103 protein-coding genes and 5 riboswitches (1 of these 108 only partly in view) are annotated in these 112,383 nt (G+C 62.2%); of the genes, 45 read left to right on the top strand and 58 right to left on the bottom strand.

What is annotated here, in order from left to right; all coding sequences use genetic code 11:
• Window positions 1-165 carry the 5' end (the start) of an NAD(+) synthase gene (gene nadE, locus ANI01nite_RS07270; protein WP_141357050.1) on the bottom strand. It extends 660 nt beyond the left edge of the window, so the window shows 165 of its 825 coding nt (coding positions 1-165); its start codon is at window positions 163-165; its stop codon lies beyond the left edge, outside the window.
• A 92-nt stretch (window positions 166-257) separates the two neighbouring features.
• Window positions 258-695 (bottom strand): MarR family winged helix-turn-helix transcriptional regulator, encoded by a 438-nt coding sequence (locus tag ANI01nite_RS07265; RefSeq protein WP_038992004.1) that lies wholly within the window; start codon window positions 693-695, stop codon window positions 258-260.
• A gap of 39 nt (window positions 696-734) precedes the next feature.
• On the opposite strand from ANI01nite_RS07265, the gene pyrE reads away from it, so the two are divergent.
• Complete coding sequence (gene pyrE / locus ANI01nite_RS07260) at window positions 735-1,292, top strand: orotate phosphoribosyltransferase (RefSeq protein ID WP_174787674.1); 558 nt, start codon at window positions 735-737, stop codon at window positions 1,290-1,292.
• Window positions 1,293-1,632: 340 nt separating this feature from the next.
• Here the strand turns inward: pyrE and ANI01nite_RS07255 are convergent, their stop codons facing one another.
• From ANI01nite_RS07255 to ANI01nite_RS07240, 4 genes are all read right to left on the bottom strand, one after another.
• Window positions 1,633-2,358, bottom strand: a complete 726-nt coding sequence (locus tag ANI01nite_RS07255; RefSeq protein ID WP_141357048.1) for an ABC transporter permease — start codon at window positions 2,356-2,358, stop codon at window positions 1,633-1,635.
• The gene (locus ANI01nite_RS07250; RefSeq protein ID WP_052253849.1) at window positions 2,355-3,140 is read right to left on the bottom strand and encodes an ABC transporter ATP-binding protein; all 786 of its coding nucleotides are present in this window, start codon (window positions 3,138-3,140) and stop codon (window positions 2,355-2,357) included. The genes ANI01nite_RS07255 and ANI01nite_RS07250 overlap by 4 nt, the downstream gene beginning before the upstream one ends.
• Before the next feature lie 35 nt (window positions 3,141-3,175).
• Window positions 3,176-3,814: a TetR/AcrR family transcriptional regulator gene (locus ANI01nite_RS07245; RefSeq protein ID WP_038991997.1), complete on the bottom strand. Its 639-nt coding sequence runs from the start codon at window positions 3,812-3,814 to the stop codon at window positions 3,176-3,178.
• An 80-nt stretch (window positions 3,815-3,894) separates the two neighbouring features.
• Window positions 3,895-4,737 carry an HAD-IIA family hydrolase gene (locus tag ANI01nite_RS07240; protein WP_100339296.1) on the bottom strand — a complete coding sequence of 281 codons (843 nt, stop codon included), beginning with the start codon at window positions 4,735-4,737 and terminating at the stop codon, window positions 3,895-3,897.
• A gap of 139 nt (window positions 4,738-4,876) precedes the next feature.
• Here ANI01nite_RS07240 and ANI01nite_RS07235 point away from each other — a divergent pair, with 139 nt between their 5' ends.
• The 6 genes from ANI01nite_RS07235 (at window position 4,877) to ANI01nite_RS07210 (ending at window position 10,404) form a co-directional block, all read left to right on the top strand.
• Window positions 4,877-5,533, top strand: a complete 657-nt coding sequence (locus ANI01nite_RS07235) for a TrmH family RNA methyltransferase (RefSeq protein WP_038991996.1) — start codon at window positions 4,877-4,879, stop codon at window positions 5,531-5,533.
• A gap of 222 nt (window positions 5,534-5,755) precedes the next feature.
• A complete protein-coding gene (locus ANI01nite_RS07230; protein WP_141357047.1) occupies window positions 5,756-7,036 on the top strand; it encodes a M23 family metallopeptidase in 1,281 nt (426 codons plus the stop codon).
• A gap of 196 nt (window positions 7,037-7,232) precedes the next feature.
• Window positions 7,233-8,255 carry a class II fructose-bisphosphate aldolase gene (gene fbaA, locus ANI01nite_RS07225; protein ID WP_073707306.1) on the top strand — a complete coding sequence of 341 codons (1,023 nt, stop codon included), beginning with the start codon at window positions 7,233-7,235 and terminating at the stop codon, window positions 8,253-8,255.
• A gap of 2 nt (window positions 8,256-8,257) precedes the next feature.
• Window positions 8,258-8,674 (top strand): DUF3151 domain-containing protein, encoded by a 417-nt coding sequence (locus ANI01nite_RS07220; protein ID WP_038991994.1) that lies wholly within the window; start codon window positions 8,258-8,260, stop codon window positions 8,672-8,674.
• 243 nt (window positions 8,675-8,917) lie between these two features.
• A complete protein-coding gene (locus ANI01nite_RS07215; RefSeq protein WP_141357045.1) occupies window positions 8,918-9,586 on the top strand; it encodes a DUF4956 domain-containing protein in 669 nt (222 codons plus the stop codon).
• A complete protein-coding gene (locus ANI01nite_RS07210; protein WP_073707309.1) occupies window positions 9,586-10,404 on the top strand; it encodes a polyphosphate polymerase domain-containing protein in 819 nt (272 codons plus the stop codon). Before ANI01nite_RS07215 ends, ANI01nite_RS07210 begins: the two co-directional genes overlap by 1 nt.
• An 18-nt stretch (window positions 10,405-10,422) precedes the next feature.
• On the opposite strand, the gene ANI01nite_RS07205 is transcribed toward ANI01nite_RS07210, so the two are convergent.
• The 4 genes from ANI01nite_RS07205 to ANI01nite_RS07190 form a co-directional block, all read right to left on the bottom strand.
• Window positions 10,423-11,091 carry a response regulator transcription factor gene (locus ANI01nite_RS07205; protein ID WP_038991992.1) on the bottom strand — a complete coding sequence of 223 codons (669 nt, stop codon included), beginning with the start codon at window positions 11,089-11,091 and terminating at the stop codon, window positions 10,423-10,425.
• Window positions 11,088-12,575: a sensor histidine kinase gene (locus ANI01nite_RS07200; RefSeq protein WP_255314450.1), complete on the bottom strand. Its 1,488-nt coding sequence runs from the start codon at window positions 12,573-12,575 to the stop codon at window positions 11,088-11,090. The genes ANI01nite_RS07205 and ANI01nite_RS07200 overlap by 4 nt, the downstream gene beginning before the upstream one ends.
• Window positions 12,529-12,954: a hypothetical protein gene (locus ANI01nite_RS07195; protein ID WP_141357043.1), complete on the bottom strand. Its 426-nt coding sequence runs from the start codon at window positions 12,952-12,954 to the stop codon at window positions 12,529-12,531. The genes ANI01nite_RS07200 and ANI01nite_RS07195 overlap by 47 nt, the downstream gene beginning before the upstream one ends.
• A gap of 71 nt (window positions 12,955-13,025) precedes the next feature.
• On the bottom strand, window positions 13,026-13,511 hold the full coding sequence (locus tag ANI01nite_RS07190; protein ID WP_255314449.1) for an Lrp/AsnC family transcriptional regulator: 486 nt from the start codon (window positions 13,509-13,511) through the stop codon (window positions 13,026-13,028).
• A 128-nt stretch (window positions 13,512-13,639) separates the two neighbouring features.
• Here ANI01nite_RS07190 and kynU point away from each other — a divergent pair, with 128 nt between their 5' ends.
• The 3 genes from kynU (at window position 13,640) to ANI01nite_RS07175 (ending at window position 17,155) form a co-directional block, all read left to right on the top strand.
• Window positions 13,640-14,920 (top strand): kynureninase, encoded by a 1,281-nt coding sequence (kynU, locus tag ANI01nite_RS07185; RefSeq protein WP_141357041.1) that lies wholly within the window; start codon window positions 13,640-13,642, stop codon window positions 14,918-14,920.
• A gap of 123 nt (window positions 14,921-15,043) precedes the next feature.
• Window positions 15,044-16,426 carry an amino acid permease gene (locus tag ANI01nite_RS07180; RefSeq protein WP_141357039.1) on the top strand — a complete coding sequence of 461 codons (1,383 nt, stop codon included), beginning with the start codon at window positions 15,044-15,046 and terminating at the stop codon, window positions 16,424-16,426.
• A 105-nt stretch (window positions 16,427-16,531) separates the two neighbouring features.
• Window positions 16,532-17,155: a thymidine kinase gene (locus tag ANI01nite_RS07175; RefSeq protein WP_141357092.1), complete on the top strand. Its 624-nt coding sequence runs from the start codon at window positions 16,532-16,534 to the stop codon at window positions 17,153-17,155.
• Window positions 17,156-17,164: 9 nt separating this feature from the next.
• Here the strand turns inward: ANI01nite_RS07175 and ANI01nite_RS07170 are convergent, their stop codons facing one another.
• The 3 genes from ANI01nite_RS07170 to xylA are packed head-to-tail and all read right to left on the bottom strand — an operon-like array spanning window position 17,165 to window position 20,415.
• Window positions 17,165-17,698 carry a TetR/AcrR family transcriptional regulator gene (locus ANI01nite_RS07170; protein ID WP_141357037.1) on the bottom strand — a complete coding sequence of 178 codons (534 nt, stop codon included), beginning with the start codon at window positions 17,696-17,698 and terminating at the stop codon, window positions 17,165-17,167.
• Window positions 17,699-17,731: 33 nt separating this feature from the next.
• On the bottom strand, window positions 17,732-19,186 hold the full coding sequence (gene xylB, locus ANI01nite_RS07165; protein WP_141357035.1) for a xylulokinase: 1,455 nt from the start codon (window positions 19,184-19,186) through the stop codon (window positions 17,732-17,734).
• Window positions 19,187-19,227: 41 nt separating this feature from the next.
• Window positions 19,228-20,415 (bottom strand): xylose isomerase, encoded by a 1,188-nt coding sequence (xylA, locus tag ANI01nite_RS07160; RefSeq protein WP_141357033.1) that lies wholly within the window; start codon window positions 20,413-20,415, stop codon window positions 19,228-19,230.
• Between the two features lie 132 nt (window positions 20,416-20,547).
• Here xylA and ANI01nite_RS07155 point away from each other — a divergent pair, with 132 nt between their 5' ends.
• A complete protein-coding gene (locus ANI01nite_RS07155; RefSeq protein ID WP_141357031.1) occupies window positions 20,548-21,783 on the top strand; it encodes an ROK family transcriptional regulator in 1,236 nt (411 codons plus the stop codon).
• 331 nt (window positions 21,784-22,114) lie between these two features.
• Here the strand turns inward: ANI01nite_RS07155 and ANI01nite_RS07150 are convergent, their stop codons facing one another.
• Both ANI01nite_RS07150 and ANI01nite_RS07145 read right to left on the bottom strand, forming a co-directional pair.
• Window positions 22,115-23,398, bottom strand: coding sequence for an Nramp family divalent metal transporter (locus tag ANI01nite_RS07150; protein WP_218024309.1), 1,284 nt, complete (start codon window positions 23,396-23,398; stop codon window positions 22,115-22,117).
• Window positions 23,399-23,538: 140 nt separating this feature from the next.
• Complete coding sequence (locus ANI01nite_RS07145; protein ID WP_141357029.1) at window positions 23,539-24,468, bottom strand: dihydrodipicolinate synthase family protein; 930 nt, start codon at window positions 24,466-24,468, stop codon at window positions 23,539-23,541.
• 141 nt (window positions 24,469-24,609) lie between these two features.
• Here ANI01nite_RS07145 and ANI01nite_RS07140 point away from each other — a divergent pair, with 141 nt between their 5' ends.
• A complete protein-coding gene (locus tag ANI01nite_RS07140; protein ID WP_141357027.1) occupies window positions 24,610-25,611 on the top strand; it encodes a LacI family DNA-binding transcriptional regulator in 1,002 nt (333 codons plus the stop codon).
• Window positions 25,612-25,870: 259 nt separating this feature from the next.
• Here ANI01nite_RS07140 and ANI01nite_RS07135 read toward each other — a convergent pair whose 3' ends face one another.
• The gene (locus tag ANI01nite_RS07135; RefSeq protein ID WP_141357025.1) at window positions 25,871-26,668 is read right to left on the bottom strand and encodes a MerR family transcriptional regulator; all 798 of its coding nucleotides are present in this window, start codon (window positions 26,666-26,668) and stop codon (window positions 25,871-25,873) included.
• Between the two features lie 263 nt (window positions 26,669-26,931).
• Here ANI01nite_RS07135 and ANI01nite_RS07130 point away from each other — a divergent pair, with 263 nt between their 5' ends.
• A complete protein-coding gene (locus tag ANI01nite_RS07130; protein WP_141357023.1) occupies window positions 26,932-28,221 on the top strand; it encodes an adenylosuccinate synthase in 1,290 nt (429 codons plus the stop codon).
• A 112-nt stretch (window positions 28,222-28,333) separates the two neighbouring features.
• Here ANI01nite_RS07130 and ANI01nite_RS07125 read toward each other — a convergent pair whose 3' ends face one another.
• Window positions 28,334-29,848, bottom strand: coding sequence for a sodium:solute symporter family protein (locus ANI01nite_RS07125; protein ID WP_141357021.1), 1,515 nt, complete (start codon window positions 29,846-29,848; stop codon window positions 28,334-28,336).
• A 367-nt stretch (window positions 29,849-30,215) separates the two neighbouring features.
• On the opposite strand from ANI01nite_RS07125, the gene ANI01nite_RS07120 reads away from it, so the two are divergent.
• The 3 genes from ANI01nite_RS07120 to ANI01nite_RS07110 all read left to right on the top strand — a co-directional run bounded on the left by ANI01nite_RS07120 (window position 30,216) and on the right by ANI01nite_RS07110 (window position 33,094).
• The gene (locus ANI01nite_RS07120; protein WP_141357019.1) at window positions 30,216-31,871 is read left to right on the top strand and encodes a thiamine pyrophosphate-dependent enzyme; all 1,656 of its coding nucleotides are present in this window, start codon (window positions 30,216-30,218) and stop codon (window positions 31,869-31,871) included.
• A gap of 274 nt (window positions 31,872-32,145) precedes the next feature.
• On the top strand, window positions 32,146-32,520 hold the full coding sequence (locus tag ANI01nite_RS07115) for a hypothetical protein (protein ID WP_038991978.1): 375 nt from the start codon (window positions 32,146-32,148) through the stop codon (window positions 32,518-32,520).
• A 142-nt stretch (window positions 32,521-32,662) separates the two neighbouring features.
• Entirely contained in the window at window positions 32,663-33,094 is a 432-nt protein-coding gene (locus tag ANI01nite_RS07110) for an SRPBCC family protein (protein ID WP_038991977.1), read from the top strand.
• Window positions 33,095-33,115: 21 nt separating this feature from the next.
• Here ANI01nite_RS07110 and ANI01nite_RS07105 read toward each other — a convergent pair whose 3' ends face one another.
• The 11 genes from ANI01nite_RS07105 to ANI01nite_RS07055 all read right to left on the bottom strand — a co-directional run bounded on the left by ANI01nite_RS07105 (window position 33,116) and on the right by ANI01nite_RS07055 (window position 45,254).
• Entirely contained in the window at window positions 33,116-33,871 is a 756-nt protein-coding gene (locus ANI01nite_RS07105) for a polysaccharide deacetylase family protein (protein WP_141357015.1), read from the bottom strand.
• A gap of 103 nt (window positions 33,872-33,974) precedes the next feature.
• Window positions 33,975-35,279 carry an MFS transporter gene (locus tag ANI01nite_RS07100; RefSeq protein ID WP_141357014.1) on the bottom strand — a complete coding sequence of 435 codons (1,305 nt, stop codon included), beginning with the start codon at window positions 35,277-35,279 and terminating at the stop codon, window positions 33,975-33,977.
• Window positions 35,280-35,491: 212 nt separating this feature from the next.
• Complete coding sequence (locus tag ANI01nite_RS07095) at window positions 35,492-36,238, bottom strand: CPBP family intramembrane glutamic endopeptidase (RefSeq protein ID WP_170214595.1); 747 nt, start codon at window positions 36,236-36,238, stop codon at window positions 35,492-35,494.
• Window positions 36,239-36,504: 266 nt separating this feature from the next.
• The gene (locus ANI01nite_RS07090) at window positions 36,505-37,092 is read right to left on the bottom strand and encodes a DinB family protein (RefSeq protein ID WP_141357010.1); all 588 of its coding nucleotides are present in this window, start codon (window positions 37,090-37,092) and stop codon (window positions 36,505-36,507) included.
• Window positions 37,093-37,297: 205 nt separating this feature from the next.
• Entirely contained in the window at window positions 37,298-37,576 is a 279-nt protein-coding gene (locus ANI01nite_RS07085) for an HPr family phosphocarrier protein (RefSeq protein ID WP_038991974.1), read from the bottom strand.
• Between the two features lie 52 nt (window positions 37,577-37,628).
• Complete coding sequence (gene ptsP, locus ANI01nite_RS07080; RefSeq protein WP_141357008.1) at window positions 37,629-39,311, bottom strand: phosphoenolpyruvate--protein phosphotransferase; 1,683 nt, start codon at window positions 39,309-39,311, stop codon at window positions 37,629-37,631.
• On the bottom strand, window positions 39,308-41,323 hold the full coding sequence (locus ANI01nite_RS07075; protein ID WP_141357006.1) for a PTS fructose transporter subunit IIABC: 2,016 nt from the start codon (window positions 41,321-41,323) through the stop codon (window positions 39,308-39,310). Before ANI01nite_RS07075 ends, ptsP begins: the two co-directional genes overlap by 4 nt.
• Entirely contained in the window at window positions 41,320-42,300 is a 981-nt protein-coding gene (locus ANI01nite_RS07070; RefSeq protein WP_141357004.1) for a 1-phosphofructokinase family hexose kinase, read from the bottom strand. Before ANI01nite_RS07070 ends, ANI01nite_RS07075 begins: the two co-directional genes overlap by 4 nt.
• Window positions 42,297-43,073: a DeoR/GlpR family DNA-binding transcription regulator gene (locus ANI01nite_RS07065; protein ID WP_141357002.1), complete on the bottom strand. Its 777-nt coding sequence runs from the start codon at window positions 43,071-43,073 to the stop codon at window positions 42,297-42,299. Before ANI01nite_RS07065 ends, ANI01nite_RS07070 begins: the two co-directional genes overlap by 4 nt.
• 313 nt (window positions 43,074-43,386) lie before the next feature.
• Entirely contained in the window at window positions 43,387-43,881 is a 495-nt protein-coding gene (locus tag ANI01nite_RS07060) for a CoA-binding protein (RefSeq protein WP_141357000.1), read from the bottom strand.
• The gene (locus ANI01nite_RS07055; protein WP_141356998.1) at window positions 43,881-45,254 is read right to left on the bottom strand and encodes an O-acetylhomoserine aminocarboxypropyltransferase/cysteine synthase family protein; all 1,374 of its coding nucleotides are present in this window, start codon (window positions 45,252-45,254) and stop codon (window positions 43,881-43,883) included. The genes ANI01nite_RS07060 and ANI01nite_RS07055 overlap by 1 nt, the downstream gene beginning before the upstream one ends.
• A gap of 98 nt (window positions 45,255-45,352) precedes the next feature.
• Window positions 45,353-45,464: riboswitch (SAM riboswitch) on the bottom strand.
• A gap of 110 nt (window positions 45,465-45,574) precedes the next feature.
• Between ANI01nite_RS07055 and ANI01nite_RS07050 the strand changes: the two genes are divergently transcribed.
• The 3 genes from ANI01nite_RS07050 to ANI01nite_RS07040 all read left to right on the top strand — a co-directional run bounded on the left by ANI01nite_RS07050 (window position 45,575) and on the right by ANI01nite_RS07040 (window position 47,373).
• Window positions 45,575-46,135, top strand: coding sequence for a histidine phosphatase family protein (locus ANI01nite_RS07050; RefSeq protein ID WP_141356996.1), 561 nt, complete (start codon window positions 45,575-45,577; stop codon window positions 46,133-46,135).
• 114 nt (window positions 46,136-46,249) lie between these two features.
• On the top strand, window positions 46,250-46,747 hold the full coding sequence (locus ANI01nite_RS07045; RefSeq protein ID WP_141356994.1) for an RNA polymerase sigma factor: 498 nt from the start codon (window positions 46,250-46,252) through the stop codon (window positions 46,745-46,747).
• On the top strand, window positions 46,744-47,373 hold the full coding sequence (locus ANI01nite_RS07040; protein WP_141356992.1) for a methylated-DNA--[protein]-cysteine S-methyltransferase: 630 nt from the start codon (window positions 46,744-46,746) through the stop codon (window positions 47,371-47,373). Before ANI01nite_RS07045 ends, ANI01nite_RS07040 begins: the two co-directional genes overlap by 4 nt.
• Window positions 47,374-47,471: 98 nt before the next feature.
• On the opposite strand, the gene katG is transcribed toward ANI01nite_RS07040, so the two are convergent.
• Entirely contained in the window at window positions 47,472-49,652 is a 2,181-nt protein-coding gene (gene katG / locus ANI01nite_RS07035) for a catalase/peroxidase HPI (protein ID WP_141356990.1), read from the bottom strand.
• Window positions 49,653-49,731: 79 nt separating this feature from the next.
• Entirely contained in the window at window positions 49,732-50,184 is a 453-nt protein-coding gene (locus ANI01nite_RS07030) for a Fur family transcriptional regulator (RefSeq protein WP_174520621.1), read from the bottom strand.
• A gap of 662 nt (window positions 50,185-50,846) precedes the next feature.
• On the opposite strand from ANI01nite_RS07030, the gene ANI01nite_RS07025 reads away from it, so the two are divergent.
• On the top strand, window positions 50,847-52,724 hold the full coding sequence (locus tag ANI01nite_RS07025; RefSeq protein WP_236641119.1) for a BCCT family transporter: 1,878 nt from the start codon (window positions 50,847-50,849) through the stop codon (window positions 52,722-52,724).
• 84 nt (window positions 52,725-52,808) lie between these two features.
• On the opposite strand, the gene acs is transcribed toward ANI01nite_RS07025, so the two are convergent.
• From acs to ANI01nite_RS07005, 4 genes are all read right to left on the bottom strand, one after another.
• Complete coding sequence (gene acs, locus ANI01nite_RS07020) at window positions 52,809-54,770, bottom strand: acetate--CoA ligase (RefSeq protein ID WP_121865995.1); 1,962 nt, start codon at window positions 54,768-54,770, stop codon at window positions 52,809-52,811.
• Window positions 54,771-54,831: 61 nt separating this feature from the next.
• A complete protein-coding gene (locus ANI01nite_RS07015; RefSeq protein ID WP_141356988.1) occupies window positions 54,832-55,659 on the bottom strand; it encodes an ABC transporter permease in 828 nt (275 codons plus the stop codon).
• Window positions 55,660-55,665: 6 nt separating this feature from the next.
• Window positions 55,666-56,688: an aliphatic sulfonate ABC transporter substrate-binding protein gene (locus ANI01nite_RS07010; protein ID WP_066143637.1), complete on the bottom strand. Its 1,023-nt coding sequence runs from the start codon at window positions 56,686-56,688 to the stop codon at window positions 55,666-55,668.
• A gap of 84 nt (window positions 56,689-56,772) precedes the next feature.
• Entirely contained in the window at window positions 56,773-57,588 is an 816-nt protein-coding gene (locus ANI01nite_RS07005; protein WP_141356986.1) for an ABC transporter ATP-binding protein, read from the bottom strand.
• A gap of 5 nt (window positions 57,589-57,593) precedes the next feature.
• A riboswitch (SAM riboswitch) is annotated at window positions 57,594-57,696 on the bottom strand.
• Window positions 57,697-57,963: 267 nt separating this feature from the next.
• A riboswitch (SAM riboswitch) is annotated at window positions 57,964-58,055 on the top strand.
• A 15-nt stretch (window positions 58,056-58,070) separates the two neighbouring features.
• Between ANI01nite_RS07005 and ANI01nite_RS07000 the strand changes: the two genes are divergently transcribed.
• The gene (locus ANI01nite_RS07000; RefSeq protein WP_141356984.1) at window positions 58,071-59,402 is read left to right on the top strand and encodes an acyl-CoA dehydrogenase family protein; all 1,332 of its coding nucleotides are present in this window, start codon (window positions 58,071-58,073) and stop codon (window positions 59,400-59,402) included.
• A gap of 58 nt (window positions 59,403-59,460) precedes the next feature.
• A complete protein-coding gene (locus tag ANI01nite_RS06995) occupies window positions 59,461-60,864 on the top strand; it encodes an LLM class flavin-dependent oxidoreductase (protein ID WP_141356982.1) in 1,404 nt (467 codons plus the stop codon).
• Between the two features lie 83 nt (window positions 60,865-60,947).
• Here the strand turns inward: ANI01nite_RS06995 and ggt are convergent, their stop codons facing one another.
• Both ggt and ANI01nite_RS06985 read right to left on the bottom strand, forming a co-directional pair.
• The gene (ggt, locus tag ANI01nite_RS06990; protein ID WP_141356980.1) at window positions 60,948-62,771 is read right to left on the bottom strand and encodes a gamma-glutamyltransferase; all 1,824 of its coding nucleotides are present in this window, start codon (window positions 62,769-62,771) and stop codon (window positions 60,948-60,950) included.
• A gap of 216 nt (window positions 62,772-62,987) precedes the next feature.
• On the bottom strand, window positions 62,988-63,851 hold the full coding sequence (locus tag ANI01nite_RS06985; RefSeq protein WP_141356978.1) for an SDR family oxidoreductase: 864 nt from the start codon (window positions 63,849-63,851) through the stop codon (window positions 62,988-62,990).
• Window positions 63,852-64,134: 283 nt separating this feature from the next.
• Window positions 64,135-64,226, top strand: a riboswitch (SAM riboswitch).
• Between the two features lie 92 nt (window positions 64,227-64,318).
• On the opposite strand from ANI01nite_RS06985, the gene ANI01nite_RS06980 reads away from it, so the two are divergent.
• The 12 genes from ANI01nite_RS06980 to ANI01nite_RS06925 all read left to right on the top strand — a co-directional run bounded on the left by ANI01nite_RS06980 (window position 64,319) and on the right by ANI01nite_RS06925 (window position 76,617).
• Window positions 64,319-65,338, top strand: a complete 1,020-nt coding sequence (locus ANI01nite_RS06980; RefSeq protein ID WP_141356976.1) for a methionine ABC transporter ATP-binding protein — start codon at window positions 64,319-64,321, stop codon at window positions 65,336-65,338.
• Complete coding sequence (locus ANI01nite_RS06975) at window positions 65,335-66,030, top strand: methionine ABC transporter permease (RefSeq protein ID WP_073707336.1); 696 nt, start codon at window positions 65,335-65,337, stop codon at window positions 66,028-66,030. Before ANI01nite_RS06980 ends, ANI01nite_RS06975 begins: the two co-directional genes overlap by 4 nt.
• A 33-nt stretch (window positions 66,031-66,063) precedes the next feature.
• On the top strand, window positions 66,064-66,975 hold the full coding sequence (locus ANI01nite_RS06970; RefSeq protein ID WP_141356974.1) for a MetQ/NlpA family ABC transporter substrate-binding protein: 912 nt from the start codon (window positions 66,064-66,066) through the stop codon (window positions 66,973-66,975).
• Window positions 66,976-67,269: 294 nt separating this feature from the next.
• Window positions 67,270-67,361, top strand: a riboswitch (SAM riboswitch).
• A 124-nt stretch (window positions 67,362-67,485) separates the two neighbouring features.
• Complete coding sequence (locus ANI01nite_RS06965) at window positions 67,486-69,117, top strand: ABC transporter substrate-binding protein (protein ID WP_255314448.1); 1,632 nt, start codon at window positions 67,486-67,488, stop codon at window positions 69,115-69,117.
• 11 nt (window positions 69,118-69,128) lie between these two features.
• Window positions 69,129-70,085 (top strand): ABC transporter permease, encoded by a 957-nt coding sequence (locus ANI01nite_RS06960; RefSeq protein ID WP_013347654.1) that lies wholly within the window; start codon window positions 69,129-69,131, stop codon window positions 70,083-70,085.
• A gap of 14 nt (window positions 70,086-70,099) precedes the next feature.
• On the top strand, window positions 70,100-70,987 hold the full coding sequence (locus ANI01nite_RS06955; protein WP_141356970.1) for an ABC transporter permease: 888 nt from the start codon (window positions 70,100-70,102) through the stop codon (window positions 70,985-70,987).
• Between the two features lie 28 nt (window positions 70,988-71,015).
• Window positions 71,016-72,638, top strand: a complete 1,623-nt coding sequence (locus ANI01nite_RS06950; protein WP_141356968.1) for an ABC transporter ATP-binding protein — start codon at window positions 71,016-71,018, stop codon at window positions 72,636-72,638.
• A 38-nt stretch (window positions 72,639-72,676) separates the two neighbouring features.
• Window positions 72,677-73,918: an acyl-CoA dehydrogenase family protein gene (locus ANI01nite_RS06945; protein WP_141356966.1), complete on the top strand. Its 1,242-nt coding sequence runs from the start codon at window positions 72,677-72,679 to the stop codon at window positions 73,916-73,918.
• Between the two features lie 2 nt (window positions 73,919-73,920).
• Window positions 73,921-75,339 (top strand): NtaA/DmoA family FMN-dependent monooxygenase, encoded by a 1,419-nt coding sequence (locus tag ANI01nite_RS06940; protein WP_141356964.1) that lies wholly within the window; start codon window positions 73,921-73,923, stop codon window positions 75,337-75,339.
• 103 nt (window positions 75,340-75,442) lie between these two features.
• Window positions 75,443-75,859, top strand: coding sequence for a CoA-binding protein (locus tag ANI01nite_RS06935; RefSeq protein WP_141356962.1), 417 nt, complete (start codon window positions 75,443-75,445; stop codon window positions 75,857-75,859).
• On the top strand, window positions 75,840-76,289 hold the full coding sequence (locus tag ANI01nite_RS06930) for an MmcQ/YjbR family DNA-binding protein (RefSeq protein ID WP_255314447.1): 450 nt from the start codon (window positions 75,840-75,842) through the stop codon (window positions 76,287-76,289). Before ANI01nite_RS06935 ends, ANI01nite_RS06930 begins: the two co-directional genes overlap by 20 nt.
• 4 nt (window positions 76,290-76,293) lie before the next feature.
• Window positions 76,294-76,617, top strand: a complete 324-nt coding sequence (locus tag ANI01nite_RS06925; protein ID WP_038991945.1) for a putative quinol monooxygenase — start codon at window positions 76,294-76,296, stop codon at window positions 76,615-76,617.
• Window positions 76,618-76,682: 65 nt separating this feature from the next.
• Here the strand turns inward: ANI01nite_RS06925 and ANI01nite_RS06920 are convergent, their stop codons facing one another.
• The 5 genes from ANI01nite_RS06920 to ANI01nite_RS06900 all read right to left on the bottom strand — a co-directional run bounded on the left by ANI01nite_RS06920 (window position 76,683) and on the right by ANI01nite_RS06900 (window position 82,564).
• Window positions 76,683-78,713, bottom strand: coding sequence for a 5'-nucleotidase C-terminal domain-containing protein (locus tag ANI01nite_RS06920; RefSeq protein WP_141356960.1), 2,031 nt, complete (start codon window positions 78,711-78,713; stop codon window positions 76,683-76,685).
• Window positions 78,714-78,888: 175 nt separating this feature from the next.
• The gene (locus ANI01nite_RS06915; RefSeq protein WP_038991944.1) at window positions 78,889-79,101 is read right to left on the bottom strand and encodes a hypothetical protein; all 213 of its coding nucleotides are present in this window, start codon (window positions 79,099-79,101) and stop codon (window positions 78,889-78,891) included.
• A gap of 170 nt (window positions 79,102-79,271) precedes the next feature.
• Window positions 79,272-79,979 carry an HNH endonuclease family protein gene (locus ANI01nite_RS06910; protein WP_141356958.1) on the bottom strand — a complete coding sequence of 236 codons (708 nt, stop codon included), beginning with the start codon at window positions 79,977-79,979 and terminating at the stop codon, window positions 79,272-79,274.
• A 144-nt stretch (window positions 79,980-80,123) separates the two neighbouring features.
• Window positions 80,124-81,287, bottom strand: coding sequence for a Fe2+-enterobactin ABC transporter substrate-binding protein (gene fepB, locus ANI01nite_RS06905; protein WP_170214594.1), 1,164 nt, complete (start codon window positions 81,285-81,287; stop codon window positions 80,124-80,126).
• 83 nt (window positions 81,288-81,370) lie between these two features.
• Complete coding sequence (locus ANI01nite_RS06900) at window positions 81,371-82,564, bottom strand: siderophore-interacting protein (RefSeq protein WP_141356954.1); 1,194 nt, start codon at window positions 82,562-82,564, stop codon at window positions 81,371-81,373.
• Between the two features lie 207 nt (window positions 82,565-82,771).
• Between ANI01nite_RS06900 and ANI01nite_RS06895 the strand changes: the two genes are divergently transcribed.
• On the top strand, window positions 82,772-83,119 hold the full coding sequence (locus ANI01nite_RS06895; RefSeq protein WP_121866008.1) for a zinc ribbon domain-containing protein YjdM: 348 nt from the start codon (window positions 82,772-82,774) through the stop codon (window positions 83,117-83,119).
• Between the two features lie 200 nt (window positions 83,120-83,319).
• Window positions 83,320-84,702 carry an FAD-dependent oxidoreductase gene (locus tag ANI01nite_RS06890; protein WP_255314446.1) on the top strand — a complete coding sequence of 461 codons (1,383 nt, stop codon included), beginning with the start codon at window positions 83,320-83,322 and terminating at the stop codon, window positions 84,700-84,702.
• On the opposite strand, the gene ANI01nite_RS06885 is transcribed toward ANI01nite_RS06890, so the two are convergent.
• Window positions 84,694-85,365, bottom strand: coding sequence for an NADPH-dependent F420 reductase (locus ANI01nite_RS06885; RefSeq protein ID WP_141356952.1), 672 nt, complete (start codon window positions 85,363-85,365; stop codon window positions 84,694-84,696). The two genes, ANI01nite_RS06890 and ANI01nite_RS06885, sit on opposite strands and share 9 nt — an antisense overlap.
• A gap of 16 nt (window positions 85,366-85,381) precedes the next feature.
• Window positions 85,382-86,425 (bottom strand): LLM class flavin-dependent oxidoreductase, encoded by a 1,044-nt coding sequence (locus tag ANI01nite_RS06880; protein WP_141356950.1) that lies wholly within the window; start codon window positions 86,423-86,425, stop codon window positions 85,382-85,384.
• A 209-nt stretch (window positions 86,426-86,634) separates the two neighbouring features.
• On the opposite strand from ANI01nite_RS06880, the gene ANI01nite_RS06875 reads away from it, so the two are divergent.
• Window positions 86,635-87,255 (top strand): GerMN domain-containing protein, encoded by a 621-nt coding sequence (locus ANI01nite_RS06875; RefSeq protein ID WP_255314445.1) that lies wholly within the window; start codon window positions 86,635-86,637, stop codon window positions 87,253-87,255.
• A gap of 65 nt (window positions 87,256-87,320) precedes the next feature.
• Here the strand turns inward: ANI01nite_RS06875 and purL are convergent, their stop codons facing one another.
• Genes purL through purS form a run of 3 tightly spaced genes read right to left on the bottom strand, consistent with a single transcriptional unit; the run spans window position 87,321 to window position 90,636 of the window.
• A complete protein-coding gene (purL, locus tag ANI01nite_RS06870; RefSeq protein WP_141356948.1) occupies window positions 87,321-89,636 on the bottom strand; it encodes a phosphoribosylformylglycinamidine synthase subunit PurL in 2,316 nt (771 codons plus the stop codon).
• Window positions 89,633-90,385, bottom strand: coding sequence for a phosphoribosylformylglycinamidine synthase subunit PurQ (purQ, locus tag ANI01nite_RS06865; RefSeq protein ID WP_038991934.1), 753 nt, complete (start codon window positions 90,383-90,385; stop codon window positions 89,633-89,635). Before purQ ends, purL begins: the two co-directional genes overlap by 4 nt.
• The gene (gene purS, locus ANI01nite_RS06860; protein WP_038991933.1) at window positions 90,385-90,636 is read right to left on the bottom strand and encodes a phosphoribosylformylglycinamidine synthase subunit PurS; all 252 of its coding nucleotides are present in this window, start codon (window positions 90,634-90,636) and stop codon (window positions 90,385-90,387) included. Before purS ends, purQ begins: the two co-directional genes overlap by 1 nt.
• 220 nt (window positions 90,637-90,856) lie before the next feature.
• On the opposite strand from purS, the gene ANI01nite_RS06855 reads away from it, so the two are divergent.
• Entirely contained in the window at window positions 90,857-91,267 is a 411-nt protein-coding gene (locus ANI01nite_RS06855) for a YchJ family protein (protein ID WP_073707350.1), read from the top strand.
• An 18-nt stretch (window positions 91,268-91,285) separates the two neighbouring features.
• On the opposite strand, the gene ANI01nite_RS06850 is transcribed toward ANI01nite_RS06855, so the two are convergent.
• Window positions 91,286-92,275, bottom strand: coding sequence for an ankyrin repeat domain-containing protein (locus ANI01nite_RS06850; RefSeq protein WP_141356946.1), 990 nt, complete (start codon window positions 92,273-92,275; stop codon window positions 91,286-91,288).
• Window positions 92,276-92,454: 179 nt separating this feature from the next.
• Here ANI01nite_RS06850 and rlmC point away from each other — a divergent pair, with 179 nt between their 5' ends.
• Window positions 92,455-93,585 (top strand): 23S rRNA (uracil(747)-C(5))-methyltransferase RlmC, encoded by a 1,131-nt coding sequence (gene rlmC, locus ANI01nite_RS06845; protein WP_141356944.1) that lies wholly within the window; start codon window positions 92,455-92,457, stop codon window positions 93,583-93,585.
• Here the strand turns inward: rlmC and ANI01nite_RS06840 are convergent.
• The 3 genes from ANI01nite_RS06840 to ANI01nite_RS06830 are packed head-to-tail and all read right to left on the bottom strand — an operon-like array spanning window position 93,582 to window position 96,570.
• Window positions 93,582-95,159, bottom strand: coding sequence for a cation:proton antiporter (locus tag ANI01nite_RS06840; protein ID WP_141356942.1), 1,578 nt, complete (start codon window positions 95,157-95,159; stop codon window positions 93,582-93,584). The two genes, rlmC and ANI01nite_RS06840, sit on opposite strands and share 4 nt — an antisense overlap.
• 47 nt (window positions 95,160-95,206) lie before the next feature.
• The gene (locus ANI01nite_RS06835) at window positions 95,207-95,638 is read right to left on the bottom strand and encodes a hypothetical protein (RefSeq protein ID WP_052253837.1); all 432 of its coding nucleotides are present in this window, start codon (window positions 95,636-95,638) and stop codon (window positions 95,207-95,209) included.
• Window positions 95,639-95,670: 32 nt separating this feature from the next.
• Window positions 95,671-96,570, bottom strand: a complete 900-nt coding sequence (locus ANI01nite_RS06830; protein ID WP_141356940.1) for a 3-methyladenine DNA glycosylase — start codon at window positions 96,568-96,570, stop codon at window positions 95,671-95,673.
• 78 nt (window positions 96,571-96,648) lie between these two features.
• Between ANI01nite_RS06830 and ANI01nite_RS06825 the strand changes: the two genes are divergently transcribed.
• The 3 genes from ANI01nite_RS06825 (at window position 96,649) to ANI01nite_RS06815 (ending at window position 100,061) form a co-directional block, all read left to right on the top strand.
• Window positions 96,649-97,206, top strand: a complete 558-nt coding sequence (locus ANI01nite_RS06825) for a DinB family protein (RefSeq protein WP_141356938.1) — start codon at window positions 96,649-96,651, stop codon at window positions 97,204-97,206.
• Between the two features lie 151 nt (window positions 97,207-97,357).
• Window positions 97,358-98,707, top strand: a complete 1,350-nt coding sequence (locus ANI01nite_RS06820; protein ID WP_141356936.1) for a TIGR01777 family oxidoreductase — start codon at window positions 97,358-97,360, stop codon at window positions 98,705-98,707.
• Window positions 98,708-98,930: 223 nt separating this feature from the next.
• Window positions 98,931-100,061, top strand: a complete 1,131-nt coding sequence (locus ANI01nite_RS06815; RefSeq protein WP_141356934.1) for a ferrochelatase — start codon at window positions 98,931-98,933, stop codon at window positions 100,059-100,061.
• Window positions 100,062-100,289: 228 nt separating this feature from the next.
• Here the strand turns inward: ANI01nite_RS06815 and ANI01nite_RS06810 are convergent, their stop codons facing one another.
• The 4 genes from ANI01nite_RS06810 to ANI01nite_RS06795 all read right to left on the bottom strand — a co-directional run bounded on the left by ANI01nite_RS06810 (window position 100,290) and on the right by ANI01nite_RS06795 (window position 104,872).
• On the bottom strand, window positions 100,290-100,670 hold the full coding sequence (locus ANI01nite_RS06810; RefSeq protein ID WP_141356932.1) for a twin-arginine translocase TatA/TatE family subunit: 381 nt from the start codon (window positions 100,668-100,670) through the stop codon (window positions 100,290-100,292).
• 78 nt (window positions 100,671-100,748) lie between these two features.
• Window positions 100,749-102,131 (bottom strand): LCP family protein, encoded by a 1,383-nt coding sequence (locus tag ANI01nite_RS06805; protein ID WP_170214593.1) that lies wholly within the window; start codon window positions 102,129-102,131, stop codon window positions 100,749-100,751.
• Between the two features lie 167 nt (window positions 102,132-102,298).
• Window positions 102,299-103,192 (bottom strand): LysR family transcriptional regulator, encoded by an 894-nt coding sequence (locus tag ANI01nite_RS06800; protein ID WP_141356930.1) that lies wholly within the window; start codon window positions 103,190-103,192, stop codon window positions 102,299-102,301.
• Between the two features lie 255 nt (window positions 103,193-103,447).
• Window positions 103,448-104,872, bottom strand: a complete 1,425-nt coding sequence (locus tag ANI01nite_RS06795; protein ID WP_038992030.1) for a CitMHS family transporter — start codon at window positions 104,870-104,872, stop codon at window positions 103,448-103,450.
• A 186-nt stretch (window positions 104,873-105,058) separates the two neighbouring features.
• Here ANI01nite_RS06795 and ANI01nite_RS06790 point away from each other — a divergent pair, with 186 nt between their 5' ends.
• Both ANI01nite_RS06790 and ANI01nite_RS06785 read left to right on the top strand, forming a co-directional pair.
• A complete protein-coding gene (locus ANI01nite_RS06790) occupies window positions 105,059-106,753 on the top strand; it encodes a sensor histidine kinase (protein WP_141356928.1) in 1,695 nt (564 codons plus the stop codon).
• Entirely contained in the window at window positions 106,750-107,421 is a 672-nt protein-coding gene (locus ANI01nite_RS06785; RefSeq protein WP_038991925.1) for a response regulator, read from the top strand. The genes ANI01nite_RS06790 and ANI01nite_RS06785 overlap by 4 nt, the downstream gene beginning before the upstream one ends.
• Window positions 107,422-107,431: 10 nt before the next feature.
• Here the strand turns inward: ANI01nite_RS06785 and ANI01nite_RS06780 are convergent, their stop codons facing one another.
• On the bottom strand, window positions 107,432-108,187 hold the full coding sequence (locus tag ANI01nite_RS06780; protein ID WP_141356926.1) for an aminoglycoside 3'-phosphotransferase: 756 nt from the start codon (window positions 108,185-108,187) through the stop codon (window positions 107,432-107,434).
• A gap of 178 nt (window positions 108,188-108,365) precedes the next feature.
• On the opposite strand from ANI01nite_RS06780, the gene ANI01nite_RS06775 reads away from it, so the two are divergent.
• Entirely contained in the window at window positions 108,366-109,973 is a 1,608-nt protein-coding gene (locus tag ANI01nite_RS06775; protein ID WP_141356924.1) for an alkaline phosphatase D family protein, read from the top strand.
• A 70-nt stretch (window positions 109,974-110,043) separates the two neighbouring features.
• Here the strand turns inward: ANI01nite_RS06775 and ANI01nite_RS06770 are convergent, their stop codons facing one another.
• The 3 genes from ANI01nite_RS06770 to ANI01nite_RS06760 form a co-directional block, all read right to left on the bottom strand.
• On the bottom strand, window positions 110,044-111,330 hold the full coding sequence (locus ANI01nite_RS06770; RefSeq protein WP_038991922.1) for an aspartate kinase: 1,287 nt from the start codon (window positions 111,328-111,330) through the stop codon (window positions 110,044-110,046).
• A 181-nt stretch (window positions 111,331-111,511) separates the two neighbouring features.
• Window positions 111,512-112,063 carry a hypothetical protein gene (locus tag ANI01nite_RS06765; protein ID WP_141356915.1) on the bottom strand — a complete coding sequence of 184 codons (552 nt, stop codon included), beginning with the start codon at window positions 112,061-112,063 and terminating at the stop codon, window positions 111,512-111,514.
• Between the two features lie 20 nt (window positions 112,064-112,083).
• Window positions 112,084-112,293 (bottom strand): hypothetical protein, encoded by a 210-nt coding sequence (locus ANI01nite_RS06760; protein WP_066143739.1) that lies wholly within the window; start codon window positions 112,291-112,293, stop codon window positions 112,084-112,086.
• Window positions 112,294-112,383 lie beyond the last annotated feature (90 nt).

The following is a 112,383-nucleotide window of genomic DNA, read 5'->3' as shown; positions in this document are numbered from 1 at the left end:
CAGAGTCGAATCGATGCCGCCGGAAATACCCAGCACGAATCCCTTCGCACCGGTGGCGGACAGATAGTCCTTGAGGAAGTCGATGCGCCGGCGGATCTCGCCGGCCGGGTCGATTTCCGGGCGCACGCCCAGCTCTTCAATGATCTTTGCTTGCAGTTCACGCATGCTTCTAATCCTAGGCATGAGCCATCGCCGTGCGGTACCGCTGCACCGGCTGGGAACGAAAGTTAATCTGTTCTCAACAAATCCCGGCGGGGCTATGCTGATTCCCGGTCGGGATCCCAGCCTAGGTTCCGGGCGATCTTCTCCAGGGTTTCAACCACAGCGTCATATTCGGAACCATCCAGGTCCTGGCCGAACTGGGTGCGGATCTTCTCCACCAGCTCGCTGAGCTTGAGCAGCGAAGTGTGCCCACGCTCGGTGATGGAATATTCGCCGTTCACTGCCGTAACCCAACCTGATTCGATCAGCTCGGCAAGGTGTTCCCGCAATGATTGCGGTTCATCCGGGGAAGCGAAGAATGGGGAAAGCCCGGCGTCCAGCTGCGCCTCGGTGGCAGGCTGCTGCTCCAGCAGGTTGAGCACCTGCCATTGCCTGCGCGTCACACCGTGTTCTTCCAGAGTCGCTGCAAACTGCTCGTCAATCAGCGAATCCACCAATTTCAACCAGTAACCCAAGGGGCGTTTTGCGTTCATGAAATCAGCCTAGCCATGATGCCGACTAGAATCGAGGGTATGAGCGAAACCAGCGCGCGTGAGCGACTAAAAGAACTGATCCAAGAACTAGCCATTGTGCGCGGCAAGGTCACCTTGTCCTCGGGCAAGGAAGCCGATTACTACATCGATCTGCGCCGTGTCACCCTGCATCAGGAAGCATCCGGACTCGTTGGCGAAGTCATGCTTGACCTGCTGGACGAGGCCAAGCTGGAATTCACCAATGTCGGCGGCCTGACCATGGGCGCTGACCCGGTAGGCACCGCCATCATGCACACCGCACGTGCCAAGCAGCGCGCCATCGATGCATTCGTGGTCCGCAAGGCGCAGAAGTCCTACGGCATGGGCCGCCAGGTTGAGGGGCCAAGCGTTGAAGGCCGCGATGTCATCGTGCTTGAAGATACTTCCACCACTGGCGGCTCCGCGCTGACCGCTGTAGAAGGTGTGCGCAAGGCAGGCGGCAACGTCATTGCCGTGGCGGTGATCGTTGACCGCGACACCGGAGCCAAGGAACGCATCGAAGAAGAAGCCGGCGTCCCCTACCTGTTCGCCTACGGCAAGGACGAGCTGGGCCTGTAGCCAGCGAGTTTCCCCTGATTTCCGGCGGCGGGCCGGGCTTGCCCCAACAATGGCAGCCCGGCCCGTGGTGATTTAACACCCTTAGTGTTTGGCCAGCTATGGTCTTCGCCTGGAACATCGCGCGAAATCCGCCATGAATCCCCATATCCACGACGGGCTCTTGGCCCTGTTGCGACGACTGAGCGCCGGACAATGCGAAGTTGTCGTGAGCTGGCGAATTCACGTGGCAGGCGATCGCCTCGGCACTGGAAAACTCAAAATAGGCAGCTCATCAGAGATGCGGTCGGAACTAGTGGGACTCTATTGCGCTCGGATTTGCGCTCGCCGGTGCCAATAAGTCCTATGCGGTCCTGCGGCGCAGTGTCAGCGAGCCGACCAGCAGCGCTGCGGTGATCCAGGAGGCGATGACCAGCATGCTGCCTGCCGTCGCGGAATCCACTGTTCCCGCCGCGACATCTGAGAGGGCGTCGATGGCGTGGGACAGTGGAAGCCAGTCTCCAATGGCTTCCAGCACTCCGGGCAGCTGCTCGCGGGGCAGGATGATGCCGGCCAGCAGGAACTGCGGGATGACCAGTGCAGGCATGAACTGGACTACTTGGAATTCGGTGCGCGCGAAGGCGCTGGCCATCAACCCGAGACTGATTCCCAGCAGCGCGTCGAGGGCTGCCACGGCAAACAGCAGCCAGAAGCTGCCCTCGATTTCCAGGCCGCAAACCCAGATGGCGAAGTTGACAGCGATCATGGTTTGGAAAATCGCGACCAGGGTAAAGGCCAGCGCATAGCCGAAGATGAACTCGCCCTTGGCCAGCGGCATGCTCAGCAGGCGCTCGAGGGTGCCGCTGCGCCGCTCGCGCAGGGTGGCGATGCTGGTGACCAGGAACATCACCACGAAGGGGAACAACGCGATCATGGCCGGACCGATGCGGCTGAAGGCCGGGGTGTCGGTGAAGATCCAGGCGATCAGGCCGATCAGCAGGCTGGGCACGATGAGCATCAACGCGATGGTCCGCGGGTCGTGGCGCATCTGGGCCAAGACCCGCCCGGTGGTGGCGAGTGTGCGTTTCATGGCTGCTTCCCTTCCGCCGCGGCCCGATGCTTCGGAACAGATGCCTTGCGGCTTGGCGGCTGCGCGGTGCCGCCTGCCGCGATCAGCGCAACGAAAGCATCTTCGGGATTCTGCGCACCGGTTGATTCCATCAACGCTTCCGGGGTCATCTGGCCGAGCAGTTTCCCCTCGCGCAGCAGCAGTACTTCATCGCACCGCATGGCTTCGTCCATGACATGGCTGGAGACGACAAGGCAAAGGCCGGTGGCCGCCAGTCGCGAGAACATCGCCCACAAATCCGCCCGCAGGACAGGGTCCAAGCCCACCGTGGGTTCATCCAGGATGACAATGTCCGGCGAGCCGAGCAATGCGATGGCCAAGGACACGCGATTGCGCTGCCCGCCGGATAGATCCATGGCCAGCCGGTCGGACTGATCCGTGAGGTCCGTGGTTTCCATGACCCGCTCCACTTCGGCTGCCCGCTGCCCGAGGATCTTGGCGAAATAGGCGATGTTCTGCTTGACGCTCAAATCGTCATAGACGCTGGCGGCCTGGGTCATGTAGCCGACCCGATGGCGCAGGGATTTGTGCCCGGCGGGCTGTCCGAGAACGGTCACAGTTCCGCCGCTGATGATCTGGTTGCCCACGATGCTGCGCAGCAGGGTGCTCTTGCCGCTGCCGCTGGGTCCGAGCAAGCCGATGATCCGTCCCGGCGCTAGTTGGAAGCCCACCTGGTCCAGGACCAGGGACCTTCCGCGTCTGACCACGAGGCGCTGCACATCGACACAAGCCTTTTTATTCATCACATAATGAATTAGAGACCCCCGCCAGCGGTATGTCAATGGTCCAGCGCAGGCAATTCACCGGTGAGGTAGCGCTGGATAGTGGGAGCTACCAGCTCGATCACCTGCTCGTCATCCATGGAGGCCAAAGGCTCCAAGTCAATGATGTAGCGCGCGACAATGAGCCCGATAATCTGGCTGGCCACCAGGGCCACCCGGGGTTCGGCGCTATCTTCGGGTAAACGCGAACCCAAGCGCGAGAAGATCTCCTTCTGCAGGAAGGGGCGGAGGATCTTCGTCGCGCTGCTGCTGGAAATTAGTCCCCGGATCATGGCCGTTGCCGCCGTGCGGAAGGCGGGCTTGCGCCAGGTGGTGAGCAACGCGCGAACCAGCGCCTCGCCCATCTGCTCCAACGGCGCCGTGGCGGCCTGGGCAATGATTTCCCCTGGATTGACGGGGATGTGCATGGTCTGGACGAACAGGTCGTCCTTGTCCTTGAAGTAGTGGTGCACCAGCGCAGGATCCACCCCGGCTCGGCGCGCTACCGAACGGAGGCTGGCTGCCTCGTATCCGGCATGGGAAAATTCCTTGGAGGCGGCCCTGAGGATGGCCGCCTTGGTTGTCCCGGTGGTGCTGCCCTTGGGGCGCCCGCGCTTCCGCGCACCCGGAACCTCGTTCGGTACTTGCTCGCTCACGGTCTCAGCATACGTCCGGAACCGTGCGCCAACGCAGTAAGGCCGGGCAAAAGCCCGGCCTTACATGGGTCAGCTGAAGGCTACTTCTTGGCGGCTGGCGTTTCCGCTGCCGCGGCGCCCTTGGCGAGTTCCGCATGCAGGTTAGCCACGGAAGGGAACTGAAGGTCCGGGCGGAACGGGAAGGTATCCATGTCTTCCCGGGCGGTGATGCCGGTGTACACCAATGCCGTCAGGAGTCCGGCTTCCATGCCCGCAACGATATCGGTGTCCATGCGGTCGCCGATCATCGCGGTGGTTTCCGAGTGCGCATCGATCCGGTTCAAGGCGGAGCGGAACATCATCGGGTTCGGCTTGCCCACCACGTATGGGTCGCGGTTGGTTGCGCGCGAGATCAGGGCCGCGATGGCGCCGGTGGCCGGCATGATGCCCTCGGTGGAGGGGCCGGTGGCGTCCGGATTCGTGGCGATGAACTTCGCCCCGCCTTCGATCAGCCGGATGGCCTTGGTGATGGCTTCAAAAGAGTAGGTGCGGGTCTCGCCCAGAACCACGTAGTCAGGATTCTGATCGGTCATGATGAAACCTGCATCGTGCAGTGCGGTGGTCAGGCCGGCTTCGCCGATGACGAAGGTGCGGCCACCTGGACGCTGGCGAGCCAGGAACTCGGCGGTGGCCATCGCGGAGGTCCAGATGTTCTCCTCCGGGACGTCCAGGCCCGAGGCCAGCAAGCGGGCGCGCAAATCGCGCGGGGTGAAGATGGAGTTGTTGGTCAGCACCAGGAAGCGCAGGTTGTTCTCGCGCCAATAGCCCAAAAGCTCGGCGGCGCCCTTGATGGCCTGGTTCTCGTGCACCAATACGCCGTCCATGTCGGTGAGCCAGCATTTGATGTCGTGGACAGTTCGGGTACCGCGGATTGAAGTAGTCACGAGGCGTGGATCCTCCCTGGGAAAGTATGTGGTGGGAGCTATCGGCACTGAAAGTATCCCCTTCTATTAAGAGATTACACAGGCTCGAGCAAATGCACCGTGAACAAGGGCACGAACATAACGAACTAGGCTTAATGCTGTGAACGAAGAAACGCATGAACCAGTGAATGATCCCGGTGCGCAGCATGTCATCGGTGTGGGCCCCTGGGAAGGGGAGCTGCCTACCGACGGAAGATACGATCCGCAGCTGCTTGCCGAGGGCGACCGGCGCAACGTCGCGGACAAATACCGCTACTGGACGATGGACGCCATCATTGCTGATCTTGACGAACGCCGCCACGATTTCCATATCGCGATTGAAAACTGGCAGCACGATATGAACATCGGCACTGTGGTGCGCAGCGCCAATGCCTTCTTGGCCAAGGAAGTACATATCATCGGCCGCCGCCGCTGGAATCGGCGAGGCGCCATGGTCACGGATCGTTACCAGCATGTACGCCACCATGCAACGGTGGAGGAGTTCGTTGCCTGGGCCGAAGGCGAAGGGCTGACCATTCTGGGCATCGATATCTTCCCGGATTCCGTTCCATTGGAAACCTACGATCTTCCGAAGAACTGCGTGCTGGTCTTCGGGCAAGAAGGTCCCGGACTCAGCCCGGAAGTCCATGCCGCGGCCAAGGACACCTTGTCCATCGAGCAGTTCGGGTCGACTCGTTCAATCAATGCGGCTTCCGCCGCCGGGATTGCCATGCACGCATGGGTGCGCAGGCACGTGTTTGGGCAAAAAGTAGGTTAACTGGAAATTTAATACTGGCGAGTTTAGTCGAGCATCTGGATTAGTTACCATTTTCGGCCTACGCTGGATTTTGGTTATGAAAATGTGATCTGGGAGAGGGCGGTCGTGAAACGACGTCATCAAGTGAACCACGACTTGTTGTTGCCGGGTTTGCCGCGACGCAGGAAACCATTGGTTATATGGTCGACTTCTATCGTCGCTGCGCTCGGGCTGACAGGAGCCTTGGCGATCCCAATCATGGCGCAGGTCGGAGATACCAGGCAGGGAAATATCCCCGTAGGCATCGACGCTGTCGCTGATCCGTCGATGTTCAACGGGCCTGTCTATGTCAGCGCCGACGCTCCACTGAATGCCTTCGGCGGTTCCGGCAAGGAACTGGCAATTGACGGACGTCCAGTGGGCATGATCGATGGCGCTGATGCTGAATCCGAAGCATCCGGCGATGACAACGAATCCTCCGCATTGCTCGCCGGCATGGTAGGTGAACTGGGCAAGCTGCCTGGCGACCTGCAGCTGATGCACCCGGTCAAGACGCGCAAGATTTCCAGCCCCTACGGCTGGCGTGCCAACCCAACCGGTCCGGGCAACCAGATCCACATCGGCCAGGACTACCCGATTGCCTGCGGCTCGCCCGTTTACGCTTCCGAGGCTGGAACGGTCACCGTATCCTCATGGGCAGGCCACTCAGGCATGCGTGTGACTATTGATCACGGCAGCAATGTCCAGACTGGCTACAGCCACAATTCAAAGTTGATTGCCAAGGTGGGGCAGCGGGTCGAACAGGGCGAGCTGATTGCCTTGGCCGGCACTACCGGCAACTCGACCGGTTGCCATGTGCACTTCGAGGTCATCATCGATGGCCGTTGGCACGATCCGCGCAACTACCTGCCAACCATTCCTGGACAGCGTCAGGCAATGATTAATTCGCAGCGCCTGACGGTCAACGCCGGCACCGCTCCGAAGGGCAACGGCTCCCAGACGCCAGATCGCGCTCCAAGCGGCCCGGATCCAGATGTGATCGTTCCCGAGGACGATACTCCAGTCATTCCTCGGCCGAAACCGACCCCATCGGAAACGAAGCGCCCGTCGCCAAGCGAGAGCGAATCCCCAAGCGGTTCCCAGTCGCCCGATGGCTCGCAGAGCCCTGACGGCTCGAAAAGCCCGGATAGCTCCAAGAGTCCGGACGCGTCGACGAGCCCAAGCGAGTCGCAGAGCCCAGAGAGTTCGACGAGCCCTGACGAGAGCTCGCCTACGGAGCCTGAAACGACTGCTCCTGAGACAACAGCCCCCGCGCCCACTGAGGGACCCAAGGAAGAAAAAGGTTCGGTCGAGAAGTCTCCAACGACGCCAGCTCCTGAGGCTGAAACGGATTCCTCGAAGCCGACGTCAACCGGAAGCGAAACTCCGAATGCGTCCACGAGCTCGGCGCCAGCTCCAAGCACAACGGGCACCACGCAGGTGGCTCCATCGGGAAGCAGTTCCCAGAGCGCAACAAACGAATAAAGAACGCAATAAGCCAACGGCCAACTGTCATGAGACTAGTTCTCGTCTGGGTTGGCCGTTCGCTTTGCCGTAAACCTCGGAAATCCCCGTGTCACGATCTGAGATTTAGGACTCAGACAGTGCCATAGCCGATAGGATGGATGGCGAACCGCCGTCAATGGAGACGCGTAACCTCGCTAATCACCAGGAGTGAAGCATGCCTATCGCAACCCCCGATAAGTACAATGCAATGATCGATGCTGCCAAGGCAGGCGGCTACGCCTTCCCAGCAGTGAACGTGACCAGCTCGCAGACTTTGAACGCCGCAATCCGCGGTTTCGCAGAGGCTGAATCCGACGGCATCATCCAGGTCTCCACCGGCGGCGCCGCATACTGGTCGGGTGCGTCCATCAAGGACATGGTTGCCGGCTCGCTGGGCTTCGCGGCCTTCGCCCGCCAGGTTGCCAAGAACTACGGCGTGAACATCGCGCTGCACACCGACCACTGCCCAGCCGACAAGCTGGACGGTTTCGTGCTGCCGCTGCTGGCCGCTTCGGAAGCCGAAGTTGCCGCAGGCCGCGATCCATTCTTCAACTCCCACATGTGGGACGGTTCGGCTGAAACCCTCGAAGAGAACCTGCGCATTGCCGCCGAACTGCTGCCGCGCACCCATGCCGCCAAGCAGATCCTCGAGGTCGAGATCGGCACCGTGGGCGGCGAGGAAGACGGCGTGGAGAACGCCATTAATGACAAGCTCTACACCACCGTCGAAGACGCTCTGGCCACCATTGAGGCCCTGGGCTCCGGCGAGAAGGGCCGCTACATCACCGCGCTGACCTTCGGCAACGTCCACGGCGTGTACAAGCCAGGCAACGTAAAGCTGCGCCCAGAGATCCTGAAGGACATCCAGGCGCAAGTCGGCGCCAAGATCGGCAAGGACAACCCATTCGACCTGGTGTTCCACGGCGGCTCGGGCTCCTCGGAACAGGAAATCGCCGATGCGGTCTCCTACGGCGTAATCAAGATGAACATCGACACCGACACCCAGTACGCCTTCACCCGCCCGGTAGCTGGCCACATGCTTGCCAACTATGACGGTGTGCTGAAGGTTGACGGCGAAGTTGGCAACAAGAAGACCTACGACCCACGCGTGTGGGGCGCCAAGGCCGAAGAGTCCATGGCTGCCCGCATCGTTGAAGCTGCCCAGCAGCTCGGCTCGGCCGGAAAGTCGCTGAAGTAACCATGGTCGGCGAAAACCTGCTGGGCATCCCGGAAACCCTGCTTCCGGAAGAAACCGAAGTGCTGGCACGCCACGAAGCCGGGGACGAAGCCGCGGACTTGGCGGCAAAATTCCCTGCCTCGTCACTGGCTTGGGCACTGCTTGCCAACGAAGCGCATAACGAAGGCCGCATCGTGGAGTCCTATGCGTTCGCACGCGTGGGCTACCACCGCGGCCTGGACTCGCTGCGCAAGGCCGGCTGGCGCGGACAGGGCCCGGTGCCTTGGCGCCACGAGCCGAACCGCGGCTTCCTGCGCTCGCTGTATGCGCTGGGCCGGGCGGCTGCTGCCATCGGGGAGACCGAGGAAGTCGAGCGCATCGGCAAGTTCCTGAACGACTCGGATGCTACCGCCAAGGCTGAAATCGAAGCCGGCAAGTAGCCAATTTCGCAACACCGCTCGGCGGCTCTTCTCGCAAGGAGAAGAGCCGCCGAGCGGTATTTAACGCACGCTTCCAACCCTGCGAAGGTCTCGTCGTCACCTTCAACAAACAGCAAATCGGCAGGTCATGACTCATTAAGAAACATGAGGGCGTTCTCATGTTGTTCTACTTCCGGACTCATCTAGTTCACCTAAAGTTCATTTCGAAGAGATCATCACCTCACGTCTTCGAAAGGGAGAGCAATGTTGTCATTCTGGATGGGACTGGGCTCCAACATCATCGGCATTACGGTTCTCGTGTACTTCGTATACTTCCGCCGCCACTTCCGCCGCGACCTCGTGCTGGCCTACATCGCCTTGAGCATGGGCATCTTCGCCGTCACCTTGCTGCTCTCGGGCAGCGGTGCGGGCATGGGGCTGGGTCTCGGCCTCTTCGGCATCCTCTCGATCATCCGCCTTCGGTCCGACACCTTGACCCAGGAAGAAGTGGCCTACTACTTCATCTCGCTGGCCATCGGCTTGGTCAACGGCCTGCACCCGGAACCTGCATGGCTGGCTCCGGCAGCGACCGCGGCCCTGGTTCTGGTGATGTTCCTTGCCGACCACCCGAGCTTCGCCCCGCGCACCGAACGCCAGACCGTGACCCTGGAACGCGCCTACCCGAAGAAGGTCGACCTGCAGGCCGCGCTTGAAGAACTGCTGGATGCCAAGGTGCTGCGAACCGTGGTTGTCGAGCTGGACATGGTGCGCGACCTGACCATCGTCGATGTCCGCTTCCGCACCAACGCCGCCGGCAGCAAGCCTGCGTCCAAGGCCAGCGCCTCCGAGAGCTTCTCCGGCACCTATGAACTGGCCAACAGCCAGTCCGCCCCGGCCACGCAGAACGGAGCGAAGCAGGGGTCGTGGTCTTGATGACTGCCCTTGCCGACAAGCGTATGGACCTCGCCTCCTCCCAAGCCAGGGCGGCTCTGGAGGCAGCCGTCATCGGCCGGGAGCCAATCAGCCTCGAAGATGTGATCTCCGAAGCCGCGCTGCAGACCCGCGTCGACAAGAAGTTCCTGCTGACCCCGGAGGAATTCACCGCGCTATCCGAGCGCTTGGGCGACCAGTTCAAGATCATGCAGATCGACGGCCGGCGCACCTTCCGCTACGAATCGGTGTATTTCGACACCGAGGACTACGACCAGTACCGCGCCCACCGCCAGGGCCGGCGCCGGCGCTACAAGGTGCGCTCGCGCACCTATGCGGACACCGGGCTGTCGATGTTCGAGATCAAGACCAAGGGGCTGCGTGGCGCCACGGTGAAGCACCGTGTAGAGCAGGACCTGGACACTGCTGGCGAACTGACCAAGGAAAACCGGGAATTCCTCGAATCGGTGCTGCGCAGCGAGTACGGGCAGGAGGCACCCCAATTGCAGCCGGTCCTGGACAGCGCCTACCGCCGCGCGACGTTCGTGAACCCGATCGATGGTGAACGGCTGACCTGCGATGTCGAGCTGGAATACGCCCATGGCGAGGCGAAAGTCGACGGGCCGGACCTGATTGTCGTGGAGACCAAGTCAGCCGACGGCCGCGGCGTTTCGGACCAGGCCCTGGCAGAGCTGGGCATCCGCGAGGTGTCGATGTCCAAGTACTGCATCGGCATTGCGCTGCTGAACCCGCAGCTGCCGGCCAACCGCTGGAGCCGGCTGCTGCAGCAGAGCTTCGTCCCGGACCCGGCGCTGCGCTAGCACCGGCAGCGGATTCGGCTACCGCTCCGAGGCGAGACGGTAGCCGAATCCGCGAACCGTCTCAAAGCGTTCAGTGCCGAGCTTGTTGCGCAGGTAGCGGACATACACGTCCACCACGTTGGATCCGGGATCGAAGTCGTACCCCCAGACCCGGGACAGCAGCTGCTCCCGGCTGAGCACCTGTCCGGGGTTGCGCAAGAACGCTTCGGCCAGCGCGAACTCGCGTGCCGACAGGTCGACCTCGCGTTCATCGACCGTCACGCGGCGGCGCAGCAAATCCATATGCAGGTTCTCGTGGGTCAGCGAAGACACCTCGGGGGCATTGTCCTCCGAGCGAAGGCGCAGGCGTACGCGGGCCAGCAGCTCGTCGAAGTGGAACGGCTTGGCCATGTAGTCATCGGCGCCGTTCTGCAGGCCGGCGACCGTGTCTTCCACGCTGCCGCGCGCGGTCAGGATGATTACCGGCGTATCGATCTGCGCGGCGCGCAGGCGGCGCAGCACCGAGAATCCGTCCTCATCGGGCAGGCCTAGATCGAGGATGATCAGCTCATGGTCGCCTTCAATGGCCTGGCTGAAACCGTCATGCCCGGTTTCCGCGATGGATGAGGTCAGTCCCGCGGCACGCAGCCCCTTGGCAACGAACGAACTGATGCGCGGCTCATCTTCAATAATCAGTATCTGGCTCATGCTTCCTTGCTTCCAGTCGACAACGGCATGTCAATGTAGAACGTGGATCCCTTGCCATGCTCCGAATTCACCCACACTCGCCCGCCGTGGGTTTCAGCGATGGCCTGCACGATGTTCAGCCCCAGGCCGGAACCGGAGGAACGCACAGAGTTCTGGCCACGTCCAAAGCGCTCGAAAATGCGTTCAAGATCTTCGGCCTGGATGCCCACGCCCGCATCGGAAACCCACCAGCGCAAGGTGGTGTTGCCCTGGCCATCGCGGACAATCTCGTTGCCCAAGCCGATGCGGCTGCCCTCGGCCGAGAACTTCACCGCATTGGCGCACAGCTGCAGCATGGCCTGGGTGGTCCGGACCGGGTCGAGCGACACGGTGGCTTCGGTGCGGTAGTCGACGCGCCACTGGCGCGGTCCCAGGCCACGAGCCTTGTCGAGGATGTCGTCCAGCAGCTTGCCGACTTCCGTCGGCTCAACCTGGAGGAAGTCCATGCGGTTGGATTTCGCCAGGGTCACCAGGTCGTTGATCAGCAAGGACATGCGCCCGAGCTCGTCCATGGCGATATCGCGGCTCTGCCCGACATCTTCTGGATCGCTGGGGTCCATCAGTTCCAGATGCCCGTTGATGATCGTCACCGGCGTGCGCAATTCGTGCCCGACATCATCGAGCAGCTGACGCTGCGAGCTCAGCGCGCCTTCCAAGCGGTCCAGCATCTCGTTGACAGTGACGGTCAATTCGGCGAACTCGTCATTTCCGGAAACCTCGATGCGCTGGGAGACATCGGTCTCGGAAATCTGCTGTGCGGTGGTTTGCAGGCGGCGAATCGGGTCGAGCATCCGTCCCACCACCAGCCAGGCGGCCAGCGCGGCGACGAGCATGACCGAGCCGCCGACGGCGGCGTAGATCATGAAGTTGCGGTCGTTGGCGATGGCCTCGGCCGAGTAGTCGTAGGCCAGCACGAAGGCGCCGTGCTCATGGTCGGCAGGAAGGCTGACCGGAACGACCACTGCGCGATAGGTAGTGATGTCCGTGTCTACAGTTCCCAGGCGGATATGGTTGGCATCCTGGACGGTTCTGGCCCATTCGAGGAACTCCGGATCATCTTCCAGCCGGGTATTGACGATATCCGGTGCGGTCCAGCGCACCTTGTTGCCAACCAGTGCGAGCATGCCCTGCTTCGGCGACGGCAGGGTGCGCTGCATGGCGATGTACAGCAGGTCCTCAGCGTGCTTGAAGCGCTCCATGGTCCGCGGGTCGACACCGGTTTCGGTGAGGACTTTGAATTCCTTGACGGTGCGGGTCAATGACTCGTCGAGGCGTTCGTTCAGTTCGTGGCGCTGCACGGCAAAGCTTGCGGTGCCCGCCACCAGCAGGGCCAGGCCCACGAGCAGCATCATGCCGGTCAGCACCCGGGCCCGGATGGACCACCGGCGTTCGGGTGAGCTAGTCATCGTCACCGTCGTCGTCGGCTTCTTCGTAGTCGTCGTCATCGTCGTCATCATCGTCGTACTGGTTGCCGGATGGAGGCAATGGGACGACGGTCTTCTTCGGCGGGGGTGGCGGAGCAGGTTTCGGTTTCGGCTTGGGAGTAGCGCTCGGCTTGGGTTTCTCCGAAGGCTCCGGCTTTTTCGAGCTGCTCGGGCTGGACGACGGCTTCGGGGATTCGGTCGCCGAGGCGGAAGGCGAGGAGGATGGGCCGTTGGGGGTGCTGCTGGTCGGAGCAGGGGTGGCTTCTTCGAAGATGAACCCTTCACCGAGGTCTTGGTCCGCCGGGCCTTCCAAGGCTTGGCTGATTCCGAACGCGCCCAGGCATACGACTGTCACGACAGCGATCGTCGCAAAGACACGGCGCAAAGCTTCCTTTCCCATGTTTTTCATTGTGGCTGAAATAAATGAGATCCAGATGAGAGATGCCGTTAGATGACAAAAGCCTCCCGGCGCTAGGCCAAATGCTCGAAGATGATGACCGTCTGGGTGGAGGCGAACGCACGGTTGGACCCCAAGTGCGTGGCCACGAATGCCCGCAGGTCTTCGATGCTCCGGGTCGCCACGCGCACCAGCAAATCCGGCGAGCCGCCGAGAACGAAGACTTCCTTGACCTCGGCGAGCTCCTTGAGCTGATGCGCCGAGGACAGCAGGCGGTCCCGGGCAGCGGAGGAGACCACAACGGAAATCATGGCGTTGACGGCAACGCCAAGCAGCCGCTCATTGATCGCTGCATGGTAGCCGGTGATCACCCCCGCCTTGGAGAGGGCCTTGACCCGACCCAAGCAGGTGGAGGGAGCCAGGCCGACCTTTGCTGCCAGGAGGTTGTTGGCGATCCGCGCGTCCTTGCTCAGCTCGGCAAGGATGGACAAATCCGTTTCGTCGACACGAACAGGATTCGGCAGGGCGTCGCCTTGAACCTTCCATAATGAATCCCGCACGATTGATCAACTCAATTCTTTTGAAAAGTTCAGTTCTTGTCGTCTAGTTTCGAACTCTATTCTACGATGAAAGCATCATGGAGAACCGAAAGTTTTCCATCCTTGATTGTGGCTGAACAGGAGATCCAATGACCCCGGAACTGACCCGGCAGTCCCTTGCCCAGTTGGACGCGGCAGACCCGCTGGTGGCCTTCGCCGAGCGCTTCAACCTCCCGGAAGGTGTCATCTACCTGGATGGCAACTCCCTGGGGGCGCTGCCCAAGGGCGCGGCCGAACGTGCTGCCCAGGTAGTCACCGAAGAATGGGGCCAGGGCCTGATCCGGTCCTGGAACACCGCCGGCTGGTTCGAGATGCCGCTGAAGCTCGGCGACAAGCTGGGGCGCCTGCTGGGCGCGAACCCCGGCGAAACCGCGATCACCGACACCACCACGCTGAACCTGTTCAAGGCCCTGGCCTCTGCATTGCGCACGCAGAAGGCCGATGCCCCGCAGCGCCGGGTGATTCTCACCGAACGCGATAACTTCCCAACCGACATCTATATCGCGCAGGGTCTGGCCGATCTGGTCAACTCGCTCTCGCAGGAAACCGGCGTCGCCTATGAAGTGAAGCTCATTGACTCCGAGGCGCAGCTGCGTGCCGCACTGGACGAAACCGTGGCTGTGGTGGCCCTGTCGCACGTGAACTACCGCACCGGATCCATGTGGGACATGGACCAAGTCACCGCGGCCATCCACGCCTCGGGTGCACTGGTGGTCTGGGACCTGGCCCATGCCGCGGGGGCAGTGCCGATTGACTTGAACTCCGCGGATGCCGACTACGCCGTGGGCTGCACCTACAAGTACCTCAACGGCGGCCCGGGTTCCCCGGCGTTCATCTGGGTCAATGCCCGCCACCACGAACGCTTCTGGCAGCCGCTGTCCGGCTGGTGGTCGCACAAGTCGCCCTTCGAGATGGCCGACAGCTACACCCCGGCCAACGACATCCGCCGCTTCATGTGCGGCACCCAGCCGGTCACCTCGCTGGCAATGATCGAAGCCGGCCTGGATATCGCGCTGGAAGCTGACATGGGCAAGGTGCGCGCGAACTCGCTGGAGCTGGTGGATCTGTTCATCGAGCTGGTGGAAACCCGTTGCGCCGGTTACGGTTTGGAACTGGTGACTCCGCGCGAGCATGCAGCCCGCGGCAGCCATGTCAGCTTCCGCCATGAGCATGGATATGAAATCATCGCCGCACTCATCGACCAGAGCGTCATCGGAGACTACCGCGAGCCGGAAGTCCTGCGCTTCGGCATCACCCCGCTGTACCTGGCGCGCACCGATATCTGGGATGCCGTGGAGAAACTGCGTGAAATTCTGCACACCAATGCGTGGCAGCGCGAAGAGTACGCGGTGCGTAATGCCGTGACATGACGCAAATTCCGCCGGTTTCGGGCCATCCCGGGGCCGAAGCCGGCGAATCAGCGCGGGAGTAACCTTGAGAGCAGCACGGCATTTTCGATGCCGTGCTGTTCGCATAGGTCTAAGGGAGCATTGTTGGGCAAGCAGCCGGTACGCGCCACTGAAGTCGGTTCGGGGTTGAAGAAGTCGCTGACTCCTGGGCAGATGTCCATGATCGCGCTGGGCAGCGCCATCGGTACCGGCCTTTTTGCCGGCAGCAAGCTCGCCATCGCCATGGCCGGCCCTTCGGTGATCATCAGCTACCTCATTGGCGGCGTCGTCGCCCTGCTGGTCATGGGCGCCTTGGCGGAAATGACTGTCAAGCAGCCGGTGGCCGGTTCCTTCGGCGTCTATGCCGAACGCTACCTGGGACGGTTCGCCGGATACCTGACCAAGTACCTGTACTGGTCGGCGCTGATCTTCGCGGTGGGCACCGAAGTCAGCGCCGTGGGCGAGTACATGCAGTACTGGTTCCCCGCAATCCCCGGGCTGGTTTGGGTCCTGGTCTTCTCGGCCGCGCTTTTGGGAGTGAACTTCTCCAGCGTGAAGATCTTCGGAACCACCGAATACTGGTTCTCCGCGATCAAGGTCTTCGCGGTGATCGCGTTCATCATCATCGCCCTCTGGCTGGTCTTCCACGACCCCAGCGACCAGTTCGGGTTCCACAACTATTCGGCCGAGGGCGGCTTCTTCGCCAACGGCCTGTTCGGCATGTGGAGCGCTGTCATCGTAGCGATCTTCTCGTACATGGGCGTCGAGGCGATCTCCATTGCCGCCGCCGAGGCGAAGAACCCGAAGCTCGCGGTGCGCAAGGCCTTCAAGGTCTCCTTCCTGCGATTGCTGCTCTTCTACGTGTTCACCATGTCCCTGATCCTCGCCGTGGCCCCAACCAGCGAATTGCTGGCCGGCGGTTCGCCATTTGTCACCGTGATGTCGCAGATTGGCATCCCGTTCGCCGACTCGGTGCTGAACATCGTGCTCATCATCGCCGCGCTCTCGGCGATGAACGCCCAGCTCTACGCGGCCACCCGGATGCTGCATTCGCTGGCTGATTCCGGCCACGCGCCACGCCTGGCGCACCGGACCAGCCGCGCGGGCGCACCGGTGCACGCGGTGTGGATGTCAGCCGGCGGCATCGCTGTGGCGGCAGGGGTGTATGCGATGGTCCCGGAGGGAGGCTTCGGCATCATGATGTCGCTGGCCACCTTCGGCGCATTGGCCACCTGGTTCATGATCCTGCTGACCCATGTGTCCTTCCGCCGCCAGGTGCGCCTGGAGAAGGCAGCACTTGAATTCAAGCTGCCGGGCTACCCGGCCGCCTCGATGCTCGGCGCAGTGCTGCTCGGCGGCCTGCTGGTAACTTCGTTCTTCGTGCCGGAATTCAAGTACACGCTGATCTTCGGTGTGCCTTTCGTGATCGTGATGTCGATGCTCTACAAGCTGGTCTTCGCCGGGAAGAAGCAGCCGGCGGCGAAGTAGCGGAGCTGGCCGCCGCGTGCTGTTCCACTGGAGAACGGCGGCACGGGCACTAAGATCTTAAAGGGCGTGCCAGTTGGCAGGTGCCGCAACTATCGAGGAGCAATGGTGGCCAAGCTGTATTTCCGCTACGGAGCGATGAACTCGGGCAAATCCACGAGTTTGCTGCAGGCTGCCTTCAACTACGAGGAACGCGGCCAGCGCATCCTGCTGGCCAAGCCCGGGATCGACACCAAGGGCGAGAGCTCCATCGTTTCCCGGCTCGGAATCGAACGCGAGGTCGACTTCAGCGTGGGCCCGGAGGAAAACCTCCGCCAGAAGTTCGCGGCCCACTGCCTGGGTGATGACCCTGATGCCTTGCTGCCGCATGTGGATGCGCCGCCGGTGGCCTGCCTGCTGGTGGATGAAGCGCAGTTCCTCTCCCGCGCCCAGGTCGATGACCTGCTGCGCATTGCCGTGCTCGATGATGTCCCGGTGCTTGCCTACGGCATCCGCACTGATTTCCGTACCCGTGCCTTCCCTGGCTCGGCGCGCTTGATGGAACTGGCGCACTCCCTTGAAGAGCTGAAGACCATTTGCCGTTGCGGGCGCAAGGCCATGTTCAATACCCGCCGCTCGGGCGAGACGATTGTCTTCGACGGGGACCAGGTGGCTATCGACGGCGAAGAGGTCTGGTACGAATCGCTATGCGCCGCCTGCTATCTGGAAGCGTCTGGCGGCAAGCTGGGCTAGTTCGGCGAGCTAGCCGATGAGGCCGGCTACTGCCCGCTGCAGGCCCCAGTCAAAGCCATCAGCCAGCGGTGCGTCGACATCGAGCTGGACGAGGTTCTGGCGGTAGGCCACCGAGCCGAGCACGTGGTTCAGCAGCAGTTGCTGCCCATGGCGGGCGTTGTCGGCAGCCAGCCCTGCCGCTTCCAGCAGGGCGCGAAGCTGCAGCACCGGCTGGAGTTCGGTGGCCTGCATTGCGGTGGCGACTTCAATGACCTCGGGGCTGTCCTGGATCGGCAGCAACGCGAGGTAGAGCTGGCGCGCCAGTTGGAGGATCGCCTCGGATGGGGAATTGTAGTCCTCGGCATCCACCGACAGCGCAGGGGTGTTCAGCAGCTGGGCGGCAACCTGGGCCAGCAGCTCCTGCTTGTTCTTCACATGCCAGTACAGGGCGCCGACCTGGACATCGAGTTCCTTGGCCAATCGGCGCATGGACAAGTCAGCCAGCCCGAACTGCTGCAGGATGCCGACCGCGGTGTCCACGACCGTTAACTGAGTCAATGCCATGAGACCAAGTCTAGTCGCACCGCCGGTGCGCGCTCAGGCGCCAAGCTCCGTGCGGGCAAGGAAATCGTTGCGGAACTGGCTGGAAGCCAGTGCGCGGTAGCGTTCGAGAATTTGCGGGGCAGGTTCCATCGCCGGGAGCTCGGCAGTGCCCTGGGCCCAATTGGGGAATTCCCCGGCCAGTACGCCGGCCGCCTGGCGGGCCGCCCCATCGGCGACGTATTCGCCCGGCGCCGGGAGCAGGATCGGCAAGCCGAGGATCTCGGCGGCGATTTGCTGGACCGCGCGGGACTGCGCACCACCCCCGACAAGGATGATGCGCTGCGCTTCAACCCCTTGGGCTTCCAGTGCGCGCAGGCCGTCGGCTAGCGAGCAAACCACCGCTTCCACGGCGCTGCGGGCCAGATTCGCGGCGGTGTAGTTGGCTCGGGTGATGCCATGCAGCGAGCCGGTGGCCTCTGGCAGGTTCGGGGTGCGCTCGCCGTCGAAGTAGGGCAGCAGCACCAGGCCGTCGCAGCCCGGGGCGGCGGACAGTGCCAGGTCGTTGAATTCCTCGAGGCTGACCTGCAGCAGGTTGGCGGTGGCGTCGAAGATGCGGGTGGCATTCAGGGTGCATACCAATGGCAGGTAGTTGCCGGTGGCGTCGGCGAAGCCTGCCACCAGGCCGGAGGCATCTGCCGAGGGGGAACCGGCAACCGCGAAGACGGTGCCGGAGGTGCCCAGGGACATGACGACGTCGCCCACCTGCGCGCCTACGCCCAAGCCGGCCGCGGCGTTATCGCCGGCACCGGGGCCGATGAGTGCCCCGGAAGCGGTGCGGCCGATGGATTCCAGTGGTCCTGCAACCTGCGGCAGCAGCGGGACATGGCCAAGGTGCTGCGCGAGCGCTTCGTGGTCATAGGCGTTTTCGGCGGCACGGTAGTAGCCGGTGCCCGAAGCATCCGAGCGGTCGGTGCGCAGGGCCGCCAGTCCGGTGGCCCCGGAGCCGGGGCCGTAGCCGGCCAGCCGCCAGGACAGCCAATCGTGCGGCAGGCAGACGGCCGCGACCTTGGCCGCGTTCTGCGGCTCATGATCCTTCAGCCAGCGCAGCTTGGCCAGCGTGATCGACGAGACCGGGACGGTGCCGGTGCGCTGCGCCCAGTACCTGGCGCCCACCGCGGCATCGCCCTGGCCTGCCTCGGCGATGATCTGGCTGGCCGCCTGCGCGCTGCGCGTGTCGTTCCACAGCAGTGCCGGGCGGATCACCGCCCCGCTGGCGTCGAGAACCACCATGCCATGCTGCTGCCCGCCCACCGAGATGGCATCCACGTCATCCAGGCCCCCGGCCTGGGCGATCGCTTCCTGCAATGCGCTGTACCAGGCTTCGGGGTCCACTTCGCTGCCCTCGGGGTGCGCGGCACGGCCGGAGCGGACCAGGGCGCCAGTTGCGGCGTCGCGGATGAGGACCTTGCATGACTGGGTGGAGGAGTCTATGCCGGCAACGAGCGTCATTGTTCTTAGGCTGCTTTCTGCGGTGGGCGGGTGCTGTAGGTTCAGCGGGCGCCCAGCAGGTGCTCGATGGCCAGCTGGTTCAGGCGGATGAATGCGAAGTTGCGCTGCGCTGCGGCGTTGGCGTCGAAGCCGGCGAAGCTAGCCGCATCGTCCATCAGTTGCTGCGCACTCTCGCCGGCATCCAGGGTGCTCTCGCCCAGCTCGAACACGCCCGAGAGCTTCATTGCCTCCTGTACCTCGGGGTCGGCGCGGAATGCCTGTGCGCGTTCCTTGAGCATCAGGTACATGGACATGTTGGCCTTGGCCGAGTCCCAGACCCCGTCGTAGCCGTCGGTGCGTGATGGCTTGTAGTCGAAGTGGCGCGGGCCGTCGTACTTCGGTCCGCCGTTCGGGAAGCCGTTTTCCAGCAGGTCCACGGTGAAGAAGGCGCTGGCCAGGTCGCCGTGGCCGAAGACCAGGTCCTGGTCGTACTTGATGCCCCGCTGGCCGTTGAGGTCGATATGGAACAGCTTGCCTGCCCACAGCGCCTGGGCGATGCCGTGGGTGAAGTTCAGGCCGGCCATCTGCTCGTGGCCGGTTTCCGGGTTCAGGCCGACGATGTCGCCGTGCTCCAGCTGCTCGATGAAGGCCAGTCCGTGGCCCACGGTGGGCAGGAAAATGTCGCCGCGCGGCTCATTCGGCTTTGGCTCCAGCGCGATGCGCAGGTTGTAGCCTTTTTCCTTGATGTAGCCGGCAGCGGTGTCCACGCCTTCGCGCATGCGGTCCAGCGCCGCGGCCAGATCCTTGGAGCCGTCGTACTCGGAGCCTTCGCGGCCGCCCCACATGACGAAGGTCTCGGCGCCCATCTCGGCAGCCAGATCGATGTTGTGCAGCACCTTGGCCAGCGCGAAGCGGCGGATCGAGCGGTCGTTGGAGGTGAAGCCGCCGTCCTTGAACACCGGGTGGCTGAACAGGTTGGTGGTCACCATCGGGACCTTCAACCCGGTTTCCTCCAGCGCCGTGCGGAAGCCTGCAAGGACCTGTTCACGTTCCGCCTCGGTGGCGTCGAAGGGAACCAGGTCGTTGTCGTGGAAGGTGATGCCGTAGGCGCCGAGCTCGGCCAGCTTGTGCACAGCTTCCACCGGATCCAGGTTCTCGCGGGTGGCGACGCCGAACGGATCGGCGCCGGTCCATCCCACGGTCCACAATCCAAAAGTGAAGCGGTCGGCGGGGGTTGGCTGAAGAGTCATGGGATGCATCCTTGGATCGGGGTGTATGGCTTCCACCATTTAGTTTATGCCCTGAACTATATGGGTGGGAATACGCTAGAGTCAATAGCGAGCAGTGAACGATTCGTCCCCAAGAATTCCCAAGGAGAAGGCATGCGCCAACCAGCGTCTAGCGCCCGTGCCGCAAGCTCTTCGGCCCCGGGCAACGTCGGCGACGTGCGCAAAGCCAACCTGGCCAGGGTCCTGTCGGTGATCGCAGCCGCAGGGGAAGACCAGCGGTTCTCACGCGCCGATATCGCCCAACTCAGCCAGCTCACCAAGGCTTCGGTCTCCAGCCTGGTCGCCGACCTTCTGGCGGCCGGCCTGGTTATTGAAATTGGCGTGCACCGTGACGGGGAACGCGGGCGGCCCTCGGTGGGGCTCATCCTGAACCCTGCACGCTGCGTCATAGGCATGGAAATCAACGTTGACTACATAGCCGCCGGACTGGTTGATCTCAGCGGCAAGCTGCTGGCACACGAAATCCTGCCCCGTGCCAACCACAGCGCAACAGCCAGCGAAGTGCTCGCCGCCCTGGGGGAGCTGAGCCAAAGGCTCCAAGCTGCAGCGCTGGCCCAAGGGCTGATGATTCTCGGCGGCGCGTTGGCTGTTCCTGGTTTGGTCGACGAGGAGCGGTACACCGTCCTCCAGGCCCCTAACCTCGGCTGGGAGCGGCAAGACCTGGATGTCGCAGCTTTGCTGCCCGGAGGCAGAACCCGCTTCAGGCTCTTTAACGAAGCTAACGCCTCAGCGCTGGCCCAGCAGCAACTGATGGACGTCCAAGAACGCGACTTCCTGTTTGTCTCCGGGGAAGTGGGCATCGGTGGCGGATTGATAATCGACGCTGAACTTTTTGCCGGTCCCCGGGGGCATGCCGGTGAACTCGGACATGTGGTGATCGCCCCCGAAGGCAGGGCCTGCAGCTGCGGTGGTCGTGGATGCCTGGAAACCATCGCCGGGCAGGAAGCGATCCTGGCTGCCGCTGGTCTAGGGGCGGTGGTTGACAGCGCCTCGCGCCAACAGCGGATCCAGCAGCTATTCCAAGCGCTGGAAATCGGAACCGAGCCCGCTGTAAGCGCAGTGGCCGAAGCCGGAAAATCCTTGGGCATTGCGGTGGCCTCGGCCATGCGCCTGTATGACGTTTCCACGGTAGTCTTTGGCGGGCACTTTGCAGCCTTGGAACTGTGGCTGCGTCCTGCCCTGGAAGCCAGCCTCCGGGTGCACGCGCCGAGTATCGCCGGCCAGGCCCGGTTGCTGTGCTCGCCGCTGGGCCAAACAGGTGCGCTGGTCGGTGCCGCGCGCAGCGTGGTCGGGGACCTGCTGGAGGCACCGCACCTGCTGGTGGAATGAGCCTTGAACGGCTCGCTGGGTCTGAATTCTCTGGTCCAAGCAGCTGCCGAAGGCAGTAGCATGCGAGGGAAAATGACCTCGTCCAGTGGCGGCCATCCTGAATTCGGGGGCACCACGAGGATGCATATTGGAAGCAACTAGGCCAAGAAATTCCGTTTCTTTCGACCTTGCGGGCGAAGGGATTACGGCAGAAACGAACAAGTGCACACGGTGCGGGCCTTCCTCGCCGCAGCGCTCGGCAACAAAAGCGAAGCAGAGCAAAACTGGGGCTTCCACGCGTGCATGCGTGGAAGCCCCAGTTTCTTCTGCGGAATTGTCGTTGCGCAAAAACCTAGGTAGCAAAGTTGATGATGAGCCGGATCGATAGTGCTAATACGCTGATGAAGCCGATTAGGGCAATGGAGTTTTGCCACCATTTCGTAGCCAAGGATCCCATGAGCTGCTTCTTGTTGGACATGATGATGATCAAGATGCAAAGCAGAGGTGCGATGAAAACGGTCAAAGCCTGGGCCAACACAATCAATTGGACTGGGCTAGAAGTGAAGACCAGGGAAACCACAAGCCCGACGGAGAGAATTGCAGTACTGCCAATGCGACCGACAACGGTGCTTGGGTGCGGGCCACGTCCGAACGCATCGGAAAGCGCGGTGCCACCTGCAATGGCGTTGGGGATCATTGAAGAGAAGGCCGAGGCCGCGAAGCCCAGTGAGAAGATATAGCTGCCTACTGGACCTGCCAACGGTTCGAAAATCGTAGCCAAGCTCTGGATCGATGTGGCGGCCTCACCGGTATGGCCCAGAACGGCTGCCGCCACGATGATCACCAGACAGGTCATGACTCCGGGTGCAACAATGCCGGGCACGGTGTCGGCAATGGTGATTTCGCGGTACTGGTCTTCTCGCCGATTGCGTTCCTTGGTCGCATAGGACGCGTAGAACGCCGCATTCATTGAGAAGTTCGTGCCAACCAGGGCGATGACCAGCATCCATCCGCCTTCGGGAATCGTGGGGATGACCCCGGAGGCAGCTACGGCCCAGTCGGCCTTGGAGATAAAAGCGCTGACAATAAAGCTGACCGACATCAGCGCGATGGCAATGATCAGCGCTTTCTCAACAATGTTGTACACGCCCTTGAGGAACAGGATCGCGAAAACCGCAATGGAGCAGATGATGGTCCACATCATCGGGGATGTATGGGGGACCACGAGGGATAACCCCAAGCCTGTGCCGATGGCGTTGCCAACGGAGAAGCAAAGCGTAATCAGGAAAACGCCAATTCCCGAGAGCACTCCCCAAAAGGTCCCCAAATGGTCTTTGATGGTCGTCACGAGCGAGACCGGGGATTTGATGCCCAGTCTTACGCTCATATCGGTAATGAAAATCATCAGGATCGTCGAGACGATAATGACCCAGATCAGCGTGTACTGGTATTTGCTGCCAGCCTGTACCGCGCTGGTCAGGTTGCCGGGGCCAAACTGCCAGGCACCCGCGACGAAGGCCGGTCCCATCAGGGCCAGGTGGCGCATGATTCCACTGCGCGGCTTTGGCGACTTGGGCGGCGTGCTTTCGGCTCGCCCATCCAGCTCTTGCGGCATGTTCAAAGTCTCCTTGCTCATGTATTCTCCCCCTTTTCTTGCTGGGCTGCTTTGCAGCCGCTGAGTCGTCGTTGACTTTCGGAGTTGCCCGTTTGAGTAGCCAGATGGGCAAGAGCAGGGCGGCCTGATATTTGCAGACCGCCCGACACGACAGGGCCAGGCTAGGCCGAGACTCGGCTCAGGCCTGCCGCGGCGAAGGCATCAGCAATTTCCTTGTCAGCACCTTCTGCCAGCGGTAGCAACGGGGTGCGGACTGTGGCATGGTCCAGGATTCCCCGATTCACCAGCCCCCATTTCAGGGCGACGGTTCCTTCCATGTGGGATCCCCGGTGGTAGACATTCTTGGTTACCGGGAGCAGCTGTTCGTGGATCTGGTGGGCGCGTTCGTAGTCGCGGGCCTTGCCAGCTTCGATGAGCTGGATCAGCAACTCTGGCGCGATATTGCCGTAACCGACCAGCAGGCCGTCAACATCGAACATGGTGGGCAGCAGGTACTCGTCATGGCAGGAGAGGATCTGCAGCTCCGGGTAGGCTTCGCGCAGTGCGGGAATCTCGGTGTACCAGCGGCGCATGTTGCGCACGCCGTTCTTGGTCGCGAAGACGCCTTCCTGTCCAGCAATCTCCAATTGCGTGTCCAGATCGTAGGTGGCCTTGGTGTTGTCCGGGTACTGGAACAAGATCGAGGGCAGCCCGCTTTCCTCGTAGATGGCGCGGTAGCGAGTCTGCGGTGCCCCCTGTTGGTAGCCAAAGCGCAGCCAGCCGTGCGACGGGTAAACCAGTCCGGCGCTGGCGCCAGCCTCGACTGCACGCTTTGCCTCTTCGGCGGCGACTGCATTGCCTTCTTGGGTAATGCCGGCGATGATCGGGATTTCGCCGTTGACGCTGTCACGGAAGGCCTTGATGACGTCTGCCTGTTCTGCCTGGGTCAGGAACGTTCCTTCGCCCGCATGTCCGAGAACAACAAGCGATTTCACGCCATCGATCGAACCGAGCCACGATCCTAGGCGCTGGATGGCTTCGAAGTCGATGGCGCCGGATTCGGTGAATGGGGTAACTGGTGCAGGGCTGAGTCCACGCAGGTCAATAGTCATTTCAATGTCTCCTAACTTGGATTTTGCAATCGTTCACGGGAACGTTTGCAGGAACGATTTCAAGTATGAATGTATGATCTGAATCATGTCAAGGGGTAACTCGCGTCACTGATAAAATTCTTTGGGTAGGGAGGTTTCGCAATGCATGAAATGATTCATCGACCAGTCACTTTGCGTGATGTCGCGGTGAAGGCTGGTGTTAGCACTTCGACGGTCAGCCGTGTCCTCGACGATCGCATCCAGTCAAAATCCGAAACCGCCAAGCGCGTCAGGGAAATTGCCGAAGAACTGGGCTACCGTCGCAATACCTATGCCTCCAGCCTGCGCCGTGGAGAGACCACTCTGATTGGAGTGGTTGTTCCCCGATTGACTGACGCGGTCATGGCACTCATGTTCGAAGCCATTGAGCGCGCGGCGCGCAAGCGCGGACATGTCGCTGTGGTGACAACAAGCGGTGATGACCCTGACGACGAGATCCAAGCAGTGGAACGACTGCTGGACCGCAATGTGGACAGTGTCATTCTGGCAACAGCGCGCATGGATGACACGCTGCCGGCCTCGCTGCGGCAAAAAAGCCTGCGCCACGCACTGGTACTTCGAACCGACGGCACCAGCCCCTCTTCGCTTGGCGACGATTTCCAGGGTGGCTACTTTGCCGTGCGCCATCTGGTAGATCTCGGGCATAAGAACATTGCAATAATTACCGGTCCGGAATTCACTTCCAGCGCCCACGATCGAGTAGCCGGCGCTAAGCAGGCGCTGGAGGAGGGTGGAATCAGCATTGATGCATCCAGGATCATCTTTGCCAGTTACGGTATCGAGGCAGGCATAGCGTTTGGCAAAGAGCTACTGGCTCAAGATCCGCCAACGGCGATCTTTGCCGCCAACGATAACATCGCCATAGGAATCATGACCGCTGCTGAACAGGCGGGATTGAAAATTGGGCGTGACCTTTCAATCGTCGGCTACAACGACATACCTTTGGCGGAGCGGCTTCCGGTGTCCCTCACATCGGTTCGTGTGCCCTTCGACAATATTGCAGAAACGGCTCTCGACCTGCTGGCAAATCCGGACCCAAACCCCATTAGGCGAGCCATGCCGGTGCTTATGCCGCGCCGCTCTACTTCCCATCCGGCAGGGTAAGCATCACAGCGCCACAGCGTTTATCGGAGACCCTGTAGTCAGAACACTCATGGAATTCCGGTGGAGGAAGATGAACGTCCACCGGTGGCGGCATACATGGGGCAAGACGACCCGACCTGTCCGTACCTCACCTTGTAGCGTCGTGGGCAATCTTGCGTCTATCCGTTGAATTGCATTCACTTGCGTGCCGTACCTGATAGTGGCCGCTGCCTTCATTGGCAACGGCCAGGGCCAGCCGAGGCAGTTCGGAGGATGTGGGTTAAGGGGTGCCGACCGGCTGCTGAAGTTCGGTCACCCAATCCGCTTGGTCTTCTGATACGGCACGCACGTAGACTTCGCGGCATGGACCGGTCGGAACCAAGCCGCGGGCCAGGACTTCTTCGTGCACGGCCTGCCAGCTTTCATGGATGGTGTCCATGGAGCCAAGGTGCACTCCGCAGATGGCTTCGGGCACCGCGGGGAGCTCGATGATTTCGACATCGGCAAGGTCGGGAGCGCTAGTGGCGTATCCGGCGATGACCTCTACTCCATCTTCGGTTCCGTTGTATTGCGCAATGGGCGTGGCAAGGCTTTGGCCCTGAATGGACTGCGCGATGCTGTCGAAGAGCGGGCCGATGCGACCAGCGATTTCAGCTTGCTCGGCCACCGTTAAGCGGCCTGCGGCCAAGCGCACTGCGGGCAGTGGCTTATGGATGATTTCAATGCGTGACATGAGATTCTCCTTCGAGATCAAGCGCAGGCGCCGTTGCACATCGGCCAGCCGCTGCGTGGCGAGCCGATGTTCGGCCTCGACCTGCGCGGCACGGTGCTGCAAGTGCTCAGCAATCTTTTCCGTGGTGGTTCCCTGATCCAGGACCAAGGAAACCTCTTCCAAGCCGAAACCCAGCTCGCGCAAGGCCACTATCTGATGCAAGCGCTGAAGCTGGGAAGGGTCGTAGGAACGGTAGCCGCTGAACGGGTCTACGTGGGCGGGCTTGAGCACCCCGGCGGCATCCCAGTGCCGCAGCATGCGGTGGGTCACCTGGCCGATCTGCGCAAACGCCCCGATGGATAACATGCTTCAGTTCTCCGCCCTCACACTGTATCAGGGTCAAGTTTGCTTGAAAATGCCGCGGATATCCACGAATAACCTTGGCTCCGTGACCTACAGCTCGAGATTCGCTAATCGTTTCGGTAAACTTTGGTCGTAAGAGCCCCTAACTCTTGCAACGGACCTCCGGGTTTCAGTGAGCAGGACAGGGGTATATTTTTTGCCCGGCACCGTGCCGGGACGGCGCTAAGCACGCCGCAACCGCTGCTTAAAGCAAGGGGGAGGATCCCATGCCAGCAATCGTGATCGTCGGAGCCCAATGGGGCGATGAAGGCAAAGGAAAGGCTACCGACCTGCTCGGTGGCAAGGTCGACTACGTAGTGAAGCCAAACGGCGGCAACAACGCCGGGCACACAGTGGTCGTAGGCGGCGAGAAGTACGAGCTCAAGCTCCTTCCAGCCGGCATCCTTTCCCCGAATGCCACTCCGATTATCGGAAATGGCTGCGTGGTGAACCTTGAGGCCCTCTTCGAAGAGATCGATGGCCTGGAGTCCCGCGGTGCCGATACCTCCAAGCTGCGCGTTTCGGCCAACGCCCACCTGGTGGCCCCGTACCACCAGACCATGGACAAGGTCACCGAACGCTTCCTGGGCAAGCGGGCCATCGGCACCACCGGCCGCGGCATCGGCCCGGCCTACATGGACAAGGTCGGACGCCTGGGCGTCCGCGTGCAGGACGTCTTCGACGAATCGATCCTGCGCCAGAAGGTCGAAGGCGCGCTGCGCCAGAAGAACGAGCTGCTGGTCAAGATCTACAACCGCCGCAGCGTTGAGGTCGAGGAAATCGTCGAGTACTTCCTGTCCTACGCCGAGCGCCTGCGCCCGCTGGTGATCGACTCCACCTACGAGCTGAACAAGGCGCTGGACGAGGACAAGGTCGTGCTGATGGAAGGCGGCCAGGCCACCTTCCTGGACGTGGACCACGGCACCTACCCGTTCGTGACCTCTTCCAACCCGACCGCCGGCGGCGCTTCGGTGGGCTCGGGCATCGGCCCGACCCGCATCACCCGTTCGATCGGCATCATCAAGGCCTACACCACCCGCGTGGGTGCCGGCCCGTTCCCCACCGAACTGTTCGACGACATGGGCATCTACCTGCAGAAGACCGGCGGCGAGTACGGCGTGAACACCGGGCGCCCACGTCGTTGCGGCTGGTACGACGCGGTGCTGGCCCGCCACGCTTCGCGCGTGAACGGCTTCACCGACTACTTCGTGACCAAGCTGGATGTGCTCACCAACATCGAGCAGATCCCGGTCTGCGTTGCCTACGACGTGGATGGCGTGCGCCATGACGAGATGCCGATGACGCAGACCGAGTTCCACCACGCGAAGCCGATCTTCGAGTACTTCCCGGGCTGGACCGAGGACATCTCCGGGGCCAAGACCCTGGAAGACCTGCCGGAGAACGCCCGCAACTACATCCTGGCCCTCGAGAAGATCAGCGGCACCCGGATCTCCGCCATTGGCGTGGGTCCTGACCGCGACCAGACCATCGTGCGCCACGATCTGATCAACGACTAGTTCCGACAGTTACGAGGAAACCCCCAGTAGGAGCATCCTGCTGGGGGTTTCCTCATACCTGTCATAAGCGGAGTACCGGTGCCCAGAGGAGAACCTTCCGCCAGCGGAGCGGCTACGGTTCGACGCTGACGCCTTCTTCCTTGGATTTGCCCGAGACCCGCAAGTTCCACTGGGTGAGCACCTTGGAATCGGTGGCCTTGGTGACAGCGGAGACCACGGCAAAGGTCGCCGCGGACGCGATCAGGCCATAGTAGATCGGTTCGTTGGCGTAGACGCCATCGAACTTGTTCTCAGCTTGGATCTCCAAGATGATCATGGTGCCCAGCGTGACCACGGTGCCCACGGCCATGGACGCAGTTGCGCCCGCGCCGTTGCCGCGCTTCCACAGCAGGCCGCCGATGATGGCCACCAGCAGGCCGCCGACCAGGATGTCGTAGGCGATGGTCAGCGCGGCGACCACGTCGTCGACGAGGATCGCCAGGGTCACGGTGACGATGCCGAGGACCAGCACCCAAATGCGGTTCGCCCGTACGTCGTGCTCCGGGTTGACATCGGTGTTCACCTGGATATCCTCGCCGAACCAGCTGGCCACGAATGGGGTCACGTCGGTACGGGCCACGGTAGCCGCTGCAATCAGCGCGCCCGACGCGGTGGACATCATCGCGGCCACGGCGGCGGCCATGACCAATCCGCCCACGGCTACCGGCAGCAGCTGGGTGGCGACCTCGGCGTAGACCACGTCCTTGTTGTCTGCCGCCCCGGCGATATCCGGCAGGGCGACCTTGGCCGCCATGCCGATGAGCGCGCCGGCGATGCCGTAGATGATGCAGTAGATCCCGGCGGTGGTGCCGCCCCAGCGGGCAACCTTCGGGGTCTTCGCGGTGAACACGCGCTGCCAGATGTCCTGACCGATCAGCAGGCCCAGGGTGTAGACCACGAAGTAGGTGATGATGGACTGCACGCCGATGCCGGTGATGTCGAAGAATTCTGCACCGATGCGTTCGCGGATGCCGTCCAGGCCGCCGGCGGCATGCATGGAGAACGGCAGCATCAGGGCGAAGATGCCGATGGTCTTGATGATGAACTGCACCTGATCGGCCAGGGTAATGGACCACATGCCGCCGATGGTCGAATAGACGACCACGATGGCGCCGCCGATGGCGATGGCCAGCCATTTCTCCCAGCCGAAGAGCACCACGAAGATGGTGGCGTAGGCGCTGGTGGAGGTGGCGCAGAGCATCAGCGTATAGGCCAGCATGACGATGCCGGAGGTGTTTGTAGCTGTCTGGCTTCCATAGCGCAGGGAGAGCATTTGCGAAACGGTGAAGACCTTGAGCTTCTGCAGCGTCGGGGCGAACGCCAGCGACAGCAGGATCACGCCGGCGCCGATGGCGACCACGAGCCACATGCCGGAAATGCCCCACTTGTAGCCCAGGCCCACGCCGCCCACGGTGGAGGCGCCGCCAAGCACCACTGCGGCCATGGTTCCGGTATAGAGGAACGGGCCGAGGCGGCGGCCGGCCACCAGGTAGTCGCTGCTGTTCTTGGTGCGGGACTTGCCCCACCAGCCAAAGGCCAGCATTGCGGCCAGATAGGCGGCGACAATCGCGCCGTTGATGAATTCCATGGAGAACCTCGATGTCCGGGCGCATGCAGCGCTTACCGTAAGTAAACTTTTGTTGCACCATAGGCTACTCGCGCTTAAGTCGCCGATCAATGAAATTGGCAATTATTGCCTGCCACCCGGCTCGCGCCAGCCGTAATGTGATGAATCAAACTGTTCCATCCAGTGAAACTTTCTAGACATTTTGCGTCGAAATATGCTTCACGTACGGCATCGTGTCACATATGCGTAGCATTCGATCGGCAATGTGTGCAGTCGCAGCTTGTTTAGTACTGTTTCAGGTTGACGCAGCGTTGCATCGTTGGCCAGCAGGGCCGTTTCCCCGCCGTTGCGTCAGATGATTTCCCGAAACCAGAAAGACGCCTAGAAGATGAGTGAAAAAGGTCAGGGCCTGACGAAGAAGTCGGCCGGACACGTCATTGTCGACACGCTTGCCGCGCACGGCGTGGAACGAGCCTACGTAGTACCGGGTGAAAGCTACCTGGATGTCCTGGACGGGCTGCATAACTCGCCAATCGAAACCGTGGTCTGCCGCCACGAAGGCGGAGCCACCTACATGGCCGAAGCCGAAGGCAAGATGCACCAGCGTCCCGGCGTTGCCATGGTGACCCGCGGACCTGGAGCCGCCAATGCCCACGTCGGCCTGCATACCGCATGGCAGGACTCGACCCCGCTGGTGCTGTTCGTGGGATTGATCCCGTTCGAGCACCGTGAAAAGGAAGCCTTTCAGGAATTCGATCCGAAGGCATGGTTCGGCACCGGCGCCAAGCGCGTCATGATTCTGGACCACGCCGATCGCGCCAGCGAAGTCGTCGCCGAGGCAATGTTCGCCGCGATGTCCGGACGCCCGGGCCCGGTGGTTGTCGGCCTGCCGGAAGACATCATCCGCAACGAAATTTCTGCCGAAATCCACCCGGAAATCCCGGTGGCCACCGGCGGCATGACCGTAACCGACTGGAAGGCGCTGAACTCCGCCCTGCAGGAAGCAGACAAGCCGCTGTTCATCTTCGGTGGCAACGACTGGTCCCACGAGGGTGCCGCGGACTTCACCCGCTGGCTCGAGGAGCACGACCTGCCGGCCGCTGCCGAATGGCGTTGCGAGGGCACCGTGCCTTTCAACTCGCCATCCTATGTCGGACCGATCGGCTACGGCCGCCCCAAGCCGACCTATGATCTGCTCGAGGAAACTGACCTGCTGATCTTCGTCGGCACGGTTCCAGGCGATGTCATCACCGACGGCTTCAACGTCCGCCAGAACTGGGACAAGAAGAACTTCCTCGTCACCATCGACCCGTCGCTGCGCGGGCGTTCCGGCCCGGTATCGCACCAGATTGTCGCCAAGCCGGATGTCTTCGTCCGCGACCTGCTGCTGATGGATCTGCCGGTCAAGGAATCCTGGAAGGAATGGACCTCGCGGATGCGTGGCGAGCAGGAGAAGTTCGCCGAGCTTCCACCGGCACAGCCATCCGAAGGCCAGGCAAAGATGGCCACCATGATGGCCAATCTGGTCGAATCCCTTCCGGAAGATGCCATGGTGACCTTCGGCGCCGGCGAGCACACCAACTGGGCCCACCGCTACTTCCCGACCAACGGCTACGCTTCCATGCTCTCGGCACGCAACGGTTCCATGGGCTACTCGATCCCTTCGGCGGTCGCCGCATCGCTGAATTACCCGGGCCGCCGCGTGGTGAGCATCGCCGGTGACGGCGAGTTCTTGATGAACGGCCAGGAGCTGGCAACTGCCGCCCAGTACGGCGCCACCCCGCTGGTGATCATCATGGACAACCAACAGTACGGAACCATCCGCACCCACCAGGAACGCCAGTACCCGGAACGTGTCTCCGGAACCCAGCTGCTGAATCCCGACTTCGCGTTGATGGCGCAGTCCTTCGGCGGCTTCGGCGTCCGCGTCGAGGATGATGCAGATGTTCCGGCGGCACTGGCAAGTGCGCTGCGGGCTATCGACGAGAATAAGCAGTTCGCGTTGATCCACTTGGTGGTGGAGCAGGGCGTCAAGGCCTACTAGGCGCTTGCTCTCTTCAGCAAACCGTCTGGTCTGCGATGCGCAATTCCAGCGGGTATCGTTGTGGACGATGCCCGCTGGACGCTTTTAACCAGGAAGCCGAGGCAGGCCCGAACCTGGTACTGTCCAGCGGCCAGCTTCGGGCCACCGCCGTAGCGCGTAGAAGATCACAACCGCGCGGGCCGTTCTGTCTTGGCACGCGCCCGCTGAGGAAATAAGATGAATTGCTACCGAATCCCGTGAGCACTAGAACCCCGACCACGAGGTGGATAATCTGATGGCACAGATGAGCGAAGAGCTCATTGAGCAGTGGGCCGACGCGACTGCTGAAATCTACAATGAGTCCCTGACTGGCATTAACCTGACCCGTCTGCCTGAGGCAGTGGCTCAGTACGTCGAACTCTTCGCGCAGAGCGAGAACCTGACGTTCAACGGGGATGCCACCCCCACCGATTACTTCGACAATCACCCGTTCCTCGCAGTGACCGCAGTGCTCAACAGCCCTGAGGCGATGGAGGTGCTGGATTCCGACGCGCAGGACGCATTGGACGCTATGGCCGACTTCACCGAGGCCTGGTACAACTTCGACCTCGAGAACGAGCCCGAACTGGGCATCTCCGAGGCAGATGACGACGGCGACGAAGACTGGTAAGTCTTCCCCCGGCTTAGGCCGGCACCCAGCAGCACCATGCTCGCTGGGTGCCGGCCTTTGCCGTTGGATAGCGGGAAATGGATCGCATGGCAACAGCCGTGGAACTATTCCATTTGGCCGCCGAGGGTGGCACTATTCGCATATGAGCCAGTTCAGCGTCTTCGAGAGCACCGTGGTCATCCACTTGCCGGTGCACCGTGTCTGGGAGCTGCTTACCGATTGGGCAGCAACACCCTTGTGGATCCATGGCATCGGTTCCATGCATTCGGACGACCCGGAACTCAAGGTCGGCACCAACCTCGTGTACCGCGTGGCCGGGCATGAACGCGTGTATCGCGTCCATGACCTTATCGAGAACCGCCTGCTGATCCTGCATACCTCGGAAAATCCCGATGGGCTCTCCTACCGCTACGACCTGAAGGATGACGCGGGGCACACCGAGGTAGTGCTGCAGGTGGCGATCATCAATCCGGACCTGACAGTGGAGCAGTGCGAGGAGCTGGCGGCGAATATCCGTGAAAGCGAAGGCGACAAGCTGGACCAGCTGCGGCTCTACGCAGAGCAGGCTCCCTGAGCGGCAGCCGTTGGCGGGCAGCTATTTGGCAGAGCCGGGAGCCGGCGCCGAGGCGTAGGCCTTCGAGTTCTCCAGCTGGCCATTGAAGAGCTGGTCCACGGTGACCGGGGTGTAGCCAGCGGCCTTCAATTTCTTCGCCAGATCCGGCACGGCCTTGACTGAGCTCTCATGGATGTCATGCATCAGGATGATCGATCCCGGCTGGGCTTCGTCCATGGCGATGCGCACGGTCTTCTTCGGATCATGGTGCTTCCAATCCAGGGTGTCCACATCCCATAGCACCAACGGGTAGGGGACCAGTCGATCATAAACGGCGCCGTGGCTCCCATAGGGGGGCCGGAAGACGGTCGGTTTCTTCCCGGCAGCCTTTTCCACCGCATCGCTGGTCCACCCCAGCTCATGCTCTATCTGCTCCCGGGTCAGCGACGTGAGATCCGCATGGTCCCAGGTGTGGCTGCCCAGCTGGTGGCCTTCGGCAGCCATGCGCTTGACCGTCTCGGGGTACTTGGCGATGTTCTTCCCGACGAGGAAGAAGGTCGCTGGCGCATCCGCCGCCTCCAGTTCGTCGAGCAGCCGTCCGGTGTATTGGCCGGGACCGTCATCGAAGGTCAGAGCAACGCAGCGGGCCACGGTGCAGTCCACCTGCTCGCTGGTGGCAGAGGCGGTCGGTTGCGCATCGGGCGCAGGTGCAGATACCGGGGAACATGAAACCAGGCAGGCCAGTGACAGCGGCAGCAGCAGGGACCGGCGCGCCACGCCGGGCAAACGGGAAATCATCCTTCCACCATCTCGCCATCCCGCAGCGACGCCCGGGACCTACACGCCCAAAGCCGCTGGGAATTTGATCCGTGCTCGCCTAACGCCAGCTGGCCGGAGCCTCTCAGCCGCGCTCGCCGTCCAGCGCGGCCGGGACTGGGTCCGAGAGCGGATGCGCGATCTCGTCGTGGGCAAATTTCCCTGCCCACCAGGCGATGATTCCGAACAATGGCGAGGCGAGGCCGGCGATGATGAAAATCGCCTGCAGGCTGAGCACCTGGGTCAAGGGCCCGGCGGCCGCCATGGACAGCGGCATCAGCGCCAGCGAGACGAAGAAATCCAGGCTGGAGATCCGTCCGAGCAGATGGCCCGGCACCCGGCGCTGGAGCAGGGTGCCCCAGATGACCATGCCCACGGCGTCGGTGATGCCGAAGGCCAGCAGGATCGCGAACAGCATCCAGGCTTCATCGACATAGCCCACCAAAGCCAGGGGCAGGGTGCCCAGGCACCAGCAAGCGGTCATCAGGCTCAGGTAGCGCCGCGGAAATTTCGCGGAGGCAACCAGCAGCGAGCCGATTGCCGAACCGAGGCCGAAGAAGGCCAGGGCGAAGCTGAACAGCTGGGCATCCCCGTGCAGGTTGCCGCTGACGATGAACGGGAGCAGCACCTCGAAGGGGCCGATGAAGGTGAACACGGAAATGACCGAGAACAGCAGCGTCCACAGCAGCCAGCGGGTGCGCACCGTGTAGCCGATGCCCTCGCGCAGCTGGCGCAGCATCCCGGGCTGCCCCTGGCCGTCAACTGGCCCCGGCGCGTTGTATGCCTGGCGGTTGGGGATCCTGCGCAGCATCAGCAGCGCCGCCAAGTGGATCACCGAGATGCCGATGATGGCATGCGCCGGCGACAGTGCGGCCACCACGAAGCCGGCGGCCATCGGGCCCAGGGCGGTGTGCACCACCGGACGGGCGGTTCCCTCCAGCCCATTAGCCGCCAGCAGCTGCTCGGCGGGGAGCATCTTGGGCAGCAGTGCGGAGTAGGCCGGGAAGAAGAAGGCCGAGCCGGCCCCGGTGCAGAAGCCGGCAAGCATCAGGTGCCACAGCTGCAGGACCTCGGTCATGGCCAGCACCGCGGTGACGCCCATGACCGCCAGCGACAGCGCCTCGACCAGCATCACGATCCGCCGGCAGGAATGGCGGTCCGCCATGATCCCGCCGAGTAGCACGAAGCACAGCAGCCCTGCGGCATTCGCGGTGGCAACCGCAGACAGCTCCACCGGTCCACCGCCCAGGCGGCGCACCTGGTAGACCATTGCCACGGCCCACATGCCGGCGGCAAAGGTGGAGAAGACGAGTGCGCTGGCCAGCAGGGCGTAGTCGCGATAGGCGAACGGCTTGATGAGGCGCAACGCAGAGGTTTTGAGCGCGCTCATGAAAGCTCCTGCGGTAGTGCGTAGGAACTATCATCCATCCAGTGATTGAGTTCTGTCAATCAGTGGGTGGGATTAAAAGATTTCTGGGAGCTACTCGGCGTCATGATCAGTTTTCAGGATGGCGGCCAGCTGCACCAGGGTAGCTTCGGCTCCTTCGCCATCGGCCCCGGCCTCGTCCGTGATTGAGGCGGAATCGTACTATCAACAGTTCCTTACTCGCGGGTTCTCCCGATACCAGGAACCGAGGCCAGGATAGCGAGCCCCGTGAACGGCACCGCGCCGAGCGCGATCATCGCGAGTTCCGGTGAACCGTCGAACTTGATGATGCTATGGGTGAAGACGAGTTGGGATGCGGTTTGGAAAGCGACGTGGATACCGACGGCAGTCCACACGCTGCCAGTGACGAGTCGAGCATAGCCCAGCACAAATCCCATGGCAGCGAACAATGACACGTCGAGCGGGTTGGCTCCGCCGCGGAGCAGGACCGCAGTAGCAACGAAGAGCGCAGTCTGCACTCCGATGACCCACCACGAGGACAACCGCTCAGCAAGAACCGCGGACACGTACCCGCGAAACACAAGTTCCTCGGGGATCGCCTCAGATAAGAGCACCGCGAAGAAGAGCAGGAGAAGCACAAGCCAGAATTCGGCGGAGGGCGCTGCGACCTGCAATGGGCTGCCGAGTAGCGCGAGAACAAAGAATGTCGCGGCCGCGGGCACAGACCACGCAATGAAGCCCAGGCAGAACGCTCGCAAGTCCCTGACGGCTGTCGTGAAACCGGCAACGTCGAGTCCGCGGTGCCCTGAACAACGAATGAGGGCCAGGAGCATAGCGATAATGAGGCCAGAAATGACAAGTCCACTGAGGATACGGGTCCGCAGGCTCCCATATGAGGTCGGGTCGGATGAGTTGGCCAGGGCCACCGCGAGCAGCAACGCAGCTACCAGGACTCCGATCATGGAGGCAATGCGAATCAGAACCGTCCAAAGGGGTAATGGTATCCGAAGCTCTTGTGCAGTAACCGGTTCAGAATCTGTCATCGTTGAGCGTTGCTTCCGTTAGCAGAACATGGCAATCGAGAGTTGCTACGTCGTCATGGCCAGCGATGGGTCGCGGCCTTCACCCGTGGTGGTCAGTATGGGATTTGCCAGCGGTCTCATCTGAAAACCATCAGCTGCCGGCTGGGTATTCCTGCTCTAGGCAAGACCAGCCGGTTGTTGACGAGTTATGCGTTGTCGGCAATTCCGCGCAGCCGCAAGCGTTCTTCGTCCCACTGTGCGGGCGTCAGATCTGGGATGTTGGGAGCTGCGGGGCGCAACCCGACGAACCCGTCCAATTGCTCGCGCACGATGTCCATGTGACCTGCATGGCGATGGGACTCGGCGATCATATGGATCAAGAGACGCTCTACAGTCGTGTGCCGATGCGTTCCCCACCATGGAACAACGGCAGGGGAATTCAGTTCAGAATGATCCAGAACCTCATCGGCTGCGCTGGTTGCCTCACGGTACAGATTCATGGCATCAGTCAAGGTCATATTCGACGGCGGACGGAAATCGGCCTGGGCGTCATCGTCTGCCATGATGTCTCGGATCAGGGGATTCTCAATCTTCTGCCCAAGGCATTCGATGAAGTACCCGGCTTCGGTGACGGCCAGATGAAGCAGCAACCCCATGACGTGGGTGCCTGTTGCTGTCAGCGGCGTCCGTGCTTGGGCATCGCTCAATCCTTCGCATTTCCACAAGATTGCTTCGCGGGCATCGTTCAGATACTCGCGTAATTGGGCCCCTTGGCCACTTTTGTCAATTGCCATGTGCTGAGTCTAGTGCCACGCAGATTCAATGTCCCGAAGGATGCTTGCCCTTGAACATATGGCGGCGGAACCGCCAGCTCCCGCGCCGAGCCCCTCCTTCTAATTAGGGGCATATCCAGTGATTGAGTTCAAATCACCAATGAGCGGGATTCAAAGAAACCGGGGACCATGCGATGGCGCATGATCCCCGGGAAACCGCTGGAAACTACTCGGCGTCGTGGTCGGTTTCCAGGATGGCGGCCAGCTGCTCCAGGACGGCCTCGGCCCCTTCTCCCTCGGCCCGCAGCACGACGGTGGAACCGTATTCCGCGCCCAGGCCCATCAGCGAGAGGATGCTGGACGCGTCCAGCGCCTCGTCGGCGGGTTCGCCCTCGTGGGCGATGGTGACCTCAACGGGCGCTTCGGCCGCGGCCTCGGCGAAGATGGCTGCCGGGCGGGCATGCAGTCCGACGCGGCTTCCGATGATTGCTGTACGTTCTGCCATGATGGCTCCTTCAGGTTCTCGTAAATGGTTGATTGCGGTAAATTCCGGGGGCCTAGAGGCCAAAGCGGTCCAGCTCGCCCAATTGCGCGCGCACGGCACTGCGTGCCGCCTCGGCGGACTCGGCGTCCAGGGCCAGCTGGGCCAGGCGCTGTGCGGTGGCCAAATCCACGGTGCGCAGCACCGCGGCGACCGGTGCCAAGGCACGCTTGTTCATGGACAGGGTGCTCACGCCCAGCCCCACCAGCACCACTGCCAGGGCCGGGTCGGCGGCGGCCTCGCCGCACACGCCAACCGGCTTGCCACCAGCTGCCTTGGCACCGGCGGCGGTGGCGGCCACCATGTGCAGCACTGCCGGCTGCCAGGGATCGTTGAGCTCGGCCAGGGCACCGAGCTGGCGGTCCGCCGCCATGGTGTACTGGGTCAGGTCATTGGTGCCGATGGAGACGAAATCGCAGCGCTGCAGGATCTGGCCTGACAGCATGGCCGCCGAAGGGACCTCGATCATCGTCCCGGCGGTGGCCAGCCCGGCTGCCTTGGCAAGCTGCGCGAACTGCTGCGCTTCGGATGGAATGGAAATCATCGGCGCCATCACCCAGACCTCGGCCTGGTGCTCGCTGGCGGCTTGCGCGATGGCTTCGAGCTGGCGTTCGAGCACACCGGGGCTGGCAAGGGTCGTGCGGTAGCCGCGCACGCCCAGGGCGGGGTTCGGCTCGCTGGCATCGGTCAGGAACGGCAGCGGCTTGTCGGCCCCGGCATCCAGTGTGCGCACCACGACCTTCCGGCCGCCGAAGGCGGCGAACACCGCACCGTAGGCTTCGACCTGCTCTTCGCGGGTCGGTTCCTTGTCCTTGCCCAAGAAGCAGAATTCGGTGCGCAGCAGGCCCACGCCCTCGGCTCCCGCCGCGGCTGCCAGCTGCGCGTCGACGCCGCTGCCCACATTGGCCAGCAGCGGGACATGGTGCCCGTCAGAAAGCTGGCCGTTGCCGGAAAACTCCGGCAGCTCCTCGCGGTTGGCGTAGGTGGCGGCCAGGTGCTCTTCGGCTGCTCCGGGATCGGCGATGACCAGCCCGTCGATGCCGTCGACGAAGACCTGGTCCCCATCGGCCAGCGCGGTGGTGCCGGGCGCCGCCACGACGGCCGGAAGGCCCAGCGAGCGGGCGATGATGGCGGTATGCGATTGCGGCCCGCCATCGGAGGTGACCAGCGCCAGCACCTTCGCCGGATCCAATGTCGCGGTATCGGCCGGAGCCAGGTCCACCGCGGCCAGGATGAACGGCTCATCCGAGTCGGGGATGCCCGGTGCGGGCACGCCGCGCAGCTGCGCGACGATGCGGGCGCGCACGTCGAGCACGTCCCCGGCGCGTTCGGCCATGTAGCCGCCGAGGGCCGACAGCTGCGTGGCCACCGCATCGGCGGCCTCCCAGATGGCCGATTCGGCGCAGGTGCCGGAGGCGACCAGCTTGGTGGCGGACTTGAGCAGGGTGCGGTCGCTGGCCATCAGCGCGGTGGCCTTGAGCACCGCTTGGGCATCGCCCGTGGCCTGCGCCGCGCGCTCCTTGAGCTGCGCGGCAACCGCTTGCGCGGCCGCGGCCAGGCGCTCGGCCTCGGCTTCCGGGCTGGAGCCTGCCGGCAAAGGGGCGCCGTCTGCGGGCGGGAGGATCGGTTCGGGCATGCGGCGCACGGATCCGATGACCCGTCCGGCGCTGACGCCTACTCCGGTGAATGCCTGGCTCATGCTGCGGCCTTTGCCTCTTCAACGGCTCCCGCGGGGGCCTTGCGGACATATTTCTTCAGGACGATCACCAGCGCCGCGGAAACCAGAGTACCGATGACGGTGGCCAGCAGGAACATCGGCCAGGTGTTATCCATGGCGAAGAAGACGAAGATGCCGCCGTGCGGTGCCTGGGAGAGCACATCGAAGCTCATGATCAGCGAGCCGGTGACCCCGGCGCCCACCATGGAAGCCGGGATGACGCGCAGCGGGTCGGCCGCGGCGAAGGGGATAGCGCCTTCGGAAATGAAGGCGGCGCCCAGCAGCCAGGCCGCCTTGCCGTTTTCGCGTTCCGCCCCGGTGAACAGCTTCGGGGAGACGGCGGTGGCCAGGGCCATCGCCAGCGGCGGAACCATGCCGGCGGCCATCACGGCGGCCATGATCATCAGCGGGGCCGGGTTCTCGGCCACCGAGCCGGCACCCAAGCCGGCTACCGCGAAGGAGTAAGCGACCTTGTTGACCGGTCCGCCCAAATCGATGGCCATCATCAGGCCCAGGATCAGGCCGAGGATAGCTGCCGCGGTGCCGGACATGCCCGAGAGCCAGCCATTGAGGGCTTCGGTGAGCTGGGCGATCGGACCGCCGAGGAACAGGAACATCAAGCCCGAAGCGATAATGGAACCAAGCAACGGCACGATGACCACTGGCATCAGCCCGCGCAGCCAGCGCGGCACGGTCCAGGAATTGATCCAGCGGCAGGCCAGGCCGGCGATGATACCGCCGACGATGCCGCCAATGAATCCGGCTCCCATGAAGCCGGCCACGGCACCCGCGGTGAAGCCCGGGGCGATGCCCGGACGGTCGGCGTAGGCGTAGGCGATGTAACCGGCCAGCGCTGGGACCAGGAAGCCCATGGACAGTCCGCCGATCTTGAACGCCACCGCACCGAGGTAGGCAAGCAAGCCGGCTTCCGGCAAGTTGAACAGCGTATTCTCGGTCAAGTATTGGTCTGCTACATCGGTGATGGCGTATCCGCCGAGCAGGAAGCCCAGCGCGATGAGCAGACCGCCGCCGGCGACGAACGGGATCATGTAGGAGACGCCGGTGAGCAGCGCGCGCTTCAGGCCTGCGCCGAAGGATTCGCTGCCCGCTGATTCCTCGCTGGACGCGGCGGCACCAGCCGGAACCCGGGCCGCCTTGGGGTCTTCGGAGGCGGCGATGGCGTCATTGATGAGCTTCGCCGGTTCGTCGATGCCGCGCTTGACCGGAACCTGGATCACCGGCTTGCCCGCAAAGCGGCCGCGGTCGCGCACATCCACGTCCACCGCGAAAATCACTGCGTCGGCGGCTTCGATGACCGCCGGATCCAGCGGGGTGGAACCCGAGGAGCCCTGGGTTTCCACCGCGAAGTCGACACCCATTTCGCCGGCGGCCTGGGCCAGCGAATCGGCGGCCATGTAGGTGTGGGCAATGCCGGTAGGGCAGGCGGTGACCGCAATGATCTTCTTCTTGGCAACGGCCGCAGCGGCCGGTGCGGCGGCAGGGCTGGAAGCCGGGGAAGCGGAGGGGACGGAGACCGCAGGAGCGTCGGAGACCACGGCGCGGATCAGCTCGACGATCTCCGCTTCGCTGCCTGCTTCGCGCAGCGAAGCGGTGAACGGCTTCTTCACCAGCGCGCGGGCCAGCTTGGAGAGCAGCTTGAGGTGGGCCTGGTCGGCGCCGTCCGGGGCGGCAATGAAGAACACCAGGTCGGCTTCGCCGTCCTTCGCGCCGAAGTCCACCGGCGGGGCCAGCCGGACCATGGCCAGGGTCGGTTCGGTGACCGCTGCCGAACGGCAGTGCGGGATGGCGATGCCGCCGGGCACCCCGGTCGCGGTCTTGGCTTCGCGGGCCTTGGCATCGGCGGCCAGTGCGGCGGCATCGGTGGCGCGCCCCTGGTTGGCCACCAGCAGGGCCAGCTGCTCGATGACCTCGCTCGTGCTGTTGCCCAGGTCGGCGTCGAGCAGCACGAGCTCTGCGGTGATTAGTTCACTCATGACTCGGTTCCTTGCGTTGAGGTAAGTTCGCTGACGGTTACGGCGCCAGCGGTGAGATCGGATTCTGTCGGGATGGTGGAGCCAGGCAGCTGCGTTGCCGCAGCTCCGTAGGCGACGGCGTTTCTCAGCCGTTCAGGGGCGCTGGCCCCAGCGGCATCGGCCAGCAGGTAGCCGGCCAGCGAGGAATCGCCAGCCCCCACGGTGCTGCGCGGGATGATCGGGGTGTGCGAACCATGCCAGGCGCCCTGCTTGGTGACCAGCAGCGCGCCCTGTGCCCCGAGCGTGGCCAGCACCGCGCCGGCGCCCCGGTCCAGCAGCTGCTGCGCGCAGCTGGCGGCCAGCTCGATGGAGCCTTCCAGTGCCGCTTCGCTGTGGCCGCCAGCCAGCTGCGCCAGTTCCTCGGCGTTGGGCTTGACCAGGTCTGGGATGTGCTGCTGGCCGTGGGCAAAGAGCTCGAGCAGCGGTGCGCCGGAAGTGTCCACGGCGATCTTCGGGCACTTTGCGCCCAAGGCCGCGCGCAATTTTGAGGTCAGCTGCGCATAGAAGCCGGCGGGAACTCCCGGCGGCAGCGAGCCGGCCATCACCAGCCAGCTGGCGCCGGCGGCCGCTTCGGCGACCAGCTCGCCGAGCTCGGCCAGCTGCTGCGCATCAAGGGCGGGACCTGGCTCATTGATCTTGGTGGTGGTGCCATCGGGATCGGTCAGGGTGGTGTTGGTGCGCAGCGCTTCGGCGATCGGCAGGTTCCGGTGAGCCAGCTGGTCGTGGGCCAGCGCGGTGACCAGCGGGTCGGTGCTGGCTCCGGGCAGCACGGCCAAGGTGGCGCCACCCGCCGCGGCGATGGCGCGCGAGACGTTCACTCCCTTGCCTGCCGCCTGGACATGGCTGGCCACAGCGCGCTGCACGGCACCGGGAGCCAGCGGCTCGCCCAGCTCGATGGTTTTGTCCAGTGCCGGATTGGCGGTCAGCGTGATGATCATGCGATCACCACCTCGACATCCGCGGCTTCCAGCGCGGCAGCGAGCTCCTCGCCGGGCTGCTGGTCGGTGACCAGTGTGTCGATGTCTTCAAACCGGGCAAAGCAGACCAGGGTTTCCTGGTCGAATTTGGATCCGTCGGCCAGCAGCACCACGCGGCGGGCGCTGGCGACCAGGGCGCGCTTGACGGCGGCTTCCAGCGGGTCCGGGGTGCTCAGGCCGAATCCTGCATGCAGCCCGTTGGTGCCGATGAAGGCTATGTCCGCCCGGTACTGGGAGTATTCCTGCACGGTGCGGGCTCCGCTGGAGGCGCCGGTGATGCCGCGGACCCGCCCGCCGATCAGCTCCAAGGCGATATCCGGGCTGTGGACCAGGGCAGCGGCGATGGGCAGGGCGTGCGTGATGACCACCAGTCCGGTGCCCGCGGTGCTCTTGAGCATGCGTTCGGCCAGGATTTCCGTGGTGGTTCCCGCGTCGATGATGACTGAGGCGTCGGAGACCGGCAGCAGGCTCAGCGCGCGCTGGGCGATGCGGGCCTTGGACTCTGAATGGATGGCGGTGCGCACCACGTAGCTTTCCTCGCGGGTGCTGGCCTCGGTGATGGTGACCGCTCCGCCGTGGACGCGGCGCAGGTAGTTCTCGGATTCCATCAGGGCCAGATCCCGCCGCACGGTTTCCCGGGTGATGTCGAAGCGCTGCGCGAGCTGGGCGACGGTTACTTTCCCGTCAGCTTCCAGCTGCTCAACGATCAGCCGGTGTCGTTCTTCGGCGAACATTCATGCCTCCGCAATTCCTCATGACGTGCAACACATTGATCTGTGTTTCCATGACTTTATGCCCGATTGTGTGGCATCGTCAAGTGAAAATGTGGAGAATTTTTGGCTTTATTTGGTTTTGAGTGGGTTTTGGGGGAATTGAGGAAATTGCATCGCGCATGATTGCTCCGGTGAACTGTACGTTCCTGCCGAATGCGCAGCGGGAAAAGCCCAGTCCCGTTGGCCTTCACGGAAACTATGGAGCTGTTCCGAACAAAAATGAGTGCATGCAACGGGATGTTGCATGCACCCATTAGTTGGAGTTCAGGATTTCCTAGGCGAGGACCTGGCGCTTGGAGGAAATCACGCCGGTGTTGAATCCGGCCAGGCGCAAACCGCCGTGGAAGCGGGCGTGCTCGATCTTCACGCAGCGGTCCATGACCACGTTCATGCCTGCGGCCTCGGCATGATGTGCCACTTCCTCGTGCCAGGAACCCAGCTGCAGCCACAGGGTCTTCGCGCCCACGGCCAGGGCCTCGTCCAGGACACCGGGCAGATCATCATGCTTGCGGAAGACCTCCACCAGATCCGGGGTTTCCGGAAGATCAGCCAGCGACTTGTATACCGGCTGGCCCAGGATCTCATCGAGTACAGGATTGATGAAGTACACCTTGTACTTGGAGGAGGAGAGCAGATAGGTAGCCACAAAATAGCTGGCGCGCGATGGCTTGTTCGAGGCGCCGACAATGGCGATGGTCTTGGTGCCGCGCAGGATCTCCAGGCGCTGCGCGGCTCCCGGGCCTTCCCAAGTGGTTTCAACGGCAGTCATTAGTTTGCTCCCTTCGAAGCGGTTGGCAAGGCACAGGCGGAACCGTCATAGGTCGGTGCTTCGAACTCGGCGGAGGAACCGGCGATAGCTTCCTGCGAAGCAGTTAATGCCTGGTCCAGATCCCAAAGGATGTCCTCGACGTCTTCCAGGCCTACCGACAAGCGGATCAAGTCTTCTGGCACGCCGGCGGAGACCAGCTGCTCGGCGCTCAGCTGCTGGTGCGTGGTGGAGGCCGGGTGCAGCACCAAGGTGCGGGCATCGCCGATGTTGGCCAGGTGGCTGGCCAGCTGCAGGGCCTCGATGAACTTCGCACCGGCTTCGCGTCCGCCCTTCACGCCGAAGCTGAAGACCGAGCCGACGCCCAAGGGCAGCAGCTCCTTGGCCTGCTCGTGCTGCGGGTGGGAATCCAGCCCCGCGTAGTTCACGTAGGTCACGCGCTCATCGGATTCCAGCCAGGCAGCGACCTGCTTGGCGTTGGACAGGTGGTTGTCCATGCGCTGCGGCAGCGTCTCCAGGCCCTGCAGCAGCTGGAACGCCGACTGGGCCGGAAGGGACGGACCGAAGTCGCGCAGCTGCTCGCTGCGCAGCTTGGTCAAGAAGCCGTACTCTCCGAAGTTGTCCCACCAGGAGACATTGCCGTAGCTGGCTACCGGTTCGGTCATGGTGGGGAACTTGCCGTTGCCCCAGTTGAACTTGCCTGACTCGATGACCACGCCGCCCAGGGTGGTGCCGTGCCCGCCGATGAACTTGGTGGCCGAGTGGATCACGATATCCGCGCCGTGCTCGATCGGGCGCAGGATGTATGGGGGAGTGAGCGTCGAATCCACGACCAGCGGGATGTTGTGGCGGTGAGCCACCTCGGCCAGGCCTTTCAGGTCAGCGATGTCGCCGGATGGGTTGGCCACCACCTCGGTGTAGACAGCCTTGGTGTTCTCCTGGATCGCGGCTTCGAAGTCTGCTGGATCGTTGGAATCGATGAAGGTGGTGTTGACGCCGAAACGGCGCAGCGAGACATCCAGCTGGGTGATGGTGCCGCCGTAGAGCTTCGAGGAAGCCACAATGTGGTCGCCGGCCTGGGCCAGCGCCGCGAAGGTGACGAATTCCGCGGCCATGCCCGAACCGGTGGCTACCGCGCCGATGCCGCCTTCCAGCGAAGCCATGCGCTCTTCGAAGGCCGCCACGGTCGGGTTGCCGATGCGCGAGTAGATGTTGCCGTACTTCTGCAGGGCAAAGAGGTTGGCCGCATCGTCAGCGTCCTTGAACACGAACGACGTGGTCTGGTAGATGGGCACTGCGCGTGAGCCATGCTCGGCATCGGGAGTGCCTCCGGCATGCAGGGCGCGGGTGCGGAATCCAAACTTGTGATCTGCCATGGTGGCTTACGACTCCTTGTCGACGGGGGTTTCACGTGCACCGCAGGGCGGGCCGCGATCGAGGCAGGAATCCCGGAATCAATGTCGCTTCCTGCCGTTCTCCAACGGGTAAGCGGCTGCATCGTTTCTGGCGGTAGCACCGTAACCACCGGATGTGGCAGGTTGCTGCGGCGTCATCGAACCAGATCTCTCAGCCGCTCGGGATGGTGTAATAATCTTCGCAACATGACCGTTCGTGACCCAACTATGAGTCGTAACGTTGCGTATCGGGCCTGATATCGGAGATTCTTCGACATCTGCTGCACCGGTAGGCTGGAGTCATGGATACTTCGTTCGCACTGGTACGGCATGGGCAGACCGATTGGAACCTTGCAGGCCGCCTGCAGGGGCGTACCGACATTCCGTTGAACGAGACCGGTCGCGAACAAGCGCGCGAGGTCGGGCGCAAGCTCATCGGCGAAGGCTTCTCGCTGGTTCTGGCTTCCCCCTTGGAACGCGCCCAGGAAACTGCCGTGCTGATTGCCCAGCAGATCGGAGCAGCGACGGGCAACGCCGTTCCGGAACTCATTGAACGCGGTTTCGGCCCGTTGGAAGGCCGGATCATGGCGGAGGTCAGTGACGAGGAATCGGCTGCTGCCGCAGAGCAGATTGAGCCGCGTGCGCACATCTTGAGCCGCGCGGTCCCGGCGCTGCTGGACATCGCCAGCAGGCATGCCGGGCGCAAAATCATGATTGTCAGCCATGGGGCCACCATGCGCACCATTCGCGACGCGCTATCCGGTACCAAGGAACCCCAAGGCGTGGAGAACGGTGAAATCATCGACGTGGACCTGGCCCGGCTCGAACAGCTCGCCGGCGAATTGGACTTGGTGGCCTTCTAGAAATCCATGCTGTCGCGGCATGAACGAAATTTTTTTCATTCACACCTCACAGGATCGGTTGCCGCTGCGTTTACATGGTGAGAGGCCACGAGGTCGCGAAATCCCAGGAGAGCCATGCAAGCACCATTCGAGCGGATAGTCCAAGATTATGGACTGAACGTCCTGCGTGTCTGCCGCGCCCTGCTGGATGAGCACCGCGCGCAAGACGCATGGTCAGAAACCTTCCTCGCCGCACTCAAGGCCTACCCGCAGCTTCCCGAGGAGGCCAATGTCCTGGCATGGCTGGTACGCATTGCCCGGAACAAGGCCATTGACGAGTTGCGCAAGCATAAGCCGGAGATCCTCATCGACCAGGACATGGACGGTCCCGGCTCCGGGATGAACCGGCCGGATCTGCAGCTGGAAAATCTGCAGCTGTGGCACGAGGTGAATCAGCTCCCCGGCAAGCAAAGGCAGGTGGTGGCCTATCGGTACCTCGGCGGGATGAGCTATGCGCAAATTGCCGAAATCCTTTCCGGCAGCGAAGCCGCTGCCCGCAGGGCTGGAGCGGACGGGATCAAGAACCTGCGTGCCCGGCTAGCAGACCAAGAACTATGGCGGGAGCAGCCATGAACGAAAAAAATTATCGGCCGCAGGCGACGGCCGCTGAAATGCAAGCCCTCGACGCGCTGCATGGCCAGCTCGTTGAGCGAGCCCGGGCATTTGAACTTGTCGATGTCGCCTATCGGGTGGTCGACAGCCCAGTGGGTTCATTGCTGCTGGCAAGCACCGATGCCGGGCTGGTGCGGGTGGCATTCGAATCCGAGGGCCATGACCGGATACTTGAGCTGCTTTCGGAAAAGCTCAGCCCACGCATCCTGCGCGACAAGACGAGCCTGGATGGGACCGCCCGGCAACTGGATGAGTACTTCGCGGGAACACGGCACAGTTTCGAGCTCCCGGTGGATCTGCAGCTCTCCACCGAGTTCCGCCGCCAGGTGCAGCTGGAACTGGGGCACATCGAGTACGGGCAGACCCGCAGCTACGCCCAGCTGGCGCAGCAGATCGGCAAGCCGAAGGCGGTGCGCGCCGTCGGCTCAGCGTGCGCCACCAACCCGATTCCCATCGTGCTGCCCTGCCACCGCGTGCTGCGCACCGATGGTTCGCTGGGCGGCTATCTGGGAGGGCTGCAAGCCAAGACGGAGCTGCTGAAACTGGAGAATCCGGACTTCGCCGGCAGCGCGGCGACGCTTTTCTAACTGCCCATAGCCGGATTAAACAAATGCTGGGCTGTTGCTTCCCATCGGGGGAGCAACAGCCCAGCACTATCTGCCTGAAGCTAGCGGCCGGTTAGCGGCTACTTGGCCAGCAGTTCGAAGCGATCCGCGTCCATGAGCTTGGCCCATGCAGCGGCGAAGTCCTTGACGAACTTCTCCTTGGCGTCGTCCGAGGCATAAACCTCGGCGAGAGCACGCAGTTCCGAGTTGGAGCCGAAGACCAGGTCCACGCGGCTGCCGGTCCAGCGGCCGTCGGTGGTGGTGTAGCTCTGCTCGTCTGCCGACGGGGTCCACTCCAGGCCGAGTTCCAGCAGGTTCGCGAAGAAGTCGTTGGTCAGAGCGCCCGGGGTGTCGGTGAAGACGCCCTTGTTCGAGCCGTCCCAGTTGTTGCCGATGACACGCAGGCCGCCGAGCAGCACGGTCATCTCCGGAGCCGACAGGCCCAGCAGGTTCGCGCGGTCGATCAGCAGGTACTCGCTAGGCAAGTTCAGGAAACCGGAGTCGTAGTTGCGGAAGCCGTCAGCGACTGGCTCCAGCCAGGCGAACTGCTCTACGTCGGTCTGCTCCTGGGTTGCGTCAACGCGACCCGGGGTGAATGGAACCTCGACCTGCTGGCCGGCTGCCAGGGCAGCCTGCTCAACACCGACGTTGCCGGCCAAGACCACAACATCGGCGAAGGATGCCTTGATCTCGGAAGTGGCGTTGAACTGGTCAACGATTTCCTCGATCTTGGCGATCACTGGCTTCAGCTGCTCCGGCTGGTTCACCGACCAGGAAACCTGCGGCTCCAGGCGGATGCGGCCGCCGTTGGCGCCGCCGCGCTTATCCGAGGAACGGAAGGTCGCTGCGGCCTTCCATGCGGTGGAGACCAGCTGCTGCACCGAAAGGCCAGCACCGTTGATCAGGGACTTCAGCTCGGCGATTTCCTTGGCACCCAGGGTGGCTTCAGGAGCAGCCGGCAGCGGATCCTGCCAGAGCAGGTCCTCGGCTGGAACCTCTGGACCGAAGTAGCGGGACTTCGGGCCCATGTCGCGGTGGGTCAGCTTGAACCAGGCGCGGGCGAAGGCGTCGGCGAACTTGTCCGGGTTCTCCTTGAAGTTCTTGGAGATCGGACCATAAATCGGATCGAAGCGCAGTGCCAGGTCGCTGGTCAGCATGCGCGGTTCGCGCTTCTCCAAGGTATCGAACGCAGGCTGAACCAGGCCGGCTCCGCCGCCGTTGACGGGGCGCCACTGCTTAGCACCTGCTGGCGACTCGAACAGTTCCCACTCGTAAGCGAACAGGATGTGGAAGAACTCGTTGTCCCAACGGGTTGGGTGGTAGGTCCAGGTCACTTCCAGACCGGAGGACACGGTGTCTGCACCCTTGCCGGTGCCGTGGCCGTTCTTCCAACCCAGGCCCTGCATTTCCAGCGGAGCTGCTTCTGGATCCGGACCGATCTTGTCATCGGCGTGGGCGCCGTGGGTCTTGCCGAAGGTGTGGCCGCCAGCGATCAGCGCTACGGTCTCTTCGTCATTCATACCCATGCGGCGGAAGGTTTCACGGATGTCGATGGCCGAAGCCAGCGGATCCGGGTTGCCATCTGGACCCTCGGGGTTGACGTAGATCAGGCCCATCTGGACTGCAGCCAGAGGGGCTTCCAGGTCGCGCTTGCCGGTGTAGCGCTCGTTGTCCAGCCACACCTTTTCCGGGCCCCAGTAAACGTCGTCGTCAGCTTCCCAGACGTCCTTGCGGCCGCCGGCGAAGCCGAAGGTCTCGAAGCCCATGTCCTCCAGAGCCACGTTGCCAGCCAGCAGGATCAGGTCGGCCCAGGAGATGGCCTGGCCATACTTCTTCTTTACCGGCCACAGCAGGCGGCGAGCCTTATCCAGCGATACGTTGTCTGGCCACGAGTTCAATGGGGCGAAACGCTGCTGGCCTGCGCCGCCGCCACCACGCCCATCGTGGGAGCGGTAGGTGCCGGCGGAGTGCCACGCCATGCGGATGAAGAACGGACCATAATGTCCGAAGTCTGCTGGCCACCAGTCGTGGGACTGGGTCATGATCTCGGCCAAGTCGGCCTTCAGGGCCTCCATGTCCAGTGCGTTGAACGCCTCGATGTAATCGAAGTCCTCATCCAACGGGTTCGATACCTGCTGGTTCTTAGCAAGGATCTTCAGGTTCAGCTTGTTCGGCCACCATTCGGTATTGGCGTTGCCCTGGGTTGGGTGAACTCGACCCGCGCCAACTACTGGGCACTGACCTGCGGTCGTCTCAGACATGTGCTCTTCCTTCCGGATTTTTAGGGGATTGTGCGGTTCATGTCCGCCACGCGGGAACGAGTCCTGCGTGATGGCAAATCTAGGGGTTTACTACGACATCTTTCTGCGCATTCGCGGCCTGGCAATCAGGGCATGTGCCCCAGTAGATCACTTCGGCCTCGTCGATGCTGAAGCCGTGATCGTTGGACGCATGCAGGCACGGGGCGCCGCCGACAGCGCAGTCGACGTCCGCCAGCTTGCCGCACTGGCGGCACACCACATGGTGGTGATTGTCGCCAACGCGGGCTTCGTAGCGGGCGGTATGGCCCTGCGGCTGTATCTGCCGGATGACTCCCAGCTTCGTGAAAAGCTTCAGCGAATCGTAGACAGCTTGGTGCGACACATTGGGGTGCCCTTCGCGAACGGCCGAAATGATGGTTTCGGTATCCGCGTGCGGGTGCGCAGCGACAGCGGACAGCACCGCAACGCGGGGTTGCGTAACCCGCATCGATGCCGCCTTCAGCACCTGCTCGATCCCTGCCTTTGATGTCATGTAACCAGCATGCCTGCTTATTTTGAACGAGTCAAGATAAGTTCGAATGTATTTCAGGTTACAAGTTGGTGAGTGGCAACAATGGGTCGAAAAGGTTTCTGTGCAGGAAGTATGCCTTATGAGGAATGCCTTGGTGGGAGGGGATCGAAGCTGAGGCGATTGTTGAATCCTGGATATTTCAGACGAATAAACAAAGTGGAGAATAGGTCATTCCGACTTCGGAAGTAATTCGGGGCGGGTAAGGATTTCGTGGAAGCGGAAACCGGAAATCCGAGCGAGGCGAGGAAGCTCACACGGATGGCGGTGCCAGCGAAAACATCGTGATCCAGAGCGTATCCAGCGTTGGAAATGGCGTGAAATCAAGGATCTGATTTGACCCTCGGTGAGATGTCGACAATGCTGGAAAAGGCCCATTTTGGATTTATCGTGTCAATTCCGTGCTAAATCGGGTCACTTCGCAGGAACATTTCGCGGGATATTTGCGCAGAATAGCTGTTTCTTTCAGGCAGTTCTGACGCGAGATTTAGAGACAACGGACGGACACCCGAAAAGCAATTCGCAATCAATCACACTGCATGGCGATCGTTGACTCTAGAAACGATGGCTGGGCAGATTCCGTCTGGAACTTCTCCACGGGATCTCACCAGTGAAGGAAGAACGCAATGAAGCAGACGGATCAATCAATCGTAGACCTCGTCGAGGAACTGCATTCAGTTCGCCACAGGCGACCTAAGAAGTACTCCCTTTCCGGTACGGATTATTGGGTATTCGGAATCGCCGGCGTTATCGCGCTGGCATTCATCATTTGGGGTTTCTCCACCCCGTCGGGGCTGGGCAAGGCCTCCAGCGCAGCCTTGGACTGGGTTATCACCAACACTGGTTGGCTTTTTGTCATCGCCGCCGCATTATTCGCGGTCTTCGCTATTGTCGTAGCAGCGAAGAATTTCGGGCGCATCCCGCTGGGCAAGGACGGTGAATCGCCACAGTTCTCCACGGTTTCGTGGATCTCGATGATGTTTGCCACCGGCATGGGCATCGGACTGGTCTTCTACGGGGTCGGCGAACCGCTGTACTTCTACATGTCGCCTCCTCCGGGAACCGTGGAAGGCTCCACCAGCGAGGCACTGAGTACCGCTATGGGCACCACGCTCTTCCACTGGACGCTGTTCCCATGGGCCATGTACGCGATTGTCGGCTTGGGCATGGCCTACGGCAGCTTCCGGCTGGGACGCCCGCAGCTGTTCTCCGCCATGTTCAGCTCGCTCTTCGGCGACCGCGCCATCCACGGCTGGGGCGGCCGCACGATTAACATCCTGGCTATCATCGCCACGCTCTTCGGCTCGGCCTGTTCGCTGGGCCTTGGCGCATTGCAGATTGGCGGCGGCATCCAGGCCACCGGGATGATGGAGAAAGTCGGTTCCGGCGTTCTGGTGGTCATCATCGCGATTTTGACTGCCTTGTTCGTTGCTTCCGCTGTTTCCGGCATTGAGCGCGGCATCCAGTGGCTGTCCAACACCAACATGGTGCTGGCAGTGATCATCGCGTTGATCGTATTCATTGGCGGTCCAACGCTGTTCATCCTTAATGTCATCCCCAACGCCATTGGCTCCTTCATTGGCGACTTGCCGGAGATGGCTTCGCGCACGGCGGCTGGCGATGTTGCAATGTCTGATTGGCTGTCCTCGTGGACCGTCTTCTACTGGGCCTGGTGGATCTCCTGGAGCCCATTCGTCGGCCTGTTCATCGCCCGCATCTCCCGCGGCCGCACGATTCGCCAGTTCGTTACCGGCGTGCTGCTGGTGCCATCGACTGTCACCTTGATCTGGTTCTCGATCTTCGGTGGCGGCGCAATCGGCATTCAGGAACGTGCCGAACGCGCCGGGGAAACCGGGGAAAAGCTGGCCAATATCGTCGATGGCGCCCCAGACATCAACTTCGATCTGATCCTCTTCGACATGCTCGGCCGCCTGCCGCTGGCAGGCTGGGTGGCTACCGTGCTGATGGTCGTCACCGTGCTGCTGATTGCGATCTTCTTCGTGACCGGCGCAGACTCGGCCTCGATCGTGATGGGTGCGCTCAGCGAACGCGGCGCCGAAGAGCCAACCAAGAAGGCGGTGATCTTCTGGGGCGTGGCCACCGGTGCTGTTGCCGCGGTGATGCTGCTGGCTGGCGGTGATCATCCGGCGGAGGCATTGAACGGCCTGAAGAACATCACCATTGTTTCGGCGCTGCCGTTCGTCATCGTGATGCTGCTGCTCTGCGTGGCGTTGTGGAAGGACTTGAGCAACGATCCGCTGGTGCTGGGCGACAAGGTGGCCCGCAAGGTGCTTGAGCATTCCGTGGGCCAGGCGATTGACCGCCATGAGGGCAGCCAGTTCAGCTTGATGACCACCGAAATTCCTTTGGTCAGTGCCGATGGCAAGGAGGCTGAAGTGAAGATCTTCGCCACCGAAGCCACCGAGGCCACCATTGACCCGGTGGAGGACGGCAAGAAAACTGAGGGCGACGGCGAGAGCCCGAAGCCAACTGCCGGGGAGTAATTACCGGCAAAGCAAGTGAAGCTTCTTCCCGATTCCGGGAAGAAGCTTCACTTTATTTAACCTCTGGAGGCTTGGCCTGGCTGATTAGCCGCGAGCGCGGCAGATCGCGTTGATCTCCGGGATGCACGGCTCATTCTGCAGACTTGTCGTATCGCCGAGCGTGGTGCCCTCGAACAACTGGGTGAGCAGGCGGCGCATGATCTTGCCAGAACGCGTCTTGGGCACATCTGGAACCAGGACGATTTCACGCGGCTTGGCAATCGGGCCGATCTGGACCGCGACGGTCTCGCGAAGCTCGGCGATGAATTCGGCCTGCCGGGCAGCGAGATCCGCATCAGGCGACTCGGCGATCAGGGTCTTGTCCAGCGGCACAACGAAGGCGGTAGCAGCGTGTCCGGTCTTGGGATCCGGGGTGGGGCAGACGCCGGCTTCCACCACACCGGGGTTGGTGACCAGCGCCGACTCGATCTCGATGGTGGACAGCCGATGGCCGGAAATGTTGATCACGTCATCGGTGCGGCCCAGGATGTAGATGTCGCCGTCCTCATCGAAGCGGGCACCGTCACCGGCCAGGAACCAGCCTTGCTCGACGTATTGTTCCCAGTAGCTGGTGTAGTAGCGTGCCGGATTGCCCCAAACGGTACGGGCCATTGACGGGCCGGTGCGGGTAATGACAATATTTCCCTGCTCGTTGGCCGGCATGCTGCGGCCATTGGCGTCAACGATGTCCACCGAAATGCCCGGCAGCGGACGTGCGGCGCAACCCGGCTTGAAGTGCTCATCCGTAGGCAATGGGGAAAGCACTGTCGCGCCGGACTCCGACTGCCACCAGGTATCGACCATGGGCAGGCCCGCCGCGGTGTCGCGGCCAATCTGCTGGCGGAACCATTTCCACGCCTCGGGGTTGACCGCTTCGCCCACGGTGCCGCCGATCTTCACCGACGACAGGTCGTATTCTGCCGGGATGCCGTCGGGGAACCAGCCCATCAGCGAGCGGACCAAGGTGGGAGCGGTGTAGTAGCTGGTGACCTTGTAGCGTTCGATGACCTCGAAGTGCCGGCCCGGATGCGGGGCGTTGGGCACGCCCTCGTAGATGACCTGGGTGACGCCGTTAGCCAGTGGACCGTAGATCTCGTAGGTGTGGGCGGTGACCCAGGCCAGGTCAGCGGTGCACCAGTGCACATCGTGCTCGCGCTGGGACTCGTCTGGATTGGCGAACAGCATGTTGTAGCTGGTGGCCGCCTGCGTCAGGTAGCCGCCGGTGGTGTGCACCAGGCCCTTGGGCTGGCCGGTGGTCCCCGAGGTGTACATGATGAACAGCGGCGTCTCGGAGTCGAAGAACTCCGGGGTGTGCTCGGTGGACTGGGTATCAACCACCTCATGCCACCAGACGTCGCGGCCCTCGGTCCACGGGATCTCATCTCCGGTTCGGCGGATCACCAGCACCTTTTCGATTTCGTTCTCGCCGGCAACTGCCGCATCGGCGTTGTCCTTGACCGGGACCGAGGTGCCGCGGCGGAACTGGCCGTCGGTGGTGACCAGCACCTTCGCCTTGGTGTCTTCCACGCGGAACTTCAGTGCTTCGGCAGAGAACCCGCCGAAGACCAGCGAGTGGATGGCGCCGATGCGGGCGCATGCCAAGGTGATGACGATGGTTTCAATGAGCACCGGCAGGTAGATGACCACGCGGTCGCCCTTCACCACGCCCAGGGATTCCAAGGCATTGGCAGCTTGGGAAACCCGCTCCTGCAGATTCTTGTAGGTGACTGCAACGCGGTCGCCGGGTTCGCCTTCGAAGTACAGCGCAACCTTCTCGCCGCGTCCTGCGGCGACGTGGCGGTCGGCGCAGTTCACTGCCGCGTTCAGCTTGCCGCCGAGATACCAGGAAATTTCCGGGCCGCGTTGCGCCTGGGGGTCAGCCGGAATGATGCGGCTGGTGGTGTGCCACGGGGTGTCCCAATCCAAAAGGTGCGCCGCTTCGTCCCAGAATTCCTGGCGTGCCGCCTCTGATTCAGGTGCTGAGGTTGTTGCCAATTCGGTGGTCATTGCAAACTTTCTTTGGTGGGGGAAGGGATAGCGTTGCCAGCCGGTGCTAGCTAGTCCGGGGCTAGGTCCAGCGTTTGATCGCCCAGCGTTCGGCTATCGATAGCAGGGCATCGGTGATTTTTCCGAAGACGGCCAGCAGCACGATGGTCATGATCAGGCGGTCCAGGCGGCCATTGTTCTGCGAATCGGTGAGCAGGAAGCCCAAGCCCATCGATGCTCCGAGCAGTTCAGCCGCGACCAGGAAGAGCCACGCTTGGGCCAGTGCCAAGCGCAGTCCGGAGAAGATGGAAGGGACTACCGCGGGCAGCTGGACTGTGCGCAGCAGCTTCAGTCCCTTCAAGCCGAAGGAGCGAGCGGCCTCGATCAGGTGGGCATCGACATGGCGCAATGCCAAGGCGACGGTGGTGAAGACCGGGAAGAACGCGCCGATGATCACGAGCGTGACCTTGGAATCTTCGCCCATTTTCATCCAGAGCACCAGCAACGGAACCCAAGCCAGCGAAGGGACGGCGCGCAGGGCGCTGATGCTCAGGCCCAGAAACGCATCTGCCAATTTGGACAGGCCGACGAGGGCGCCCAGCGCCAGGCCGAGCAGGGAACCAAAGGCGAAGCCGAGCAGAACACGCTGGGTGGAAATGCCGATGTGCTTGCCAAGATCGCCATCTTCGAGGAGCTCAAAGGCGGCGGCAACGACCGAGCCTGGAGTCGGCAGCGTCCACGGGGCAACGGTGCCGCTCACCGTGACGAATTGCCAGACAGCCAGGGTGGCCAGCGGCAGGATCAGCGCAAGCAGCCATTTGGGTGCTCGCAGGATCGTTGCGGCGATGCCTGCCTTGTGCTTGGCAGGTGTCGGATTTTCCCGGGTATCAGCTACGTTTGCGGTGCTCATCGCTGTTTACTCTCCGGAGATCTTCGTAGCATCTGCCTTGAGGGCGAACTGGTCGTCAACGAGGGTTGCCAGTGCTTCATCTACGGATTCCTGCTTGGAAACATCGCCGCTGGCCACCAGGGTGGGGCCAATGTTGCTCAGCACTCCGGTGAATTTGGCGTCGGGAACCGCCGGAACGTCCAGATTGGAGCGTTCCTCGATCACGGTCTTGGCAACTTCTGGTTCGAGCCCTGCAACGTCGGCCAGGATCTCAGCGGTTTCCCCAGGGTTCTCGGCGGCCCAGCCGCGAGCCTTCTCATAGGCGTCGACCACGAGCTGGGCCAGTTCGGGGCTCTGCTCGATGAAATCTTCGCGGGCGTTCAGCGCACCGTAGGTGTTGAAGTCCAGGTTCCGGTAAACCAGCTGCGCGCCGTCTTCTTCGGCGGCGGCCATGATTGGATCCAGGCCGCTCCAGGCATCGACCGAACCGTTGACCAGCGCGGTGCGGCCATCGGCATGCTGCAGGTTCTGCAGCTTGATGTCATCTTCGCTCAGTCCCGCGGTGTCCAGAGCCTGGAGCAGGAAGAAGTAGGGGTCGGTGCCCTTGGTGGCGGCCACGGTCTTGCCTGCCAGGTCTTCAACGGACTCGATCTTTGAATCCTTGTCCACTACCAGGGCTGCCCATTCCGGCTGGGAGTACAGGGCGACGGTCTTGATTGGTGCACCGTTGGAACGGTTCAGCAGCGCTGCGGAACCGGCGGTGGAACCGACATCAATAGCACCGGCGCGAAGCGCCTCATTGGCCTTGTTGGAACCTGCGGACTGGATCCACTCGACGTCAACGCCCTGTTCCTTGGCGGCCGCATCCAGCCATCCCTTTTCCTTGAGCACCAGGCTCAGCGGGTTGTACGTGGCAAAGTCGATGGACAAGGTCTGATCACCGGAGTCGGCCGTAGCGTTTTCGCCAGCGCAGCCGGTCAGGGCAACTGCGCCCATGAGCAAAGCGGCGGCGGACAGTGCGGTGCGGCGGGAGAAGCGGTTCAAGAGCATGGAGAATCCTAGAATTATGCGTGCAAGCGGATGGACGATAGGGCAAAGAGCAAGGATCGCCGAGGATCCAATGCGTTCCCTGGATTAATGGTTGGTTGGGTCGACGCCGAGCAGGCGCAGCAGGTGCAGGCGATCGGCAACGAACTTCTCGTCCGTGTGCCGGCGCGGTTGCCCGGCGGAGATCGCTAGGTCTTCGATGACACCAGCCGCGCCGTTCCCGGTGCTGCGTCCCAAGACGATAACGCGGTCAGCCAAGGTCAAAGCCTCGTCCACGTCATGGGTCACCATGAGTACCGTGGTGGGGAATGATGCGTGAATTGAGAGCAGCAAATCCTGCATCTTCAGGCGGGTCAGGGCATCGAGTGCGCCGAAGGGCTCATCGAGAAGCAATACGCCCGGGCGGCGGGCCAGCGCGCGAGCCAGCGAAACACGCTGGGCCATGCCGCCGGAAATCTCCCGCGGGCGCAGGCTGGCTGCATGGCTCAGCCCGGTCAGCTCGATCAGCTCATCAATCAGCGCGTCGCCAGAGGCCTTCTCGGTTCCTGGGGCTAGACCCAGCGCAATGTTTTCGCGCACCGATCGCCACGGCAGCAGCCGTGGTTCCTGGAAAGAAACGGCGCATAGCTCGTTGATGCCGTTGACCTCGTGGGTGCCTGTGCGGATGTCACCGGTGGAGGGGTGGTCCAACCCGGAGACCGAGCGCAGCAGCGTGGATTTTCCGCAGCCGCTGGCGCCCAGGATCGCGAGGACTTGGCCGGCTGGTATGTGCAAGTTGATGTCGGCCAGCACGGTGCGGCTTTCCTTCTTTGTGGTGAAGGTCCGCGACACGTTGCTGAATTGGACGTACAGTGCGGTTGAGGTGGTTGAAGTTGCCTCGGGCGCTGCAATGGTAAGAGCCATATCAATCTCCATCGGTCCTGGCGGTAGCACCGGCCTGCGGAGGTGGAGCTCCGAAGGTGGTTGCTGCGGCGTCAAAGAGCCAGATCTCTCGGCCGCTCGGGATGGTTACCCTTCTATTACAGCGAGTCGAACGATTTGGACGCAAATCTTGCGTAACATGAAAAAATCTTCGACAACTGCGTCACATTGCCCAGAAATTTCGTTATTTATTTCACCTAGGTCCGGTTTGATCGACTGCAAGCCAATCCGTGCAACTCATCTTCGATGGGACGGCGATTAGGCTGTGGGAATTGAGCCTAGGGCCTCCCCGCTCCGAGGCGAAATATGACTTCGCGGCTTGGAAGGGCCGGATTATTACCGTTACAAATGAATGACGACCCATCCAGAGCGGCTGAGAGATCTGGCTCCATGACGCCGCAGCAACCACCCGAAGAGCGGGACGGTGCTACCGCCAGGACCGATGGAAAGAATTGAGAACCCTGATGCCTATTGGCGAATCACCGAATGCCCCAGGGCTGGACTTCAACCAGCTCAGCGATCCTTCGCAGGCCACCGCGCTGGAACTGGACAAGTTCGAGGAGCAGCTGCCCACCCGGCAGCTGCTCAAGATCACCCCTGGCCCCGGCGCGGATGAGCAGTACGACCGGCTGGCCGAAATCTTCCGCCCGGTCTTCGCTCAGATCGCCGCGACCGCCAAGGACCGCGACCTGAACCGCGTGCTTCCCTTCGAGCAGGTAGGCCTGCTGAACCGCGAGCGCTTCGGCGCGCTGCGCCTTCCCGTGGCCGACGGCGGCTACGGTGCGCGGCTGGTGGATGTCTTCCGCCTGCTCATCGAGCTCTCCGAGGCCGACTCCCATGTAGGCCAGCTGTGGCGCGCGCATATCGCTTTTGTCGAGAATGTGCTGGCACTGGAAGACGAGGCGCTGCGCAAGAAGTGGGTGGCCCGCATCGCCGCCGGGCAGATTGTCGGCAACGCCTACACCGAGCGCGGCGGCAACGCCCTGGGCACCTTGAATACGAAGGCCAGCTTCGTGGACGGGCGCTGGGTAGTCGACGGCGAGAAGTACTACTGCACCGGCACCATCTTTGCCGACTGGACCACTGTTGCGGTGGCACACCCTGAGCTTGCCGGACGCCAGATCGCGGTGGTGTCCACCCAGCGCAGCGGCGTCAAGATCCTCGATGACTGGGACGGATTCGGCCAGGGCCTGACCGGAACCGGCACCACCGAATTCCATCAGGTCCCGGTGGACTGCTTCATGCCGCAGCAGCGCAATGACTCCGAAGCGGCGATCTTCCAGCTGGTGCTCATGTCCGTGCAGGCAGGCATCGCCCGCGCCGCGCTGAACGACCTGCGCAGCGCGGTGCAGGCACGCACCCGCATCTTCACCACCGGAACAGGGGTGCCGGTATACCAGGAACCCCAGGTCCTGCAACTGGTGGGGGAGGTGTCCGCGGAATCCTCCGCTGCCGACTCGGTGGTGATCGGCGCGGTGCTCGAAGTCGAGGCGGCCCTGGGCGATCCGGGGCTGAACGACGAGGAACGCTATGCGGTCTGCGAGCTGGCAGCCAACCGTGCGCAAACCGTGGTGCAGCCGCTGGCCATCGGGGTGACGAGCAAGCTCTTCGACGGGCTGGGGGCCTCGTCCACCAGAAGCGGCTGCAACCTTGACCGGCACTGGCGCAATGCGCGCACCATCGCCACGCACAACCCGGCGATCTACAAGGCGCGCATCGTCGGGGACTACGAGATCAACGGAGTCCAGCCGCAGCGGCTGTCCGTCACCGGCGAAGATTCGGCCCAGCGGGCCTGAGCGCCCGCGACGCAAACCAGATACTTTCCATGAACATCGACCTAATGGGGGCAAAGACATGAGCGAGAACAAGCGCGAGATCCTATTCAACGCATTCGACATGAACTGCGTGGTGCACCAGTCGCCGGGCCTGTGGCGCCACCCGCAGGACAAGGCCGCCGACTACAAGACCCTGGGCTACTGGACCCACCTGGCCAAGGTGCTGGAAGAGGGCAAGTTCGATGGGTTGTTCCTGGCCGATGTGCTGGGCACCTACGACGTGTTCAACGGCAGCAACGAGTCCCCGCTGCGCACCGGCGCCCAGGCCCCGGTGAACGACCCGTTCCTGCTGGTCTCCGCGATGGCGGCGGTCACCGAGAACCTCGGCTTCGGCGTCACCGCCGGCACCGCCTACGAGCACCCGTACCCGTTCGCCCGCCGCCTGGCCACCCTGGACCACCTGACCAACGGCCGCGTCGGCTGGAACGTGGTCACCGGCTACCTGCCCTCGGCCGCGCGCAACATGGGCCAGGAAGACCAGATGGAGCACGACGAGCGCTACAACCACGCCGACGAGTACCTCGAGGTGGTCTACAAGCTGCTCGAGGGCTCCTGGGAAGACGACGCCGTGCAGGCCGACAAGGCCACCGGCATCTACACCGACCCGGCCAAGGTGCACCCGATCGAGCACGAGGGCAAGTACTTCAAGGTGCCGGGCATCGCCATCACCGAGCCGAGCACCCAGCGCACCCCGGTGATCTACCAGGCCGGCGCTTCCAGCCGCGGCATCAAGTTCGCCTCCGAGAATGCCGAGGCCGTGTTCGTCACCAGCCCGACCCGCGAGATGCTCAAGGCCACCGTCACCAAGATCCGCGATGCCGTCGAAGCCGCCGGGCGCGACCGCCACGACGTGAAGATCTTCGCCATGCAGACCATCATCACCGGCGAGGACTCGGCCGCGGCCCAGGCGAAGTTCGAGGACTACAAGTCCTACGCCGACATCGAGGGCGCCCAGGTGCTGATCTCCGGATGGATGGGCGTTGACCTGTCCGAGTACGGCCCGGACGACGTCATCGGAGCCAACGTGAAGTCCAACGCCATCCAGTCCACGGTCGAAACCTTCCAGAAGGCCAGCGGCGACGAGGGCAACCCGTGGACCATCCGCCAGCTGGCCGAGTGGGTCGGCGTGGGCGGCTTCGGCCCGATTACCGTCGGATCCGGCGCCGAGGTCGCCGAGAAGCTCATCGACTGGGTGGACTACACCGACGTGGATGGCTTCAACCTGGCCTACGCAATCACCCCGGGAACCTTCGAGGACGTCGTGAAGTACGTGGTCCCCGAGCTGCAAGCGCGCGGCGCATACAAGACCGAGTACGCCAAGGGCTCGCTGCGCAACAAGCTCTTCGGCGCCGGCGACCGCGTGAAGGGCACCCACCGCGCAGCCCAGTACAAGGTCGCCAACCGGCTGGCCACCCAGGCCTGAGCAGTTGGCCAGCTAGCGCAATAGGCGGCGGCCTGCGGCAACTTCGCAAGAATGTTGCCGCAGGCCGCCGCTTTTCTGCACGCCTACTCGGTTGGCTCCAGCACCATGGCCGAGCCGCCGCCGCGCCTGGTGGGCTCGGCCGCCGCGGTGAGCGTGCCATCGGCTGCGATTTCCACCGCTTCAACGGCACCGATTTCAGTCTGCGGGGTGAAGGAATCGCCAGCAGGCGTGAGCTTGTGGCCAAAGGCCTCAAGTGCAGGGCCATAGGCTTCGATGAACTCGGGTTCCGCGGTGATAGCGGACGTATTGCGCTGAGATGCCCGCGGCGCGGCGATGGCCTCGCTGATGCTCATGCCCAAATCGATGCGGTTCACCAGGGTCTGCAGCACCGTGGTGATGATGGTTGAACCGCCTGGGGAACCGATGGCCAGCACCGGTTCGCCCTCCTGCAGGACAATGGTTGGCGCCATCGAGGAGCGCGGGCGCTTGCCGGGTTCAATGCGGTTCGGATCCTGCGGATCATACACGGTGGAGAAATCGGTCAGTTCGTTGTTCAGCAGGAAACCCCGGCCCGGAACCACCATGCCCGAACCGCCGGTCTGCTCGATGGTCAACGTGTAGGACACGACGTTGCCCCAGCGATCCACCACCGACAGGTGGGTGGTGGAGATGTTTTCCGTATCCTGCTCTTCAACCGGCTCGCTGGTGGTGGCAGGGCATTGGCCATCATAGTTCTCGATATCGCCCGGAGCGACCGGCTTGGCCGCGGCCTGGTCCGGATCGATGGCACATGCACGCTCCGCACCGAACAGCTTGCCGGTCAGGGTCTGGGTCGGAACATTGGCGAAAGCCGGGTCGCCGACGAACTTGCCGCGATCAGCGTAGGCAAGAGCAGTTGCCTCGAAATAATGGTGCAACGCATCGGCTTCGTCCATGGCCGCCACGTCGAACTGGCCCAGGATGTTCAGCGATTCGCCGATGGTGGTTCCTCCGCTGGAAGATGGAGCCATGCCGAAGACATCGTAGCCCCGGTAATCCACTTGCGTGGGTTCCTGCTCAACCACTTCGTAGCCGGCCAGATCGGTGGTGGACAACTGCCCCGCGGGAACCGGGAGGCCGGTATCTGCGCTCTTTGGCGGTGCCTGCACCGTGTGGGCGATCTCGGCAGCCAAGTCTCCCGCATAGAACCCGTCGAGGCCTTGCTTGGCCAGCATCCGGTAGGTGTCGGCAAGATCCGGATTCTTGAAGATGGTCCCGACCTGGGGAGCATCCCCGCCGGGCAAGAACAATTCGCTCGTGGCAGGGAACGCGGCGAACCGTTCCTTGTTGTCCAAGGTCTGCTCGCGGAACGTCTCATCAATGGCAAAGCCGCGGGAAGCGATTTTGGTTGCCGGCCGCAGGACCTGCTTCAGGTTCTGCGAACCCCAATTGTCCAGGGCGCGTTGCCATGTGGCCAAGGTTCCGGGCACGCCGACTGCCACGCCGCTGGTAACCAGTTCCGGGGTGAAGTTGTACGGCTCGCCGGTTTCAGGATCGATGAATGCATCTTTGGCAATGCCTGCCGGGGCGGTTTCGCGACCATCGATCGTGCTGACCTTTCCCGACTGCGCATCGTAGTAGAGGAAGTATCCGCCACCGCCAATGCCGGCGCTGTAGGGTTCGGTGACGCCCAGTGCCGCCGCGGTGGCCACAGCCGCATCCACGGCGTTGCCTCCCTTGCGCAGGACTTCGATGCCGGCGGCGGTGGCCTCCGGGTCCACCGAAGACACCGCGCCTCCGGTTCCAATGGCCGTCGGGACTTTTTCGGTGTGGCGTGGATCCGCGCTCGCCGGCACAGCCGAGAAAGCTCCCAGGCCCAAGGCGATGGCTGCAGCGCAGGCAACTGGCCTCAAACGTGCTCGTGGCATACTTTGATCTCCTCTTCAGGTGGGGATGAAGTATGCGCAAATTTACGGGAGCGGAACCTCCCAGCGAGCTTGTGACACGCGGCACAATCTTTTTGGGTGTTAAATTTCCCCTTGTCGAGCGAATATTCGCGGTTATGACGCTCAGAAGCTGAAGGGCAGGCACCACGGCAACGACTGCCGCGAGCGCCTGCCCGTTGGACCCTTGATGAGAGGGTGCTACTTGTCCAGGTTGTCCTTGATGACCTTCCCCAGGGACGTTGGGGCACGGCCGATTAGTGCAGCCAGATCACCGGTGCTGACCTCCAGTGCTCCTTCGCGAATGCGCACGTCGGTATCGACGAGGATATGCGCGAAGGGCCCGGGGACTCCGGCGTCAGCGTAGATCTTTTCCAGCTGTTCGGGATCCATTTCCTGGTAGGCGACGTCCTGGCCAGCGGCGGCGCCGACAGCGCCAGCAAGCTGGGCGAGGGTGAATGGCTTGTCGCTGCCCAACTCGTAGATCTTGCCGTTCTGATCTTCATCGGACAGCAGCACCGCCGCGGCTGCCTCCGCGAAATCGGCACGGGTCGCAGCGCTGATCTTGCCCTCGCCCGCGGCACCGAGGATCATGCCGCTATTGAGGTAGCCCATGAGCTGGTCGGTGTAGTTCTCGATGTACCAGCCGTTGCGCAGCAGCACGTAGCCGATGCCGGATCCAGCCAGCAACCGCTCGGTGGCGATGTGCTCCTCGGCGAGCTCCATGCCGCCGGTCATCGCGTTGGCAATTGACGTGTAGGCGATCAGCGAGACGTCCACCTGCTTGGCGGCGTTGATGATGTTCTCATGCTGGGCGACGCGCTGGCCCACCTCGCTGGAGGAGATCAGCAGCAGCTTGTCGACTCCTTCAAGCGCGGAAACCAGATCTGACTGGACGTTGTAATCGGCAACGCGGGTTTCCAAGCCCTTGCCTGCCAGCGTGGCCAGTTTTTCTTCCGAACGGCCGATGGCAATCAGCTGCGCGGGATCGGCCCCGCGCTCCAGCAGTGCATCGATGACGAGTCCTCCGAGTTGTCCGGTGGCTCCGGTAATTGCGATCTTCATGGCATTCCTTTCCAAGGCATTCGGTGATTCCAACCGTAGGCCAGCTGCGCGTATTCCCGATGCCCAGCCGGGGACAGGACCCAAGGCCGAGGTCAAATCCGCGAGGGCACCTGCGTCCCGGAAGGTCACACGCGGGGCAATGCGGCGAATCATGACGCCGAAGATGACGCCGACGGCCCGCATCCTTGCACCGGGGATGACGTGATGTCGCAGTGTTGCGCAACTCTTGGCTCGGTCCGGGCATGGAACGCAGACTGGGAACACCTGGCCGCCAAGGCCGGGCAACCCATCCAGAGCGACCGAGAGACCTGGCTCGTTGACGTCGCAGCAACCACCCGAACCGCGGGACGGTGCTACCGCCAGGACCGATGGAGCAGTGGCTGCCACCGGGCCACGCCTGGCTACGAGCCGGCACAGCCTCGGCCCTGGGCAGTCCTTCCCGGTGCAACATCCAAGGAGCACGCAGCATGATCGAGATCAAGGATCTGCACAAGCACTATGACACCGCGCAGGGGCGCATCGAGGTGCTCAAGGGGATCGACCTGTCGGTGCCGGAAGGCTCGATCACCGCAGTGGTCGGCCCTTCCGGGGCAGGCAAATCGACCCTGTCCCATTGCATCTCGCTGCTGGAGAAGCCCAGCAGCGGACAGATCCTCGTCGACGGCAAGGATCTCGGCGCGCTCTCTGGCAGGGCCTTGCGCGCTGAACGCCGCGCCATCGGCACGATCTTCCAGAACTCGGCCCTGCTGAGCCGGCTGAGCGTCGCCGAGAACGTGGCCCTTCCGCTGCGGAACCTCGGGGTGGTCCACCACGAAATGCAGCAGCGGGTGGCCCAGCTGCTGGACCGGGTCGGGCTGCTGGAGAAGGCGAACGCCTATCCCGGGCAGCTCTCCGGCGGCCAGCGGCAGCGCGTCGGCATCGCCCGGGCCCTGGCCCTGCGGCCACGGCTGCTGCTCTCCGACGAAGCCACCTCGGGCCTGGATCCCGAATCCACGCACCAGGTGCTGGGGCTGCTGGATTCGCTGCGCAGCGACCTGGGCCTGTCCATCATCCTGATCACCCATGAGATGGATGTGGTGCGGCATGTGGCCGACGAGGTCGCCCAGCTGGCCGGCGGGCGCATTGCCGAGCACGGAGCCCTGCATGAGCTGGTGGCCTCCCCAGGCTCGGCGACCGGGGAGAAGCTGCTGCCGCTGCGGGCCGAGGACCTGCCGGCAGGCTTCGACTATGCCGTGACGGTGGCCTACCGCAAAGACCGGGTCGATCCCGGCTGGATCTCCCGGCTGGGCATCGAGCACGGGATCGCGGTGGCCCTGCTTGGCGGGGCCGTCGAGGCGCACCACGAGGGGACCTTGGGCCGCGTGCGCTTGGGCGTTCGGGGCACGAGCCCTCAGGACCTGGTCCGGTTGCTGGACGGGTGGGGCCTGCACGCCGACCCGGGCAGCCTGGCCCGCAACAATCGCGAACTGGTGGAGGCCAACGCATGAGAATCCCCTTTGAAAGCGCAGCGGTGGGCACCGACACTCCGTGGCAGCAATTGCCCGAGTTGATGCTGCCGGCCTACGGCCAGACCTGGGCCATGGTCGGAATCGTCATGGCCCTGGTCATCAGCCTCGGAGGACTGATGGGCATCGCGCTGTACAACACCGATCGGCAGGGGCTCTTCCCGCGGGCGCGCCTGCATGCGGTGCTCAGCTGGATCGCCAACATGGGACGCTCCCTGCCGTTCCTGGTGCTGATGGCAGCGATCATCCCCTTCACCAAATGGGTCACCGGCACCACCATCGGCATTGCCGCGGCCGCCGTGCCCATGACCATTGCCGGCATCCCGTTCTTCGCCCGGCTGGTGCAGAACGCGCTGAACGACCTGCCGAGGCACAACCTGGCCGTAGGGCTGGTGACCGGCGGTTCGGCCGCGCAGATCATCGGCACCACCCAGATCCGCGAGGCGCTGCCGGCCCTGGCCTCGGCCATCACGCTGAACACCATCTCGATGATCGAGTACTCGGCCATCGCCGGGACCATCGGGGCCGGGGGCATCGGCTATCTCGCCGTGACCTACGGCTACCAGCGCTTCGACATGAATGTCATGCTGGCGACCATCGTGGTGCTGATCCTGACCGTGCAAATTGTCCAATTCCTCGGCGACCGCATCGCCCGCGCCCTGGCGCGTCCCTGAACACCATCGACGAACGAACGAACGAGCGAGACCATGACTACACCGCACACCGGGCACGACCACGGCTTCACGCTGCGCAAGAACCGCAATGCCCTTCCCTGGACCATCGCCTCCCTCGCGGCCGTGGCCGCCCTCATCCTCGGCGTGCTGCTGGGCCAGCAGCGCTCCGCCCCTGCCGCCGCCTCGGCCGCCGGAAGCCAGACGAAGTTCACGGTCCACTTCGAACCGGCCATGGCCGGGGAGGAGAAGATCCTGGATTTCGTGGCGCGCCAGATCGCACCGGACTACGGCATCGAAATCGAGAAGGCCGGGCTGCAGGATCCGATCCAGGCCAACCAGGCGGTGGCCAGCGGCCAATTCGATGCCACCATTTTCGAGCACCAGTGGTACATGGAGCAGTCCGCCGAGGCTGCCGGAGTCGAGCTGGAACCCACGGTGGAGCTCTTCCAGTGGGGTTTCGGGCTCTACTCGAACCATTACGACTCGGTCGAGGACATCCCGCGCGGCGCCTCGCTGCTGCTGCCCAACGACGTGGCCAACCAGGGCCAGGCGCTGTGGCTGCTGCAACGCGAGGGCCTGCTCGGCCTGGACCCGGACATCGAACCGCGCACCGCGAAGATCTCCGATGTCATCGATAACCCCCGGGGCTTCGAGCTGAAGGAAGCCGACCTGCTGGCGATGCCGCGCATGCTCGACGACGTCGGCGTGGCGATCGGCTACGTCTCCCAGTTCGATGCGGGCAAGGTCGACCGCGACCAGGGGATCTTGTTCCCCGAGCCGCCCAAGACCTTTGCCTCCCGCCTGATCATGGGCGCGGAGTATGCCAAGAGCGCCGATGAGCAGAAGCTGGTGGAAGCATTTTCCGATCCGCGGCTGCAGGAGTACCTGGCCACGACCGAGGATCCGCTGGTCCAGGGAGTGCTCACCCCGGTCTCCGGTTCCTGACGGCAACCCCCATTGCGCCGCACGTTTCGGCGTGCGCGAAGCGGCCCGGCACCGACAGGAGCCGGGCCGCTTCGCGCTCCTGATGACGCATTGTCTCCGCCTAGGCCAGCAGCGTCAAGGATTTCCTGTCAAGGTGCTTAATCCTTGGACTTGTGACAGAGTATTACGCCCAATATGACGAACATCGGGCATTTCAGAATGCGTTGTGTGACTTCATGACCCCTGTCTTACGTAACGCTTGTCTGCTGAATTCACGGGTTGCAGACTTGAATTGTTCGGCCGGTACAGCCGCACACCCCATCCAGAGCGACCGAGAGACCTGGCTCGTTGAAGTCGCAGCAACCACCCGTAAACGGGAGCGGTGCTAAGGCCGGGACCGATGGAGATTGCTAATTTTCACGACAGTCTGCCGGGAGAAACTCGCCAAGAGTAGTCCCACGAATCATGGCAGAACGTACAGGGAATCTAGGCGTAATCCTCGGGTCACCAACCGAGAGGACATTTGAAATCATGCGTACAGCACATTTTGGACTGAAGACCACTGCGATTCTTGCCGTTCTGGGCTTATCGCTCACCGCGTGCGGCGGCAACGCCAATAAGACGGGCGCAGCGCAGGCGGTAGCCGATCCAGGGACGCCGGTTGAAGGAGGCACCTTCACCTTCGCTGAAGTCACCCCTATCAACAATTGGCAGACTCAGGCAGCACGCTTCTATGAGAAGGCGAATGTTCTGAACTCAGTGCTTGATCGCCTGACCTACTATGACGTGGAAGCCGGCAAACTGGTTGGCTGGATCGCCAGCGAGTTCGAAGCCAATGAGGACCAGACGGAGTTCACTTTCACCATTCGCGACGGTGTCACTTTCTCAGACGGCTCCAAGCTGGATGCTGAGGCTGTGAAGCTGAACCTGGACGCCCTTGGAAAGGGAATCAAGTCTGCCCAGATTGCGCCAAACGTTGATTTTGCCGCCTATAAGTCGGCAGAAGTCGTAGGGGGCAACAAGGTCAAGGTAACGCTCAAGCGACCAGATGCCAATTTCCTCAGGTCGACTTCCTCCGTAACTGCTGGTTTGGTGTCCCCGAAGACCCTTGAACTGGACAATGCCGCGCAGTCTTCGATCTCCAAGATAGTTGGTTCCGGCCCATTCGTCTTCGAATCGGAAAAGCCTGATGAAGAAGTCGTTTTCAGCAGCCGGGATGACTACGCCTGGGCGCCAGAAACTGCCCCGAACCAGGGCGATGCCTACCTGGATACCCTGGTTATCAAGTACCTTCCAGAGGTCGCTAGCCGTGCCGGCGCCGCCCAGTCCGGGCAGGTGGATCTCGTCCGAGGATTGCAGCCGGTAGACGAACAGGTGCTGGCCTCCAGCGGCGGCAAGGTTTATGCCGCCGAAGGGGTGGACCTGACCACCAACCACGCGGCCGTGCGCATTGGCTCGGGAAAGCTGGAAGACGTCAAAGTCCGCCAGGCACTGCAGGTTGCAATCGACCGCCAGGCCATCAAAGACACCGTTCTCTCGGATAGCTATGTCATTTCGGGATCGATCCTCAACCACAAGGCACCAGGGTTTGTAGACCTGTCAGCAGAATTGGCTTATAACCCGGAAAAGGCCAAGCAGTTATTGGACGAGGCCGGATGGAAGCCGGGCGCAGATGGCATTCGGGAGAAGGACGGGAAAAAGTTGGAAGTCACGGTTTCCACCTCCAATAACTCCGTAGTCATCAAGCCAGCGTTCGAACTGATTGAGCAGCAATGGCGCGAGATCGGCGTCCAGCTGATCAACCGCGCGGCGGACAATACTTTCCTGACCAACGCACTTGTCGACGACAAGGTGGAGTTCTTCGGAACTCGCCAGTTTGCGTACGGCGGACTGGGCCCGGTCTATGCACCTGCGAACAACAGCCAGACCCTTCGCGCTGATCCTGAACTGAACAAGCTTTTCACCAAAGAGCAGTCGGCGACCACCGATGAGGAACACCTGAAGCTGGTCGAAGAAGAACAGCGTGCCCTGGTGCTGGATAAGGCCCTGACGCTGGTTCTTTGGGACGAAGTCCAGGTCTATGGCGCCAATAGCTCGGCGAACGTCGAGTTCACTTCCGGTACCGCGCCCATCTTCCAAGGTGCTTGGAAGAGCGAAGGCTAGGAACCAAATCCATGGGCACTTACATCGTAAAACGACTGGGACAGGCGCTTCTGGTCATCTGGCTTGCCTACACAGCGGTTTTCATTGCCGTGCAATCCTTGCCGAATGACCCGGTCACGATCTTCCTGAGCACTGACTCGGCGGCGGATCCGGCCACCATTGCCCAGATGAAGGCATACTACGGATACGACCAGCCGCTCTTCGTGCAGTACTTCTCGCAGTTGCTCGGGCTGCTTCGCGGGGATCTTGGATATTCGTTATCCAATGGTTCGGAAGTGGCAACGCGCATCGGGGAAGTCGCTGGATCAACCTTGATTCTGGCTGGCAGTGCATTCGTTCTTTCAGTGGTATTCGCCCTGATTATCGCGTCGGCTGCGAGCCTGGCCAGAGGCGGCAAGTTGCGCAAGGCGCTGCTGAACCTGCCACCTTTGATGGTTTCGATACCTGTTTTCTGGTTGGGTCTGCTGCTCTTGCAGCTGTTGGCCGTGCAGCTCGGCGTGATGTCGCTGTTCCCGGATGGATCGTTCATGTCGTTGGCGGTGCCAATCTTCGTGCTGGCCGTGCACCTGAGCGCTCCGATTGCCCAGGTCCTGATCAAGAGCGTGCAGGAAGTGAATAGGCAACCGTTTATTGAAGTTTTGCGCGCCAAAGGCGCAAGCGAAGCATGGATCTTCTACCGGCACACCTTGAAGAACGCGGCCCCGGCCGCGCTATCCATTGCCGGTATCACCATTGGTGCCTTGCTCGCTGGTTCCGTCATCACCGAGACCGTGTTTTCCCGCGCGGGATTAGGCCAGCTGATCTTGCAGTCAGTGACGGCGCAGGACATTCCACTGGTCCAGGGATTGGTGCTGCTGACCGCAGTCGTTTTCACCGCAGTCAACTTGCTCGTTGATCTCATCCACCCGCAGCTCGATCCACGCATCGTCACGTCAACAAGCGGCGCAACCCGCTCGCTTGTTGCGTAAGGAAAGTAGGACTAATGAGTCTCATAACCGAACACGTTGGATCGGTGGACACTGCTGACCAGCCGCTAGCTTCAACCAAGACTGCAACCAAAATAGGAAATCCAGCAGCACGCTGGTTTGCCGCTTGGTGGGTTCTCATTCCGCTGGCCGTATTTGTGGCGTGGGCTTTTCTTCCATCGCTCTTTACGGGCCACGACCCGATTACTGGTGTGCCGGCTGACAAGCTGCTAGCGCCATCCGCGGAACACCTGTTCGGAACCGACCATCTGGGGCGTGACATCTACAGCCGAGTTGTCTACGGAACGCGCCAGACCCTGCTGACCGCGGGCCTGGCGTGCTTGGTTGGAAGCGTTGTCGGCTCGATCCTCGGTCTGCTGGCGGGCACTGCTGGACGTTTCGCAGATACCGTGGCAATGCGATTTGTCGATATTGTCCTGGCAGTTCCGGCCTTCCTCATTGCGCTGATTCTGGTCACCGCGACTGAACCTGGACCGCTGTCCTTGGGCCTGGGTGTAGGCATCGCCTCGATCGCGGTATTCGCACGCCTCGTGCGCACAGAGGTGCTGAGGGTCCGCTCTCGAGATTTCGTGCAGGCAGCGTTAATGAGTGGCGGGAAGTACTTCACGGTGCTGCGTCGGCACATCATCCCGCATATCGTCGGTCCGGTGCTGTCCTTGCTAGCTGTGGATCTGGGTGCTGCAATTCTTGCGATCTCCGGTTTAGGGTTCCTCGGCTTCGGGTCGCCACCGCCAACCCCTGAATGGGGACTGCTGATTTCCGAAGGCCGCCAGTACCTTTCGGTGGCTTGGTGGCTGACGACATTGCCGGGATTGGTCATCGTGTCGGCGGTCATGCTGACAGCCGTACTGGGACGTGCCATCAACAAGGCATTCCGCTTCTAGCTCTACACTTCGATGAACGGACAAGACCATGAACGCAACCAGCAACGCTTCTTCTGCGGTGATCCGCATAGAGGACTTAACAGTCCAGTATGCCCAAGGCACCGTAGCTGCTGACAGCATCAACTTGGAAATTCCAGCGGGACAAATCGTTGCCATTGTCGGTGAATCCGGCTCGGGCAAATCAACGCTGACCAAGACCCTGATTGGCCTATTGCCACAGGGGACGGAGGTCCAGGGAAGCGTGCGTTTCGGCGGTACTGAAGTCACCAATCTTTCTTTGTCCGACTGGCGTGCCATTCGTGGTGCCGGAATCGGCTTAGTCCCGCAGGATCCGGGCGCCTCGCTGGATCCCGTGAAGACCATTGGCTCCCAGATCATCGAAGTATTCCGTTTGCATCCGTCACGCTCAGTTCCAAAGGCCCAGTGGCGCTCTAAGGCAATCGAACTGATGCAGAGCGTTGGCATCGACCGGGCGGAAAGCCGGCTGGATCAATTTCCGCACGAGCTTTCTGGCGGGCTGAAGCAACGTGTATTGATTGCCATCGCCTTCGCGTTGAATCCTCAACTGCTCATTGCGGATGAACCCACCAGCGCCTTGGACGTCACCGTCCAGCGCACAGTTTTGGAAGTTTTCGTTTCGCTGGCTCGGAAGAAGGGAACCACTGTACTCTTCGTAACCCATGATCTGGCTGTTGCGACTGACATCGCAGACCGGGTACTGGTCATGAATTCGGGGAGGCTCCTCGAAGATCGCAGCGTTCCGGCGCTGGTTGCACAGAGCACTGAACCGTACACCAAGGCACTGCTCGACCAGGCCTATGCGCATCAGGACCGGCAGCAACCTTCAACCTCAGACGACATCGCGATCACAGTGGAGGGACTCGGCAAGGTCTTCGGCAAAGGCCGCAACGAGCACCAGGTTCTTTCCGACGTCAGTTTCGAAGTGCAGCGAGGCACCACGTTCTCGCTGGTAGGCGAATCCGGTTCCGGAAAATCCACAACAGCAAAAATCATCATGGGAATGCATCCAGCCACCGAAGGATCGGTGCTGGTCAACGGCAGAGAAGTTGCCAACATCAGCGGCAAGCAGCGCTATGACCTGTGGAGGGACGCGCAACTGGTCTATCAGAACCCCGACTCTGCCCTGGACCCGCGACAGTCGATCGGCTCGATCATCGCTGAACCAATGGTCAACTACCGTCTGGGTGATTCCGCTAGGCGTGCCCAGCGAGTCGCGCAGTTGATGGATCAGGTGAATCTGCCAGAACAGCTGGTCGGAAGACGCCCAGGAGAGCTTTCCGGGGGACAACGCCAACGCGTCGCCATTGCCCGGGCTCTGGCAAGCGGTGCCAAAATTCTCGTCCTCGATGAAGCATTGAGCGCACTTGATGTACTCACCCAGGAACAAATACTTGAGTTGCTCGACCAGTTGCAGCGCGAAGAACAACTGACCTACCTGTTCATTTCCCATGATCTGCATGTGGTGGAACGGATCAGCCACCGCGTTGGCGTGATGTGCCGTGGGCAAATTGTCGAGTCGGGAACCGTCGATGAAATCTATTCCAATCCCCAGCATGAGTACACCAGGACCCTGCTTGCGGCGAATCCCGGCAAGGTACTTCGCGAATTGGCCGATTCGCGTACCGCCTAGCCATTTCACACCAATTCCAAAATCTACTAGGAGCATCCATGAGCACTGAAGCCTTGGCAACATTCCGTCCTTCCGCCCAGCAGCACACCGAAGCCGCTTACCAAGAACTTTTGGCACACTTCAGCCAGGTATTTGCCCGTATCGCGCAGGGCGCCACCGAACGCGAACAGCAGCGCATCCTGCCTTTCGAACAGGTGCAGTGGCTCAAGGACGCAGGATTCACCACCTTGCGCGTGCCAGCCAGCCACGGTGGCTCGCCGATTAGCCATGAGCACCTGTTCCGCCTGCTTATCGAGCTGGCGGCAGCCGACTCCAACGTAGCCCACTTGCTGCGCAGCCACTTCTCGTTCGTGGAAACCATTGGCCTGCAGCCTCAGGAGTTCCAGGACCGCTGGTTCCCGCGGGTGCTTGCGGGGGAAATCTTCGGTAATGCCGCCACCGAGCGCGGCGGCAACGCCCTGGGCAGCACCAACACCAAACTCGTCAAGACGGACGCCGGGTGGGTGCTGCGCGGCGAGAAGTACTACACCACCGGATCGATCTTCGCGGACTGGGTTGTCGTCATGGCCACCACCGAAGGCGTTGAGGGGCGGCAGTACGCGGTAGTCGAACGCCACGCCAAAGGCGTCGAAATCCTGGACGACTGGGACGGATTCGGCCAGCCGCTGACCGGCACCGGCACCGCGATCTTCACCGACGTCGCGGTGGACGAGCAGAACATCATCCAGCGCAAGGTGGCTTCCACCCTGGAGCCGGCGTTCTTCCAGCTCTGCCTGCTCTCGGTACTGGTTGGCATCGGCAAAGCAGCCCGGAACGAAGCCGCCCGAATCGTGGCGACCCGCACCCGTACCTTCAACACCGGCTCCGGCGCGTTGTTCAAGGACGACCCGCAGATCCAAGAGCTCGTAGGACGCCTTGCCTCGAACGTATTCGCCGCAGAATCAATTGTGGTGTCGGCGGCCCGCGACCTGGACGCAGCACTGGACCCGAGCCTCGGCTTGAACGCGGAGGAAGCCTTCCTGCGCGCCGAGCTTGCCGTGCAACAGGCGCACGTGGCCGCACCGAAGCTGGTCTTGGATGCCACCAGCGAACTCTTCGACGTCACCGGCGCCTCAGCGGTATCCACCTCGAAGTCGCTGGACCGTTTCTGGCGCAACGCGCGCACCGTCGCCACCCACAATCCAGTGGCCTTCAAGGCGCGTTCGGTGGGCGATTACTTCATCAACGGAACCATCCCGACGGGTTTGCACTCGATCGGCGAAGCCAAGGGAGCCAAGTAGCCATGGGAACCTTCGAATCCCGGCCGCGCTTCCTGCTGTCGGCCTTCCTCATGAACACCTCAAGCCACATCCTCGGCGGCATGTGGCGCCACCCTGAGGCGCAGCAGCACAAGTTCAACGAGCTGGATCTGTGGGTGGACCTGGCGAAGAAGCTGGAAGACGCCAAGTTCGACAACTTGTTCTTCGCCGACGTGGTGGGCCTCTACGGCGACCACGAAGGCGGCTGGGCCTCCCACGTGCGCAAGGGCATGCAGGTGCCCAGCCACGACCCGATGGTGCTGCTCTCCGCGCTGGCCGCTACCACCAAGGATATTGGCCTGGCGATGACCAGCTCGGTCATCCAATCCCACCCATTCCAGTTTGCGCGGCAGATCTCCACCTTGGATCACCTGTCGCAGGGCCGCGTGGCGTGGAACATCGTCACCAGCGTGCTGGAGAACTCGCACCGCAATTTCGGCGGTGCGAGCCTGGTCGCGCACGATGACCGCTACGCCTGGGCCGAGGAATATGTGGAAGCGGCCTACAAGCTGTGGGAAGGGTCCTGGGAGGACGACGCGCTGCTGGCCGACAAGGAGTCGGGCATCTACGCCGACCCTGCACGGGTCAACAAGATCAACCATCGTGGCGAGCTGTACTCCATCGATGGTCCGCATCTGGCTCTGCCCAGCGCACAGCGCACCCCGTTCCTATTCCAGGCAGGCTCCTCGCCACGCGGTTCCCAATTCGCCGCGACGCATGCGGAGGCGACGTTCCTGTTCGCCCCGCACCCGCAGTATGTGGCGAAGAAGAATGCGCAGTTGACCAGCAACCTGCAGGCCGCTGGCCGCACCCGCGAAGACATTAAGGTCTTCGCCGGACTGTCCTTCGTGGTCGGTTCCACGGAAGCTGAAGCCAAGGCCCTTGAAGCTGAGTACGACCAGTACCTGGATCCGCACGCCATCATCGCCCACATCGGCGGAGGCATCGGAGTGGATCTGGGTGGACTGGATCTGGATACCCCGCTGGGGGATGTGAAGACCGAAGGCGCCCAAGGCGTGCTGGAAGCGGCGCTTGCCTCGACCCCGGGACGCAACCCAACCCTTCGCGACCTGGCGCACTACCGCGCCAAGGCGCAGCAGATCGTCGGCACTCCGGAACAGATCGTTGATGAGCTGGAACAATGGCAGGACGCAGGGATTGATGGGTTGAACATCATGAACCACGTACTGCCCGGATCCTATGACAACTTCATCGAAGGCGTCCTTCCGGAGCTGCGTCGCCGCGGCCTGGCGCAAACCGGGTACACGCCGGGGAGCCTGCGGCAGAAGGTGTTCGGCCGCGGAGACAAGCTTCCGGAAAATCATCCGGCGGCCCAATACCGCGGAGCGTTCACGCAGAACAGCGCAGCATCCACCCAGAAAGCAGCGCAGCTGCAGCACTGAATTCCGCAAGCTTGAAAGGCCAGTGGCATGGATGGGTCCGGGCCACTGGTCTTTCTTTGATGCCCGGAAGCTGAATCGCCGGCAACGCGGTATGGTGACGTGCATGGACACCCATCACGTAAATGATCCAGAGACGATCCGCAGGCTGTTGAGCACACCGGGACGCTGGGCCGTTGTCGGCCTGACCAATAATCCCGTTCGCGTGGCTCCTTCCATCGCACGGTTCCTGCGCGACGAGCTGTCGATGAAGATTTTTCCTGTGTCATTGAGCGGGGAAACCGTGATGGGCGAACCGGGGTTCGCAAAGCTTGCTGATATCCCGGAACCCATCGATGTGGTGGATTGCTTCGTGAACTCCTCCAAGGCGGGGGACATCGTTGACCAGGCGATCGCCGTGGGCGCCAAAGCGGTGTGGCTGCAGCTCGACGTGATCGACGAAGCCGCTGCCCAGCGGGCCAAGGACGCGGGATTGGACGTGGTGATGGATACCTGCCCTAAGATTGAGTACCCATTCCGATAGCGAGGAATTGATGGCAATATCAGCTGCTCAAGATGAACTGGAAAATGCGTGGGTGCAGCTGTGCCTGAGCATGCCGTGCGCTTATGCCGATTATCCTTTTGGCCCTGAGAGCACCGTATTCAAGGTGGCGGGCAGGGATCCTGGCAAAGGCAAGATGTTCGGGCTGATCATGCACCTGAATGGTGAATTGGTGCTGAACCTGAAATGCGAGCCTGCCCTTGCTGACCAGCAACGCAGCGAGCATCCGCAGATCACCCCGGGCTATCACATGAACAAGAAGCACTGGAATTCCGTGCGTGCTGGACTCGACCCGAACCTGATGCGTGAACTCATCGAGGATTCCTATGATCTGGTGGTCGACGGCATGCCCCGGAGGGACAAAGAATACATCCGCCTGCAAGGCACAATTAACAAGGGGAGCATAGAATAGAGGCATGTACTTCATCGTTGTTAAATACCAGGTAAAGCCAGAATCAACCCCGACCTTCATGGATCAGGTCGCTGAATTCACCGCGGCTACCCGCGCCGAGGAAGGCAACATCTTCTTCGACTGGTCCGTGAGTGTCGAAGACCCCAACGAATTCGTGCTGGTCGAGGCCTTCCGTGATGACGAGGCCGCTGCGGCACATGTGAACTCGGCGCACTTCGCTGCCGGTCTTGAATCCATGCGGCCACACTTGGTCTCCACCCCGAAGATCGTCTCCCGCAAGGTGGATGGCGAGGGCTGGGATTCCATGGGCGAATTGGTCATCGATTAATTTACCGGGATAAAGGCAAAGGGAAGAACCTCAGCGGTTCTTCCCTTTGCCTTTGCCTGTGGACCTTAGCGGCCGGCCTTGTTGCCGAAGCGGCGTACCAGAATCAAGGCGATTCCGGCCAGGACAACTACACCGGCGATGATGCCGATCCAGCTGGCGTTGAAGCCGGTGTCGGCCAGATCATCGGTGTTTTGATCCGGGGAGTCCTTCTTTGGCTCGTCAGAAGCATCTGGGGATTCACTTGCATCCCCAGTTGGCTCTGGCGAACTGGTTGGCTCTCCGGTGGGCTCGTCGGTCGCATCTTCAGATGGTTCCGGCGAAGCGGTTGGCTCGGTTGGATCCTCGGTCGGGTCATCCGAAGGAACCGGCGACTGTGTTGGCTCTTCCTCTTCGAGCAGGACCGCGCGGCCCAGGGGAGCCGGCTCGACGACGTCGTGCGCCTTGAAGTAGTTCACGGTGGCGTCCAAATCGATCTGGCCGGAGTCGGCGTGATCGGTGCCGTCTGCGAAGGCGATGAAGTTATCGCCACCGGTCGCCAGGAAGGCGTTGGCCGCGACCCGGAAGGTTGCTTCCTCGTCCAGCGGCTCGCCGTTGAAGGTGATGTCCTTGATGTGCTCGCCCTGGGCGGCTTCCTCAACGTAGGTGTAGGACAGTCCCTCGGAAATGCCCAGATGCAGCTTGGAGCGCTCCGAGCCAGCCGGCTGCCACTGCTGCTCCAGCGCCTCGCGGATCTGCGCTCCGGTGAGGTTGAAGGTGATCAGGGTGTTGGCGAATGGCTGGACTTCGGCCGCGTCCTTGTAGGACACGGTGCCGTCTTCACCGTAGAGCAGGTCGGCACGCAGGCCGCCCGGGTTCATGAACGCGATCTCGGCTGGTTCGCCGGCAAAGTCGTCGTTCGAGGTGGCCCACAGGTGGATGTCCGCTACGGTGTTGCCCAGAGTGGATTCAACTCCACGGTCTGAGCCTGGTTCTTCGCCGCCGCGCAGGATGTCTTCGGAAATAGCGCCGATCTTCACGCTGCCGACCACTTCGGCTTCGGCTTCAGCGTTGCTGACGATCTCTGCAACCTGGGCGTTGGCCTCGAAGTTGCCCGCCCATTCGCCGTCGGCGCCCTCAGCGGCCAAGGCGATTCGTTCGGTGCCGGCTTCGGTGACTTCGCCGGTTTCGGGATCCACCTGCAGGGAAACCTTGCCCAAGGTGGTGCCGTACTGGTGGGACTGGATCACTGGGCGGTCCGCGATGTCGCAATCGTAGGACTGGTGGGTGTGGCCCGAGAAGATCGCGTCAATCTCATCGCTGGCTTCGCGGATGAGCTTGCCATAGGTGCTGTCTTCGGCAGCAATATCAGCGCACTGGTCGCCAGCGGAACCATTATGGGTCAGCAGCACCACCACATCGGCCTCGCCATTCGCTTCATCGCCGTCGGAGAGCTGGGCTGCTACCCGGTTCGCTGCTTCCAGTTCGCTGCCGAAATCCAGATCGGCAATGCCGGCTGGGGAAACCAGCGAGGGCATGTCCTCGGTAACGGTGCCGATGAAGCCCACGGAAACGCCGGAGACTTCACGGATCGCATATTCCTGCAGGGCAGGAGTCTTGGTGCCCTTTTCATAGACATTGGCGCCCAATGCGAAGTCTGCACCGTTTTCACCGGTGGAATCAGCGTAGCTGTCGATGACGCGTCCAGCCAGATCAGCAAAGCCCTTGTCGAACTCGTGGTTGCCTACTGCCGAGACATCCAGGCCGCCGGCTCCGAGCGCCGCGATGGTTGGTTCATCATCCTGGGACGCGGAAGCGAAGGTCGAAGCGCCAATGTTGTCCCCAGCAGAGACGAACAGGGTGTTCTCGTTTTCTGCGCGCAGTTCGTCAACGGCGCCGGCGAGCACCGCAGCACCTGCGGAGCTCCTGTCTGCGGAAATGCGCCCGTGGAAGTCGTTGATGCCGACTAAGTCCACGGTGACTGCTGCGGCATTCGCGGCTGCGGAAGAAGATGGGCTCTGCGTGGACGTAGCCTGGGCTGCTGCGGCACCGCCGGCCGCCAGCGAAATCGTCGCCAGCGAGGCGAGACCGAGTTTACTTATCTGCCTGAATGCAGACATGGGTACTCCTAAATGTGACGAGTGTGACAAGGTATATGTCTATCGCATCTGAATGAACATGTCGATGCTTTAGCGTTAAATTTAGGTGCAGAAGTACAAGTTCTGGCGGTTATTCAACAGAAGCAACCTCCCAGCCATAGGCCGAGAGGTTGCTTCTGGAAATGGAAGTTTGCAGCTATTGCCGACGCTTTCGCGGGGGGTCTCCCGCGGTAACGGTGGAGGAGCCGACAATCGCTTTCAGCAGCAGCATCGCTGCTCCAATGAACATGAGGGTGGAGACGACCCAGCAGGCAGTGGCCGTATCGCGCTGCGCGGTGTTCAGGGCAAAAGAGAAGATGAATCCGCTGGAAACCAGCAGGAGGACTCCGGGAATTCGTGTCTTCATCATGCGCCTTTGCAGTGGAGGATTAGGCCAAGCGATCGCAGAACATAATCGCTATCGTGTTGAATAACATCCATCTTGCCACAAATCCATCGACTTTACGATAGGCCTTAAGGTGGATATTACCTTGGGATATCCTGTGTCCGGCTATTGATGCAGGCAAAGCTGCTTGGCTGCTAGATGCAGGAATTCAGCAGTTTCCCGATCGCGGCGTGCTCTGCCTTGGTCATCCAAACTCCGTATTTGGCTTTTACCTGGGTCTGCCGCGAGACATAGTCGCAGCGGAAATTCTTGTTCGGCGGCAGCCACGATGCGGCGTCCTTGTCGCCCTTAGCGGCATTAGTCGGCCCATCGGAAGCCAGCAGGTTCAACGGGTCGTTGGCAAATTCCAGTCGGGTGTCGGCATCCCAGCCCTGCGCTCCCTTTTGCCAGGAATCGGACAACGCGACAACATGGTCGATCTGCACCGCGGTGCTGGTGTCTTGGCCACGCTTGAATTCAATGGTCTTGCCCGTATAGGGATCATCGAACCGCCCCCTCAGGACAACGCAGGGTCGAGCGGCCGACTTATAGGTCACGTCCACCAAATCTCGCGACAGGATGTCGTTGCGCGCGTCGCATCCATTGCGGTCCGGATCTTTCCACCCCTTGCCGAACTTTGCTCTGTCGTAGCCGGTTTTCGGCGCGCGGCCCTTCACAGCAATTTCGTCGAGCAGTTCGAGGGATTCCGCATAGATCTCACGTTGCACTGCGGTGCTTGGGGCAGGTGCGCCTTGCGCATCAGGCAGGGGAGGGAACTCTGCGCTATCCAGTGAAGAGCACGAACTGAGTACAAGAGTGGATACGAGGGTGAAAAACGCTAAGGTGCGACGCAGCAAACGCATGCGGTGGTACTACTCCTAAAAGTGGCCGGTGCTTGAGCATGAAAATGCCTCTGACTTGAACTATAGGCAGTGGGGCTGACGATTTAGCCGTGCCTGCTTCGTGTGGTGGCGTGACTTTGAATGCACAGGCATAAGAGACTGCTGCTATTCAAGCTCGGAAGAACTCAGCCCTGGGAAATCGTGCTCGAAATAGTCCAGGATCTCCTGGGCTGCGTAGTAATCCAGCAGGTGCGGGGCGCTGAGCGGGAAGACGGAGCCGCTTTGCACCGAAGGCAGCTGGGCTAATGATTCATCCGCGGTAAACTCCATGGCGGTTTTCTTGTTCGCCGCCAGCAGGAAGGTGGCATCGCCAGTGAGCGCCGCTGGCAGGTCTTGGTAGCTGACGAAACTGAAATCCTCCCTTGGCTGCGTGGACGTGTCGAACTGCTTTGGCGTTGAAACCATCGTGAAGCCGAGTCCGCTCAGCAGCTGCGCGTACGGCCCGGCGGCCTTGGCGATCGGAGAGGTGCCACGGGCAGCATAGGAAATGAGCGAGGCGGTAGTTCCGGAAGGGATTGACAGCTTCGCTCTCAGTGTTGAGATCCGTTCGGCAACGGCTGCGGTGTTCTGCTGTGCCTTGTCTTCGGTGCCGGTGGCTTCCCCCAGCAGTTTTGAAAGTTCGTTCCAATCCTTATCCGCATAGTCCAAGACAATGGTTGGTGCAATCTTTCGCAGCGCACCAATCTTGCCTAATTCGGAGTCTGCGCCTGTCGCCGCCACAATGATGAGGTCAGGCTTCTGCTCAGTGATTTCTTCCAGATCGAACTTTCCAACTTCATAGAGCGAATCGACTTTGCGAGCCGAGGCAACATCAGCCCAGTGCTTGAAGAAGCCGTCGCGATCAGCGTCTGGTCCTTCCGGTGCCGTCGCGCTGGCAATGACCGGCGCGTCCAGGGCCAGCAGAGAGCCCGTAAGCCCTACCGAGGTCGAGACTATGCGTTCAGGTTTTGCCGGAATCCTTACGGTGTTCTGCATTGAATCCGTGAACGTGCGAGGCCAGTGCCCGACGTCAAATGCCGCTGTGCCCGTATCCCGCGCTGGCTCGGCAGGTGTCGTCGCGCACGAGCCAAGGGAGAAGGCTAATGCGCTGATGAACAAGGCAACTGCGATTCGTGACAAGCTGGGGCGCACTAAAGTTCTCCTGGGCCGATGGCCAAAAACTGGCCAGGCGGCATATGACGGCAATGTATTACTCGAAATCTCTTTCCGAACCCATTTTATGTTCCCCAGCCGCAGGCACGCCCCTTGGCGCAAGAACAAGCGGATCACGTTGACTGCGTAAACCGCTGCTTCTTGCGCAGGGGAGCCGCGGAAGAGCCATTGCCGATGCCGGCGCGCATGCAGCCTGGTCTTTAGCGGCGCAACCTCTCTTCACGGAGGGTCCAATATGAGGAGATATGGGTGGAACGCTTGTCGAGGTGCCAGTGCCGGGCAACGTGGCTGATCTCCTTGACCGCGGAACGCTCTGCATGAGCGATTAACCCAATCCGAAGATGAGGCAGCGGCAGGGAACGGAGCTCATCGGCCAGCAATGTGCTGCGTCCCGCCGAAATGCCATCGCGCGGCAACCAGCGTAAATCAACTCCAGGAGGATGTTTCACGTCAAACATTGCGTTCTGATCCGCAACCTCGAGCAGCGCTATGCCGTGCGCATCGGCGGGCAATGCTTCCAGAGCCTTGCAGATCGCCGGGATGCCGGCTTCATCCGCTGCCAGCAAATAACAGTCGGCGTTCAGCGACAGCGACGACTTGCTGCGCGATGGCGAAATGACCAGCGGAGCCCCGGGCTGCACCGTTCCAGCCCAATGGCCAACGGTGCCCGGCTCGCCATGAACAACGAAGTCGATAGCGATTTCCGGGACCAGCGCGTCGATCCATCGGATCGTGTACGACTTGGAACGTGGGACATGTTCGCGGGGCAGGCGTTGTCGCAAGGCCCGCAAATCATAGGGAGGCTCGAGTCCAAGGGTAGGATCAGCGACAAAGACTTTTACATATTCGTCGATTGCTCCATTGGAACGGTAGCCATCCAGATCTGGGGCACCGGCGATGATGCGCACCATCTGGTCATTCAGCCGCTCTACCCGGGTGATCGTCAGAACGTGCTGATCAACCTTTTTCCTTGGCGGTTCTTGATATCCCAGGGCAGGGGTGTGCCTGGCGAGGGGCTCCTCATAGGCTTCTGCGTAGCTGCGCGTTTCCGAAGGGACTGCGGGTGGCGGAGCAAGAGGGGCGGGCGAGGCCTGCGCCGGCGGGTGGTGGTAGTGCTTGAAAGAGGTGCGCAGCGTCTTATCCAGGACTTTGCGTGCAGCGGCGAGCGCTGCGGCGGCACCGGCACGTTCGGCAGCTGCCAGCAGTTCGTCGGTATGCTGCTCGTTGAGCACCGAGTTGTCGCCAATATTCCGGTATAACTGCTCCTTGGCCACCGCGTATCCGGCCTTCGCTCCAGCCTCTTCTGCCTGGGCCAGGACTTCCAGGGTGAACCCTTCCCTAGGTGTCACCGTGTATTGCGGACCGTAGCTCTTGTACTTGTGATGCTTAGACATGGTGTGCCCCTAACCCGGCCGGTGTGAACACCCGCCTGTATGCCTGAGTATGGGGGATATCGGGCATGGAAAACAAGTCATTTTAATCTGCAGAACGCCAAGCTCTATGCGCCTGGCGCCTTGGCCATTTCTACCGCGGATTTCCGCGGATTATTCGATATTCGATTCATTCGACAATGAGCAGATCCGGTCACTAAAATTAGCCCCATGTCTGATACCTTGCCACCGTGCCCTGAATGCTCCAGCGAATACACCTACGCAATGGATGCCCTGCTGGTCTGCCCAGAGTGCGCGCATGAATGGAATGCCGAGGCCGAACACACCGAAACCGCCGAAGCGGTGATCAAGGATGCTGTCGGCAATGTGCTGCAGGACGGCGATACCGTCAGCATCACCAAGACCATGAAGGTCAAGGGTGCGCAAAGCGCGTTGAAAGCCGGAACCAAGGTCCGCGGCATCCGATTGGTCCAGGGTTCAGGCGACCATGACATCGCCGCCAAGGTCGATGGCTTTGGGCAGATGGAATTGAAGTCTTCCATCGTCAAGAAGATCTAGTTTTCCAATCCGGAGTCCCATAAGGTCCCCGAATCCTCCGATGGAAAGCATCCCGAACTCAGACGCTCATGGCAGTTCCCACAAGTGGCATGCCCAGCGCTTCTGTCTGCCGCTGGGAAGATCCGTGAAGTGTTGACGGAAGCGGCCCGCGGGAACAAGACTCGTGGTGGAAAGAAGGTTTCAGCAGCGAGGGGTTTGCCGTGGATTCAGCAAGCGTGGACGAAAAGCTCGACGCGATAATCATCGGGTGGGGCAAGGGCGGCAAGACCTTGGCAGGTACCCTGGCCCGGGCAGGACAGCGGGTGGCAATCATCGAGCAGTCATCCCAGATGTATGGCGGCACCTGCATCAATATTGGTTGCGTACCGACCAAGGCCCTGATCCACGATGCCGAATCCCGGGATGGTGCCGGCTACGACCCGCAGATTTTCCACGCGGCAGTCGATCGCCGGGATAAGCTCACCGCAATGATGCGCGCCAAGAACTTCTCCATGCTTGACGAGCTGGACTCGGTGCTGGTGGTCAACGGCACGGCTGCATTCACCGGGCCGAAGAGCATCAAGGTCAATGCCGGTTCAGAAGAGCAGGAACTGAGCGCAGAAACGATCATCATCAACACCGGCGCCCTCCCTGCAGTCCCGGAAATCGACGGCGCGCAGATCGGCGGGCGGGTGCATGACTCCACCACCATCCAGCACGCCCCGTTGCCCAAGACCCTGGCCGTGGTGGGCGGCGGATATGTCGGCATCGAGTTCGCGTCGATGTTCGCCCAGTTCGGATCAAAGGTCACGGTGCTGGATCGCGGAAGCCGTGCACTGTCCAAGGAAGATGCGGATGTGGCTGCCGAGGTCCAGGGGTGCTTGGAAGATGCGGGAGCCGAGATCATCAGCTCGGCCTCGGTGCGCTCAATCAGCCAGGACGAGCACGGTGCTACCGTCAGCTATGAACGCGAGGGCGAGGTGCATCGGTTGCAGTCCGATGCGGTGCTGATCGCGCTGGGGCGCGTGCCGAATACTGCCGGCCTGGGCTTGGAAGCCGCCGGGGTTCGCACGGGTTCCCGCGGGGAAATCGTGGTGGACGAGTTCCTGGCCACCAGCGCTCCGGGCATCTACGCCGTGGGTGATGCCAATGGCGGTCCGCAGTTCACCTATATCTCGCTTGATGACCATCGGGTGCTGGCCAACCGGCTGCTGGGCGACGGATCGCGCAGCACCAAGGACCGGGTGGCCGTTCCGTACACCATCTTCACCACCCCGCCACTGGCACGCGTCGGCTTGAGCGAAAAGCAGGCGGCGAAGCAAGGGCTGGACACCAGGATCGCAGTGAAGAAGGTTGCGGAGATTGCGGCAATGCCGCGCCCCAAGATCGTGGGTGATCCGCGGGGAATCATCAAGTTCGTCGTCGATGCGCGCAGCGATGGGATCCTCGGCGCGGCGCTGATGCACGTGGACTCCCAGGAGGTCATCAACTTGGTGGCACTGGCCATGCGGCAGCGCATAGGAGCTGCCGAACTGCGCGACCAGATCTTCACCCACCCCTCGTCCACCGAGGCGCTGAACGAGGTGCTCGGGCAGCTAGGCTGAGGCCTGGATTTGTGCGGAACTGATCAGCTCGGCGAGCTCCGCCAGCGGCTTGTTCGCACCGAAGGCAGGCTGGCCAGGCTGCAGGCGCAAGCCTTCGTCCAGGGAACCGATGGGCAGCGGGTCGAAGCCGAACTCGTCAACAATCCGTGCCACCTGCTCAGCGTCTTCGGGCAGATCCCCAGCCACCGCGATGGCCTTGCGGCGCTCGGCGCCGGACGGACGGGCCTCGTCCTCCAGATCGTGGTAGCCCATGTGGTTGAAGGCCTTGACGATTCGCGAGGCTGGCAGGAAGTCCTGGACCAAGGTGCTGGTGGACACCGCAGGATCGTTCAGATCCTCGCGGATGCCGTCGGTTTCCCACCAGTAGTTCATCGCATCGATCACCAGCTTGCCCTCGAGTGCGGCCGCCGGAATGTTCCGGTACTTGCCCAGCGGCAGCGCCAAGATGGCGATATCGGCATCCCGTGCGGCAGTTTCCGGATCCACGGCCACCGCTCCGGGAGTGAGGATCTCGATGGTCAGGGCAATGGGGCCGGGGTCGCCGGAGCCGGCGATGAGCACCTTGTAGCCGGCTTGCACCGCGCGGCGGGCAAGGACCGTGCCGATCTTCCCGGCACCGAGGATGCCGATGGTCTGCTGAGCCATTTTCTCTCCTTCAGGCATGTTCGCGAATCCATTCCTAGCTCTGGGCGAGCATGTCGCGCACCAGCGGGATGACCTTCTCGCCGTAGAGCTCCACGGCACGCAGGCGGGCGTCGGCTTCCACCGCGCCGCCGGAGTAGATCAAATCGAAACGGCCGATATCCAGGGACTTGATGGTCTTGGCGATCTTGCGCGCCACGGTTTCCGGCGAGCCGACATACAGCGAGCCTTCGCTGATCTCATGCTCGAATTCTCCGCGGCTCATCGGGCTCCAGCCGCGGCTGGAACCGATGCGGTCGCGCTGCTCCTTGTAGGCATCGAACATGTGCTCGCGGGCCAGCTCGTCGGTTTCTGCCACGAAGCCGGGGGAGTGCAGGCCCACGGGCAGGGTTGCGTGGCCGAACTGGTCGTTGGCCCGGCGGTACAGATCGATGTAGGGTGCGAAGCGCTCGGGCGAGCCGCCGATGACCGCGAGCATCATGCGGAATCCGTAGTGCGCGGTGCGGATGACCGACTGCGGGGAGCCGCCCACGCCCACCCAGGTGTTCAGGCGGCCGGACTCGGTCTTCGGGAAGACATCCATGTCCACCAGCGCCGCACGCTTGGTGCCCTGCCAGGTGACCGGCTTCTCGTCGAGCAGCTTGTGGAACAGGTCGATCTTCTCGTCGAAGAGCAGTTCGTAGTCGGCCATGTCGTAGCCGAACAGCGGGAAGGATTCGGTGAACGAGCCGCGGCCCAGCATGACCTCGGCGCGGCCGTTGGACAGCGCATCCACGGTAGCGAAGCGCTGGAAGACGCGGACCGGATCATCTGAGGACAGCACGGTCACGCCGGATCCGAGGCGGATCCGCTCGGTCGCCGTGGCAATGCCGGCCAGTACCGTTTCGGGGCTGGAGATGGCGTATTCCGGGCGGTGGTGCTCGCCTACGGCGATCACGTCCACGCCTGCCTGGTCAGCAACGATGGCCTCCTGGACGGTGGCGCGGATACCCTGCGCGTGGGTTGCCAGCTTGCCCGTTTTGTCGCTGGGCACGTCGCCGAAGGTGTCAAGGCCGAATTCGATAGTCTCGCTGGCGGTCATTGCGTGTTCCCCGTTTCAAATACTTGGTTGATGCATCAATTATCACTCGATGTCATTGACGTGTCAATCACTTTAATTCGGCCTTCTTGAGCTGATTCATTGGGGGCTGCAAAGGAGCCAAACTGCAATGGATTCGTGCTGGATTGGGTTCACCGCGCATGGCTACGGTAGAAAAACCATTCGTTCGAGTCTGGCGAGGAGGAATCATCATGCGAACTCAACGAACCTCCCCAGCACCACTGGCGCTCGTTCTTGCGGTGCTCATGCTCGCTGCCGGCTGCAGCCAAGGCCCCGGTGGCGAGACGGCCGAAAGCCCTGCACCGCCAACCAGCGCGAGTACGGAAACATCGGCATCGCCAACTAGCCCTGCCGCATCGACACCGGCGCAGAGCACGGAGCCGGCGGCAAGCGTCGCGGAGCCAACCACCGCTGCCCTGACGCTGTTCTATGTTGCCGTGGGCGATGAAGGGAAAGCAGGGCCGGAGATCGGCTGCGGCGACTCGCTGGTCGCGACCGAAACGGGGCCAGAGGAATTCACCAACCAAATTGAGGCCTCGATTGACGCGCTGCTCGATGATGAGGAGGAAATGCTCGGAGAATCCGGGCTGCGCAACGCCTTGGCCGGTTCTGATCTCGACTACGTTTCATCGGCAGTGGATGGCGATGTGGTGACCGTCGAATTGAGCGGAACCGTGAGCTCCGGCGGCACTTGCGATGATCCGCGCATTATCGGACAGCTCCAGTACACCGCGATGACCGCGGCCGGTACCGGCGAGGCCCAGATCCTTGTTGACGGAAAAAAGCTCGAAGAAGCGCTCAGCGCCAAATAGCCAGCCTAGGCAAAACGGCGGCCCTCCTCAATGAGGAGAGCCGCCGTTGACAGGTTGGCTGGAGCCTAGCCGAAGTACTTCTTCATGGTGCCTTCGGATGCTTCGCGCAGCTCGTCCACCGATACGGTGAACTCGCCCTGGATTTCCAGGGCGCCGGACTGCGCATCGACAATGCCCAGGCGGGCCACGGTGACGCCGCGGGCGCTGGTCATGTCGTTGAAGCGGACCTCTTCGCTGCGTGGAACCGCAACCAGGGCGCGGGCCTGGGACTCGGAGAACAGGGCGGTGAAGGAATCAAGTCCGTCACGCTGCTTGATCTCGTCCAGGGCCACGCGGGCGCCAACGCCGTAGCGCAGGACCATCTCGGACAGGGCCGCAACCAGACCGCCCTCGGACAGGTCGTGCGCCGCGTCGATCATGCCGTCGCGGCTGGCATTGATCAGGATCTCGCCCAGTTCCTTCTCGGCTGCCAGATCGACCTTCGGCGGCAGGCCGCCGAGGTGGCCGCGCAGGTTCGCGAACTCCGAGCCGTCCAGCTCATCGGCGGTGGTGCCGATCAGGTAGATGGCCTGGCCGTCGGCCTCTTCTCGCCAGCCCGATGGGGTGCGGCGGGCGACGTCATCCAGCTTGCCCAGGGTCGCAACCACCGGGGTCGGGTGGATGGCCTTGTCGCCGGTCTGGTTGTACAGCGAGACGTTGCCGCCGGTGACCGGGACGCCCAGTTCCATGCAGGCGTCCGACAGGCCGCGGATGCCCTCGGCCAGCTGCCACATGACATCCGGGTCCTCGGGGGAGCCGTAGTTCAGGCAGTCGGAGACGGCAGCAGGAACGGCGCCGGAAGTGGCGACGTTGCGGTAGGACTCGGCCAGAGCCAGTTGCGCGCCGGCGTACGGATCCAGGTAGGTGTAGCGGCCGTTGGCATCGGTGGCGATGGCCACGCCGAGTCCGGTGGACTCGTCGATGCGGACCACTCCGGCATCATCCGGGGCGGCCAGCGCGGTGTTGCCGCCGACGTAGCGGTCGTACTGGCTGGTGATCCAGGACTTGTCGCACAGGTTCGGGCTGGCGATCAGCTCCAGGGTGGCGGCCTTCAGCTCCTCGCCGGTGGCCGGCAGGTTGGCGCCCGCTGCCGAGGACTTGAAGGTGTCGGCCTGCAGCGCGTCCTGCCACTGGGGGCGGGCGTACGGGCGGTCGTAGACCGGTCCGTCGTGGGCGACGGTCTTCGGATCCACGTCGACGATGACTTCGCCGTCCCAGGTGATGATCAGCCGGTCGGTGTCGGTGACCTCGCCCAGCCAGGAGTACTCCACGTTCCACTTGGCCATGACCGCCTCGAATGCCTCGACGTTCTCGGGGGTCACCACGGCCATCATGCGTTCCTGGGACTCCGACATCAGGATTTCGCCCGGGGTCAGGGTCGAGTCGCGCAGCAGCACGTTGGTCAGCTCGACCTGCATGCCGCCCTCGCCGTTGGAGGCAAGCTCGCTGGTGGCGCAGGAGATGCCCGCGGCGCCCAGGTCCTGGATGCCCTCGACCAGCGAGGCCTTGAACAGCTCCAGACAGCACTCAATGAGCACCTTCTCGGCGAACGGGTCGCCGACCTGCACGGCCGGCCGCTTGGATGGCTTGGTGTCGTCGAAGGACTCGGAGGCCAGCACGGAGGCGCCGCCGATGCCGTCGCCGCCGGTGCGCGCACCGAAGAGCACGACCTTGTTGCCCACGCCCGACGCGTTGGCCAGGCGCAGGTCCTCGTGGCGCAGCGCGCCGACAGCCAACGCGTTGACCAGCGGGTTGCCCTGGTAGATCGGGTCGAACACGGTTTCGCCGCCGATGTTCGGCAGGCCCAGCGAGTTGCCGTAGCCGCCGATGCCGGAGACCACGCCGTGCACCACGCGCTGCGAATCCTCGTGGTCGATCGCGCCGAAGCGCAACGGATCCATCACGGCGATCGGGCGGGCGCCCATGGAGATGATGTCGCGCACGATGCCGCCGATGCCGGTCGCGGCGCCCTGGTACGGCTCCACGAAGGAAGGCGAGTTGTGGGACTCGATCTTGAAGGTCACGGCCCAGCCGTCGCCCAGGTCGGTGACACCGGCGTTTTCGCCCATGCCGACCATCAGGTCCTTCTTCATCTCCTCGGTGACCTTCTGCCCGAACTGGCGCAGGTGGTTCTTGGTGGACTTGTAGGAGCAGTGCTCGGACCACATGACCGAGTACATGGCCAATTCAGCGGCGGTCGGACGGCGGCCGAGGATCTTGACGATCTCGGCGAACTCGTTGTCCTTCAGGCCCAGCTCTGCCCAGGGCAGTTCCACGTCCGGGGTGCCCGCTGCGTTATCGACGGTGTCGATATTGAATTCCTTAGTGGCTTCCTGGCTCACTTTTTGCCTCCAACAAGGTGGGTCAGAACACTGGTGAAGAATGCCAAGCCGTCGGTGCCGCGGTGATCCGGGCCGAAGCCGGCTTCGATGGCATGCTCCGGGTGCGGCATCAGGCCGACAACGTTGCCCGCCTTGTTGCTCACGCCGGCGATCGAGCGGCGCGAGCCGTTCGGGTTCCAGCCCACGTAGGAGAACGCGATGCGGTTCTCGGCTTCGAGCTCGTCCAGCACCTTCTCGTCAGCGACGTACTGGCCGTCCTGGTTCTTCAGCACGATGGTGATCTCCTGGCCGGCTTCGAACCCGTTGGTCCACGCGGTCTGGTTGTTCTCCACGCGCAGCAGCTGGTCGCGGCAGATGAACTTCAGGTGATCGTTCTTGATCATCGAACCGGGCAGCAGGTGCGACTCGGTGAGGATCTGGAAACCGTTGCAGATGCCCAGCACGGGCAGCTTGGCATCGGAGTTCGCGGCATCGGCGATCTTCGCCATCATCGGTGCGAAGCGGGAGATCGCGCCGGCACGCAGGTAGTCGCCGTAGGAGAAGCCGCCGGGGATCACCACGGCGTCGACGTCCTGCAGGTCGGTGTCGGCGTGCCACAGGGACACGGCTTCGGCACCGGCGGCGCGCACTGCGCGCGCGGCGTCGCGGTCATCGAGGGTGCCCGGGAAGGTCACCACGCCGATGCGCGCTCCGGAAATTTCGGTGCTTGGCGTTGAGTAGTCGCCAATCAGGGGAAGTTCGGCGCTCATTAGTCTTCGACTACCTCGACGTTGACGACATCTTCGATCACCGGGTTGGACAGCAGGGTTTCTGCTGCCTCGCGAGCCTGTGCGAGGATTTCTTCGGTCACCTCGCCGTCCACTGACAGTTCAAAGCGCTTGCCCTGGCGGACAGCTTCGAAGGAGGTGAAGCCTAGGCGGGGAAGCGCTCCCGCAATGGCCTTGCCCTGTGGGTCAAGGATTTCTGGCTTGAGCATGACATCTACAACGATGCGGGGCATCCGGCATATCTCCTGTTGGCGAGGTTAAGTTAAATGCCACACGGAGATGCCGTCTCACACCAGGGGGATTTGGCGCTCCGCGAGCTTGCCCTCATAGTCTACCCGTGAATGTGACAGGGAAAACGTGCCTGTGTGCGATAGCACCGATATCTCGCGGTTTAAGTCATGTGATCTTTGGCTCACGGGATTCCGGGCAGCGCTTGGCGCGTATGCTGAAACTGTGAAAAATGCTAGTCAAGCCGTCTGCGCCTGCCGTGTTCTGGACGCCGCGAAACTGTCCTACGAAAACTGCTGCAAACCGTTGCATGACGGAAGGGAAGATGGTTCGGTGCTGCCTGAGACCGCAGAGCAGCTGATGCGCTCGCGCTACAGCGCCTTCGTGCTCGGCTTGGAACGGTATTTGCTGGCGACCTGGCATGAGAGCACCAGGCCCAAGGAGCTGGGATTGGATGCGCAGCTGCGCTGGAGGGGTTTGGAGATCATTTCAACCCGCGCCGGCGGTGCAACAGCCTCCCGCGGGGTGGTGGAATTCGCCGCGCACTACCGCGATGGACGGCATGAGGCGCAGCAGCATGAGGTGAGCACCTTCGTGAAGCAGGACGGCGCCTGGTACTACCTCGACGCGCTCTAGGGCTGGGGGTTCAGCCGCTCAGCGCTTGGCCGCGGCCTGCAGCATGGTCAGCATCTGGGTCTGCTGGCGTTCACGGGCCAGCTTGAACGCATCGGAACCGGAATGGTCCTCCAGGTGCGGATTGGCCCCGTGGGTAATCAGCAAGCGCGCAATGGTGATGGCGTTGCTGGTGCCTTGGCCCAGGACAATGGTTTCGTGCAGGGCAGTCCAGCCCAGGTCATTGACCTGGTCGACAGGGATGCCGGTGCGCAGCAGGTGGCGTACGGCCTGGACCTGGCCATTCTCGCTTGCGACTGCCAGCGCGGTGCCGCCCATGCGATTGACCGAGGCGAGGTCCGCTCCGCCGTCAATGAGCATCTTGAGCGTTTCAACTTGGCCGTTGGCGCTGGCACGCAGGAACGGGGTCTCGTAGAAGTCGTCCTTCTTATTGGGATCCGAACCGGCCTTGAACAGTTCCTTGGCAATGGCATGGTTCTTGTTGATGACAGCACGCATCAACGCGGTGCGGCCGGACTGGTCTTGCGCATCAACGTCGGCGCCCTTCTTCAATGCCGCCTTGACGTCCTTCAGCTTGCCCTCGTTCACCGCAGCGAAGAGCTGGGTAGTGGACTTGGGCATGCCAGCCGATGCGCTGGGAAGGGCCTTGATGGAAGCGCCGGTGTTGGCGCCCGAAGCCAGTGGCGAAAGAGTTGTCTCGGAGCTTTCCGGGGCGGCAGGGCTGCTGGTCTGCTGGGCCGTATTGCCCGGCGTCGTGGTCGGTGCGGTGGTGCCGCTTTGGGAGGAAGCCGGAGCCGGGAGGCTGGAGCCAGATGCGGCCTTGCCCGGGGTAGGCGTGGAAGCCTGGGCTGAAGCGCTGGAGGCAGGGGCGGGAGCCGGGTTGGAAGCAACTTCTTGGGCCTGGGGCGAGGAAGCGGAACAGCTGGAGCATGCGCCCATGATCGCGGCCAGCGGTAGCGCCAGCAATGCCAATCCACGGCGGTTCGTGGTGGGACCGGTATGAAGTGCCATCTGTCCTTTCGCGGTTCAACAACCCATCCCGGAATGGTTTTCGCACCATCCAGGGACTCTGCTCAGTAACTTTTGATCACTTGCGAGCTTAGCGGCCAAAGCTGAAAATTTGCGGTCAATCGGCGTCAAGATTGCTCTGTGCCCGGCCCCTGCCGATCTTCGCTAAAATCATTAGCACCATGGAATGCCTTTACTTTTCTGCCTCCCGTTGCCGCTCGTGCACCTTGATGACGGTGCCCTACGCCCGGCAACTGCAATCAAAAGTCGAGGATTGCCAGCAGCTGCTCTCCGGCTTCCAGTCGCTGGAATTCCTTCCGCCCCAAGCCAGCAACGAGCAGGGCTTCCGCAACAAGGCCAAGATGGTCATTTCCGGGACCACCGAGCAGCCGACCATCGGCATCCTGGATGCCGACGGCCACGGCGTCGATCTGCGCAACTGCGGTGTCATCGCCGCGCCGTTGCGTGCGGTGTTCCCGGTCATCGAGCAGTTCATCCATGATCTGAAGCTCATTCCCTACGATGTTCCCAAGCGCAAGGGCGAACTGAAGCATGTGATTCTCACTCTGTCGGATACCGGGGCGGTGATGGTCCGCTGGGTGCTGCGCACCAAGAAGCATTTTGTCGCGCTGAGAGATTCGCTGCCGCAGTTCCTCGAGCAGCTTCCGCGCCACAGCGTGGTGTCGGTGAACTTCCTGCCCGAGCACAAGGCGGTGCTGGAAGGCGAAGAGGAAATCATCCTGACCCGCCGCAGCACCTTGGAATTCGGGCTGAACGGTGTCCCGATGCACCTGCGTCCCCAAGGCTTCTTCCAGACCAATAGCGAGATCGCCGCCGCGTTGTACCGCCAGGCCCGCCAATGGATCAACGATGCCAACCCGGAAAGCGTGTGGGATTTGTACAGCGGGGTGGGCGGTTTCGCGCTGCACTGCGCTGCGGAGGACCGCACCGTGTACGGTATCGAGACCAGCACGGAAGCTGTCGAAGCGGCCAAGACCAGCGCGCAAGCCATGGAATTGGAAGACGTCCACTTCAAGGCCCAGGACGCTACCGAATTCGCGCTGAATGCCGGCTGGGCACCTGACGCGGTGATCGTGAATCCGCCGCGCCGCGGCATTTCCGCGCAGCTGGCGGCGTGGCTGAACGAGTCGGATGTCCAGCACGTCATCTACTCCAGCTGCAATGCGAAGTCGCTGGCCAGGGACCTGGAGTGGCTGGATAACTACACCCCGCAGCTGGCCCGCGTGATGGACATGTTCCCGCAGACCAGCCACTACGAGGTCATCGTGAAGCTGGAGCGCAAGGCCGCCTAGCGATCCAGGGTTGCGGTGCGCCGGTCGAGGCGCCCGACAATCTCATCAACAAGGTGCGGGTCGATATTCGGTTCGCGGCGGGCCTTGAGCAGCTCGTCGCGGGCGGCTTCCAGCGCGATGGCCTGGATCGAATCCGCCTTGGCGATCACCGCACGGATCTGCGTGTACTTCTCGTCCGAGATCGCATCGTGCGGATCCGGGTCCTTGGCCAGGATGGTGTGCAGCGAGTTCATGCGCCGGCGCACCGCCTGCTGGTAGTTCTCCGGCAGCTCTTCCAGCTCGACGTTCTTGCGCAGCGCCGACAAGGCGACGGCTTCGGCACGGCGGGCCAGGGCGCGGCGGGCGCGCTTGGTGTCCTGCTCGTTATTGCGCAGCTTCAGCACGCGCATCAGCGCCGGCAGGGTCAGGCCCGGCAGCACCAGGGTGCACAGCAAGACCGAGCAGGCGGCCACCACCACGAAATTGCGGCCCTCGATGGCAGTTCCATCGGCCGTGACTTTGGGCAGCGCCAGCGCCAGGGCCAGTGTCGCCAGGCCGCGCATGCCGCACCAGGTGAGCACCAGCGCGTCCTTGCGTGCAGGAATCGCGGGCTTGGCGCGGTTGGGCAGGTAGTAGGTCCCCAGCATCCACAGCGCACGCACGGCGATGACTACGAAGCAGATCGCGGCAATGCCCGGGATGAAACCGATCAGGTTGCTGCCTTCCTCCTGGATCACCTGGTTCATCTCGATGCCCATCAAGCCGAAGGCCAAGCCGGTGGCCAGCAGCTCGAGCACTTCCCAGAAGGACTGCCGGGTCAGGCGTTCGGCTGAGTCCTGGGGACGGTCGCGGCGCACCATTTCAAGGGCCGTGACCACGACCGCGATGACGCCGGAAATATGCAGCTCCTCGGCAATCATATAGACCGCATAGGGTGCCACCAGGGTGGCTGCGCAACGTGCCGCCAGGTTGGGAACGAAGCGGTTCAGTGCGCCGATGGCCCAGCCCATGGCCAGGCCCAGGACTACGGCGCCTGCGGCGCCAAGCAGGAATTGCGGAATGATCTCGAGCCCGACCTCCGAGCCATTCAGGGTTGCCTGCACTGCCAGCTGGAAGATCACGATGGCCATGGCGTCGTTGAACAGGCCCTCGGTTTCCAGCAGGGAGGTCAGGCGCCGCGGCATCTTCACCTTGGTGGCAATGGCATCCACGGCCACCGGGTCGGGCGGGGCGACAACGGCTCCCATCGCCAGGGCCAGCGGAATGGAAACGATCGGGGAGAACGCCAGCGCGGTGGCGGCCACTGTGCCTGCTGTCACTACGATCAGCACCACGGCTAGCCTGATCAAGGCCTTCCATCGGAAGCGGAATACTGACCAGCTGCTGCGCTGGGCCGTAGCGAAAAGCAAAGGGGGCAAGAAGATCGGAAGGATCAGTTCTGGCTCGATGTGCATTTCGGGCATGAACGGCAAGAAGCCCGCCAACGTCGCGAAAATCAGCATCAAGATCGGGTAGGGCAATTTAATGCGTTCCCCGATGCCGACAATCAGAATCGTGGCGAATAGCAGTGCGATGATCAGCAGGAAAAACTCCATAGTCTAACTATTCTAGTTTCTCCACGTCCCTAATCGGGATTATTGACTTATCGTTTCACTGGACCGAGGAGAAATGCCGCGGTGTCCCAGCGCTCGATGGCGCAGCCGTTATGCCGCGAGAAACTCGCATCGACCGGATCGCCTCGCAGTGTTCCACTGACTTCGGCCCGCTGCGGCCCGCCATAAATTTCGGTGCAGATCTCGTCCGGACCGGGCTTTCCGGTGATGACGCCGGGTTCAAGCTCGAGCTGCAAGCAGGCCTTGGACGCGTCGGGAAGGGTGCTGGAATCAGCGGCTTGCTCGCCAGAGCATTCCAAGGTGTACTGCTGCGAGATTTCGGTGCCGTCATCGCGGATGGTGATTTCCAGTCGGGTGCGAGTTTCATGGCCGCTGCCGGCGGCGCAAGAAGCCAGCAAGAGGCCCACGGCGCTGGCCGCGATGCCGGCCAGCAGCAGGTGGTTTCCGCGTGCTGCGCCCATGCATCCATGATGCCCCGGCCCTAACCAGAGTTCTAGTCTTCCGGGGAGATTGGCAGTTTGTTGGCGACGTCCAGCAATTGCTTGCGCAGCGCATCGGCGCGCTGCGCAAATTCCTTTTGCAACCGCACATACTCGGCCTTGCCCTCGGGAGTTTCAATCCGGATGGGTTCGTGGCCCCAATCGCCCAAATCATAAGGGGAGGCCTGCATGTCCATGGTGCGGATGTCCCAAGCGAGCTCGAAGCAGTCCATGACCAGTTCGCTGGGTACCGCCGGGGAGAGCTTGTAGGCCCACTTGTACAGGTCCATGTTGGCGTGCAAGCAACCGGGCTGTTCCAGATCGCGCTGGGTTTCCCTGGTTGGCTGCAGCTCGTTGAGCTCGATGGCCTGGGGTGCGTAGAAGCGGAAGGCATCGAAGTGGGTGCAACGGATCTTGTGGGTTTCCACCACTTCATCGGTTCCCTGCGCGCCCAGGCGCAGCGGAAGGTACTCATGGCGGATGCCGTTTTCCTCCGACTTGTATGCCATCGCCCACTCGTGGAGGCCGAAGCAGGAGAAATTGCCTGGACGCTGAGAGGTGCCGGCCAGGATGATTCGGGCGAACTCGATGGCGCGTGCGCGCGCCTTGCCGAACGCCGGCGCATCAAATTGGTAGCCCGTGCCGTGGCTGCCCTTGACAACGCGGTAGAACTTCCAGTCGCGGCGTTCTTGGGCGGCCTCTCCGGTGAGAACCACGTCCATTCCGGGATGCCATCGGTAGAGCTGGCCAGGCTTTTGCGTGTAGTAGGTGAACAGGAAATCCTCGATAGGGTGCTTCTTGCCTTTCATGCGCCGATCCACGAAAGGTTCGCCAAAGGCCCGCGCCCGTGCTTCATGCTCGGCGGCATCAGGCATCCACTGCGAGGGTTCCAAAATGGTGGCGGTCAGAGGCATACTTCTAATTATTCAATTCATGGGCCGATGAAACCAGTTTGGTACGCCAACTCACACTTCCTGGAAAAGGGGGACGCGATGCAAGACTTTCCTGTCTGGGAACCGCCCATGGGCGGTACCGAGCAGCAGCATCTGTTCGGGATGCTCGACAGGCTGCGCACCACTTTCCGGTACAAGGCCGACGGGCTGGACATCCGCCAGCTGGCCACGAAGCTGCCCAGTAGCCAGCTGAGCCTGGGCGGATTGCTGCAGCACCTTGCCCTGGTCGAAGACGAGAAATTCACCTACTTCATCGCCGGGCAACGCCCCGAGGTGCTCCTTGAGCTCACAGCCGACGGGCGTGAGCAGTTCGTTGTGGATTTGGACGACGATCCGGAGGTCCTTTACCAACGCTACGACCATGCGGTGGCCAAGAGCCGGAAAATCCAGCAGTCGATCATCGAGGAAGGGACGCTGGATGCGGACTCGGGATTGGAATTCGAAGGCAAGCATGCGTCGATACGCAGAATCATCTGCGATCTGATCGAAGAGTACGGCCGGCATGCAGGGCATGCAGATCTCCTGCGGGAAGCAGTTGACGGGCGAGTGGGCGAAGATGCTCCGTGGGATTATCTGCCCGCGTGGTACCGGGAGTAGCGCCTGGAAGGAGGAACTTCCCTTCCTCCGCTGCAGTTTCCAGAGGCCTGGGACCTTGGTGGGCCTTTGAGCCGGTGCCGGTTCAGCGCGACTTATGGAAGAAACCTGAAAGCCCATGGGGAAATCATGTCCTCGCTCCTACGATGGGGCCATGAACATTGAGCGCTCCAGCCAGCTGCCGGTATCTGCCCCTGTCGTCTTCGACTGGTTCTCGCGACCCGGGGCCATCCAGCGGCTCCTGCCACCGTGGCTTCCGCTGAAGGTCATCGAGGAAGCGGGCTCGCTGAAGGACGGAGCAGCCGTCTTGGGTCTTCCCGGCGGATTGCTGTGGAACGCCAAGCACCAGCCCGAAGGCTTCGCTCAGAACCGCAGCTTCGTCGACCAGCTCGAACCCGTTGGGCTGCGCGGCCTTCCTGCACGTGCCGTGAGGTGGCGGCATGAGCATTACTTCGAGCCCGCTGGGCCGCAGTCCACCACTGTGCGCGACTGCATCGAGTCGAATATGCCCGGGCGGCAGATCGAATCGATGCTCGCCTACCGGCACCGCCAGTTGGCGGACGACTTTGCCGCCCACCATCGCGCAGCGCAGTCCGGGCTGGAACCGCAGGTGATCGCCGTAACCGGCTCAAGCGGACTGGTCGGCCAGGCCCTCTGCGCCTTCTTGTCCACCGGAGGGCACCGGGTCATCAAGCTCGTGCGGCACGCGCCGAACACGGCTGGTGAACGGCGCTGGGACCCGGCGGACCCCGACGAAAGCCTGCTCGAAGGGTGCGATGCGGTCATCCATCTGGCTGGGGCGAGCATCTTCGGACGATTCAGCCAGGCCCATCGCCAGGCGATCGCCTCCAGCCGCATCGAACCCACCCGCTCCCTCGCCCTGCTGGCGGCACGTTCAGATGTCCGCACCTTCATCAGCGCCTCGGCCATCGGGTTCTATGGCGCTTCAGCCGGACCGGACCCGCTGGACGAGTTCGATTCCCCGCCGGCCGGCACCCCGGACTTCCTTTCCGGCGTCGTGCAGCGCTGGGAGCAAGCCGCCGAAGAAGGCGGCGGTTCAATGCGCCGGGTGCAGATCCGCACCGGTGTCGTGCTCAGCCCCAAGGGCGGGATGCTCGCTGTTCTGCGCCCGATATTCTCCGCAGGCCTGGGCGGACCCTTGGGCGGTGGACAGCAGATGCTGTCGTGGATCGGCCTTGATGACCTGCTGGACATCTACCATCGCGCGCTCTGGGATTCGCAATTGGCTGGCCCCGTCAATGCGGTAGCGCCGCAGCCGGTCAGCAACGCCGAATTCACCCGGTCCCTGGCGCGCGCGGTGCACCGGCCCGCAGTAATACCAGTCCCCGGTGCTGCCCCGAAATTGGTGCTTGGCGCCGAAGGGTCGCAACTGCTGGCCATGGCCGATCAGCGGATCGTCCCGCGCAAGCTGCTTGATTCCGGGCATCAATTCCGCAACGAGCGGATAGAGCTCGAACTGGCCCATAGCCTCGGCGCGAGCTAGGTGCTGGAACCCCCTGCCACGCTTCGAATGCTCCAGCGCTAGGTCGCTGCAGGGAACTGGGCTCGCCCAGCCGGGTGCAGGCGAATTGGAGATAAGCCAGCCAACGGATTATCATTAACTTAGCTAGATAATAGCCAATCTAGATAAGTTTTTGCATCTGCCGGCGGCGGGAGGAGCTTGCCCATGCCGGCAGTTGTTCCAGGAGAAAGTGTGGAAGATCCTGATGGGAAACATGTCGGTAGCCCCGTTCGATGCAATCCTGTTGATGTCGTTTGGCGGACCGGAGAAGCCAGCTGATGTCCTTCCCTTCCTGCAGAACGTCACTCGGGGACGAGGGATTCCAGATGAACGTCTCGAAGAGGTGGGCGAGCATTACTACATGTTCGGTGGAAAATCACCGATCAACGAGCAGAACCAGGCTTTGCTGCGGGCGCTCCAAGATGAATTCGCGAGCCGAGGCATTGATGCGCCGCTGCTCTGGGGCAACCGGAACTGGGAACCGTATCTCGCTGAAGTGGTCGGTAACCATGCGCGCATGCACGGCTCGCGCAGGTTCCTGGCTATTGATACTTCGGCATACTCCTCGTATTCCTCTTGCCGGCAATACCGGGAGGATTTTGCAGGTGCCGTGGCCGCACTGGAAGCAGAAGGCATCGAGGTGATGATTGACAAAGTCCGCCAGTACTATAACCACCCGGGATTCGCCCAGGCCCAGCTCGAATGCCTCCGGCGAGGGCTGGCAGATCTCAAACGGCTTGTCGGCAGCCTGGATCGCAGTCGCCACAAGATCCTCTTCGTAACACATTCAATTCCGACGGCGATGCAGAAATCATCGGAGAAGTTCACCGCTGGCTACCAGGGGCAGCATGAAGAGCTCATGGCGTGGCTTAGCGGGGAATTGCATGGAGATGAACAATTGGATGCCGAGCTGGTGTTCTGCTCCCGATCCGGATCTGCGCACACCCCTTGGCTGGAACCGGACATCAATGACCGCATGCGCGAGCTTTCGGAATCTGGAACTGAAGCGGTACTGGTGGTTCCGCTAGGTTTCGTCTCCGACCACATGGAGGTGAAATTCGATTTGGATACCGAAGCGGCGCAGACAGCGCGTGAGTTGGGGATGGCGTTTCTCCGTGCCGATAGCGTCGGCATTTTGCCCGCCTTTGTCAGCGGCTTGGTCGATTTGGTCTTGGAACGCGCAGCTCAAGTGCGTGGAGAGCACCCGGAGCAAAGAACCATCTCCGGCAGCAAGGCGCTGGGCCCGGGCAGCGGTGCCTGCTCCCGGAATTGCTGCGAAGGCACCAGGGGAAAAAATACTGTTCCGAATTGGAACCTCGATAAGCCCGCAAGCTAGGCAGGCAGTTGCTTGCTGGCCATCACTGTTGGCTGGCAAGCCACCGGAACTGCAACGGTCCTCGTTGGGTCCGGAATTCGTGTGCGCGCGATGATGATCCCGAGTGCCGCGGGCTACGAAACAGGGCCGGCTTTCCGAATCATCGATGATTGGTTTCTGCTGGATCAAGCCTGGCTTTGCCGACCCTGCGTGGCCCGCGGCCGCCCGGGCACCTGATAGCGAAGCCAACTAGGTGCTTTCGTCGTCAAAGGGAGCCGGGCCGGAAGGCGCTGGCGGTGGCGGTGAGCGAGGCGGAGCCGGCTTCCTCGCAGTAGCGGAATCCGAGAGCGCCTGGCCTGTCAGTTCATCGAGATTCTCGCGTAGCGCGTCGTTGATGATCCTGCGAGGATCATATTGCCGAGGGTCGAGTCTTTTCAGATCCAGATCCTCGAATTCATCACCGAGATCCTCGCGGAGCTGTTCTTCGGCATCAAGGGCGAGACGGCGCAACTGCCGAATCAGCGTGGCAGTTTTCCGCGCATAGTCTGGCAGTTTCTCGGGCCCGAGCAGAACGGCCGCCAGAATGGCCAGGACGATGAATTCATTGCCGTTGATGCCTGCAATGCTCACGGGGAACCACCTCGCAATGTAGAGCTTGGCCAGACAGAAGCAGCCGGGATTCCCGGTGTTGCCCGCCTTGGCGCCGGGCTAGCCGCAAAGATCCTGGTCGGCGTTGCGGCTGTTCAACTGGACGGGCTTCTTCTCGGGCCGCTCCAGATCCTGGTAGTCCTGGCCCAGGATTAATTCGATGCTTTCGACTTCGGCGACCGAGGCCGTGATATCGAGATTCATTGCTTTTGCGAATGCAGCGGCTGTGCTCGTGGCATCATCGGTGTCCGGAATCAGCAGCTTGGACTGCGCCTGCAAAGTCGCTGCAGTAGCGATCGAGATGACCGTGTAGCCCTGCTTCGTGGCGTCGTTCGCGAACTGTCCGGCAAGACCGCTTACGTGCGCGCCGTTGACGATGCTGAGAGGCAACTTCCGGTTGGCGGATTGCTCAGCAGCAGATGTTACTGTCGCGGAATCGGAATCGGGATTAACTGGGATGCCTTGCTTGATGCGTTCGAAGATGAGGGTTGCGTCAGGGGCTGGGACCACCCGGTTGGCGTTTGATGGCGCAGGCTGGTTCGGCATGGTCATGAAGACGATCTTGTCAGTGGGGACCTCCTTGATCCTTGCAGCCAGTGACGCAAGGTCCTGCAGCGAACTGAGCTGCGGGTCGACGGTCATCGAAGAGGTGGTGGCGTCGAGGAAGGAATAGAGCCGGTCAGGGCGTGCGAGGACTTCCTTGCTCGTGGCACGCTGGACTATCGCGGACATGACCTTCTGCTGGTTTCCCAGCCGAGCCAGGTCGCTGCCATCGCCAACGGCATGGCGCGTCCTGGCCAAGGCCAGCGCGTCGGTTCCGTCCAGTTCCTGCCGCCCGGCCGGAAGATCCAGATTCGCTTTCGGATCCGACATCGGCTGGGCAAGGCACACCTTGACACCTCCCAGCGCGTCGATGATCGAAATGAATCCTTCGAAGTCCACTTCGATGAAATGGTCGAGGCGAACTGCCGTGAGGGCTTCCACCGCTGCGACGGAGCACGCGGGCCCGTAATTCAGCGCGGAGTTGATCATGCCGTAGCCACCGGCATAGGCACCAGATCCGGTATCCGCGCAGGCGGGACGCTGCATAACGGTATCGCGGGGAATCTGGATCGCTTCGATGCGCTCATTCCCGGGAGACACATGGACCAGAAGCATCGAATCGCTGCGCCGGGAACCGGTGTCGGAGCCGAAACCGGCGGAACTGAAATCCCGGCTATCCGAACCGAGCACCAGCACACTCAGCCCTTCGCTGGAATCGGGGATTTCCGAGTCTGACGCCCTGAGCGCAGACACCGAAATGTTCCCCTGCAGGCGCAGGAACGCGAAGCCCGCAGTCACGAGGAGAGCCAGAACCAGGGCAACAGCCATGATGGCGAACATCCTGCGCCGCGTCCGCTTGGAATTTCGCATGGCAGCGGATGCCGTCCGCAGGGAATTCACGATTCTGCACTCCTTGGTCAAGCCTTGGCTGGATTACCCCTCCAGCTGACCACGTCAAACGCGGAAGGAACCAATAGCAAGGCTGGGACGATCCATGCATTCAGCGCATGAAACGCCAATTTCCCGCAGAAGCCCAAGGGCACTGCAGCCGCACCGAGACTTCGGTCTCAGAGGAACTTGAGGAACTCGTCCACTGCCGGATTGCGGTACTCGTCGCGTCGATAGATCACGCCCAACGGCCTGCTGGCCGGCAAGAGCAGTGGAACCTGCTTGCCGCCGAAGATCACGGCGGTGCTGGCCATGATTCGCGGAACCAAGGTGATCCCGCCGGTCGCGACACTCAGATGCACCAGCGCGTCACGTTGCGTTGTGGTGATGAGCCGTGGAGCGGTGGCCTTGAAGCTGCGGTACACCTCGTCGGTGATCTTGCGGATCGAGGTGCCCTGCGGGAGCGTGGCAAGGGTGAGGGAATTGAGCAGTTCAGCGCTCAGCCCGGTATCGGGGTCCACCTCGGTCTCCTCGGATACGACCGCCGAGAACTGCTGATCGCGCAATGATTTTCCGATGAGGTCTGCAGGGATGCGCTCGTTCACGCCGAAGGCCAGATCGGCGCGATTCAAGCGAAGCGCGTCGGCAAGCTGCTCGCCATCCTCCACGCTCAGGATCTCGATCCGGACGCCGGGATGGCGGCGATGGAATGGGCCGACGAACTCGGGCATGATTCCGCCAACCAGCGAGGGCAGGCCTGCGATGCGCAGGGACCCGGTGGCCAGCGCACGGGTGGAGGAAGCGATGCTTCCGATCGCGGCTACTTCGAGCAATGAGCGGCGTCCGGCGGGAATGATGCTCCGGCCGATCTCGGTCAGGACCATGTCCCTGCCGGAGGCCCGGAAGACGGGCAGGCCCAAGGTGCGTTCCAGGGCGCTGATGCGGCGGGACAAGGAGGGCTGGGAAATGCCGAGGATATCCGCGGCGGCCGTGAATGAGCCGTAGTCCACGATCATGACCACGGCTTCGAGCTGGGCCAGGGAAATGCTGTTCTCGAGAGGTTCTCTTTCCATGCGCTGGATGCTTCCTTCGCTTGGGGACGGGGTGGGTGAATTCCTTGAATCCCGGAGGGTTGGCCCTGACTCCAGCATTCCACGAGAGGCCGAGCTTGCCGAGCGGATGCGGAAGTGGCGGTTTGCCGAGAGCCGCTATGGGTGTCCGGCTCAAAGTGCTGGGCCCAGCTTAAACACCGGGCTCCGCGCTACCCGAATCGATAAATCCGGGTGGCGCGGAGCCAGGCTGACGACGGACCATCGGTCCTTGGGGCATTAGCCCATGTGGATGACACCGAGGAGCATGCCTGAAGCAAGCATGACCAGGGAGACCACCAACGCGCGCCACAGCACCTTCTTGTGGTGATCGCCCAAGTCCACACGAGAGAGCGACACCAGCAGCAGGATGGCTGGAACGAGCGGAGACTGCATGTGCACCGGCTGACCGGTGATGGAGGCGCGAGCCATATCCACCGCTGGAACACCGAAGTGCGCGCCGGCTTCGGCGAGAACCGGCAAGACACCGAAGTAGAAGGCGTCGTTGCTCATCAGGAAGGTGGCAGGAATCGAGATCAAGCCGGTCAGCACCGCCATGTAGGGGCCCATGGAGGCAGGAATGACATCCACCAGCCACTGGCTCATGGCGTCAACCATGCCGGTGCCGGAGAGCACGCCGGTGAGCACTGCCGCTGCGAGCACCATGGAGACCACTGCAATGATTTCGCTGGAGTGAGCGGCGATCATCTTCACCTGGTCGGAGACCTTCGGGAAGTTGGCAATCAGCGCGATCGCGGTACCCACCATGAACAGGTATGGCAGCGGCATGACATCGACCACCAGCAGCACCATGATGGCGACGGTCAACGCAAGGTTGAAGTAGAACACCTTGGGACGCAGGGTCTCGCGGTCCGGATCCAGCACGGTGCCGTCCATGGTGGAGAATTCGGTGCCATCGCCCTTGCGGGCCACGGATTCCAGAACTGCCAGGTTGCCACCGGCAGGGGAGGTGCCACCCGGGGTCTTGCCTTCGGTTGGGGTGGCAACGTTGCCGCCGCCGAGCTCGGTGCCCCAGATTTCCGGACGCTCGCGCTGCAGGCGGCGGCGCTCGGAAACACCCATCTGCCAGGCGAACAGGGCAATGACAATGAGGGCAATGCCCAGCGAAGGCAGCATCGGCACGAAGATTTCCGAAGCGTCCACACCCAGTGCCGCGGCGGCGCGGGCCGTTGGGCCGCCCCACGGAACGATGTTCAGGGTGCCGTTGGTCAGGCCGGCGACACAGGTCAGGACCACTGGGCTCATGCCCAGGCGCTGGTAGATCGGCAGCATGGCGGCGGTGACCACGATGAAGGTGGTCGATCCATCGCCATCCAGCGAGATGACTGCGGTGAGCAGCGCGGTGCCCATGACGACCTTGGCCGGGTCGTTGCCAACCAGTTTCTGGATGCCGGAGACCAGGCGGTCGAACAATCCGACGTCGATCATGATGCCGAAGTACATGATCGCGAACATCAGCAGGGCTGCGGTTCCGGACATGTCCTTGACTGCGTCCATGACCATGTCGCCCAGGCCGAATCCGGCACCGGTGAATAAGCCGAAGATGGTCGGTACCAGAATCAATGCCAGCAAGGGCGTCATGCGCTTTGTCATGATCAGCACCATGAAGGTGGCGACCATGAGGAATCCGAGTGCAACAAGCATTGACCCGACCTCCATTTCAGTGTGAGTGAATCCTTTGGCCCCGCAAGCCGGGCGAGGCACTAATCCAAGGTACGTGGCGGTGCTCACTTTGCGCGTCTTGTGCTTATTGTTGAACGGTTAAGTTCTTTGCCATCTTTTTGCTCATTAAAATCACGAGCGTGGGAAGATGGGTTTATGCTGGGTGGCATGTTCCGTTCTGGCGCCGGCACCCGGCATTTCGCCTCCCGCATCATGCGACTGCAATTCCTGGTCGTAGGTGTCTTGATTGTCCTGGTTACCGCAGGAACGCTTTTCGCCAGCTATGACCGGGTGTATTCGAAAGCGGAGGACACTTCGCTGACCATCGCCCGCACCGTGGCGGTGCTGCCGGAAGTCGTCGAGCAGGTTTCACGCTACGCCCAGCAGGACAAGCTGGATCCGCAGGCGCTCGCCGAGGGAGAGCTGCAACGTCTTGCTGACGCCGTCATCGAGCAGGAGCAAGCCTATTTCGTGGTGATCACCGAAGACCGCGGACTGCGCCTGAGCCATCCGAACCCCGAAGAACTGGGCCAGATGGTTTCCACCGACCCGGTCGCTTTGGAGGGCATTGAAGCGGTTTCCCGGGAACACGGAACCCTCGGGGAATCGGTGCGCGCCAAGGTCCCGATCTATGCCGCCTCGGGTGACGTTGTCGGCGAGGTTTCCGTGGGCGTGACCACTGATTCCCTGACCGGGGCGCTGCTTGAATCCTTCGCCTGGATCGTCTTGTTCGCGGTGCTCGCCGCGGCCGTGGCAGTGTTCGCCGGACGGGTGACCGTCCGCCGCTTGAAGCGCCAGACCCTGGGGCTGGAACCGGCCGAAATCGCCCAGCTGGTCAGGGACCAGCAGGCTGTGCTCTACGGTGTCACCGAAGGCGTCATGGGCATTGGCGCAGACAAGCGGATCACCGTGCGCAACAAGGCTGCCCGGCAGCTGCTGGGCCTGCCGCACCGCACGGAATTGGAAGACGTGGTGGGCCGCCACTTCGAATCCGCTGGCCTGGATCCCCGGCTGGTCAAGGCGATCAAGGAATGCGACCCCGCGCCGGTGCGCATCGGGGCGAATGGGAATTCGCTTATCGCCCGCGTGAACAAGGTGGTCCGTGACGGGGTGGATCTCGGGCTGGTCGTGCTGCTGCATGACGTCACCACGCTCGAAGCGCTGGGCACCAAGCTCGACGCGGTGCAGGACATGGCCGACGCGCTGCGCGCCCAACGCCATGAATTCGCCAATCGCATGCATGCGGTCCTCGGGTTGATCAATCTGGGGAAGATTGAACAGGCCGAAGACTACCTGCGCGAGGTGATGGAAGCAGGGCCGAAGATCGCCCAGGTTCCCGGGCTGGAGGCCATCCAGGATGCCTACCTCGCGGCGTTCATTTCGGCGAAGGCGGTGCGTGCCCACGAATTGGGTATCGAACTGAGGGTGTCCCCGCAATCCATGCTTTTCGGGCAGATCGCCTCGGCCCATGATGCCCAGGATGCCACCGCGGTCCTGGGAAATCTGCTGGATAACGCCTTCACCGCGGCGCTTAGTGCGGATGCTGAACCCTGGGTGGAAATCGATCTGCTGTCCGAGGGGAACACCCTGCACATTGCCGTGGCCGATTCGGGACCTGGCATCACCACTGACGAGGATGTCTTCGCGCGGGACGTCAGCACCGGATCCCATCTGGGCAACGAGCATGGGCGTGGCGTAGGACTGCCGCTGATCAAGCGGCTCGCCCAGGCCCGCAGCGGGGATGTCTGGATCGCGGATCGCGGCACCGATGGTTCAGGTGCAGTGTTTGCAGCACGCTTGCCGGCGGTGCTGGCTGAACCATCCAGTTCAGAAAATGACCACAGTGAAGGAGTGCAACTTTGAACGAGAACAGCAGCGGAAATTATCGGGTGCTGATCGTTGATGACGATTTCCGGGTTGGCGAGCTGCATGCGGAGATGGTCAATGCCATCCCCGGGTTCCAGGCTTTGGAACCTGTGCAGGATCCGCGCGTGGTCCCCAAATTGGTGCAGAGCCTGAAACCCGATTTGGTCCTGCTGGACCTCTACCTGCCGCATGTGAGCGGAATCGAGCTGCTCAGAGAACTCGATGTCGATGCGATCATGATCTCCGCGGCGATTGAGCCGAAGAACATCGACAAGGCGCTGCGCTCAGGCGCGCTGGCCTTCATCATCAAGCCTTTCGATGCCAAGACCCTGGCTTCCAAGCTCAAAGGCTGGGCGCGCTACCGCCGCCAATTGGCCGGGACCACGGAGTTCAACCAGCAGGGCGTGGACCGGTTGTACCGGTCGCTCCAAGGCGGCGAGGAATCCAGTGCGTCAGTGGGCGCCGCCCCGACCGAGCATGCAGTGCTTTCCTGCGTGAAAGAAGCGGCCGAACCGATGAGCGTTGCCGAGGTTGCAGAAGCGGTGGGGGTTGCCCGTGCGACAGCGCAACGCTATTTGGCGGCGCTGGTGGCTAATGAATCCCTGGAGCTCCAGCTTGGATACGGAACCCGTGGCCGACCTGAACACCGATACGTGGCACGTTAGCGAAGGCGCCCTAGGCTGCGTCCCAGACCCGGCGATAGAAAGAGATCTTCCGCTCATCCGGTTCGATGCCGTAGCCCGCGTAGACGTACTGTTCGAAACCAGGCCCGTAGTTCCACTCGGTGCTCCACGCGGCAATGGCCAGATCTGCCCAGCGGTCTGCGAGTCCCAGCATGCCCAAATCCACATGCGCGCTGAATTGATGGTCGTCGGTGATGATCGTGTTTGGCAGGCACGCATCGCCATGGCACACCACAAGATCCAGTTCCGGGGCGTTGTCGAGAAACTCGGCCTGCTGATCGGCTGGCAGATGCTGAATACGGGATTCCAGATCCCAGTCGAAGGGACATGCTCCAATGGGCAAGGCATCGTGCATTTGCCGCAGTCCGTGGCCGACAGCGTGGGCTGAACGCGCAGGGTCGCTTTTGCCCAGGCTGCTGGCTGCGCTGTGCCCGTGCAATGCGGCGGTGATGAGCAGCTGGCCGTCAGCCTGTTCTTCGCAGGAGAGCACTTCCGGGACCCGAATGAATTTTCCTGCCCATGTCATGCGCTGGGCTTCAGTTTTCAGATCGCCTTCCGCTTCCGGAGGGCATCCCGGTGACCACTTGGCGAAGCGTATCTGTTCGCCCGAGCCGATGCGGTAGGTGACTCCGCCAAGCGCGTTTTGCCAGATACCCTCGATTTCTGCCGGACCAGCTGCTGCGCGCACCGCCGGGGGAACAGGATGATCCGCCGAGGGCGGGCCAGAAATCACTCGCGTTGAACTCATTGTCCAAGTCTGCCAGCATTCGGAGTTCCGGTGGCAGGCTGGAGGAACGCCAAGCGGCTTGCAAATTCGCGCAGGTGCGCTCGCTCGTGCACAGCCACTGGATTGCCAGGAATTAATTTCTTCTTGTGTTCATCTTGGCTCAAGGAAACGGCTGATCGAGTCGTGAACACTGAGGCGCATGACTGATATTTCGCGTCGCAAATTGCTCACCGGTGCTCTCGGTGCCAGCGCCCTGACCTTGGTCGGGCCGACGGGAGCAGCGCTGGCTTCCAGCAGCCCCCGCCTCGTGCGTTCCCGACTTGGCCTGACCAGCGGGTTTTCCATGGGTGATGTCTCCACGAGCAATGCCGTGCTCTGGGCACGCAGCTCCGGCGAAGGCCGCTTGCGTGCTCAACTGCGCGCGGTAGACGAGACCGGGGAAATCATCCGTGGCCGTGGATCATTCGCCAGGACACTGCACGGCGCCTACGCCCGCGAGGCCACCGACTTCACCGCAAAGATCAATGCCCAGCATCTGCCTGCCGGAACCCGCTTCGCAGTCACCATCGGTTTTGAGGACGACAATGGAACCCTTGGCGAGACGCAGGATGGCTGGTTCAGCACCGCACCTGCACTGACCGGTCGCCGCAATCATGACGCCTCCCGAGCCCAGAGCTTTGTCTGGTCCGGCGACACCGCTGGCCAGGGCTGGGGCATCAATGAAGAGATCGGCGGCATGCGCGCCTACGCGGCCATGCATGCGACCAAGCCGGATTTCTTCGTGCACAGCGGCGACACCATCTACGCCGATGGCCCGATCGCCGCAGAGGTCGTGGAGCCTGATGGCCAGATCTGGCGCAACCTGGTCACCGAAGAAGTCTCCAAGGTGGCCGAAACCCTGGACGAGTACCGCGGCCGGCACCGCTACAACCTGATGGACCGCAACGTGCGGGCCATGTATTCCGAAGTTCCGGTGATTGCCCAGTGGGATGACCACGAGACCCACAACAACTGGTGGCCGGGCGAGATCATCGAAGATGAGCGCTACACCGTTCGCGATATCAACACCTTGGCAGCTCGCGGACGCCAGGCCTGGCAGGAATACCAGCCCATCGCCGACCCGCGCGCCCTGCGCCCAGGCACCGGTTTCGAGGCGGCTCGAATTTACCGCAAGATCTCCCGCGGCCCTGCGCTTGACCTGTTCGCGTTGGACATGCGCAGCTACAAGTCGGAGAACACCGCTGGAATGGAAGGGAAGTCCACATCCATTCTCGGCGAAGATCAGCTGAATTGGCTGGTGGATTCCCTAGCCAAGTCCAAGGCCACTTGGAAGGTCATTCTCAATGACCTTCCGCTGGGCATCATCGTTCCAGATGGCAAAGCCCAGGAATCAATTTCCAACGCTGACCATGGGGCACCGCTGGGCCGCGAGCTGGAATTGGCCCGGCTGCTCAAGGCGGTCACGGACCGCGGCATCAAGAACGTCGTTTTCCTGACTGCCGATGTCCACTACTGCGCAGCCCACCACTACTCGCCCGAACGCGCGGCATTCCGCGAGTTCAATGAGTTCTGGGAATTCGTGGCCGGGCCAGTGAATGCCGGTTCCTTCGGGCCGAACCAGATGGACGGTACTTTCGGGCCGCGTGTGGACTTCTCGCTCGCAGGCACCACGAACCAGTCGCCGCGCGATGGCAAGGGCCAGTTCTTCGGCCACGTCGATCTTGACGAGCAGGACTTGTTCACCGTCACGCTGCGCAATGGGCTGGGCGACATCGTCTACACCAAGACGCTGGAACCGGCCAAGTAGAAACCAAAATGAAAAACGCCTGCGAAACAAAAATTGTTTCGCAGGCGTTCTTCGCTTGGCTAATCAGCGCTTAGCGTCCGGTGCCGCCGTAGACGGTGGCTTCCACGTCGGTGTCCAGATCGAACGCGGTGTGGATTGCGCGTACTGCGTCATTGAGCTTGTGGGCATCGGTGACCACGGAGATGCGGATTTCGGACGTCGAGATCATGTCCACGTTCACCCCTGCACGGTGCAGTGCTTCGAAGAAGGTGAAGGATACGCCTGGGTTCGAGCGCATGCCTGCGCCGATCAGCGAAAGCTTGCCAACCTCGTCATTGTGCTCGATATCCTCGAAGCCAATCTCAGGCTTTGCGGTATTCAGCGCTTCCAGCACGTGCTTGGTTTCGGTCATCGGCAGGGTGAAGGAAATATCGGTGGCACCAGAGCCGCGGGTCGAGATGTTCTGCACAATCATGTCGATATTGGCTTGCGCAGCGGCGATCACACCGAAAATCTGTGCGGCCTTGCCCGGAATGTCAGGTACGCCAATGATGGTGACCTTGGCTTCGGAGTGGTCGTGGGCGACACCTGAGATGATTGGCTGTTCCAAGGGTTCTCCCTCTTGAATTTTGATTTTGTCTTCGGGATCCGGGAGCACCCAGGTGCCCTCGTTGGTGCTGAATGAGGAGCGCACGTGCAGCGGCACGCCGAAGCGGCGAGCGTATTCAACGCAGCGCAGGTGCAAGATCTTCGAGCCGCTGGCGGCCATTTCCAGCATTTCCTCGCTGGTGATCTTCTCGATCTTCTTTGCCGAGGCGACCACGCGTGGGTCGGCGGTGTAGACGCCGTCCACATCGGTGTAGATCTCGCAGACATCGGCGCCCAGAGCCGCGGCCAGTGCCACGGCAGTGGTGTCCGAGCCGCCACGGCCCATGGTGGTGATGTTCTTGGATTCCTTGCTCATGCCCTGGAATCCAGCGACGATGGCAACGAATCCGCGGTCGATGGCCCGGCGCACCCGCTGCGGGGAGACCTCCATGATGCGGGCCTTGCCGTGGGTCGAATCGGTGATCAGGCCTGCCTGCGAGCCGGTGAATGATGCGGCCTGCTCGCCGAACTGGTTGATGGCCATTGCCAGCAGCGACATCGAGATGCGTTCACCGGCGGAGAGCAGCATGTCCATTTCGCGGGCAGGTGCATTGTCGGTGAGCTGGCCTGCTAGATCCAGCAGGTCATCGGTGGTGTCGCCCATTGCGGAAACAACGACGACGACGTCATGGCCCTTGGACTTGGTATCAATAATTCGGCGCGCTACACGCTTGATGCCGTCGGCATCTGAAACGGAAGAACCGCCAAATTTTTGAACAATTAGGCCCATGGGCACTCACTCCACCTGTTGAAAGCTGTGCCTCGCCGCCGGGGGTTGCTGATAGAACTTTGGCGTGAGGCATCTACCAGATAAATATTGTGACAGCTACGAGGTGCCATGTCCTAGTTGGGGCGGTAACCATTGGTCATATTGCCTAGAAACCCCAGTGTGAGTTGTCGAAAAGCACTGGCTATCCCTTGAATTCAGCCAAAATTTGTCGCCAAAAGCTCTTCCATTCAGACACCTGCTCAGGTGATTCAGCCTTAGTGATGTTTATGGCTACCGAGGATTTTTCGCCCTTGAGCCCAATGTCTACCTGTGCCTTGGTGCCATCGCTGAAGTCCGCCCGCCAGTAGCGCCAGCGCTCGGAACCGCTGGTGCGTGCAGGTTCGGATAGTTCGTTCCCGTTGAATTCCTTGCGGTCTTTCACGCAGGCGACCCAGCGCTCCAGTGCCGTATCCAAATCGGCATCGATGGTGCTGCTGACCGAGCCCTGGAAGGTGCCGTCCTGGGCTTGGCCAGGTACGCGCCTTCCGATGTGCTGCTCATAGGCCACCGCGACGGATTGGGCCCACCATTCTGGATTTTCGACTGTTGCGGGAATGCCGGTGATGGCCAGTTCGGCCATCTCCTTATGCGTCATCTCGTCGGCTCCGCCGGCACGCAGTTTGGCGCACCACTGGTCCCACTCGATGCCGGTGGCATTGGCGATGGCTGACGTGTTGCTGCTTTTGATTGCCATGAGCTCAGTCTACGACCCGCTTAGAGCTGCCGGTACTCGGAGGCAATGCGCCGGGCCCAGAGAAGCCTCTGGCTTTCATCACGGTCCTTCATCAGTGGAAGCAGCATCTGCACCTGTTCGCTCTGCTTCAAGTCGCGCAGGCCGGCGGCGTCCATCGTGCCTGCCCATTCGCCCATGCTTGAACCGGTGTGGTCTTCGATTTTCTCTGCTTTGCTCAAGGATTCGCTCATGTGCATGAACGTAGCAACCCGAACCGACAGGATGGCTGCTGCACATTCCAGCGCGGAGGAATGCCCCTGCAAGCAAGGGAATTTAAGCTT

The sequence above is a fragment of the Glutamicibacter nicotianae genome (assembly GCF_006539525.1).
Taxonomy (GTDB): Bacteria; Actinomycetota; Actinomycetes; order Actinomycetales; family Micrococcaceae; genus Glutamicibacter; species Glutamicibacter nicotianae.
This window is presented reverse-complemented; position numbering and strand designations above follow the sequence as displayed.

What these genes read in the sequence shown, in the direction of transcription:
- ANI01nite_RS06880 (WP_141356950.1), bottom strand. Translation starts at nt 86,425, where the DNA reads ATGACCGCCAGCGAGACTATCGAATTCGGCCTTGACACCTTCGGCGAC.
- ANI01nite_RS06765 (WP_141356915.1), bottom strand. Translation starts at nt 112,063, where the DNA reads ATGGCAATCAAAAGCAGCAACACGTCAGCCATCGCCAATGCCACCGGC.
- ANI01nite_RS07135 (WP_141357025.1), bottom strand. Translation starts at nt 26,668, where the DNA reads ATGTTATCCATCGGGGCGTTTGCGCAGATCGGCCAGGTGACCCACCGC.
- ANI01nite_RS07055 (WP_141356998.1), bottom strand. Translation starts at nt 45,254, where the DNA reads ATGGCAGATCACAAGTTTGGATTCCGCACCCGCGCCCTGCATGCCGGA.
- ANI01nite_RS07075 (WP_141357006.1), bottom strand. Translation starts at nt 41,323, where the DNA reads ATGAGTGAACTAATCACCGCAGAGCTCGTGCTGCTCGACGCCGACCTG.
- xylA (WP_141357033.1), bottom strand. Translation starts at nt 20,415, where the DNA reads ATGACTCTTCAGCCAACCCCCGCCGACCGCTTCACTTTTGGATTGTGG.
- ANI01nite_RS06800 (WP_141356930.1), bottom strand. Translation starts at nt 103,192, where the DNA reads ATGGAAAGAGAACCTCTCGAGAACAGCATTTCCCTGGCCCAGCTCGAA.
- ANI01nite_RS07105 (WP_141357015.1), bottom strand. Translation starts at nt 33,871, where the DNA reads ATGATTTCCCGTTTGCCCGGCGTGGCGCGCCGGTCCCTGCTGCTGCCG.
- ANI01nite_RS07200 (WP_255314450.1), bottom strand. Translation starts at nt 12,575, where the DNA reads ATGACGACGACTACGAAGAAGCCGACGACGACGGTGACGATGACTAGC.
- ANI01nite_RS07085 (WP_038991974.1), bottom strand. Translation starts at nt 37,576, where the DNA reads ATGGCAGAACGTACAGCAATCATCGGAAGCCGCGTCGGACTGCATGCC.
- ANI01nite_RS06895 (WP_121866008.1), top strand. Translation starts at nt 82,772, where the DNA reads ATGTCTGATACCTTGCCACCGTGCCCTGAATGCTCCAGCGAATACACC.
- ANI01nite_RS07170 (WP_141357037.1), bottom strand. Translation starts at nt 17,698, where the DNA reads ATGGCATTGACTCAGTTAACGGTCGTGGACACCGCGGTCGGCATCCTG.
- purS (WP_038991933.1), bottom strand. Translation starts at nt 90,636, where the DNA reads ATGCCCCGCATCGTTGTAGATGTCATGCTCAAGCCAGAAATCCTTGAC.
- ANI01nite_RS06955 (WP_141356970.1), top strand. Translation starts at nt 70,100, where the DNA reads ATGAGTCTCATAACCGAACACGTTGGATCGGTGGACACTGCTGACCAG.
- ANI01nite_RS06850 (WP_141356946.1), bottom strand. Translation starts at nt 92,275, where the DNA reads ATGGCACTTCATACCGGTCCCACCACGAACCGCCGTGGATTGGCATTG.
- ggt (WP_141356980.1), bottom strand. Translation starts at nt 62,771, where the DNA reads ATGCCACGAGCACGTTTGAGGCCAGTTGCCTGCGCTGCAGCCATCGCC.
- ANI01nite_RS06970 (WP_141356974.1), top strand. Translation starts at nt 66,064, where the DNA reads ATGACTACACCGCACACCGGGCACGACCACGGCTTCACGCTGCGCAAG.
- ANI01nite_RS06940 (WP_141356964.1), top strand. Translation starts at nt 73,921, where the DNA reads ATGGGAACCTTCGAATCCCGGCCGCGCTTCCTGCTGTCGGCCTTCCTC.
- ANI01nite_RS06995 (WP_141356982.1), top strand. Translation starts at nt 59,461, where the DNA reads ATGAGCGAGAACAAGCGCGAGATCCTATTCAACGCATTCGACATGAAC.
- ANI01nite_RS07145 (WP_141357029.1), bottom strand. Translation starts at nt 24,468, where the DNA reads ATGACTATTGACCTGCGTGGACTCAGCCCTGCACCAGTTACCCCATTC.
- ANI01nite_RS07025 (WP_236641119.1), top strand. Translation starts at nt 50,847, where the DNA reads ATGAAGCAGACGGATCAATCAATCGTAGACCTCGTCGAGGAACTGCAT.
- ANI01nite_RS07155 (WP_141357031.1), top strand. Translation starts at nt 20,548, where the DNA reads ATGCGCCAACCAGCGTCTAGCGCCCGTGCCGCAAGCTCTTCGGCCCCG.
- ANI01nite_RS07210 (WP_073707309.1), top strand. Translation starts at nt 9,586, where the DNA reads ATGACTGCCCTTGCCGACAAGCGTATGGACCTCGCCTCCTCCCAAGCC.
- ANI01nite_RS07110 (WP_038991977.1), top strand. Translation starts at nt 32,663, where the DNA reads ATGAGCCAGTTCAGCGTCTTCGAGAGCACCGTGGTCATCCACTTGCCG.
- ANI01nite_RS06815 (WP_141356934.1), top strand. Translation starts at nt 98,931, where the DNA reads ATGGGAAACATGTCGGTAGCCCCGTTCGATGCAATCCTGTTGATGTCG.
- ANI01nite_RS07120 (WP_141357019.1), top strand. Translation starts at nt 30,216, where the DNA reads ATGAGTGAAAAAGGTCAGGGCCTGACGAAGAAGTCGGCCGGACACGTC.
- ANI01nite_RS06885 (WP_141356952.1), bottom strand. Translation starts at nt 85,365, where the DNA reads ATGCCTGAAGGAGAGAAAATGGCTCAGCAGACCATCGGCATCCTCGGT.
- ANI01nite_RS06960 (WP_013347654.1), top strand. Translation starts at nt 69,129, where the DNA reads ATGGGCACTTACATCGTAAAACGACTGGGACAGGCGCTTCTGGTCATC.
- ANI01nite_RS07205 (WP_038991992.1), bottom strand. Translation starts at nt 11,091, where the DNA reads ATGAGCCAGATACTGATTATTGAAGATGAGCCGCGCATCAGTTCGTTC.
- ANI01nite_RS06965 (WP_255314448.1), top strand. Translation starts at nt 67,486, where the DNA reads ATGCGTACAGCACATTTTGGACTGAAGACCACTGCGATTCTTGCCGTT.
- ANI01nite_RS07000 (WP_141356984.1), top strand. Translation starts at nt 58,071, where the DNA reads ATGCCTATTGGCGAATCACCGAATGCCCCAGGGCTGGACTTCAACCAG.
- ANI01nite_RS06825 (WP_141356938.1), top strand. Translation starts at nt 96,649, where the DNA reads ATGCAAGACTTTCCTGTCTGGGAACCGCCCATGGGCGGTACCGAGCAG.
- ANI01nite_RS07070 (WP_141357004.1), bottom strand. Translation starts at nt 42,300, where the DNA reads ATGATCATCACGCTGACCGCCAATCCGGCACTGGACAAAACCATCGAG.
- ANI01nite_RS06915 (WP_038991944.1), bottom strand. Translation starts at nt 79,101, where the DNA reads ATGATGAAGACACGAATTCCCGGAGTCCTCCTGCTGGTTTCCAGCGGA.
- ANI01nite_RS07140 (WP_141357027.1), top strand. Translation starts at nt 24,610, where the DNA reads ATGCATGAAATGATTCATCGACCAGTCACTTTGCGTGATGTCGCGGTG.
- ANI01nite_RS06975 (WP_073707336.1), top strand. Translation starts at nt 65,335, where the DNA reads ATGAGAATCCCCTTTGAAAGCGCAGCGGTGGGCACCGACACTCCGTGG.
- ANI01nite_RS07095 (WP_170214595.1), bottom strand. Translation starts at nt 36,238, where the DNA reads ATGATCGGAGTCCTGGTAGCTGCGTTGCTGCTCGCGGTGGCCCTGGCC.
- pyrE (WP_174787674.1), top strand. Translation starts at nt 735, where the DNA reads ATGAGCGAAACCAGCGCGCGTGAGCGACTAAAAGAACTGATCCAAGAA.
- ANI01nite_RS07195 (WP_141357043.1), bottom strand. Translation starts at nt 12,954, where the DNA reads ATGGGAAAGGAAGCTTTGCGCCGTGTCTTTGCGACGATCGCTGTCGTG.
- ANI01nite_RS06925 (WP_038991945.1), top strand. Translation starts at nt 76,294, where the DNA reads ATGTACTTCATCGTTGTTAAATACCAGGTAAAGCCAGAATCAACCCCG.
- ANI01nite_RS07215 (WP_141357045.1), top strand. Translation starts at nt 8,918, where the DNA reads ATGTTGTCATTCTGGATGGGACTGGGCTCCAACATCATCGGCATTACG.
- ANI01nite_RS06790 (WP_141356928.1), top strand. Translation starts at nt 105,059, where the DNA reads ATGTTCCGTTCTGGCGCCGGCACCCGGCATTTCGCCTCCCGCATCATG.
- ANI01nite_RS06950 (WP_141356968.1), top strand. Translation starts at nt 71,016, where the DNA reads ATGAACGCAACCAGCAACGCTTCTTCTGCGGTGATCCGCATAGAGGAC.
- ANI01nite_RS07015 (WP_141356988.1), bottom strand. Translation starts at nt 55,659, where the DNA reads ATGAGCACCGCAAACGTAGCTGATACCCGGGAAAATCCGACACCTGCC.
- ANI01nite_RS06795 (WP_038992030.1), bottom strand. Translation starts at nt 104,872, where the DNA reads ATGCTTGTTGCACTCGGATTCCTCATGGTCGCCACCTTCATGGTGCTG.
- ANI01nite_RS06835 (WP_052253837.1), bottom strand. Translation starts at nt 95,638, where the DNA reads ATGGGCGCAGCACGCGGAAACCACCTGCTGCTGGCCGGCATCGCGGCC.
- ANI01nite_RS06985 (WP_141356978.1), bottom strand. Translation starts at nt 63,851, where the DNA reads ATGAAGATCGCAATTACCGGAGCCACCGGACAACTCGGAGGACTCGTC.
- kynU (WP_141357041.1), top strand. Translation starts at nt 13,640, where the DNA reads ATGACCCCGGAACTGACCCGGCAGTCCCTTGCCCAGTTGGACGCGGCA.
- ANI01nite_RS07255 (WP_141357048.1), bottom strand. Translation starts at nt 2,358, where the DNA reads ATGAAACGCACACTCGCCACCACCGGGCGGGTCTTGGCCCAGATGCGC.
- ANI01nite_RS06920 (WP_141356960.1), bottom strand. Translation starts at nt 78,713, where the DNA reads ATGTCTGCATTCAGGCAGATAAGTAAACTCGGTCTCGCCTCGCTGGCG.
- ANI01nite_RS06875 (WP_255314445.1), top strand. Translation starts at nt 86,635, where the DNA reads ATGCGAACTCAACGAACCTCCCCAGCACCACTGGCGCTCGTTCTTGCG.
- ANI01nite_RS06820 (WP_141356936.1), top strand. Translation starts at nt 97,358, where the DNA reads ATGAACATTGAGCGCTCCAGCCAGCTGCCGGTATCTGCCCCTGTCGTC.
- ANI01nite_RS06780 (WP_141356926.1), bottom strand. Translation starts at nt 108,187, where the DNA reads ATGAGTTCAACGCGAGTGATTTCTGGCCCGCCCTCGGCGGATCATCCT.
- ANI01nite_RS07030 (WP_174520621.1), bottom strand. Translation starts at nt 50,184, where the DNA reads ATGACATCAAAGGCAGGGATCGAGCAGGTGCTGAAGGCGGCATCGATG.
- ANI01nite_RS07220 (WP_038991994.1), top strand. Translation starts at nt 8,258, where the DNA reads ATGGTCGGCGAAAACCTGCTGGGCATCCCGGAAACCCTGCTTCCGGAA.
- ANI01nite_RS06980 (WP_141356976.1), top strand. Translation starts at nt 64,319, where the DNA reads ATGATCGAGATCAAGGATCTGCACAAGCACTATGACACCGCGCAGGGG.
- ANI01nite_RS06830 (WP_141356940.1), bottom strand. Translation starts at nt 96,570, where the DNA reads ATGCCTCTGACCGCCACCATTTTGGAACCCTCGCAGTGGATGCCTGAT.
- ANI01nite_RS07130 (WP_141357023.1), top strand. Translation starts at nt 26,932, where the DNA reads ATGCCAGCAATCGTGATCGTCGGAGCCCAATGGGGCGATGAAGGCAAA.
- ANI01nite_RS07125 (WP_141357021.1), bottom strand. Translation starts at nt 29,848, where the DNA reads ATGGAATTCATCAACGGCGCGATTGTCGCCGCCTATCTGGCCGCAATG.
- ANI01nite_RS07065 (WP_141357002.1), bottom strand. Translation starts at nt 43,073, where the DNA reads ATGTTCGCCGAAGAACGACACCGGCTGATCGTTGAGCAGCTGGAAGCT.
- ANI01nite_RS07045 (WP_141356994.1), top strand. Translation starts at nt 46,250, where the DNA reads ATGCAAGCACCATTCGAGCGGATAGTCCAAGATTATGGACTGAACGTC.
- ANI01nite_RS06910 (WP_141356958.1), bottom strand. Translation starts at nt 79,979, where the DNA reads ATGCGTTTGCTGCGTCGCACCTTAGCGTTTTTCACCCTCGTATCCACT.
- ANI01nite_RS07060 (WP_141357000.1), bottom strand. Translation starts at nt 43,881, where the DNA reads ATGACTGCCGTTGAAACCACTTGGGAAGGCCCGGGAGCCGCGCAGCGC.
- ANI01nite_RS07010 (WP_066143637.1), bottom strand. Translation starts at nt 56,688, where the DNA reads ATGCTCTTGAACCGCTTCTCCCGCCGCACCGCACTGTCCGCCGCCGCT.
- xylB (WP_141357035.1), bottom strand. Translation starts at nt 19,186, where the DNA reads ATGACGCTCGTTGCCGGCATAGACTCCTCCACCCAGTCATGCAAGGTC.
- purQ (WP_038991934.1), bottom strand. Translation starts at nt 90,385, where the DNA reads ATGAGCGCCGAACTTCCCCTGATTGGCGACTACTCAACGCCAAGCACC.
- rlmC (WP_141356944.1), top strand. Translation starts at nt 92,455, where the DNA reads ATGGAATGCCTTTACTTTTCTGCCTCCCGTTGCCGCTCGTGCACCTTG.
- ANI01nite_RS06840 (WP_141356942.1), bottom strand. Translation starts at nt 95,159, where the DNA reads ATGGAGTTTTTCCTGCTGATCATCGCACTGCTATTCGCCACGATTCTG.
- ANI01nite_RS07005 (WP_141356986.1), bottom strand. Translation starts at nt 57,588, where the DNA reads ATGGCTCTTACCATTGCAGCGCCCGAGGCAACTTCAACCACCTCAACC.
- ANI01nite_RS06770 (WP_038991922.1), bottom strand. Translation starts at nt 111,330, where the DNA reads ATGGGCCTAATTGTTCAAAAATTTGGCGGTTCTTCCGTTTCAGATGCC.
- ptsP (WP_141357008.1), bottom strand. Translation starts at nt 39,311, where the DNA reads ATGAGCCAGGCATTCACCGGAGTAGGCGTCAGCGCCGGACGGGTCATC.
- ANI01nite_RS06760 (WP_066143739.1), bottom strand. Translation starts at nt 112,293, where the DNA reads ATGAGCGAATCCTTGAGCAAAGCAGAGAAAATCGAAGACCACACCGGT.
- ANI01nite_RS06900 (WP_141356954.1), bottom strand. Translation starts at nt 82,564, where the DNA reads ATGTCTAAGCATCACAAGTACAAGAGCTACGGTCCGCAATACACGGTG.
- ANI01nite_RS06945 (WP_141356966.1), top strand. Translation starts at nt 72,677, where the DNA reads ATGAGCACTGAAGCCTTGGCAACATTCCGTCCTTCCGCCCAGCAGCAC.
- ANI01nite_RS07150 (WP_218024309.1), bottom strand. Translation starts at nt 23,398, where the DNA reads ATGAGCAAGGAGACTTTGAACATGCCGCAAGAGCTGGATGGGCGAGCC.
- ANI01nite_RS07100 (WP_141357014.1), bottom strand. Translation starts at nt 35,279, where the DNA reads ATGAGCGCGCTCAAAACCTCTGCGTTGCGCCTCATCAAGCCGTTCGCC.
- ANI01nite_RS06775 (WP_141356924.1), top strand. Translation starts at nt 108,366, where the DNA reads ATGACTGATATTTCGCGTCGCAAATTGCTCACCGGTGCTCTCGGTGCC.
- ANI01nite_RS07115 (WP_038991978.1), top strand. Translation starts at nt 32,146, where the DNA reads ATGGCACAGATGAGCGAAGAGCTCATTGAGCAGTGGGCCGACGCGACT.
- ANI01nite_RS07250 (WP_052253849.1), bottom strand. Translation starts at nt 3,140, where the DNA reads ATGAATAAAAAGGCTTGTGTCGATGTGCAGCGCCTCGTGGTCAGACGC.
- ANI01nite_RS07265 (WP_038992004.1), bottom strand. Translation starts at nt 695, where the DNA reads ATGAACGCAAAACGCCCCTTGGGTTACTGGTTGAAATTGGTGGATTCG.
- ANI01nite_RS06935 (WP_141356962.1), top strand. Translation starts at nt 75,443, where the DNA reads ATGGACACCCATCACGTAAATGATCCAGAGACGATCCGCAGGCTGTTG.
- ANI01nite_RS07040 (WP_141356992.1), top strand. Translation starts at nt 46,744, where the DNA reads ATGAACGAAAAAAATTATCGGCCGCAGGCGACGGCCGCTGAAATGCAA.
- ANI01nite_RS07090 (WP_141357010.1), bottom strand. Translation starts at nt 37,092, where the DNA reads ATGGCAATTGACAAAAGTGGCCAAGGGGCCCAATTACGCGAGTATCTG.
- katG (WP_141356990.1), bottom strand. Translation starts at nt 49,652, where the DNA reads ATGTCTGAGACGACCGCAGGTCAGTGCCCAGTAGTTGGCGCGGGTCGA.
- fbaA (WP_073707306.1), top strand. Translation starts at nt 7,233, where the DNA reads ATGCCTATCGCAACCCCCGATAAGTACAATGCAATGATCGATGCTGCC.
- ANI01nite_RS07050 (WP_141356996.1), top strand. Translation starts at nt 45,575, where the DNA reads ATGGATACTTCGTTCGCACTGGTACGGCATGGGCAGACCGATTGGAAC.
- acs (WP_121865995.1), bottom strand. Translation starts at nt 54,770, where the DNA reads ATGACCACCGAATTGGCAACAACCTCAGCACCTGAATCAGAGGCGGCA.